Origin of the sequence: Nesterenkonia sp. DZ6, assembly GCF_022565835.1 — a bacterium.
Classification (GTDB): Bacteria; Actinomycetota; Actinomycetes; order Actinomycetales; family Micrococcaceae; genus Nesterenkonia.
On the sequence record NZ_JAJOYW010000002.1, the window covers coordinates 453,100 to 565,119 of the forward strand.

105 protein-coding genes, 4 tRNA genes and 1 pseudogene (2 of these 110 cut by a window edge) are annotated in these 112,020 nt (G+C 68.3%); 48 read left to right on the forward strand and 62 right to left on the reverse strand.

All coding sequences use genetic code 11. The annotated features are described in order from the left end of the window. From LTH93_RS07780 to LTH93_RS07790, 3 genes are all read left to right on the forward strand, one after another. Nucleotides 1–663, forward strand: partial view of a sirohydrochlorin chelatase gene (locus tag LTH93_RS07780; RefSeq protein ID WP_241465426.1) — the 3' portion only. Its footprint begins 99 nt before the window's first position; 663 of the gene's 762 nt are visible here — the last part of the coding sequence; the start codon falls outside the window, past its left edge; the stop codon is at nt 661–663. Nucleotides 664–1,196: 533 nt separating this feature from the next. Beyond that, complete coding sequence (locus LTH93_RS07785) at nt 1,197–3,350, forward strand: DEAD/DEAH box helicase (RefSeq protein WP_241465427.1); 2,154 nt, start codon at nt 1,197–1,199, stop codon at nt 3,348–3,350. 220 nt (nt 3,351–3,570) lie between these two features. Beyond that, nucleotides 3,571–4,227, forward strand: coding sequence for a TMEM175 family protein (locus LTH93_RS07790; protein WP_241470592.1), 657 nt, complete (start codon nt 3,571–3,573; stop codon nt 4,225–4,227). Between the two features lie 316 nt (nt 4,228–4,543). Here LTH93_RS07790 and LTH93_RS07795 read toward each other — a convergent pair whose 3' ends face one another. Then, a complete protein-coding gene (locus tag LTH93_RS07795; protein WP_241470593.1) occupies nt 4,544–5,029 on the reverse strand; it encodes a serine hydrolase in 486 nt (161 codons plus the stop codon). Beyond that, on the reverse strand, nt 4,980–5,267 hold the full coding sequence (locus tag LTH93_RS07800) for a hypothetical protein (protein ID WP_241465430.1): 288 nt from the start codon (nt 5,265–5,267) through the stop codon (nt 4,980–4,982). The genes LTH93_RS07795 and LTH93_RS07800 overlap by 50 nt, the downstream gene beginning before the upstream one ends. Before the next feature lie 182 nt (nt 5,268–5,449). Between LTH93_RS07800 and LTH93_RS07805 the strand changes: the two genes are divergently transcribed. Next, nucleotides 5,450–7,015, forward strand: coding sequence for an alpha/beta fold hydrolase (locus LTH93_RS07805; RefSeq protein ID WP_241470594.1), 1,566 nt, complete (start codon nt 5,450–5,452; stop codon nt 7,013–7,015). A 201-nt stretch (nt 7,016–7,216) separates the two neighbouring features. On the opposite strand, the gene LTH93_RS07810 is transcribed toward LTH93_RS07805, so the two are convergent. The 6 genes from LTH93_RS07810 to LTH93_RS07835 form a co-directional block, all read right to left on the reverse strand. Beyond that, nucleotides 7,217–7,290: transfer RNA gene (locus LTH93_RS07810), tRNA-Met, on the reverse strand. Between the two features lie 99 nt (nt 7,291–7,389). Then, nucleotides 7,390–7,461, reverse strand: a tRNA-Thr gene (locus LTH93_RS07815). A gap of 142 nt (nt 7,462–7,603) precedes the next feature. Then, nucleotides 7,604–9,832, reverse strand: a complete 2,229-nt coding sequence (locus tag LTH93_RS07820) for a DEAD/DEAH box helicase (protein WP_241470595.1) — start codon at nt 9,830–9,832, stop codon at nt 7,604–7,606. Between the two features lie 388 nt (nt 9,833–10,220). After that, the gene (locus LTH93_RS07825) at nt 10,221–10,847 is read right to left on the reverse strand and encodes an MOSC domain-containing protein (RefSeq protein WP_241465433.1); all 627 of its coding nucleotides are present in this window, start codon (nt 10,845–10,847) and stop codon (nt 10,221–10,223) included. After that, nucleotides 10,840–12,009 carry a cystathionine gamma-synthase gene (locus LTH93_RS07830; RefSeq protein WP_241465434.1) on the reverse strand — a complete coding sequence of 390 codons (1,170 nt, stop codon included), beginning with the start codon at nt 12,007–12,009 and terminating at the stop codon, nt 10,840–10,842. Before LTH93_RS07830 ends, LTH93_RS07825 begins: the two co-directional genes overlap by 8 nt. Then, the gene (locus LTH93_RS07835; protein WP_241465435.1) at nt 12,006–13,568 is read right to left on the reverse strand and encodes a pyridoxal-phosphate dependent enzyme; all 1,563 of its coding nucleotides are present in this window, start codon (nt 13,566–13,568) and stop codon (nt 12,006–12,008) included. Before LTH93_RS07835 ends, LTH93_RS07830 begins: the two co-directional genes overlap by 4 nt. A gap of 156 nt (nt 13,569–13,724) precedes the next feature. Between LTH93_RS07835 and LTH93_RS07840 the strand changes: the two genes are divergently transcribed. After that, a complete protein-coding gene (locus tag LTH93_RS07840) occupies nt 13,725–14,795 on the forward strand; it encodes a DNA-3-methyladenine glycosylase family protein (protein ID WP_241465436.1) in 1,071 nt (356 codons plus the stop codon). Between the two features lie 12 nt (nt 14,796–14,807). Here the strand turns inward: LTH93_RS07840 and trxA are convergent, their stop codons facing one another. Beyond that, on the reverse strand, nt 14,808–15,194 hold the full coding sequence (gene trxA, locus LTH93_RS07845; protein WP_241465437.1) for a thioredoxin: 387 nt from the start codon (nt 15,192–15,194) through the stop codon (nt 14,808–14,810). Between the two features lie 144 nt (nt 15,195–15,338). Beyond that, a tRNA-Tyr gene (locus LTH93_RS07850) sits at nt 15,339–15,423 on the reverse strand. 206 nt (nt 15,424–15,629) lie between these two features. Here LTH93_RS07850 and LTH93_RS07855 point away from each other — a divergent pair. Both LTH93_RS07855 and LTH93_RS07860 read left to right on the forward strand, forming a co-directional pair. Then, nucleotides 15,630–16,997 carry a GntR family transcriptional regulator gene (locus LTH93_RS07855; protein WP_241465438.1) on the forward strand — a complete coding sequence of 456 codons (1,368 nt, stop codon included), beginning with the start codon at nt 15,630–15,632 and terminating at the stop codon, nt 16,995–16,997. A 239-nt stretch (nt 16,998–17,236) separates the two neighbouring features. After that, nucleotides 17,237–17,725: a YajQ family cyclic di-GMP-binding protein gene (locus tag LTH93_RS07860; RefSeq protein WP_241465439.1), complete on the forward strand. Its 489-nt coding sequence runs from the start codon at nt 17,237–17,239 to the stop codon at nt 17,723–17,725. Between the two features lie 101 nt (nt 17,726–17,826). On the opposite strand, the gene LTH93_RS07865 is transcribed toward LTH93_RS07860, so the two are convergent. Beyond that, nucleotides 17,827–19,062, reverse strand: coding sequence for a Na/Pi symporter (locus LTH93_RS07865; protein WP_241465440.1), 1,236 nt, complete (start codon nt 19,060–19,062; stop codon nt 17,827–17,829). A gap of 275 nt (nt 19,063–19,337) precedes the next feature. On the opposite strand from LTH93_RS07865, the gene LTH93_RS07870 reads away from it, so the two are divergent. Further along, the gene (locus tag LTH93_RS07870; RefSeq protein WP_241470596.1) at nt 19,338–20,219 is read left to right on the forward strand and encodes a M48 family metalloprotease; all 882 of its coding nucleotides are present in this window, start codon (nt 19,338–19,340) and stop codon (nt 20,217–20,219) included. Nucleotides 20,220–20,309: 90 nt separating this feature from the next. Here LTH93_RS07870 and LTH93_RS07875 read toward each other — a convergent pair whose 3' ends face one another. After that, nucleotides 20,310–21,749, reverse strand: coding sequence for an FAD-dependent oxidoreductase (locus LTH93_RS07875; RefSeq protein ID WP_241465442.1), 1,440 nt, complete (start codon nt 21,747–21,749; stop codon nt 20,310–20,312). 99 nt (nt 21,750–21,848) lie between these two features. Here LTH93_RS07875 and LTH93_RS07880 point away from each other — a divergent pair, with 99 nt between their 5' ends. After that, nucleotides 21,849–22,298, forward strand: coding sequence for a hypothetical protein (locus tag LTH93_RS07880; RefSeq protein WP_241465443.1), 450 nt, complete (start codon nt 21,849–21,851; stop codon nt 22,296–22,298). Then, a complete protein-coding gene (locus tag LTH93_RS07885) occupies nt 22,295–22,804 on the forward strand; it encodes an HIT family protein (protein WP_241465444.1) in 510 nt (169 codons plus the stop codon). The genes LTH93_RS07880 and LTH93_RS07885 overlap by 4 nt, the downstream gene beginning before the upstream one ends. Before the next feature lie 14 nt (nt 22,805–22,818). Here the strand turns inward: LTH93_RS07885 and LTH93_RS07890 are convergent, their stop codons facing one another. After that, a complete protein-coding gene (locus LTH93_RS07890; RefSeq protein ID WP_241465445.1) occupies nt 22,819–23,871 on the reverse strand; it encodes a polyprenyl synthetase family protein in 1,053 nt (350 codons plus the stop codon). Nucleotides 23,872–23,892: 21 nt separating this feature from the next. Further along, on the reverse strand, nt 23,893–24,621 hold the full coding sequence (locus LTH93_RS07895) for a demethylmenaquinone methyltransferase (RefSeq protein WP_342357729.1): 729 nt from the start codon (nt 24,619–24,621) through the stop codon (nt 23,893–23,895). Between the two features lie 60 nt (nt 24,622–24,681). Here LTH93_RS07895 and LTH93_RS07900 point away from each other — a divergent pair, with 60 nt between their 5' ends. Then, complete coding sequence (locus LTH93_RS07900; protein WP_241465446.1) at nt 24,682–26,088, forward strand: isochorismate synthase; 1,407 nt, start codon at nt 24,682–24,684, stop codon at nt 26,086–26,088. Nucleotides 26,089–26,123: 35 nt separating this feature from the next. On the opposite strand, the gene menD is transcribed toward LTH93_RS07900, so the two are convergent. Together menD and LTH93_RS07910 are read right to left on the reverse strand one after the other, a co-directional pair. Beyond that, entirely contained in the window at nt 26,124–28,175 is a 2,052-nt protein-coding gene (gene menD / locus LTH93_RS07905) for a 2-succinyl-5-enolpyruvyl-6-hydroxy-3-cyclohexene-1-carboxylate synthase (protein WP_241470597.1), read from the reverse strand. Then, nucleotides 28,172–29,257, reverse strand: coding sequence for an o-succinylbenzoate synthase (locus LTH93_RS07910; protein WP_241470598.1), 1,086 nt, complete (start codon nt 29,255–29,257; stop codon nt 28,172–28,174). Before LTH93_RS07910 ends, menD begins: the two co-directional genes overlap by 4 nt. 43 nt (nt 29,258–29,300) lie before the next feature. Here LTH93_RS07910 and LTH93_RS07915 point away from each other — a divergent pair, with 43 nt between their 5' ends. Beyond that, the gene (locus LTH93_RS07915) at nt 29,301–30,269 is read left to right on the forward strand and encodes a phosphatase PAP2 family protein (protein WP_241465449.1); all 969 of its coding nucleotides are present in this window, start codon (nt 29,301–29,303) and stop codon (nt 30,267–30,269) included. A 32-nt stretch (nt 30,270–30,301) separates the two neighbouring features. Here LTH93_RS07915 and LTH93_RS07920 read toward each other — a convergent pair whose 3' ends face one another. Beyond that, nucleotides 30,302–31,054, reverse strand: coding sequence for an MBL fold metallo-hydrolase (locus tag LTH93_RS07920; protein WP_241465450.1), 753 nt, complete (start codon nt 31,052–31,054; stop codon nt 30,302–30,304). A 105-nt stretch (nt 31,055–31,159) separates the two neighbouring features. On the opposite strand from LTH93_RS07920, the gene LTH93_RS07925 reads away from it, so the two are divergent. Together LTH93_RS07925 and LTH93_RS07930 are read left to right on the forward strand one after the other, a co-directional pair. Beyond that, nucleotides 31,160–32,683 (forward strand): alanine/glycine:cation symporter family protein, encoded by a 1,524-nt coding sequence (locus LTH93_RS07925; protein WP_241470599.1) that lies wholly within the window; start codon nt 31,160–31,162, stop codon nt 32,681–32,683. 21 nt (nt 32,684–32,704) lie between these two features. Then, nucleotides 32,705–33,622, forward strand: a complete 918-nt coding sequence (locus LTH93_RS07930; protein WP_241470600.1) for a phosphatase PAP2 family protein — start codon at nt 32,705–32,707, stop codon at nt 33,620–33,622. 108 nt (nt 33,623–33,730) lie between these two features. Here the strand turns inward: LTH93_RS07930 and LTH93_RS07935 are convergent, their stop codons facing one another. Further along, on the reverse strand, nt 33,731–34,834 hold the full coding sequence (locus tag LTH93_RS07935; RefSeq protein WP_241470601.1) for a fatty acid desaturase family protein: 1,104 nt from the start codon (nt 34,832–34,834) through the stop codon (nt 33,731–33,733). Nucleotides 34,835–34,920: 86 nt separating this feature from the next. Beyond that, nucleotides 34,921–36,846, reverse strand: a complete 1,926-nt coding sequence (locus LTH93_RS07940; protein ID WP_241470602.1) for a sensor histidine kinase — start codon at nt 36,844–36,846, stop codon at nt 34,921–34,923. A gap of 83 nt (nt 36,847–36,929) precedes the next feature. On the opposite strand from LTH93_RS07940, the gene LTH93_RS07945 reads away from it, so the two are divergent. The 3 genes from LTH93_RS07945 to LTH93_RS07955 are packed head-to-tail and all read left to right on the forward strand — an operon-like array spanning nt 36,930 to nt 40,803. After that, nucleotides 36,930–37,637: a response regulator gene (locus tag LTH93_RS07945; protein ID WP_241465455.1), complete on the forward strand. Its 708-nt coding sequence runs from the start codon at nt 36,930–36,932 to the stop codon at nt 37,635–37,637. Nucleotides 37,638–37,669: 32 nt separating this feature from the next. After that, on the forward strand, nt 37,670–39,958 hold the full coding sequence (locus LTH93_RS07950; RefSeq protein WP_241470603.1) for a S9 family peptidase: 2,289 nt from the start codon (nt 37,670–37,672) through the stop codon (nt 39,956–39,958). Beyond that, a complete protein-coding gene (locus LTH93_RS07955; RefSeq protein WP_241470604.1) occupies nt 39,955–40,803 on the forward strand; it encodes a class I SAM-dependent methyltransferase in 849 nt (282 codons plus the stop codon). The genes LTH93_RS07950 and LTH93_RS07955 overlap by 4 nt, the downstream gene beginning before the upstream one ends. A gap of 55 nt (nt 40,804–40,858) precedes the next feature. Here the strand turns inward: LTH93_RS07955 and LTH93_RS07960 are convergent, their stop codons facing one another. Then, nucleotides 40,859–41,518 (reverse strand): TenA family protein, encoded by a 660-nt coding sequence (locus LTH93_RS07960; protein ID WP_241465458.1) that lies wholly within the window; start codon nt 41,516–41,518, stop codon nt 40,859–40,861. A 120-nt stretch (nt 41,519–41,638) separates the two neighbouring features. Here LTH93_RS07960 and LTH93_RS07965 point away from each other — a divergent pair, with 120 nt between their 5' ends. Further along, nucleotides 41,639–42,643: a 1,4-dihydroxy-2-naphthoyl-CoA synthase gene (locus LTH93_RS07965; protein WP_241465459.1), complete on the forward strand. Its 1,005-nt coding sequence runs from the start codon at nt 41,639–41,641 to the stop codon at nt 42,641–42,643. Between the two features lie 656 nt (nt 42,644–43,299). Beyond that, nucleotides 43,300–44,301 (forward strand): acyl-CoA thioesterase, encoded by a 1,002-nt coding sequence (locus LTH93_RS07970; RefSeq protein WP_241470605.1) that lies wholly within the window; start codon nt 43,300–43,302, stop codon nt 44,299–44,301. A gap of 337 nt (nt 44,302–44,638) precedes the next feature. Here the strand turns inward: LTH93_RS07970 and LTH93_RS07975 are convergent, their stop codons facing one another. Beyond that, complete coding sequence (locus LTH93_RS07975) at nt 44,639–44,833, reverse strand: ferredoxin (RefSeq protein WP_342357798.1); 195 nt, start codon at nt 44,831–44,833, stop codon at nt 44,639–44,641. Between the two features lie 217 nt (nt 44,834–45,050). Beyond that, on the reverse strand, nt 45,051–45,386 hold the full coding sequence (locus LTH93_RS07980; protein ID WP_241470606.1) for a hypothetical protein: 336 nt from the start codon (nt 45,384–45,386) through the stop codon (nt 45,051–45,053). Nucleotides 45,387–45,461: 75 nt separating this feature from the next. Here LTH93_RS07980 and LTH93_RS13495 point away from each other — a divergent pair. Together LTH93_RS13495 and LTH93_RS13265 are read left to right on the forward strand one after the other, a co-directional pair. Then, a pseudogene (locus tag LTH93_RS13495) lies at nt 45,462–45,719 on the forward strand (DUF4386 family protein); the annotation flags it as partial. A gap of 52 nt (nt 45,720–45,771) precedes the next feature. Then, nucleotides 45,772–46,029 (forward strand): DUF4386 family protein, encoded by a 258-nt coding sequence (locus LTH93_RS13265; RefSeq protein ID WP_342357799.1) that lies wholly within the window; start codon nt 45,772–45,774, stop codon nt 46,027–46,029. A gap of 142 nt (nt 46,030–46,171) precedes the next feature. Here the strand turns inward: LTH93_RS13265 and LTH93_RS07990 are convergent, their stop codons facing one another. Beyond that, nucleotides 46,172–49,096 (reverse strand): FAD-binding and (Fe-S)-binding domain-containing protein, encoded by a 2,925-nt coding sequence (locus LTH93_RS07990; RefSeq protein WP_241470607.1) that lies wholly within the window; start codon nt 49,094–49,096, stop codon nt 46,172–46,174. A gap of 319 nt (nt 49,097–49,415) precedes the next feature. On the opposite strand from LTH93_RS07990, the gene LTH93_RS07995 reads away from it, so the two are divergent. Together LTH93_RS07995 and LTH93_RS08000 are read left to right on the forward strand one after the other, a co-directional pair. Then, entirely contained in the window at nt 49,416–49,952 is a 537-nt protein-coding gene (locus LTH93_RS07995) for a BON domain-containing protein (protein ID WP_241470608.1), read from the forward strand. 216 nt (nt 49,953–50,168) lie between these two features. Beyond that, entirely contained in the window at nt 50,169–51,176 is a 1,008-nt protein-coding gene (locus tag LTH93_RS08000) for a universal stress protein (RefSeq protein ID WP_241470609.1), read from the forward strand. Nucleotides 51,177–51,188: 12 nt separating this feature from the next. On the opposite strand, the gene LTH93_RS08005 is transcribed toward LTH93_RS08000, so the two are convergent. From LTH93_RS08005 to LTH93_RS08040, 8 genes are all read right to left on the reverse strand, one after another. After that, nucleotides 51,189–51,812, reverse strand: coding sequence for a hypothetical protein (locus LTH93_RS08005; protein ID WP_241470610.1), 624 nt, complete (start codon nt 51,810–51,812; stop codon nt 51,189–51,191). Continuing rightward, nucleotides 51,809–52,384: an RNA polymerase sigma factor gene (locus tag LTH93_RS08010; protein WP_241465466.1), complete on the reverse strand. Its 576-nt coding sequence runs from the start codon at nt 52,382–52,384 to the stop codon at nt 51,809–51,811. Before LTH93_RS08010 ends, LTH93_RS08005 begins: the two co-directional genes overlap by 4 nt. 162 nt (nt 52,385–52,546) lie before the next feature. Beyond that, nucleotides 52,547–53,149: a hypothetical protein gene (locus tag LTH93_RS08015; protein WP_241470611.1), complete on the reverse strand. Its 603-nt coding sequence runs from the start codon at nt 53,147–53,149 to the stop codon at nt 52,547–52,549. Continuing rightward, a complete protein-coding gene (locus LTH93_RS08020) occupies nt 53,146–53,727 on the reverse strand; it encodes a DUF6286 domain-containing protein (RefSeq protein ID WP_241470612.1) in 582 nt (193 codons plus the stop codon). Before LTH93_RS08020 ends, LTH93_RS08015 begins: the two co-directional genes overlap by 4 nt. After that, nucleotides 53,724–54,017, reverse strand: coding sequence for a hypothetical protein (locus LTH93_RS08025; protein WP_241465469.1), 294 nt, complete (start codon nt 54,015–54,017; stop codon nt 53,724–53,726). The genes LTH93_RS08020 and LTH93_RS08025 overlap by 4 nt, the downstream gene beginning before the upstream one ends. 101 nt (nt 54,018–54,118) lie before the next feature. Beyond that, on the reverse strand, nt 54,119–54,307 hold the full coding sequence (locus tag LTH93_RS08030; RefSeq protein ID WP_241465470.1) for a DUF2273 domain-containing protein: 189 nt from the start codon (nt 54,305–54,307) through the stop codon (nt 54,119–54,121). After that, complete coding sequence (locus tag LTH93_RS08035) at nt 54,304–54,786, reverse strand: Asp23/Gls24 family envelope stress response protein (protein ID WP_241465471.1); 483 nt, start codon at nt 54,784–54,786, stop codon at nt 54,304–54,306. Before LTH93_RS08035 ends, LTH93_RS08030 begins: the two co-directional genes overlap by 4 nt. A gap of 438 nt (nt 54,787–55,224) precedes the next feature. Further along, nucleotides 55,225–55,689, reverse strand: a complete 465-nt coding sequence (locus LTH93_RS08040; protein ID WP_241470613.1) for a MarR family winged helix-turn-helix transcriptional regulator — start codon at nt 55,687–55,689, stop codon at nt 55,225–55,227. 17 nt (nt 55,690–55,706) lie between these two features. Between LTH93_RS08040 and LTH93_RS08045 the strand changes: the two genes are divergently transcribed. The 5 genes from LTH93_RS08045 (at nt 55,707) to LTH93_RS08065 (ending at nt 60,188) form a co-directional block, all read left to right on the forward strand. Continuing rightward, nucleotides 55,707–56,591: an NmrA family NAD(P)-binding protein gene (locus LTH93_RS08045; RefSeq protein WP_241470614.1), complete on the forward strand. Its 885-nt coding sequence runs from the start codon at nt 55,707–55,709 to the stop codon at nt 56,589–56,591. Continuing rightward, nucleotides 56,588–57,208 carry an NAD(P)-dependent oxidoreductase gene (locus LTH93_RS08050; RefSeq protein ID WP_241470615.1) on the forward strand — a complete coding sequence of 207 codons (621 nt, stop codon included), beginning with the start codon at nt 56,588–56,590 and terminating at the stop codon, nt 57,206–57,208. Before LTH93_RS08045 ends, LTH93_RS08050 begins: the two co-directional genes overlap by 4 nt. A 361-nt stretch (nt 57,209–57,569) precedes the next feature. Continuing rightward, nucleotides 57,570–57,887, forward strand: a complete 318-nt coding sequence (locus tag LTH93_RS08055) for a TMEM208 family protein (protein WP_241470616.1) — start codon at nt 57,570–57,572, stop codon at nt 57,885–57,887. Continuing rightward, nucleotides 57,853–59,193 (forward strand): AMP-binding protein, encoded by a 1,341-nt coding sequence (locus LTH93_RS08060; RefSeq protein ID WP_241465476.1) that lies wholly within the window; start codon nt 57,853–57,855, stop codon nt 59,191–59,193. Before LTH93_RS08055 ends, LTH93_RS08060 begins: the two co-directional genes overlap by 35 nt. Before the next feature lie 119 nt (nt 59,194–59,312). Further along, nucleotides 59,313–60,188 (forward strand): 1,4-dihydroxy-2-naphthoate polyprenyltransferase, encoded by an 876-nt coding sequence (locus LTH93_RS08065; protein WP_241470617.1) that lies wholly within the window; start codon nt 59,313–59,315, stop codon nt 60,186–60,188. A gap of 72 nt (nt 60,189–60,260) precedes the next feature. Here the strand turns inward: LTH93_RS08065 and LTH93_RS08070 are convergent, their stop codons facing one another. Next, the gene (locus tag LTH93_RS08070) at nt 60,261–60,818 is read right to left on the reverse strand and encodes a PLD nuclease N-terminal domain-containing protein (protein ID WP_241470618.1); all 558 of its coding nucleotides are present in this window, start codon (nt 60,816–60,818) and stop codon (nt 60,261–60,263) included. Between the two features lie 61 nt (nt 60,819–60,879). On the opposite strand from LTH93_RS08070, the gene LTH93_RS08075 reads away from it, so the two are divergent. Continuing rightward, nucleotides 60,880–61,224 (forward strand): DUF4229 domain-containing protein, encoded by a 345-nt coding sequence (locus LTH93_RS08075; RefSeq protein ID WP_241465479.1) that lies wholly within the window; start codon nt 60,880–60,882, stop codon nt 61,222–61,224. Between the two features lie 118 nt (nt 61,225–61,342). Here LTH93_RS08075 and ccsB read toward each other — a convergent pair whose 3' ends face one another. The 5 genes from ccsB to LTH93_RS08100 form a co-directional block, all read right to left on the reverse strand. Beyond that, the gene (gene ccsB / locus LTH93_RS08080; RefSeq protein WP_241470619.1) at nt 61,343–62,416 is read right to left on the reverse strand and encodes a c-type cytochrome biogenesis protein CcsB; all 1,074 of its coding nucleotides are present in this window, start codon (nt 62,414–62,416) and stop codon (nt 61,343–61,345) included. Beyond that, nucleotides 62,416–64,101 (reverse strand): cytochrome c biogenesis protein ResB, encoded by a 1,686-nt coding sequence (gene resB / locus LTH93_RS08085; protein ID WP_370642722.1) that lies wholly within the window; start codon nt 64,099–64,101, stop codon nt 62,416–62,418. The genes ccsB and resB overlap by 1 nt, the downstream gene beginning before the upstream one ends. Continuing rightward, nucleotides 64,101–64,892, reverse strand: coding sequence for a cytochrome c biogenesis CcdA family protein (locus LTH93_RS08090; protein WP_241465481.1), 792 nt, complete (start codon nt 64,890–64,892; stop codon nt 64,101–64,103). Before LTH93_RS08090 ends, resB begins: the two co-directional genes overlap by 1 nt. After that, complete coding sequence (locus LTH93_RS08095; protein WP_241470620.1) at nt 64,892–65,572, reverse strand: TlpA family protein disulfide reductase; 681 nt, start codon at nt 65,570–65,572, stop codon at nt 64,892–64,894. Before LTH93_RS08095 ends, LTH93_RS08090 begins: the two co-directional genes overlap by 1 nt. Nucleotides 65,573–65,719: 147 nt before the next feature. Beyond that, complete coding sequence (locus LTH93_RS08100) at nt 65,720–66,421, reverse strand: histidine phosphatase family protein (protein WP_241470621.1); 702 nt, start codon at nt 66,419–66,421, stop codon at nt 65,720–65,722. A 170-nt stretch (nt 66,422–66,591) separates the two neighbouring features. Here LTH93_RS08100 and LTH93_RS08105 point away from each other — a divergent pair, with 170 nt between their 5' ends. Beyond that, entirely contained in the window at nt 66,592–67,584 is a 993-nt protein-coding gene (locus LTH93_RS08105; protein ID WP_241470622.1) for a hypothetical protein, read from the forward strand. Here LTH93_RS08105 and purN read toward each other — a convergent pair. Continuing rightward, the gene (gene purN, locus LTH93_RS08110; protein ID WP_241470623.1) at nt 67,571–68,149 is read right to left on the reverse strand and encodes a phosphoribosylglycinamide formyltransferase; all 579 of its coding nucleotides are present in this window, start codon (nt 68,147–68,149) and stop codon (nt 67,571–67,573) included. The genes LTH93_RS08105 and purN overlap by 14 nt on opposite strands. A gap of 74 nt (nt 68,150–68,223) precedes the next feature. Between purN and LTH93_RS08115 the strand changes: the two genes are divergently transcribed. Then, nucleotides 68,224–68,649: a hypothetical protein gene (locus LTH93_RS08115; protein WP_241465486.1), complete on the forward strand. Its 426-nt coding sequence runs from the start codon at nt 68,224–68,226 to the stop codon at nt 68,647–68,649. Nucleotides 68,650–68,719: 70 nt separating this feature from the next. Here the strand turns inward: LTH93_RS08115 and LTH93_RS08120 are convergent, their stop codons facing one another. Together LTH93_RS08120 and LTH93_RS08125 are read right to left on the reverse strand one after the other, a co-directional pair. Beyond that, nucleotides 68,720–70,078, reverse strand: coding sequence for a cell division protein PerM (locus LTH93_RS08120; protein ID WP_241470624.1), 1,359 nt, complete (start codon nt 70,076–70,078; stop codon nt 68,720–68,722). A gap of 49 nt (nt 70,079–70,127) precedes the next feature. Beyond that, nucleotides 70,128–70,880: a TSUP family transporter gene (locus LTH93_RS08125; RefSeq protein WP_241465488.1), complete on the reverse strand. Its 753-nt coding sequence runs from the start codon at nt 70,878–70,880 to the stop codon at nt 70,128–70,130. Nucleotides 70,881–70,982: 102 nt separating this feature from the next. Between LTH93_RS08125 and LTH93_RS08130 the strand changes: the two genes are divergently transcribed. Continuing rightward, complete coding sequence (locus LTH93_RS08130; RefSeq protein ID WP_241470625.1) at nt 70,983–72,254, forward strand: glycosyltransferase family 4 protein; 1,272 nt, start codon at nt 70,983–70,985, stop codon at nt 72,252–72,254. A gap of 71 nt (nt 72,255–72,325) precedes the next feature. Here the strand turns inward: LTH93_RS08130 and LTH93_RS08135 are convergent, their stop codons facing one another. Further along, nucleotides 72,326–73,465, reverse strand: coding sequence for an App1 family protein (locus tag LTH93_RS08135; RefSeq protein ID WP_241465490.1), 1,140 nt, complete (start codon nt 73,463–73,465; stop codon nt 72,326–72,328). A gap of 73 nt (nt 73,466–73,538) precedes the next feature. Here LTH93_RS08135 and LTH93_RS08140 point away from each other — a divergent pair, with 73 nt between their 5' ends. From LTH93_RS08140 to LTH93_RS08150, 3 genes are all read left to right on the forward strand, one after another. Continuing rightward, entirely contained in the window at nt 73,539–74,513 is a 975-nt protein-coding gene (locus LTH93_RS08140; protein WP_241470626.1) for an inositol monophosphatase family protein, read from the forward strand. A gap of 59 nt (nt 74,514–74,572) precedes the next feature. Further along, the gene (locus LTH93_RS08145; protein ID WP_241465492.1) at nt 74,573–75,709 is read left to right on the forward strand and encodes a VIT1/CCC1 transporter family protein; all 1,137 of its coding nucleotides are present in this window, start codon (nt 74,573–74,575) and stop codon (nt 75,707–75,709) included. Between the two features lie 128 nt (nt 75,710–75,837). Continuing rightward, nucleotides 75,838–76,290: a pyridoxamine 5'-phosphate oxidase family protein gene (locus LTH93_RS08150; RefSeq protein ID WP_241465493.1), complete on the forward strand. Its 453-nt coding sequence runs from the start codon at nt 75,838–75,840 to the stop codon at nt 76,288–76,290. 137 nt (nt 76,291–76,427) lie between these two features. On the opposite strand, the gene sucD is transcribed toward LTH93_RS08150, so the two are convergent. The 3 genes from sucD to LTH93_RS08165 all read right to left on the reverse strand — a co-directional run bounded on the left by sucD (nt 76,428) and on the right by LTH93_RS08165 (nt 81,303). Beyond that, nucleotides 76,428–77,342 carry a succinate--CoA ligase subunit alpha gene (gene sucD / locus LTH93_RS08155; protein ID WP_241470627.1) on the reverse strand — a complete coding sequence of 305 codons (915 nt, stop codon included), beginning with the start codon at nt 77,340–77,342 and terminating at the stop codon, nt 76,428–76,430. 15 nt (nt 77,343–77,357) lie between these two features. Further along, entirely contained in the window at nt 77,358–78,536 is a 1,179-nt protein-coding gene (gene sucC, locus LTH93_RS08160; RefSeq protein WP_241470679.1) for an ADP-forming succinate--CoA ligase subunit beta, read from the reverse strand. Between the two features lie 73 nt (nt 78,537–78,609). Continuing rightward, nucleotides 78,610–81,303, reverse strand: a complete 2,694-nt coding sequence (locus tag LTH93_RS08165) for an ATP-dependent helicase (protein ID WP_241470628.1) — start codon at nt 81,301–81,303, stop codon at nt 78,610–78,612. Nucleotides 81,304–81,403: 100 nt separating this feature from the next. Between LTH93_RS08165 and LTH93_RS08170 the strand changes: the two genes are divergently transcribed. The 4 genes from LTH93_RS08170 (at nt 81,404) to LTH93_RS08185 (ending at nt 84,377) form a co-directional block, all read left to right on the forward strand. Next, nucleotides 81,404–82,132 (forward strand): hypothetical protein, encoded by a 729-nt coding sequence (locus LTH93_RS08170; RefSeq protein ID WP_241465496.1) that lies wholly within the window; start codon nt 81,404–81,406, stop codon nt 82,130–82,132. A gap of 91 nt (nt 82,133–82,223) precedes the next feature. Next, a tRNA-Arg gene (locus tag LTH93_RS08175) sits at nt 82,224–82,299 on the forward strand. Between the two features lie 376 nt (nt 82,300–82,675). After that, the gene (locus LTH93_RS08180; protein ID WP_241465497.1) at nt 82,676–82,843 is read left to right on the forward strand and encodes a hypothetical protein; all 168 of its coding nucleotides are present in this window, start codon (nt 82,676–82,678) and stop codon (nt 82,841–82,843) included. 427 nt (nt 82,844–83,270) lie between these two features. After that, complete coding sequence (locus LTH93_RS08185) at nt 83,271–84,377, forward strand: alkene reductase (RefSeq protein WP_241470629.1); 1,107 nt, start codon at nt 83,271–83,273, stop codon at nt 84,375–84,377. A 401-nt stretch (nt 84,378–84,778) separates the two neighbouring features. Here LTH93_RS08185 and LTH93_RS08190 read toward each other — a convergent pair whose 3' ends face one another. The 9 genes from LTH93_RS08190 to LTH93_RS08230 all read right to left on the reverse strand — a co-directional run bounded on the left by LTH93_RS08190 (nt 84,779) and on the right by LTH93_RS08230 (nt 93,674). Beyond that, nucleotides 84,779–84,982 carry a cold-shock protein gene (locus tag LTH93_RS08190; protein WP_036473143.1) on the reverse strand — a complete coding sequence of 68 codons (204 nt, stop codon included), beginning with the start codon at nt 84,980–84,982 and terminating at the stop codon, nt 84,779–84,781. Between the two features lie 193 nt (nt 84,983–85,175). Further along, nucleotides 85,176–87,557, reverse strand: coding sequence for an FdhF/YdeP family oxidoreductase (locus tag LTH93_RS08195; RefSeq protein WP_241470630.1), 2,382 nt, complete (start codon nt 87,555–87,557; stop codon nt 85,176–85,178). Next, the gene (gene fdhD, locus LTH93_RS08200; protein ID WP_241465500.1) at nt 87,554–88,390 is read right to left on the reverse strand and encodes a formate dehydrogenase accessory sulfurtransferase FdhD; all 837 of its coding nucleotides are present in this window, start codon (nt 88,388–88,390) and stop codon (nt 87,554–87,556) included. Before fdhD ends, LTH93_RS08195 begins: the two co-directional genes overlap by 4 nt. Continuing rightward, a complete protein-coding gene (locus LTH93_RS08205; protein ID WP_241470631.1) occupies nt 88,378–89,622 on the reverse strand; it encodes a molybdopterin molybdotransferase MoeA in 1,245 nt (414 codons plus the stop codon). The genes fdhD and LTH93_RS08205 overlap by 13 nt, the downstream gene beginning before the upstream one ends. Nucleotides 89,623–89,638: 16 nt before the next feature. Then, complete coding sequence (locus LTH93_RS08210; RefSeq protein WP_241465502.1) at nt 89,639–89,929, reverse strand: DUF6457 domain-containing protein; 291 nt, start codon at nt 89,927–89,929, stop codon at nt 89,639–89,641. Between the two features lie 48 nt (nt 89,930–89,977). After that, nucleotides 89,978–90,697, reverse strand: a complete 720-nt coding sequence (locus LTH93_RS08215; RefSeq protein ID WP_241470632.1) for an NTP transferase domain-containing protein — start codon at nt 90,695–90,697, stop codon at nt 89,978–89,980. After that, nucleotides 90,681–91,181 (reverse strand): HNH endonuclease, encoded by a 501-nt coding sequence (locus tag LTH93_RS08220; RefSeq protein ID WP_241465504.1) that lies wholly within the window; start codon nt 91,179–91,181, stop codon nt 90,681–90,683. The genes LTH93_RS08215 and LTH93_RS08220 overlap by 17 nt, the downstream gene beginning before the upstream one ends. A gap of 251 nt (nt 91,182–91,432) precedes the next feature. Next, nucleotides 91,433–92,485, reverse strand: a complete 1,053-nt coding sequence (locus LTH93_RS08225; protein WP_241470633.1) for a C40 family peptidase — start codon at nt 92,483–92,485, stop codon at nt 91,433–91,435. A gap of 460 nt (nt 92,486–92,945) precedes the next feature. Then, entirely contained in the window at nt 92,946–93,674 is a 729-nt protein-coding gene (locus tag LTH93_RS08230) for a metal-dependent transcriptional regulator (protein ID WP_241465506.1), read from the reverse strand. 178 nt (nt 93,675–93,852) lie between these two features. On the opposite strand from LTH93_RS08230, the gene serC reads away from it, so the two are divergent. Continuing rightward, a complete protein-coding gene (serC, locus tag LTH93_RS08235) occupies nt 93,853–94,968 on the forward strand; it encodes a phosphoserine transaminase (protein WP_241470680.1) in 1,116 nt (371 codons plus the stop codon). 25 nt (nt 94,969–94,993) lie between these two features. Here the strand turns inward: serC and LTH93_RS08240 are convergent, their stop codons facing one another. Beyond that, nucleotides 94,994–95,479 (reverse strand): DUF3027 domain-containing protein, encoded by a 486-nt coding sequence (locus LTH93_RS08240; protein ID WP_241470634.1) that lies wholly within the window; start codon nt 95,477–95,479, stop codon nt 94,994–94,996. A 2-nt stretch (nt 95,480–95,481) separates the two neighbouring features. Next, nucleotides 95,482–95,865 carry a cold-shock protein gene (locus tag LTH93_RS08245; RefSeq protein ID WP_241465509.1) on the reverse strand — a complete coding sequence of 128 codons (384 nt, stop codon included), beginning with the start codon at nt 95,863–95,865 and terminating at the stop codon, nt 95,482–95,484. Nucleotides 95,866–95,990: 125 nt separating this feature from the next. Between LTH93_RS08245 and LTH93_RS08250 the strand changes: the two genes are divergently transcribed. From LTH93_RS08250 to LTH93_RS08275, 6 genes are all read left to right on the forward strand, one after another. Continuing rightward, nucleotides 95,991–96,257 carry a hypothetical protein gene (locus LTH93_RS08250; RefSeq protein WP_241465510.1) on the forward strand — a complete coding sequence of 89 codons (267 nt, stop codon included), beginning with the start codon at nt 95,991–95,993 and terminating at the stop codon, nt 96,255–96,257. Nucleotide 96,258: 1 nt separating this feature from the next. After that, nucleotides 96,259–98,547 (forward strand): helicase-associated domain-containing protein, encoded by a 2,289-nt coding sequence (locus LTH93_RS08255; RefSeq protein WP_241470635.1) that lies wholly within the window; start codon nt 96,259–96,261, stop codon nt 98,545–98,547. Beyond that, the gene (locus LTH93_RS08260) at nt 98,540–100,198 is read left to right on the forward strand and encodes a DNA repair helicase XPB (RefSeq protein ID WP_241470636.1); all 1,659 of its coding nucleotides are present in this window, start codon (nt 98,540–98,542) and stop codon (nt 100,196–100,198) included. The genes LTH93_RS08255 and LTH93_RS08260 overlap by 8 nt, the downstream gene beginning before the upstream one ends. Before the next feature lie 72 nt (nt 100,199–100,270). Further along, on the forward strand, nt 100,271–100,999 hold the full coding sequence (locus tag LTH93_RS08265) for a response regulator transcription factor (RefSeq protein WP_241465513.1): 729 nt from the start codon (nt 100,271–100,273) through the stop codon (nt 100,997–100,999). 61 nt (nt 101,000–101,060) lie between these two features. Further along, on the forward strand, nt 101,061–102,623 hold the full coding sequence (locus LTH93_RS08270; protein WP_241470637.1) for a sensor histidine kinase: 1,563 nt from the start codon (nt 101,061–101,063) through the stop codon (nt 102,621–102,623). Nucleotides 102,624–102,826: 203 nt separating this feature from the next. Beyond that, nucleotides 102,827–103,117, forward strand: coding sequence for a WXG100 family type VII secretion target (locus LTH93_RS08275; protein WP_241465515.1), 291 nt, complete (start codon nt 102,827–102,829; stop codon nt 103,115–103,117). A gap of 132 nt (nt 103,118–103,249) precedes the next feature. Here the strand turns inward: LTH93_RS08275 and groL are convergent, their stop codons facing one another. After that, nucleotides 103,250–104,887 carry a chaperonin GroEL gene (gene groL / locus LTH93_RS08280; RefSeq protein WP_241465516.1) on the reverse strand — a complete coding sequence of 546 codons (1,638 nt, stop codon included), beginning with the start codon at nt 104,885–104,887 and terminating at the stop codon, nt 103,250–103,252. A 349-nt stretch (nt 104,888–105,236) separates the two neighbouring features. Here groL and LTH93_RS08285 point away from each other — a divergent pair, with 349 nt between their 5' ends. Then, a complete protein-coding gene (locus LTH93_RS08285; protein ID WP_241465517.1) occupies nt 105,237–106,436 on the forward strand; it encodes a lipid II:glycine glycyltransferase FemX in 1,200 nt (399 codons plus the stop codon). A 19-nt stretch (nt 106,437–106,455) separates the two neighbouring features. Here LTH93_RS08285 and pcaC read toward each other — a convergent pair whose 3' ends face one another. The 6 genes from pcaC to LTH93_RS08315 all read right to left on the reverse strand — a co-directional run bounded on the left by pcaC (nt 106,456) and on the right by LTH93_RS08315 (nt 111,359). After that, complete coding sequence (pcaC, locus tag LTH93_RS08290) at nt 106,456–106,842, reverse strand: 4-carboxymuconolactone decarboxylase (protein WP_241470638.1); 387 nt, start codon at nt 106,840–106,842, stop codon at nt 106,456–106,458. Further along, on the reverse strand, nt 106,835–107,686 hold the full coding sequence (locus LTH93_RS08295) for an alpha/beta fold hydrolase (protein WP_241470639.1): 852 nt from the start codon (nt 107,684–107,686) through the stop codon (nt 106,835–106,837). Before LTH93_RS08295 ends, pcaC begins: the two co-directional genes overlap by 8 nt. Beyond that, on the reverse strand, nt 107,679–109,103 hold the full coding sequence (locus tag LTH93_RS08300; RefSeq protein WP_241470640.1) for a lyase family protein: 1,425 nt from the start codon (nt 109,101–109,103) through the stop codon (nt 107,679–107,681). Before LTH93_RS08300 ends, LTH93_RS08295 begins: the two co-directional genes overlap by 8 nt. 23 nt (nt 109,104–109,126) lie before the next feature. After that, nucleotides 109,127–109,708, reverse strand: a complete 582-nt coding sequence (gene pcaG / locus LTH93_RS08305; RefSeq protein WP_241465521.1) for a protocatechuate 3,4-dioxygenase subunit alpha — start codon at nt 109,706–109,708, stop codon at nt 109,127–109,129. A gap of 2 nt (nt 109,709–109,710) precedes the next feature. After that, on the reverse strand, nt 109,711–110,508 hold the full coding sequence (gene pcaH / locus LTH93_RS08310; RefSeq protein ID WP_241465522.1) for a protocatechuate 3,4-dioxygenase subunit beta: 798 nt from the start codon (nt 110,506–110,508) through the stop codon (nt 109,711–109,713). Nucleotides 110,509–110,615: 107 nt separating this feature from the next. Then, nucleotides 110,616–111,359, reverse strand: coding sequence for an IclR family transcriptional regulator (locus tag LTH93_RS08315; protein ID WP_241465523.1), 744 nt, complete (start codon nt 111,357–111,359; stop codon nt 110,616–110,618). A 216-nt stretch (nt 111,360–111,575) separates the two neighbouring features. On the opposite strand from LTH93_RS08315, the gene LTH93_RS08320 reads away from it, so the two are divergent. Further along, a protein-coding gene (locus tag LTH93_RS08320; RefSeq protein WP_241470641.1) for an MFS transporter crosses the window boundary here: on the forward strand, nt 111,576–112,020 show its 5' end (the start). Its footprint extends 938 nt past the window's final position; 445 of the gene's 1,383 nt are visible here — the first part of the coding sequence; its start codon is at nt 111,576–111,578; its stop codon lies beyond the right edge, outside the window.

Genomic DNA, 112,020 nt, shown 5'->3' on the forward strand with positions numbered 1-112,020 from the left:
GTCCAGGAGGTCGCCGCCGCGCGGGGATGCGCGGATCCGGTCAGGCTCGGGCACGTGGATGTGCAGCAGCCTGACGTCCCCGCCAGCCTGGCCTCCCTGCCCGAGGAGATGGCCGTCGTCGTCGTGCCCCTGCTGCTCTCCGCCGGCTTCCACGTCAATGTGGACCTCAGGGAGGACACCGCCGATCTGGACCGTCCGGTGACCGTGGGCGGTGCGCTGGGCCCCGATGACCGGCTGGTGGATCTGCTGCTGCGCCGGATGGTTCAGGCCGGGGTCGACTCCGCGCGGGACACCCTGATCTTCGCCGCAGCGGGCTCCTCGGACAGCTCGGCCGTGCGGGATTGTCAGGACATGGCGGCTCGGCTCCAGGCCCGGCTGGGCCGCCCGGTCCAGGACGCCTACCTCTCCTTCGCAGAGCCCTCGGTGAAGACCACAGTGGCACAGGCGCGGAGCACCGCGCGGGGCCGGGTCGTGCTGATCAGCTATCTGCTGGCACCGGGCTACTTCCAGAAGCTGCTCGAACGCGCAGGCGCCGACGTGGTCACCCGGTCGCTGCTGCCCCAGGACTCGTCGCAGGCACCGGCGGAGCTGGTGGAGATCATCCTCGACCGGTTCGCCGCGGGACTGGCAGACCTGACCACAGCCTCGCAGGCGGCACGCTGACGGGTCCACCCGGTGCGCTGCTGCTCCCGATGAACCAGCAGATGCAGGGGTCGTGCGGAGCTGCATCGAACCGCCCGGGGCAGAGGTCCAGAGCTCTGCGTCGTGACCTCTGAGTGGTGACCTCTGAGTCAGCGGACTGCCCTCTTCGGCCTTCGCGGGCGTCATGCATGAGGTCAGCGCGTTCAGTTGTCCTGTCCCGACCGGAGAACGGTGACACAATAGGATCTCCAGCACGCCGGCATCCATACGCTCGAACGGGCAGCGCCGGAACGCGCACGTCCTGGCGGTGTCCGGGCGTCGTCTGCGTCGTGAACGCTCTCCCGAGGGCTGAGAGGCGCCCAGCACGCGGTACGCTGGCGGGGCCCTCGCGGCTGGACCCGTTCGACGCGTCGATCTCTTGCGGATCCGCTGGACCAGCTTGTGCTCCGGGACGTCTCTGCCGAGACTTCTCGGATGTCCCTCACCCCGCCGCGGGTGCGGTGCGGACACCGTCCCGCCGATGTGAAGAACCAATCGCTTTCGAGGAGGACTCCGTGGCTCGAGGAGCCCAGCGTAAGAACGTCGCGCGCACGCGCACCCGACGGCGACCCCGCCAACACGACGACGGCGGCATCATCCACCTGCTCGCCAAGGTAGTCCGCGAGGTCGAGTCCTCGGTACAGCGCGGTCTCGACCTGCCCTCGACCCGGACCAAGTTCCAGGTCGTGGCACTTCTCATGCGCGAGGAACGCGCCCGCGTCAAGGCGGAGGAGACGAAACCGGGGGCCCGGGGCGCCGAAGAGCTCAAGCGCCTCGACGGCATCGCCACCATCCTCGCGACGACGGCCGCCCGCGACCCCTCCCTGCTTGGGCTGCTCGCCGACGACGCGGTCATCTCCGATCGTGCGCGCTCGCTGCGCCGCGAGCTCCTCCAGTCCGCCGGCATCGAGGTGCCGGAAGATCCCGCCGAACAGCCCGGACAGTCCGGACAGCCCGAACCGGCCGAGCCCAAGGCGGACACGCAGCGCCGGGTGGTGCCCGCCTCGGTGGCATCTCGCCAGCTCGCGAACCCTTTCCTCGAACCTGACTACTCCGCCGTCGCCAAGCGCACCGCCGCGCCCCGTCGCCTCGTCGGCTGGGAGCTCATCGAACCGCTGATGAGGTCCTTCGCCGACGGCGGCGCACTCTCGTGCATGGACCTGCCAGAGCCGACCGCCAGCCGGGCGACCCAAGGGCTGGAACTCATGCCGCACCAGGCAAGGCTGGTCGCCGCCGCGGCGGCAGGACACCGGACGTTCCTGCTCGCCGACGAGCCCGGCCTGGGCAAGACGGCCCAGGCGCTGCTCGCCGCTCAGGCGGCGGACGCCTACCCGCTGCTCGTCGTCGTGCCGAACGTCGTGAAGATGAACTGGGCGCGCGAGGCCATGCTGTGGACGCCCAGCCGCCCCGCGACGGTGGTCCACGGCGACGGGGAGCGGATCGACGGCTTCGCGGACATCATCATCGTCAACTATGAGGTGCTCGATCGGCACGCGGGCTGGCTCCGCGAACTGGGTCTGCGCGGGATGGTCGTCGACGAGGCGCACTACATCAAGAACCGGAAGTCGCAGCGGTCCCAGAACGTGCTGCAGCTCTCCGAGCGCATCCGCACGCGGATCGCCGACCCGCTGCTCATCGCCCTCACCGGCACACCGCTGATCAACGACATCGAGGACTTCAAGGCGATCTGGCAGTTTCTCGGCTGGGTCGATGAGACCAAGCCGCTCGGTGAGCTGATGAATGCGCTCGAGCAGATAGGTCTGACACCGGCCGACCGCGGCTTCTCCGCCGCCGCGCGCGCAGCCGTGATCGACCGCGGCATCGTGCGGCGGCGCAAGGTGGACGTGGCCGCAGACCTGCCCGCCCGCCGCGTGGCCGACGTCCCGGTCGAGCTCGACGACGAGGCCGGGCGGTCCATCCGGGCCGCCGAACAGAGCCTCGTCCGTCGTCTCCTCACGCGCTATGAGCGCGCGCTGGCGGCACAGGCGCCAGGCGACGTCGTCGAAGGCATCGACCACGTCCTCGTCCGCCAGGTCGCCGCGCGGGAGCGGGCGAGCAAGACGACGAATAAGTCGAACGAGAACGTGTTCACCATGACGCGGCGGATCGGCCAGGCGAAGGCCGGCCTCGCGGCCGACTACGCCGCGCAGCTCGCCCGCAGCGCCGGCAAGGTCGTCTTCTTCGCCAAGCACATCGATGTCATGGACACCGCTGAGGCGACCTTCGCCAAGCAAGGCATCCGGTACGCCTCCATCCGCGGCGACCAGACGGCATCGGCTCGACAGAAGCACATCGACGCATTCACCAACGACCCGGACGTCGCCGTCGCCGTGTGCTCACTGACGGCCGCCGGCGTCGGCATCAACCTGCAGGTCGCCTCGAACATGGTGCTCGCGGAACTGTCGTGGACCCACGCCGAGCAGACCCAGGCCATCGACCGCATCCACCGCATCGGCCAGGAGGAGCCGGTCACGGCGTGGCGGATCATCGCCGCGCAGACCCTCGACACGAAGATCGCCGAGCTCATCGACAGCAAGGCGGGGCTGGCGGCCCGGGCTCTTGACGGGACCGACCAGGATATCCCTGACTCCGCCGACATCCAGCTCGAGGCGCTCGTCACGCTTCTCGAGGATGCGTTGAGAGAGCGGGACAGCACGCAGGCATCCTGAACGGTGGTCGCCTCAGTCGAGGTCGTCCCGGATGCGGGGCGGACGGTCCGGCCCGGATGACGAGTTGGGGCTGCTCGGGTGTGCTGCTGGGACAGCCCTGGCCGCAGGAATTCGTGAATGAGGCTTACAGGCAGCACCAAGGGACCCGGCGGAATGCAAAGTCGGTAGACCACGGGATCCGCAACGGACAGATCGGTCGGGACGCGCGTAGAGTCACGTCATGCCGCACCGCGACCATGAGGACGCCCTCCGCCGCCGCCGCTACGGCCGGGACTCGCAGGAGTTCGCCCGGGTGCTCAACCTCAGCGACGCGCTCTTCGCGATCGCAATGACGCTGCTGGTGTTCTCCACGATGGAGGCCTCCGGGGTACGACTCGACACCACGATGGGCGCCGTCTCCGGCCAGGGAGCGGAGCTGATCGCTTTCGTGGTGAGCTTCGCGGTCGTCGCGAACTTCTGGTGGGTGCACCACCGGTTCTTCGCGGTCCTGGGGTTCGTCGAGCCGGGCCTGATCGCGATCAATCTCGCACTGCTCGGCGCGGTGGCGCTGGTGCCCTACCCGACGAGCCTGCTCGGTCGGGACCCGACGCTGCGTGGCACGGTCGTGCCGTACCTGCTGCTGCTCAGTCTGATCGCGATACTGCACCCGGGCCTGCTGCTGCGCGCAGGCGCGGTCGACGCGTGGTGGCGGCCGATGCCCCAGGGGTTGTTCCGATGGGTGGTGGCCGGGTGGGGATCGAGCACGGCCGTGACGCTGCTCGCGCTGGCGGTCTCGTTCGCGGCGCCTGTGGCCGGCCTCGTGATGCTGTTGCTGACGTGGCCAGCCGAGGCGCTCGTGCGCCGGCGAGCTCCAGATGCCTACGCGGTCTGGGGTTGACCAACCGGCTACGGCGGTCGCGCTGATCGCGCAGCGGCCCGCGTCAGAAGACGACGGTGGGTCAACCAATAGTTGGCGATGCTCGGCGAAGGTGAGCACGATGGCGGTGAATTCTCCTGGCTGGTCGCACACGCTGAAGCTGATGACCCATGCGCGATCGCACGGTCACTCGAAGTGTGAGCCCCAAGCTGAAAGCGTGCCGTGTCTACCCATGCTTCAAGGTGCTGCGGCTTCAGCGATGGCGCGGAACGCCGCGATGGTCTCGTGGTCGTTGTCATCGAAGTGATGGTCAGTGCTCGACTTGACGATCACCACCTCACGGGCGGGGTTGACGCAGATGTATTGGCCCCTGCAGGTGAGGGGCCTCTGGCGTCGTGGAGGCCTCAACCCATCCGACGGGCAGCACCTGCTGCCCGTCGCGCCTCCCCTCGTTGAGGTAGAGGCGCCCCAGGCGCAGGTAGTCCCTCGACCGAGGTGCCGGTGGCGTTGCTGAGGACCTCGGCCAGGACCCCCGTGTCGGAGCTGACGTAGTTGTGGAAGTGCCGGGCGGCCGTTCCCGCTCGAGGTTGGCGTAATAGTCGAGCATGGGCTCTTCGAGAGCGAACGCACGGATGAAGATCATGTTGACGTCCGCAAGCGGCGAGTCGTAGTCCTCGTCGAACTCGACTCCGCTGGACATCGTGAACAGGTGGCGGATGGTGACGCCGTCGTAGCCGCTGCCGGTCAGCTGTGGGACGTAGTCGGTGACCTCGTCACCCAGGCTGGAGATGTGGCCGTCTGGCGCCCATGGCGTGGTCCTCACCCTCGAACCGATAGGTCGAGGGCAGAGACTGCTCGGCGCGATCGAACGCCCAGGTGTCGTCTGTGGCGGTGACACCGGTGGCAGGAAAGATCCGGTCCATCGACCTGAAGTTCTCCGCACGGTGGTCGTCGGCGAAGAGGGTGAAGAAGGTGCCGTACTGGGTGGTCAGCAGGTTGCGGCAGCCGCCACGATCGGCGGCGCGGGGGTCGCCGTCGCCTGGACCTCCAGATGGCACCATGGGTCTGCAGCAGTGGGTCCCCTGCAGCCGAGCTCAGCATGCGCCTCGTCCCGGCCCGCAGGACAGGACCTTTGGTCACTTCTGGTCGGGCATCGGCCCCTGGTGGTCGTCTGTGCGCCGTCGTACGGTGGTCGTGTCAGTCGAGTCGTCCCGGATGCGGGGCGCGCAGATGGAGGACTGCCATGAGTGACACGCGCGCCGCCGAGGGGCCGAAACGGCAGCGTAGGCCCCAGGCCACCTCAGGCGTCAGCGGCTCCAGCCCGCCGGCTCATGGTGTCCGGGACGGCCAGCCGTCGATGACTGTGTCGGTGGTCCTGGCGGTGCTCGTGGCCGGCGGCGCCGGACTGATTGCCGCCTGGGCAACCCCCCGCGGCCCGCTGAACGCCGGCGAGGTGCTGTGGTCGATGCTCGGCGCGCTCACAGTCGGCGTGCTCGCGGGAGCCCTGCTGCGCAGCCGGTGGAGCATGCTGCTGACCCCCGTGGTCTTCCTGACCGTGTTCGAGGTGGCCCGCCTCGGCACGGCCGGTGCCACCGTCGACGAGATCCGCCTCGACTCCCTCATCGCGGTCCTCGGCTTCCTGGCCGGGCGGGGCGTGCACGGGCTGCTGGTCCTGGTGCCCATGATCCTGGGCTGTCGTCTCGGCGTCGAGGTCGCGGCCCTCCGGAGGACAGGTGGTCCGACCCGGATGACCAGGTGGGGCTGGTCGGGGGTGCTGCTGGCCGGTGTGACGGTGCTGGTGCTGGCGGCCCTGGCCGCCCGCCCCGCGTCAACGGCCCCGGTCCTCGACGCCACCGGTGAACCCGTGGAGGGGAGCATCGCCGAGCTCGTCACCGTGTCGGTCAATGGGTCAGACCAGACCCTGATGATCCGCGGCTCAGACGTGGAGGACCCTGTCCTGCTTCACCTCGCCGGCGGGCCGGGGGGCACAGACCTGGGGGCCATGCGGCTGGACCCGTCGCTGGAAGAGGACTTCGTCGTGGTCACCTGGGACCAGCCGGGGACCGGCAAGTCGTACTCCGCGATCGACCCGGTCGAGGACATGACGCTGCAACGGGTGGTGGATGACACGCTCGAGGTGACCGAGCATCTGCGCGAGCGGTTCGCCCAGGATCGGATCATCCTGACCGGCCAGTCGTGGGGCACGCTCCCAGGAGTGCTGGCCGTACAGCAGCACCCGGAGCGATATCGGGCCTTCGTGGGCACCGGGCAGATGGTCGATCTCCGCGAGACCGACCAGATCTTCTATGACGAGAGCCTGGAGCTGGCGAGCGCGACAGAGGATGAGGAGCTCGAGGCGCAGCTGATCGCGCAGGGTCCGCCGCCGTATTCGGACATGCTCGACTACACAGCGATCGTCGGTACGGAGCGAACCATCTACTCCTACCCGGAGTTCGACGGTTCGACCGAGATGACCGCGACCATCTGGGTGCCGGAGAACACCTTCATGGACCAGGTGAACGCGATCCGCGGCCTGCTCGACACGTACTCCCTGCTGTACCCACAGCTGCAGGACGTGGACCTGCGCGACGAGGCACCACGTCTCGACGTCCCGGTCTACGTCGTCATGGGTGAGCATGAAGCACGCGGCCGGGTCGAGCCGGCCCGAGAATGGTTCGACCGGCTGGAGGCCCCCGCCAAGACGTGGGTGGAGCTGCCCGCATCCAGCCACCGGGCCTCCTTCGAACGGCCAGACGACTATGCAGCGATTCTCCGACAGGTCCTGACCGAGACCGCCACGTACCGCTGAAGGGTCTTGAACTCCCGGGTGGACGCTGAGACGGTCCGGCTGGAGGTCTTCCCACGGGTCCACGGCGGAGCGGACTGGCGCGCACGGGCAGTTCGCATATTCGTTGCTCAACCCCTCGCTGACGCCAGCGGATGCACGTCGGGCCCCCACGCAGTGAAGCGTAGGGGCCCGACATGCAGGTCGCCTGTGCGGCGTTCTCGGTAGCGGTGGGGGGGCTCGATCCCCCGACCTCACGATTATGAGTCGTGCGCTCTAACCAGCTGAGCTACACCGCCATACCCCGACCCTCCACCCCGCCAGGGAGGAGGAGAATCGGCTTGAATGAGAAAGACCCGCGCCGCGCAATGTGCTGCGCTGCGCGGGCTCCCAATCAGAGCCCCAAGCGGGAATCGATCCCGCGACCTCAGTCTTACCAAGACTGCGCTCTACCACTGAGCTATTGGGGCAACAGCACTGAACTCTACCACCAGTTCAGCACCGTTCAAAAATCGGTCAGAGGTGAGCTGCCTCTCCCCTGACCGGGTGTCTCCGCCGCCGCAGATCGGGACCTGCGGCGGCGAAGTCCGAACCCCTTTTCAGGGGGACGATTCACTTCCAGCGCGGCTTGCGATCCTTGTTGCCGAATCGGCTGTCGCCGGATCCTGCGCGGCCGCCTCGATCGCTCGAGCCGCCCTCACGCTTGCCGGCATAGCTGCCGCGAGACTCGCCGGAGCCGCCGCGGGACTCGGTGCCGCCGGAGGGAGCGCCGGTGTCGCGCTCCATCTTCAGCAGCTCCCCGCCGATGCGGGTCTTCGCCAGGGCGGCCCACTGCTCGGAGGAGAGCTTCTCGGGCAGCTCCACGAGGGAGTGCGTGGGGCGGATGTCGATGCCGCCGATCTCGCGGGCGCTGAGCCCAGCCTCGTTGGCGATGGCGCCGACGATGTGTCCTGGGTTCACGCCGTTGCGACGGCCGACAGCGATCTTGTACATCGCGTTGCCGGGACCGGCGGTGCGCGGTCCGCGCTCACGCTGGCCGCGCTCGCCGCGATCCGGGCGATCGCCGCCTGCACGGTCCTCGCCGACCTCACGCTTGGATTCACGGACGAGCTCGTCGTCGCGCTTCTCGTCGAGCAGCAGCGGCCGTCCGTCGTGGACCATGGCGACCAGTGCGGCTGCCACGTCTTCGGCGGGAGTGTTGTGCTCCTGGGTGTAGGAGGCCACGAGTCCGCGGTACTCCTCGAGCTCTTCCGAGGCCAGTGTCTCGGTGATCCGCTCCGAGAAGCGATCGAGCCGCGAGGAGTTCACATCCGCGATGGTCGGCATGGACATCTGCTCGACCGGCTGGCGGGTGGCCTTCTCGATGGACCGCAGCATGCGCTTCTCGCGGGGAGTCACGAACAGGACGGCGTCGCCGGAGCGACCCGCGCGGCCGGTGCGGCCGATGCGGTGCACGTAGGACTCGGTGTCCAGCGGGATGTCGTAGTTGAAGACGTGGGTGATGCGCTCGACGTCGAGACCGCGGGCGGCGACGTCGGTGGCGACGAGCACATCGATGCGGCCGGACTTGAGGTTCTCCACGGTCTTCTCGCGCAGGTTCTGCGGGATGTCACCGTTGATCGCTGCGGTGCGGAAGCCGCGGGCGGCGAGCTTGTTCGAGACCTCTTCGGTGGCCGAGCGGGTGCGCACGAAGACGATCGCGGCATCGTGCGGCTCGGTCTCGAGGATGCGGGTCAGCGCCTCGTTCTTGGCCGAGTGCTTGATCAGCACGAAGCGCTGGCGGGTGTTGGTGCCGGTGGAGGTCTTGGACTTGACCGAGACCTCGACCGGATCATTGAGGTAGTCCGCGGAGATCCGGCGGATCGCCTTGGGCATCGTGGCGGAGAACAGTGCGACCTGTTTGGTCTTCGGGGTGCGGGCCAGAATCTGGTCCACCTCCTCGGCGAAGCCCATGCGCAGCATCTCGTCAGCCTCATCGAGCACCAGGTGCTTGATCGTGGAGAGGTTCAGCGAACCGCGGGTCATGTGGTCGATGACGCGACCGGGAGTGCCGACGACGACGTGGGCGCCGCGGCGCAGGCCCTCGAGCTGCGGGCCGTAGGGGGAGCCGCCGTAGATCGGCAGCACGGTGATGCCGGGGACGCCCTGCGCGTAGGTGGCGAACGCCTCGGCGACCTGGATGGCGAGTTCACGAGTGGGGGCGAGCACCAGAGTCGAGGGCGAGTTGCCCAGCTCTCCGGCGTCGTTCGCGCGAGCCATATGGGACAGCGCCGGCAGCGCGAAGGCCGCAGTCTTGCCGGTGCCGGTCTGGGCCAGACCGACGACGTCGCGGCCCTCGCTCAGCAGCGGGATGGTCTGCGCCTGGATCGGGGACGGGGTCTCGTAGCCGAGCTTGGTCACCGACTGCAGCACCCGGGGATCCAGGCCCAGCTCGGAGAACTTCGGGCCCGTGGGCTCTTCAACGGCCTTGGGGGCCGCCTCTGCAGAGGCCTCGGCAACAGGTGCCTCAGCGGCGGGGGCGGACTCGACCGGTGCCTCAGCGGCGGGGGCGGACTCGACGGGCGCCTCAGCGGCCGGGGCGGACTCGACGACCGGTGCCGCGGCAGCTGCGGGAGCGGCCTCGACGGCCGGAACGGCCTCGGTGGTGTTCTCGGCCTCGGCGGTCGGGGCTGCTTCGGTCTCAACCTGTGCGGCCTCGGCGGGAGCCTCGGTCTCAGAAGGGGTGGCAGTCTCCGGCGTCTGCGTCGCGCCTGACTCCGTGGTGGCTGCGGTCTGCGCCGCAGCTGCGGTCTCGGCGTCGCCCGGGGTGGGCTCTGCGGAGTTGTGGTCCTGGATCGTCATGTTGACTCCTCGTCACATGTCATGCGACCGAGAGGACCCGCTGAAGATCCAGTCCCAGGAAACCTGCACAATCAACCACCGCTGCTCGAAGGGGCTGGGCGTGCCGAAAGGCAATGCACACAACCCCTGCATGGGCAGGGCAGGTTGCTTGGGTATCTAGGACGGGACTGGATCAGTCACAGGGACTCGGCCGCTTTGTCGGCTCCGGAGTCGACCCGTGGATACACACAACCCTCTACGAGCGTCCGGCCCCATGTGGATGGGGCACGCTCGGAGTCAGCAAGAGAAAACGGGATCATCCGGAGAATGCCCATTCAGTCTAGCCCAGGTCCACCCCGACTGTCGCCTTTGGAGACGAAGGTCACGTCCACGTCCCTGAGCTGGACTTTCAGTCGTCCGGTCGGGCCAGCGCCGGGCCCCGTCGCAGCGCGGTCTCCCGAATGGCGACCCCGGCACGCTCCGCGACGGCGATCACCGCGGCGCGGTCCCCGGCCTGCACGGTGCCGGGTGTGATGACCTTGAAGTAGGTGCCCGGCCGTCCCGCCGCGATGAAGCGTCTGACCCAGCCGGGCTGATCCAGCCAGCGCCCGAAGGTGGCGCAGGGGATGCGCGGGACCGTGGCTTCAAGCACCACCCGGTCCCCGATCTGCCAGCGCTCACCGGGGTGGGCGCCGTCGAGATCGATCCCGGAGAGCCGCAGGTTCTCCCCGAAGCTGCCTGATGGGATCTCCCGCCCCAGTTCCCTGGCCCACCACTGGGCGTCCTCCTCCGCATAGGCGTAGACGGCCTTCTCAGGCCCGCCGTGGTGCTGGCGGTCGGCCTGGACGTCACCATGCAGCCCCAGGGTGCGCACCTGAACCGGGCCGGAGACCGGACGCTTGTCGATCCCACTGACCCCGACCTGGCCGACGTCGTCGCGGATCAGCTGGTGCACCACGCAGACCGCGTCCACGGTCCCGGTGAGTCCCAGCCGATCTGCCGCGCCCGCCAGACAGGTCGGAGAGGACTCAGCCACGGCGCTCGAGCCCAGCGAGGGCGGTGTCGAGATCATCGATCAGGTCCGCCACGTCCTCGATGCCCACCGAGAGGCGCAGCAGGTTCTCCGGGACCGCGAGCTCGGTGCCGCGCACCGAGGCGTGGGTCATCTCGTGCGGGTAGTTCATCAGCGACTCGATGCCGCCCAGGGACTCGGCGAGGATGAAGAGCCGGGTGCCCTCGGCGACCTTGCGGGCCGCGGCCTCTCCGCCGGCGAGCTGGATCGAGACCATCCCGCCGAAGCCGCTCATCTGAGCCTTGGCCAGTTCGTGGCCGGGGTGATCGGGGAGCCCTGGGTAGAGCACCCGCTCGACGGCGGGGTGGTCCACCAGGTGCTCGGCGATGGCCTGGGCGTTGCTGCAGTGCCGGTCCATGCGCACCGCCAGCGTCTTGAGCCCGCGGGTGGTCAGGTAGGCGTCCAGCGGGCCGGAGACGGCGCCCACTGCGAACTGCTGGAAGCCGATGGAGGCGGCCAGCTCGTCGTCGGAGGTGATCACGGCGCCGCCGACGACGTCGGAATGCCCGCCGATGTACTTGGTGGTGGAGTGCACCACGATGTCCGCGCCCAGCGCCAGCGGCTGCTGGAGGTAGGGGCTGGCGAAGGTGTTGTCCACCAGCAGCAGCGCGTTGTTCTCGTGGGCGATCTTCGCCAGGGCGGCGATGTCAGTGATCGACATCAGCGGGTTCGAGGGGGTCTCGACCCACAGCAGCGTCGCATCCGGCTCGGACATCTCGGCCGCCACCCGGTCGAGGTCGGTGAGGTCCAGCGGGGTGTTCGCGATCCCCCAGTCGCCGTGGATGCGGCTGATCAGCCGGTAGGAGCCGCCGTAGGCGTCGTTGCCCATCACGATCCGCTGCCCTGGCCGGGTGACGGCGCGGATGATCGCATCCTCGGCGGCCAGGCCGGAGCCGAAGCTGAAGGCGTGGCGCCCGCCCTCCAGCGCGGCCAGCTGGGTCTGCAGCGAGGTGCGGGTGGGGTTGCCCGCGCGGCCGTAGTCGTAGCCGCGACGCAGGTTGCCGATCCCGTCGGGGGCGTAGGTGGTGGAGAAGTGCAGCGGCGGCACCACTGCCCCGAAGACCTCGTCGATCTCTTGTCCGGCGTGGATGGCGTCGGTGGCGAATCCGTGGCGGTTCTCGGTCATCGGGTCTCCTTCTCCTGGGCACCTGAGAGGTGCGCAAGCAGGTCATTGCGGGTGAGCACCCCGACGATGTCGCCGTTCTCGGCGACCAGCAGGGTGGGGTTGCTCCTGAGCTTCTTCAGAATCTGCGGGAGGGTCTCGGTGATCCCGACCAGCGGCAGGTCGATGGCCAGATGGTCGGTGACCAGCTCATCGGGTGTGGCGTGACCGACGATCAGGTCCTCGGAGAGGTCGGCGACGTCGACGATCCCGTAGACCTCCCCGATCCGGGCGACCCGCCCGGGCTGGTCGATCACCGGGACGATGTCGATGCCGTAGCGGTTCATCACCGAGACCGCCTCGCGCAGGGTGGTCTGCCGGGAGATGGAGACCACCTCGGGCATCGCGGCGGAGAACAGCGAACTCTTCGCCAGCAGCACATCCCCGGCGGTCACGGTGTCGGCGTCCATGCTCGACGCGTCCCGCTTCGTGGCGCTGGCGGCGTGGTCGGCGTCGTCGACTGTCGGGTCGGCGCCGATCAGTCCGCTCTTCACCGCGTCGGTGAGCTCCGCGGAGCTCTTCACGCTGATCTCGACCCCGGTGGAGTTCGAGACCACCGCGCCGAATCCGTGGTCGATCATCCACTGGTCGTTGAAGATCTTGCCCAGGTAGCCCCGTCCGGAGTCGGGGAGCACCGCGACGACGACGTCGTCGGGCCCCAGATCCTGGGCGAGCTTCAGCGCTGCGGCGACGGCGGTGCCGGAGGAACCGCCGACCAGGAGGCCCTCTTCGGTGGCGAGCCGTCGTGCCATGGCGAAGGATTCGGCGTCGGAGATGGCGTGGTGCTCATCCGGGATCGACGCGTCGTAGTTCTTCACCCAGATGTCCTCGCCGACACCCTCGACGAAATAGGGACGGCCTTCGCCGCCGGAGTAGATGGACCCGTCGGGGTCAGCGACCACCACGCGCACGGGGCCGCCGGGGCGATCGGCGGAGACCTCTTTGAGGTAGCGCCCGGAGCCGGTGACGGTGCCGCCGGTGCCGGCGCCGACCACCAGGTGGGTGACCTTGCCGTCGGTGTCGTCCCAGATCTCTGGCCCGGTGGTCTCGTAGTGGGAGTTCGGCGCGGCCGGGTTGGAGAACTGGTCCGGCTTGTAGCCGCCCTCGATCTCGCCTGCCAGCTGGTCGGAGATCCCGTAGTAGGACAGCGGGGACTCTGCGGGGACTCCTGCCGGGCCCACGACGACGTCGGCGCCGTAGGCGCGCAGCACGTCACGCTTCTCCTGGGCCACCTTGGGCACCGTGACGAAGACCGCCCGGTAGCCCTTCTGCTGGGCCACCAGAGCCAGGCCGACGCCGGTGTTGCCGGAGGTCGGCTCGACCACCACTCCCCCGGGCTTCAGCAGACCCGCGGACTCAGCCTCCTCGATCATCTTCAGCGCGATGCGATCCTTGATGGACCCACCGGGGTTGAGGTATTCGAGTTTCACAAGGACGGTGGCGGAGACGCCCTCGGTGATCCGATTCAGCTTCACCAGAGGGGTTCGGCCGATCAGCTCGACGACGGACTGGGCATATTTCATGCGCCCAACTCTACCGATGTCCTGAGCGGATCAGTCAGTGCCAGTCTTCTGGCGAAACTTCGCCACGCTGACCTGCGCCGGGAAAGGATCGCGGGACGGCTTATCGGGGAGCAGGGCGGCGATGCCGATGTCCCAGCCTTGTGCCACAGTGGAACCATGACCACGGCAGCGACCCCGGCGGCGCACCAGGACGAGGTGCTCCTGGACCTCGGCGGGCCGGTGGACCTTCCCCGGACGCTGTCGGTGCTGCAGCGCGGAGCCTCTGACCCGAGCATCCGGCTCGATCCCGGCGCAGCAGCGATGACCGGCGGCCCGCGCGGGACTCCTGGCGCGGGTGCGTGGATGTGTCAGCGGATCTATGACCGATCCGGGGTGCAGCTCGGAGCGGCGACCCTGCGCTTCGACCAGCGCAGCGCCTCCACCGTTCAGGTACGGGCCGCCGCAGCCGGTCCGGGCATCGACTCTGCGGTGGTGACCGATCTCGCCGCGCGGCGGGGCGCACAGATCCTCGGGATCCAGGACAGCTGGCAGGAGACCGAGCTGCTGCTCGATGCCCTCGGAGATCAGCTCTCCGCCGCCCTGGTCCGGGTGCGCCGACGACATCCGGGCGTGCGCCTGCCCGCCACCGGTGGGCTCTTCGACCAGCTGGTGACGGCGACCTTCGAGCAGAAGGTCACCCATGATCAGGCGCGCCACGGGTGGAGGCAGCTGCTGCGCCGCCACGGGGAGCACCCCCCGACCTCGGTCCTGGTGCCGACCCCGCCCTGGATGCGGCTGCCGCTGACCGGAGCGCAGCTTCGGCGGATCCCCTCCTGGGAGTGGCACCAGCTCTGGGTCCAGCCGGCCCTGTCCAAGACCATCCAGCTGGTCGCTGAACGCGCCAGGACGATTCACCAGCTCAGCGCGAACACCGGCGTGGAGACGGAGTCAGTGGCCGATCTGGGTCTGCGACTGCGCTCTATTCCCGGGATCGGGGAGTGGACGGTCGCCGAGGCGCTGCAGCGCTCCCACGGGGCGGCGGATCTTCCCTCCGTCGGGGACTATCACCTGAGCAACTTCGTCGGGGCCGCGATGACCGGTGCCCGCACGGACGACGCAGGCATGCTCCGCCTGCTGGCGCCCTATGCGCCGCACCGACAGCGCGTCATTCGACTGCTGAAGCTCTCGGGCTTCAGGGATCAGAAATATGGTCCGAAGCTGACCCCGGCGGATCACCGGGATCGCTGAGGCCTGGAGAGATCAGGCCTGCGGCTTCGGGTCCTGCTCGGCCTGGTCCTCGGCGATCTGCTTGTGCACCTCGGTCATGTCCAGGTCCTTCACCGCGGTGATGACCTCGGTGAGCTGCTCGGCATTCAGCGCGCCAGGCTGGGAGAAGACCAGGACCTTCTCGCGGAAGGCCATCAGGGTCGGGATCGAGGTGATGTTCGCTGCGGCGGCGAGCTCACGCTCGGCCTCAGTGTCGACCTTGGCGAAGGTGACATCGGGGTGCTGCTCGGAGACCTGGGAGTACACCGGGGCGAACTGCTTGCAGGGACCGCACCAGTCGGCCCAGAAGTCGACGAGCAGGATGTCGCTGTCCTCAAGGGTCTGCTGAAAGTCTGTCGTGGTCAGATCAGTGGTAGCCATGCCTCGCCACCCTACGCGAGCAGCGGCGCCTTGTCGGCCTCTCCCCTGGTGACGCGGGGCCACTTAAGCGCCCAGCGGAACCTGAGCAGGACCCACGAAGAAGGACGGTCCGGATCTTGTGATCCGAACCGCCCTTGAACTATGTGGTGGCAGATGAGGGATTCGAACCCCCGTAGGCGATGCCAGCTGATTTACAGTCAGCCCCCTTTGGCCGCTCGGGTAATCTGCCGTGCAACCACACGAAACCTCCCGAAGCAGATTTCGACGCCCCGTAAGAGGCACCCCATTACTTTAGCGACAACACTGGAAATTTTCGAATCCGACTGCATCACAGGGAGTAGGGTTGACTCCACCATCCACGCGTGCGTGGTGGCCCCGTTCTGATCATCCGCACTGGTGCAGGTCCGTACCCAGCACCCAGCATCAAGGAGCACCGTGGCCGATATCGAGGCCGAGACACTGGCTCGACACCTGAGTGAACGCAGCCCCAGCGGCATCGCTGAGCAGGTGCGGGAGCTGATCAGCGCCGGGACGCTCAGCGGAGGGATGCGTCTGCCCACCGTCCGCGACCTTGCCACGGAGATCGGCGTCAGCGTCGGCACCATCGCCCAGGCCTGGAGCCTGCTGCGGGAGTCCAACCTGGTGGAGACTCGCCGCCGCGGCGGGACCCGGATCGTGGAACCCGGCGACGTCGGCGGGCCGAGCTTTCGGAGCTGGTCCGGAGTCGACCTGCTGCACTGCAGCCCGGATCAGCGGCTTCTGCCCTCCTTGGAGGAGGGCATGGTGCGCAGCCTCAAGCAGCCGCAGCTGCACAGCTGGAGCCGGGAGCACATCCTGCCTGAGCTGCAGCGCGCGGTGGAGAAGAAGCTCGGACACCCGGCCGAGGGCCCCCGGGCACGCAGCTTCGCCGCCGTCTCCTCCGCCACCGAAGGCCTCTGGCTCGGGACCAGGTCCGTGACCAGCAGCGGTGACCTGATCGCGGTGGAGGAACCCGCCTCCCCCGGCTACCTCTCCGTGCCCAAGAGCCTCGGCCTGCGCACCATGGGGGTCCCGGTGGATGAACACGGCCCGGTCCCCGAGGCGCTGAAGAAGGCACTCGACGCCGGTGCCGTCGCGTTCGTGCACAGCCCCGGCGGCGCATTCTCTCCGCGTCACATCCTCAGCACTGAGCGCACCCAGGAGCTAGCGGCAGTGCTGGAATCCTCACCTGAGACCGTCATCATCGAAGAGGACCCGCTGGGCCCGCTGGCTGAGATGGACCCCTTCACCCATTCGTTGGACGCCCTCCTGCCCGAGCGCACCCTGCGTGTCATCGGCTTCGAACGCGCCTACGGCATGGACCTTCGCACTGCGGTCATGTCCGGCCCCAAGCGGCTCATCGCCGGGGCGATCGCCGAGCGCTCGGGCGGAGTCAGCTCGAACAGCCGCATCCTGCAGCACACGCTCGCCTTCCTGCTGCGCGATCCAGCTGCCGGTCGCCGGATCAACAGCGCCAGGACGCGCTACGCGAATCGCCGCAGGATGGCGCTCGAGGCCTTCACCGACGTCGGGCTCACCGCCCACGCGGGCCCGGCAAGCTGGGCGATCTGGGTGCAGGTCCCCGATGAGCGCACCGCAGCGCTCACGCTCAGCGCCCAGGGGGTCGTCACCGACGTCGGAACCAGCTCACACATGACCGAGCAGCCCACCGGGCTGCTGCGCATCTCCTGCGCCCAGCTGCCCGAGGACAAGGAGCTGCTCGATGGTCTGGCCCAGCTGGTGCTCCACGCCACCGAGGATGGCCTGAACTCCACCTTCGTCTGAGGAACGTCGCTTGACTCAAGACTCCGGGATCTGTTTTCAGAGCCGAACCTGGAGTCGTTCTTCATAGTGTGCGACCGCAGAAGAGGCGCTGTCCTGCCGGAGCGGCACCGCGGCCCAGGCCCAGATGCGCTCTTCCTCCGCGGCAGGAGCTGAGTCACCGTCGGAACAGTCCACACCCGCTCGGCGGTCCATCACGATTAGACTCAGCGGCACATATCCATGCCGATCAGGAGGTACACGTGGCTAAGGACTCAACGTTCGACGTCGTCTCGAAGGTGGACAAGCAGGAGGTCGCCAATGCGCTGAACCAGGCCCAGAAGGAGATCGCTCAGCGCTATGACTTCAAGGGCACCGGTGCAGAGATCGACTACTCCGGGGAGAAGCTCCTGATCAAGGCGAACTCCGAGGAGCGGGCCAAGGCCGTGGAGGACGTCTTCGGCTCGAAGCTGGTCAAGCGCGGCATCTCACTGAAGTCCTTCGACTCCGGAGAGCCCTACGCCTCCGGCAAGGAGTTCCGGATCGAGGGCACCATCAAGGAGGGCATCGACCAGCCCACCGCGAAGAAGATCACGAAGCTCATCCGCGATGAGGGCCCGAAGACCGTCAAGGCCACCATCCAGGGTGACGAGCTGCGCGTGACCTCGAAGTCCCGCGACGACCTGCAGGAGGTCATCGCGATGCTGAAGAACTTCGACGACGCCGACCTGCAGTTCGTCAATATGCGCTGACCCTCACCCGACACACCAAAAAACCCCGCTGATTGAGTTCTCCGGTGGATACGTATCCACCGGAAACCTCAACTGGCGGGGTTTATTGGTGTGTGAGGGGATCAGAAGATGATGCTCAGACCGATCAGCACCAGCGGGATGACGACGAACACGCCCAGCACCCAGGCGAAGGCCCAGACCTTCTTCTCGGCGGCCAGATCCGCCAGCCAGGTGGCGCCGCGCGGCGGGAGGTCCCGCAGCCAGGGGGTGCAGAAGATGATCAGGGTGGCCAGCACGTTGAAGAACAGGTGGGCCAGCGCCGCGGTCAGGGCGATCTCACCTGCAGGACCGTCGAACGCGAAGGCTGCGATCAGAGCCGTGACGGTGGTGCCGATGTTGGCCCCCAGGGTGAAGGGGTAGAGCTGCTTGAGCGTGAAGGCACCCGAGCCGGCCAGCGGCACGATCAGCGCGGTGGAGGTCGAGGAGGACTGCACCATCACGGTGACGACCGCACCGGAGCCGATGCCGGCGACGGGTCCGCGACCGATGGTGGAATGCAGCACCTGCTTGGCCTTGCCGACCAGCAGCACCTTGAGCAGCTTGCCGATGAAGTTGATCACCAGCAGGATCAGCACGATCGCGACGACGACCATGGCCACCCCGTGCCAGCTGCCCGGGATGAAGCTCAGCGAGTCCTCGATCAGGTTCGCCAGCGGCTTCGTGCCGGCCTTGATGGTGGAGCCGACACCTGCCAGCACGTAGGCGACAGGGCCGCCGTCGGTCCCAACGGCCAGACCGGCGGAGAAGGTGGAGAGACGCTCGAGCAGGCTGAACATCATCTCCAGCGGCAGGAAGATCAGCACGGCGATGAGGTTGAAGAAGTCATGCACGGTGGCGGCGGCGAAGCCGCGTCGGAAGGACTCCTGTTCGCGCACCATGCCGAGGCTGACCAGGGTGTTGGTCAAGGTGGTGCCGATGTTGGCGCCGAGCATGATCGGGATCGCGACCCCCAGCGGCAGCCCGCCGGCGACCAGGCCCACCGTCACCGAGGTGGTGGTCGAGGAGGACTGGGTCAGTGCCGTCGCGGCGATGCCGATCATCAGCCCGATGATCGGGTTGGTCGCGAAGGCGAAGAGGCTCTCGGCCTGATCCCCGGTGGCGATGCCGAATCCGGTGCCGATCACGTTGACCGCAGTGATCAGCACGTAGATGGCGAGGGCCACGGAGACCCAGTTCACCACGTCGAGCGTTCGCCCCGAGAGGCCGAACCGTTCGAAGGGGCTGAAGGGTCGCTTGGCGGGTGCTTCGTCTACAGTGCCGGCGACCCGCTGCGGGGCCTCCATCGACGGTGCGGACATGCAATCTCCTCTTGGAACACGAGCATTGGTGAGCCCTGCTTGAGTGTTGGCGCTGGCACATCCCGGATCCAGTCCTCGCATGTTGTGCGAGGTGGATCACAGGGGTCGATATCACTGCCGGATGAAGGGCCGTAGAACACTGTGCACCGCGTGCCCGACGAGCGTCACACGGGAAGGTGAACTGCAGGTGAACGATCAGCCGAAACCTGGCGAGCGTAGGATGTTGTTGGTCACAAGCGGGCCATCTCCACCCCTGATCCCTCCTAGGAGCGTCAATGCACCAGCACCACGGACGGCTGCGCACAGCTGGTCTGCTCGCGTTCCTCTTCGCGATGCTCCTGCTCGTCGGCGCCGTGATCGCCTATGCCACCCAGACCCCCGGAATGATCTTCGTCTTCGGGCTGATCGGCCTGGTCTCCGTGGCCTACTCCTACTGGAACTCAGACAAGATCGCACTGAAGGCGATGAAGGCCTACCCGGTGACCCGGGAGCAGGCGCCTCAGCTCTACCAGATGGTCGAAGACCTCGCGCAGCGCGCCCAGCAGCCTGCACCGCGGATCTTCATCGCGCCGGCCCCCACTCCGAACGCCTTCGCGACAGGACGCAACCCGGAGAACGGCGTCGTCTGCTTCACTGAGGGCATCCTGAACCTGCTCAACGAGCGCGAGCTGCGCGGGGTCACCGGACATGAGCTCATGCACGTGTACAACCGCGACATCCTGATCTCCTCGGTGGCCGCGGCAGTCGCCGGGTTCCTCACCACGATCAGCCAGTTCTTCCTGCTCTTCGGCGGTGGCCGCGGCAACAACCAGGGCGGCAACCCGCTGGCGCTGGTCGGTGCGATCGTCGCGGTGTTCCTGATGCCGGTGGCGGCGAGCCTGATCCAGATGGCGGTCAGCCGCACCCGGGAGTACGACGCCGACGCCGACGGCGCCGCGCTCACCGGAGATCCGCTGGCGCTGGCCTCAGCCCTGGACAAGCTGGAGCGCGGGATCTCGCGCTACCCGCTCAAGGAAGACCCCAAGCACGACGCGCATGCCCACATGATGATCGCCAACCCCTTCGGCGCCCGGGCGAAGAAGCTCTTCAGCACCCACCCGCCGATGCCCGAGCGCATCGCCCGGCTCGAAGCCATGGCTGGCCACAGCCCGAGCTGAGCCATTCCGCGCATGAGAATGCCCCCGCGCCGACGGCGCGGGGGCATTCTCATGCGCGCTTGCGCGGGGCGGCTCTCCGCCGGCAGGATCTCAGCTCTCGCGGGAGATGCGGATCATGTCTTCGCGATCGACGACCTTGACCCGTTCCCTGGCGCCGCCGTCGGGCAGCGGACCGTAGGACTCGCCCAGCGAGATCTCGTGGGCGTCGAGCTTCTGCCAGCCGTCCCAGGTGGTGTACTCCACCCCGCGGGATTCGAGCAGCTCGATCACCGCGTCCTCGGCCGGCTCAGGCGCCACGGGCAGGTGGTGCAGGTCCTCGAGCAGGCAGCCGATGGTCTCCAGAGCGTCGCCCTTGGTGTGGCCGATCAGCCCGACCGGGCCGCGCTTGATCCATCCGGTGGCGTAGATGCCGGGGACGTGGGCGCCGTCGTCGTCCTTGACCCGTCCGGCTTCGTTGATCAGCACGCCGCGCAGCTCATCAAAGGGCAGCCCGGGGATCACTGAGCCGAGGTAGCCCACCGCGCGGTAGACCGCCTGGACGTCGAAGTCCTGGAACTCCCCGGTGCCGCGCACACTGCCCGTGCCGTCGAGCTCCATGCGCTCGAAGCGGATGCCCGCGACGGCGCCGGTGCCCTGGCCGGCCTCGTCGGTGCCCTCGAGGATCTCCACCGGCTGCAGCAGGAAGTGCAGGTGAAGCTTCCGGGAGGCCTCCGTCTCGCGCTCCTCCTGCTCCACCAGCCAGTTGCCCAGGGTGTTGACCATGGTCTTGACCTGGTTGTTGGTCTTGATCGCCTCGTCGGAGCCGGCGTCGAAGTCGAAGTCCTCCTCGTAGAGGACGATGTCGACGTCGCGGCTGTGGGAGAGCTCGCGCAGCTCCAGCGGGGTGAACTTCACCTGAGCCGGGCCGCGTCGACCGAAGACGTGGACGTCGGTGACCGGGGAGGTCTTGAGCCCGTTGTAGACGTTCTCCGGGATCTCGGTGGTGAGCATGTCCTCGGCGTGCTTCGAGAGCACCCGGGCCACGTCCAGGGCGACGTTGCCGTTGCCGATCACTGCCACGCGCTCGGCGGTCAGCGGCCAGTCGCGCGGGTAGTCGGGGTGGCCGTCGTACCAGGAGACGAAGTCGGCGGCGCCGAAGCTGCCCTGCAGCTCGATGCCGGGGATGTTCAGCTCGGCGTCCTTGATCGCGCCGGTGGCGAAGATCACGGCGTCGTAGTGCCGGCGCAGGTCCTCCAGGGTGAGGTCCTTGCCGATCTCCACATTGCCGATCAGCCGGATGTCGCCGCGGTCCAGCACCTTGTGCAGCGCCTTGACGATTCCCTTGATCCGCGGATGATCAGGGGCGACGCCGTAGCGGATCAGCCCGAAGGGGGCCGGATACCGGTCGTAGAGGTCGATGCTGAACTCAAAGTCGCTCTTCTTCTGCGCCTTGGCCAGGATGTCGGAGGCATAGACGCCTGCGGGGCCGGCTCCGACGACGGCGACTCGGATAGCCCGGCCTGCTGGCCGCTGCGAGGAATTCTGGGACACGGATAGGTTCCTTCTGATTGATTAACTCAGCACAGTATGCCGTATTGGGGTGAACGTCGGCGGCGAATGACTCTGTTCCCGGTCTTCTAGACTGAAGTCATGGCTGATATGTTCCTCGACAAGTTCCGCGCCCTGGTGCCCACCTATCTCGACGCGAAGTGGACCCCTGCCGAGGGTCTCACCGTCGAGGAGCTGCGCCAGATGATCGCCGATTCCGAGCTGCCCGATGATCTCAAGGCGCGTCCGCGGCTGCCGCAGGTGCTCGAGGAGTTCTACCTCGCGCTGGGCCGCTGCGAGGAGATCATGGAGGCCTATCACTTCTTCTTCGATCCCGATGAGCTCGTCGTCGAGGACGGACATCTGCTCTTCCTCGAGGACGAGGAGGAGCGCTGGGCCTGGGGCGTCGACGTGGACACCCTCGACGTCCCGGATCCGCTGATCGTGCGGCGCAGCAGCAACTCCGGCATGTGGAACGACGAGGGCGCAACGGTCAGCGAGTTCATCTTCGACCTGCTGGAGTTCTCCTTCGAGGAGGAGGACAACCCGTGAGTGCCCCCGATCTGGCGCAGCTCTGGAGCTCCCACGCCCCGCCGGGCTACTCCTGCCCGTTCTGCGGGCTGGCCCGCGGCGAGGTGGACCACCCCGCGAACCGCTGCGAGCTCAGCGACCTGGTCTACCAGGACCCCGAGCTGATGGTCTTCATGGCCTGTGACGGCTTCGGTCCGCATGAGGGCCACGCGATGATCACCCCGGTGCGGCACCGCGAGACGCTCTATGACCTCGACGACGCGCTGCTGGCGAAGATCGCGATCATGTCCCGCGAGGTCTCCAAGGCGATGAAGCTGGCCTGGAAGCCGGAGGGCACCTCCGTGCGCCAGCACAATGAGCCGGCCGGGAACCAGCACGTGTGGCACTACCACCTGCATGTGTTTCCCCGCTACGCCGATGACATGCTCTACCGGCAGGTCAGGCACCCGGTCGACGTCGCGGTCCGCGCCGAGAAGGCGCTCCAGCTGCGCGCGGCGTTGGATCAGGTGCTGGCCAGCAGCAGCTGAACCCCGCGGCTGGATCAGCCGTCGCGCTCGACCACGGCGTCGGCGAAGGAGACCAGCGCGGACTTCACGGTGCTCTCAGGCAGCTCGACGATCGCCTGCTTGGCCCGCTCGGCCCAGCTGTGCGCCACCTGCCAGGACTGCTCGGTCACCGGGTGGGCGACGACGGCGGCCACCGCCTGCGCCAGCGCCTCGTCCGAGCTGAGGTCGGCGTCGATCATGGCCAGCAGCGCGGCTGCGTCCTGCCGGCTCTGCGGCGAGGAGCCGTCCTCGGCCTGCTGGCGCAGCAGCAGCACCGGGAGTGTGGCCACGCCTTCGCGCAGGTCGGTCCCCGGGGTCTTCCCGGATGACTCGGGATCGGCGGTGAGGTCGATGACGTCATCGGCGAGCTGGAAGGCCACGCCGACCGCCTCGCCGTAGTTCTGCAGCATCGCGGTGGTCTGCGCGGAGCAGCCCCCGAAGTGCGCCCCGAGCCGAGAGGCGGCGGCGACGAGCGAACCGGTCTTGTCACCGATCACGCGCAGGTAATGGGCGTAGGCGTCCTCACCGGCCTGCGGGCCGACGGTCTCGTGGAGCTGCCCCATGACCAGGCGCTCGAAGGTCTGCGCCTGGATCTCCGAGGCCTCCACCCCGAGCTCGGACATCAGCCGTGAGGCCCGGGCCAGGATCAGGTCCCCGGTGAGGATCGCCACGGAGTTTCCCCACACCTGGTGGGCGGCAGGCGCCCCGCGGCGCACCGGAGCAGAGTCCATCACGTCATCGTGGTAGAGCGTGGCCAGATGAGTCATCTCCATGACCGCGGCCGCACGACGGACCCGGTCATCGACACCGTTGCCGAGCATCGAGGTCAGCACCGTGAGCAGCGGGCGGACCCGCTTGCCGCCGGCCTGGGCGAGGTACCGCGCTGAGGCGTTCACCAGTTCATCGGCGCTGGCCAGGGAGCCGAGGAGATCCTCCTCGACCCGGGTCAGGGCCTCGGCGACCTCGGCGGCGAGCGTCTCGTCGTCGGCCAGGACGTCGAACCCTGCCGGGAGCTTCGCGGTCAGGGGATCAGCTGCGGATTCATTCATCGGTGTCTAGCCTATCCAGAGTCAGGATGCGGGGAGGGCGCTGGGCTTGGTGGCGTGATGAATCGCAACGATTCCACCGCTGAGGTTCCGGTACTTCACCGCGGCGTACCCGGCGGCGGAGATCTCGGCGGCCAGATGGTCCTGATCGGGCCAGGCCCGGATGGACTCGGCCAGGTAGACGTAGGCCTCCGGGTTGGATGACACGGCCCGGGCGGTCGGCGGCAGCGCCCGCATCAGGTACTCGTTGTAGACGGTGTTGAAGACCTTGTTCGTGGGGTCGGAGAACTCCATCACGGCGAGCCGTCCTCCAGGTCTGGTGACCCGCAGCATCTCGCGCAGCCCGGCCAGCGGGTCCACGATGTTACGCAGTCCGAAGGAGATCGTGACGGCGTCGAAGGTGTCGTCGGCGAAGGGCAGGTTCATCGCGTCTCCGGCGATGAAGGTCATGTCCGGGCGGCGTCGCTTGCCCACCTGGAGCATGCCGGAGGAGAAGTCGCAGGCCACTGCCGTCGCACCGGCGTCATGGAAGGGCTCGGTGGAGCTTCCGGTGCCAGCGGCGAGGTCAAGAACCCGCTCACCTGGGGTGACGTCGAGCGCGGCGACGAGCTTCTTGCGCCAGCGCTTGGTCTGGCCCAGCGAGAGCACGTCATTGGTGAGGTCGTAACGGTCGGCGACCTCGTCGAACATCGAGGCGACGTCCTCGGGCTTCTTCGCGAGGCTTGCGCGGCTTCCGGTGCTGGGGCGATTCACCTTGACATTCTCCCACATGCGCGGATCGCTCCCGCCGCCATGTCCTAGACTTGTCCAGCCATGACAGCGCTCCCCGGTTCCCTCGACGCCACCACGCTGGTGGTGGATCTGCCCCCGGGAACCACGCTGGCGGACATGCTGCCGGCCCTGGATCCCAGCGGCGTCTGGCTGCTGCGCGGTGAGGGGCTGATCGGTCTGGGCACCGCTGCGCACATCAGGACACGGGGCGCGGAGCGTTTCGCGGAGCTGGCGGAATGGCATGAGCAGCATCTGGCCCCGCTGGCCCAGGTCTCCCCGCTGCCGGAGGAGCTGACCGGGATCCCCGGCGCCGGCCCGGTGGCGCTGACCTCGATCACCTATTCCTCGGCCTCGGCCGCGGACTCACACCTGATCCTGCCCGAGCTGATCCTCGGCTCCGCCGAGGGCAGGGCGTGGATCACGACTGTGATCCGTCCCTCGGCGCTGGACGAGAGCTTCGAGGCTGAGGACGACGACGACGCGGCGCTGCGCCGGGTCCATGGTCTCCTGGCCAGGCATTCCCTGCAGCTTCAGGGCCGCCGGCTGAGTCTGGTCCCGTCACACAGCGTCGGTTCACACAGCGACGGTTCACACAGTGCGGGGCAGACGGACCGGCTCGACGCCGCCGCCGCGACCTCGCTGATCCAGGGCACCCATTCGGAGCAGCACTACCTGCGGGCCGTGCGCTCCGGGGTCCAGGCGATCGGGCACCGCCGGCTGGAGAAGCTGGTGCTGGCCCGCGACGTCGTCGTCGCCGCCGATGCCCCGCTGGCTCCCGGTCCGGTGCTGGCCGCGCTGGCCGCTGACTATGCCGACTGTTGGACCTATCTGGCCGGCGACGTGTTGGGGGCGACCCCGGAGATGCTGGTGAAGATCCGCGGTCGCGAGCTCTCCGCCCGGGTGCTCGCCGGCACCGTGGACGGCGGCACCGGACTGGAACAGGCCCGCGCCATGCTGCTGGAGGACCCCAAGCAGCGCGATGAGCACCGGCTGGCGGCCCAGTCGCTGCTGGACCAGCTGGCCCCGGTGGCGCAGCACCTGCACGCCCAGGATCCTCCAGCGGTGCTCCAGCTGCCCAACGTCTTCCACCTCTCCACCGATGTGACCGGTCAGCTCACCGCCCAGACCCCTGCGCTGCTGGTGGCCGAGCGCGCCCACCCCACTGCCGCGATCTGCGGCACCCCCACGGCCACCGCCGCCGAGCTGATCTCCACCCTGGAGGGACTCGACCGCGGGGCCTTCTCCGGGCCGGTGGGCTGGATCGATGCCTATGGCAACGCCGACTTCGGGATTGCGCTGCGCGGCGGGATCCTGGAGGAGCAGGGAACCCAGATCAGGCTCTTCGCGGGCTGTGGGATCGTGGCCGGATCGGTCCCCGAGGAGGAGCTCGCCGAGACCTGGGCCAAGATGCGCCCGATGCTCGGAGCCCTCGGCGTGCGCCAGCCCTGACCCGGCGCCGGGTCGCCAGAGGTCGGCGGAGGTCCTCAGAGCTCGGCGGAGGCGGCGCGTAGTCTGGCGTGGAAGTCGCGCAGCACGGTCCTGTCGGTGCGCACCTCGATGATCCGGATGCCCACCCGGTCCTCGAGACCGGAGAGTCCCTCGCCGAGGGACTCGAGATCCTCCGCGTAGTGGTACTCGTGGCCGTAGGCATCGGCGAGCGCCTCGATGTCCACGGTCTGGGGCGTGCCGAAGAACCGCTCCACCGCCTCGGCCTGGCCCTCCCGGCGCCCGACCGCCCCGTGCTCGAGCTGATCGAAGATCGCACCCCCGGAGTCGTTGACCACCACGATGTCCAGGTCCGGCTCGCGTTCGGTGGTCGGCAGCAACAGCGCGTTGACGTCGTGGAGGAAAGTCAGGTCCCCGACCAGCGCGGTGACCCGGGTGCTGCGGGCCAGTGCGATCCCGGAGGCGGCGGAGAGGTTGCCGTCGATGCCGGCGAGACCGCGCATCGCGTAGACCCGGCGGGCATCGTCGCGGGCGCCCAGCACGGTGCGGTTGAGCACCGCGGCCAGGTCCACGTCGCGGATCACCGAGGAGGAGCCCAGCAGCAGCGGGGTCTTCACGGTCTCGGCCACGTACTGCGCCACCCGCACCGAGGAGAGCTCCCCCTGGGCGAGGGCCTCCTGCTCGGTCAGTGCGGCGTCGATGAGCCGCTGCGCCGCGAGTCCGCGCTCGGTCCAGGCGTCATGCCAGCCTAGAGGGGCCATCGCGGCGAACTGCGCGAGGGCGAGCACGTCGGACAGCTGCCGGCGGGCGAGCCGGTGATCGAACCAGGCCTCCCCGCCGGGGGCGTACTGCACCGCCTCGACGTCGTCCCGGTTGATCAGCTGCTGGACCGGACGGGTCAGGGTGGGCCGGCCGGCGACGACGACGCGTTCGATGCTTCCCGCCAGGACGCTGGCGGGGGAACCCTCCGGTGCCTGCAGGATCAGCCGGTACCCCTGGATGGTGCCCAGATCGCTCCAGCGCGCATCGCTGCTGGGCTCGGCGAGCAGCGGGTGCCCGAGCCGCCGGGCCAGCTCGCGCGCCTCGGCCGGGGCATCGGCGCCCATGACGAAGACCGTGCGCGAGGTGCCCAGCCCGGCCTCGAACCTCGCCGCCGCCTCGGCCGGTGACTCGACCGGTGACTCGGCCGGCGACTCGGCCGGCGCCTCGGCCGGTGACTCAGGACGTGACCCGGCCGGGGAGTCGGGTTCCGCCGCGGCGGGATTCAGCGTGGCGGCTGCCTCACCACGGGCCTCAGCAGGTGTCCCACCGGCACGCTCCCCCGGGGCCCCGGCCGCAGGTGTTCCCGTGGCCGAGCTCCCGGACCTGAGGATCTCGGTGCCGATGATCTCCGCGCGCAGCTGCTCGGCGGAGTCGGTGCCTCGGCTGCGCGGAAGGAAGGGGGTCCGGGCCCAGCGCTGGGCTCCGCTCTTGCGTCCCTCCCCCGGTGCGGCGGGGACCAGCGGATCGCGGAACCCGATGTTCAGGTGCACCGGACCGGGGGCGGACCCGGTCGCGACGCGCAGCAGCAGCCCCACCTGGGTCTCGGCGGCGAGCATGTCATCGCGTGACTCCGGCTCCAGCCGCGCCTCGCCCTGTTCGAGGTGGATCTCATCTCGCACCCGACCGGCGAACATCCCCTGCTGCCAGGTGGTCTGGTTCGCGCCGGTGCCGTGCAGCTCCTCGGGCCGGTCCGCAGTGATCGCCACCAGCGGGATCCCGGAGAGATCGGCCTCCATCATCGCCGGCAGCAGGTTCCCCGCCGCCGTGCCGGAGGTGGTCACGACCCCGGCCGGGGACTTCGTCGCCATCGCCATCCCGAGCGCGGTGAACGCCGCGGAACGCTCATCGATGCGCACATGCACGGTGATCGCGCCGAGCGCCTCGGCCTCGCGCAGCGCATACGCCATCGGCGCCGACCGCGAGCCCGGGGCCAGCACGATGTGCCGCATGCTCATGGTGAGCCCGCGGATCACCCGCCGGGCCAGGCGCAGGGACTCCACGTCGTAGGCGTCATCGAACTCACGGAACGGGCGCCGGGGTGTGGTCATGTGCTCAATCCTAGAAGCTCCGCGGCGAGCACCCGGTGGGCGGCACGCAGCCGGTCGATCCACCACTGCGCCCGCTCGGGACTGACCCGGTGACGGTGAAGCAGGTCCGACGACGGCGTCACCGCACCGGGGGCCGCCAGCACGCCGGCGACCGGGATCAGCGGAGCGTGGGTCACGTCGTGCTCGAACAATGCGGCGGTGCCGAGCCCGCAGGCGTAGGGCAGGCTGGGCAGCCGGGCGGCCAGCGCGAGGCCTGCGGCCAGGCCCACCGAGGTGTCCAGCGCCGAGGACACCACCGCGTCGAGGCCGGCCTGCTCCACGATCTGCAGCGCCCGCTCCACCCCGCCGAGCGGGGGGACCTTGACCACGATCAGGTCCGCCGCGCCGAGCCTGGCCACTCGCAGCGGGTCCTCTGCCTTGCGCACCGCCTCGTCGGCGGCGATCCGCAGCGGCACCCCCGCAGAGGTGACTCCCGCGGCGGCGAGCGCCTCGCGCAGATCCGCCAGCGGCTCCACCCCGGCCACCGGCTGTTCGGCGTATTCGAAGCGCCCTCCGGAGACCTCGGCAAGCCGCTCCAGGGCCGGCACGGCTTCGGCGATGCTCCAGCCGCCGTTGGCGTCCGCGCGCAGCCCTGCATCGGGGGCGAGCCGGCGCACCTCACGGAACCGGGCGACGTCGTCGTCGAGGGTCTGACCGGGTTCAGCGACCTTGATCTTCACCGCCGGGATCGACTCCACCGCGCCGAAGCGGGTCAGCACCGACTCGACCTGGTCCGGGGAGACTGCCGGCATGGTGGCATTGATCGGGATATGGGTCCGCAGCGGTGTCCCGAACCCCCGCCAGCCCGCTTCGATCCCCGCGCGCAGCCACTGCGCGGACTCGCCGGCGCCGTACTCCGGGAACGGCGCGAACTCGCCCCAGCCGGCCGGTCCGCGGAAGAGCATCGCCTCGCGGCGGGTCTGACCGCGAAAGCGGGTGCGCAGCGGCAGCGAGACCACATGCGCCTGGGCCAGGATCTCCTCCACCTCGGGAAGCTGCCAGCTGACGTTCAGGCCTGCGGGGCCCGGGGTGTGGTGATCCATGCCGTTCAGTCTAGGCAGGGGTGGACCTGCGATACTGATGGACATGTCAGCTGCCCGCGCACTTCGTCCCCCGGCCCGGCGCACAGGCCTGTGGATCGTCTCAATCCTTCTCTGCTGCGCGGTCTTCATCGCCGTCTACGAGTACTTCGTCCGCTCCAACTCGGGGCAGTGGGTGGAATACGCGATGCTCGACGCCGCGGCGGAGCGGGTGACCTCGCTCTCCGAGCGCGGCTTCGACCTGTGGTGGCTGAGCCCGGTGATCATCGCGCTGCCGGCGGTGATCTTCCTGGTGATCGTGCTGGCCCGGCAGCGCTTCCTGGCGGCGCTGATCGCGGCTGCCACGGTGGTGGGCGCGAATCTCTCCACCCAGGTGCTCAAGACCCTCTGGCTCGACCGCCCCGACCTCGACAACGGCGTCCCCTACTGGACCGGCAATTCCCTGCCCTCCGGGCACACCACCCTGGCGGCGTCGATGGCGGTGGCGGTCTTCCTGGTCAGTTCCCCGCGACAGCGTCCCTTCGTCGCGGTGCTGGCCGCGTTCTACGCCGGACTGGTGGGTGCCTACACGTTCACCGAGACCTGGCACCGCCCGGCCGACGTGATCGCGGCCTACCTGGTGGTGGCCGTCTGGGCCCTGATCGGTGGCTGGCTGGTCATGCGCACCGGCCCCGAATGGAACACCGCGGTGGTGGACTATGAGCCCGAGACCGCCCCGCTGGCCGGACTCGCCTGGTTCCTCGGCGTGACCCTGACCGTGGTGGCGGTGCTGTGCTTCCTCTTCTCCGGGGGCTGGAGCGGGATCGCGCTCGCCGGGGAGGAGCCCAGCCTCTGGCACTGGTTCGCGGGGCTGTTCTTCTCCATCGGCCCGGGCTTCCTGATGGCCGCCGCCGGGATCAACCTGTTCGGCGCGGAGACCGGCCGGCGCCAGCGCGGCGCCCCCGTCCCCTCCCCGAAGGGTGAGACGGTGCACTACCCGATCCCACCCGAGTTCACCGAGCTCTACCGAGTCTGAGCCGGCGACGACGCGGTCTGCGCGCCCGTCGCTCAGCGGCCGCGCAGCCGGGTGATGAGCTCTCGGGACTCTCCCGGCCCGTAGGGCACGATCGGGATCGCCTTGGTGGCGTCGTTGACCGAATCGCGGATGGCCTGGGATGACACGTTGTAGCCCTGCTGCATCCTCCGGCGCATCGAAGCGACGAAGTCGGCGTCGACCTCGTGCCCGTGACCGGGGATGAAGCGGCGGTAGGCCCCTGCCATGGACCACAGCCGGCCGAGCGCGCGGACCCATTCCTTCGGGTAGGAGTCATGGAACTCCGGGTCATCGCCCTCCCGGACCAGGTCCCCGCAGAACATGATCCCGGCGGAGCCCTCGGCGCTGACGCCGACCACCAGATCTCCCTGGGTGTGGCCCCGGCCCAGATGCTCGACGACGACGTCGACGCCTCCTCCCAGCTGCAGCGTCACCGGCTCCGCGGAGACCAGGTCGGTCGCGGTCACCACCCCGGCGTCGGCATGGGCGAGGATGCGCTGCACGCCGTGGCGGCGCAGGAAGTCATTGGCCCCGATGTGGTCGGGGTGGCCGTGGGTGCTGACCACGACCAGTTCGGCGGAGCTGAGCTCACGCACTGCAGCCAGCAGTGCTTCATGGTCACCCTCGGCCGGACCCGGGTCGATGAGGACGGCGGTGTCCTCCCCCAGGATCAGTCCGACGTTGAGCGGCGTGGGGCCTCCTAGCTCGGCGAGGAAGACGTGGTCGTCCAGGCGGCGGAAGAGCGCAGATTCGGGAGCGTGGTCCATCGTGATCACCTTCTGTGAAACCGTAGTTTCCCCCATTCTGCCTCACCATCCGAACACAGGCTGGGAGGAGGCTTGGGGTGCCGTGGGCGGTAGAGTCAGCCCATTATGACTAATGACGATCTTCTCTCTACGATCAGCCTGATCGAGGACTCCGCGTGGACGTGGCTCGGCATTCCCGTGATCGTCTTCGTGGGCCTCTACCTCGGCTTCCGCACCCGGCTGGTCCAGCTGCGCCACATCCCGGACATGTTCCGGGCCATCACCGACAAGGCCACCAGCGACGAGAACGGCCGCACCCGATCGCTGTCAGCCTTCCAGACCTTCACCATCACCGCCTCCGCACGAGTGGGCACCGGCAACATAGCCGGCGTGGCCGGTGCGATCGCCCTGGGCGGCCCCGGGGCCGTGTTCTGGATGTGGCTGATGGCCATCTTCACCTCGGCGGCCTCCTTCGTGGAGTCCACCCTGGCTCAGCTCTATAAGGTCCGCCGCTTCGACACCTTCAAGGGTGGGCCCGCCTATTACATCGAGCGTGGGCTGGGAACCCGCTCCGGCGGCATCGTCTTCGCGTTGATCTTCATCTTCTGCTTCGCGCTCTCCTTCACCTCGCTGCAGTCCAACACGATCGTCGACGCCGCGACCGGTGCGGCCACCGAGCTGGGCATGGATGACACCACCAGCCTGGTCTGGATCCTCGCCGTGGTGCTCACCGGGCTCACCGGGCTCGTGGTCCTAGCCGGACTGCGCCGAGTGGCGCAGGTGACCCAGCGGGTCGTCCCGATCATGGCGATGACCTACATCCTGCTGGGACTGGTCGTGGTGGCGTTCAACATCGAAGCGATCCCGGCGGTGTTCGGGATGATCTTCGGCGAGGCGTTCAACTTCACCTCCGCGGCGGGCGGCGCCCTCGGCGCGATGATCTCCGCCGGCGTCCAGCGCGGCATGTTCTCCAACGAGGCCGGCATGGGCTCGGTCCCCAACGTCGCGGCCACCGCCGACGTGTCACACCCGGTCAAGCAGGGGCTCGTGCAGACCCTGGGGGTCTACCTGGACACGCTGATCATCTGCTCGGTCACTGCGTTCATCATCCTGGTGACCTTCCCGGATCAGGCGTTCCGGGCTGAGACCAACGTCGGCGGTGAGCTGACGCAGGCGGCGCTGACCGCGAACTTCGGAGCCTTCGGCGCGATCGCGCTGGCGGTCATCATCCTGCTGCTGGCCTTCACCTCGATCCTGGGCAACTACTCCTACGGTGAGATGAACGTGCTGTTCATCTCGAACTCCGAGAAGAGCCGCAAGATCTATGCGGTGGCACTCACCGGCGTCGTCTTCCTCGGCGCGATCATCCCGGTGGACCTGGCCTGGGCCATCGCCGGTGTGACGATGGTCATCATCGCGCTGTACAACCTGGTCGTGATCACTCTGCTGGGCGGCACCGCCGTGCGCCTGCTCAAGCACTATGAGGCGCAGAAGCGACAGGGTCTCGATCCGCTGTTCCTCGCCTCTGACATGCCGGATCTGCGCAACATCGAGTGCTGGACCGAGGCCGACATGGCCGACCACCGGACTGAGCCTGCACCCGCGACGTCACCCGAGTCAGAGTCGGAGCGCGCGCACACCCACCGCTGAGAGGTGCGGCAGAATAGCCGCATGCCTTTGTACCAGAGAAACCCGGCCTTCCACCTCGAGCGGTGGGTGGCCGGGTTTCTGCTGTGTGTGGCGCTCTTCGGGGTGCTCTACCTCGGCGCGGTCCGCACCGGACCGGGCCAGCTGCTGGACCAGATGATGCAGCGCACCGCCTCCGGGACCTGGAATCCGCTGCCGCCGCTGAGCCCGCAGAACGACTGGATCACCGCCTGGATCCTGCTGCCGCCAGCGCTGGCCTGCGCGGCACTGGCGCATCAGCGCGGGCCCCACCAGCGCTGGCTCATCCTGCTGTGCGGGGCCGCGGTGGCGCTGGGCGCCAATGTCACCACGCAGGTGATCAAGCTGGTCTGGTCTGGGCGGCCCACGTTGGTGAGTCTGAGCTCGGAGTGGCCGGCCAACTCGCTTCCGAGCGGTCACACGACCATGGCCGCGGGGGCCGCGGCGGCGGCGTTCCTGATCTGCCGACCACGGGACCGCGCCTTCTGGGGGGTCCTGGCCGGGCTCTGGGCCGCCGGGTGGGGCGGCTACATCTATATCGAGGGCTGGCACCTGCCCAGCGACATGATGGCGGCCTACCTGGTGGTGGCGGCGTGGACGCTGCTCGGCGGAGCCGTGGTGCATCACGTGGAGGCGCGAGACCCGGAACTCGCGCCGCTGCCCGCGGAACCGGGAATCCCCGGGGGACGTCAGGCGGGACTGTCCCTGACGCTCGGCGTGATGGGCACCGTGCTCGGGCTCGCCGCGCTGCTCGGGCCGGTGGCTCGCCATGGGCTGGCCGAGGCGACCGCCTCACCGACACCGTGGCTGTTCCTGGCCGGAGCCGCATTGTCCTCCGCGCCGGCACTTCTGCTCAGCGCGGCGCTGATTCCCCTGTTCTCCAGCGAGACCCGGCGGCTGACCCGCACTGCTCGGAAGGCCTGAAGGCTCCTCGCCGGGCAGAGCAGAACCGCCCGGTCCACAAGTGAACCGGGCGGCGAGCAACGGGTGCGCAGGGCCCCGTGCTGCGGGCCTGCCGAGACCCAGAAAGGGTCAGCGGGGGCGGTACTGGTTCATGATCGGGCAGTCCATCGGGTCGGCGTAGCCGAGACCCACGCGGTTGAGGTAGGTGACCACCATTCCGTAGGACTGGACCAGTCCGGTCGCGGTGTAGCTGATGCCCCTCTCGGCGCAGAACTCCTCAACGATCGGCTTGACCTTGTGCAGGTTGGGGCTGGGCATCCGCGGGAAGAGGTGGTGCTCGATCTGCAGGTTCAGCCCGCCCATGGCCACATCCATGGCCCGACCGCCCTTGATGTTGCGGGAGGTCAGCACCTGGCGGCGCAGGAAGTCCATGTCGGAATCCTTGGGGATGATCGGCATGCCCTTGTGGTTCGGGGCGAAGCTGCCACCCATGTAGACGCCGAAGACCAGCAGCTGCACGGCCAGGAAGCCGAGTGCCAGGCCGGGGCTCATGGCCAGGAAGATCAGCACCGGGAAGCCGATCAGCCGCACGGCCAGCATGGCCAGCTCGGTCTTGCGGCGCTTGAGCTTCTTGGCGGTGAATACGGTCTTGAGCGCGTTGTAGTGCAGCGCGATCGCGAAGAGGGTCAGCAGCGGGAAGAACATCCAGCCCTGACGGCGGGCGAGCCAGCCCATGAAGCCGGTGCGCTGCGCAGCGTCCTCGGCGACGAAGACCAGGGCGCCGGGGGCGATGTCGCCATCCTTGCCGATGGTGTTCGGGTTGGCGTGGTGCCTGCCGTGCTTCTTGGTCCACCAGCCGTAGGACAGGCCCACGATGAGGTTGCCGGTGACCCGGCCGAACCACTCGTTGCGCTTGCCGGTGCGGAAGACCTGCTGGTGTGCGCCGTCATGGGAGAGGAAGGCGACCTGGGTGAGCAGTATCCCGAAGAACGCGGCGAGGGCGAGCTGCCAGAGACTGTCACCGAGGGTGAACATCGCCACGAAGGCACCGGCGAAGGCCAGGGTCAGCACGATCACGCGGAGCACGTAGCTGGAGGCGCCGCGGTCCATCAGGCCCTCATCCTTGACCCGCTGGGCGAGTTCGAAGAATTCGTTGACCTGCTTGTTACCTGCTGGGCGCACCCGCTCGGGGCGGCCCTGCGCGGCCTCCGACCGTGTCTCAGTGATTGTCATGCTCCTACGTTATCGAGCTGAGACCTCCCGCGCGTCACCCGGCGGAGCCATCTTCACCCCCTACCCGGGTAGGGGGTGCGCGGGGTTCACAGCGGGAAGGAGGCGCGGATGAAGTATCCGCCGTCCGGGGTCTCCCCGGTCTCCACCGTGCCGCCGACGGCGCTGACCCGCTCCCGGATGCCCTCCAGTCCCAGGCCGGCGCCCGGCGCGGGCACCGAGACCGGGTGCGGCGGGGCGGTGTTGCGCACCTCGATCAGCAGGTGGCGGGTGTCCGCGGGCTCCGAATCCTTGTCGGACTCTCCGATCAGCTCGGCGCTGACCTCGATCGTGGAGGAGGGCGCATGGCGCAGCGCATTGCTCAGCCCCTCCTGGACCATCCGGTAGGCGGCGAGGCCGACGGCGGAGGACGCCTCCACGACGTCGAGCCCGGTGACCCGGATCGGGGTGCCGGAGGCGCGGGTGGCTTCGACCAGCGAGTAGATCTCCGCGAGCCCCGGGGTCGGCCCGGTCGGTGCCTCCTCCTCGCTGCGCAGGGTGCCCAGCAGCATCCGCATCTCCCCCAGCGCCTGCCGCGAGGACCGGGCGATCTCCTCGAACTCCTGCTGCGCCTCCGGCGTGATGGAAGGGAGCCGGTAGCGGGCGGTTGCGGCCTGCACGCTGATCACCGACATGGAATGGGCGACCACGTCGTGGAGTTCCCGGGCGATCCGGTTGCGCTCCTCGAGCTCCCGACGACGCCGGCTCTGCTGGGCGCTGGTGCGTTCGGAGACCTCCAGCCGGTCGGCGTCGCGGATCCACTGCCGGGTCAGGCTGCCGAGCACGGCGACGCCCCCGCCGACCGAGGCGAACACGATGCCGGTGCTCACCGCCCCGTCAGGAAGCTCCGGGGCCGCCATGACGATGGCCGCGAACGTGAGCAGCGCGCTGGCCGCCCAGCCGCTGGCCGCGCAGTACCAGGGTTCGCGCAGCGCCGCGACCAGGATCACCCCGCACTGGATGAGCATCGCGGTGACCGGCCAGGGCCAGATCCCCACCCCTGCCTCCGCGGTGGCGCCCATCAGTGCCGCCGAGACCAGGACCGAGGCGCCGATCCCGGCCCAGGGGAACTTCAGCGTGAGCACCAGGCTCAGGCAGTGCCCCAGGGTCAGCACCAGGGCGAAGGCCGGGTGGATCCCATAGACCGTGGTGGTGAGCGGCCAGGCCACCACGAAGAGCACCACCGCGGCGAAGCAGATCCCGATCCAGGACCAGGCGGCGGCGCTGAAGGAGGCTGAGGACTCCTCGACCCGGGCTCCCGGGCGACCCACGGCGGCGCGGGAGAGCGTGCGCTCCAGCGGATGCGCCTGGGGGTGTTCCAGCGGGATCAGTCGGCCCCGGCCGCCTGCGCCGAGCAGGCTCGTGGCCAGCAGCGCATCCAGTGCGGCCAGCCCGCGCATCACGGCGGGCAGGGTGACCAGGAAGACCACGCCGAGGATGAAGAACACGGCGGCGTCCAGCACGTACTGCCAGAACCCGCTGGCCGGCACCAGCGCGGGTTCGATCAGCTCCAGGATTCGGATCAGGCCCCGTTCGCCGGGGATGAATCGGGACCAGAAGAAGTAGGTGAGCCCCACCGGGCCCATCAGGATCCAGAGGGCCGCCACGACGAAGGTCACCAGCCGCACCGGCAGCGCGAGGATCATCTCGAAGATCAGATCCAGCCAGCGGCGAGGGTCGGCCACCGGGCGCAGTCGACCGGCCAGGCCCGGGTCCCTGGGCCGATAGCTCACCGGGGCGAGCACCGCGCCCCAGATCCGCAGCCGACGCCGGGAGAGCTCCGCGAACTCCGAGGCTGTGACCAGGGCCAGCGGAAGCACCAGGGCACCCACCCACAGCGGCGCCGTCGCAATGGAGACCGCCAGCAGGGTCATCAGCAGGCTGGCGCCGAAGAGCGCGATCGGCAGCCCCGGCAACACATAGGCGCTGTCGCGCAGGAGCCGTCGGGTCAGGGATTCAGGTCGAGGGCTGTGCACTGAGGAATCCTGGGCTGGGGAGGCATGGTGTTCACATCACACCATAGGCATCGGCGAGCGCGGTACCGGGGTAGCGTTGAAGCATGCCCCCCGCCGTCTCCGCCGACTCCTCGGCCCCGCTCTCCGGCTCTGCCATCCGGGTGCTCATCGTCGATGACCAGTCGATGATCCGCGCCGGCTTCGCCGCCCTGCTCGACGCTCAGGTGGACATCACGGTCACCGGCACCGCCGCCGATGGTGAGGGGATCGAGGAGGTGGTGCGCGGCACCACCCCAGACGTCGTGCTGATGGACATCCGGATGCCGAAGGTCAACGGTCTCGAGGCCACCCGGCAGATCCTCAGCATGGAGGGGACTCCCCCGCGGATCCTGATGTTGACCACATTCGACGCCGATGAGTACGTCTTCGACGCGCTGCGCGCCGGAGCCAGCGGCTTCCTGCTCAAAGATGCCACCCCGGAGGAGCTGGTCCAGGCCGTCCGGGTGGTGGCCGACGGCGACGCGCTGCTCTCGCCCAAGATCACCCGCACCCTGATCGCGGACTATGCTGCCCGCCCGACGGCGACCCCGGTCCAGTCGCGGCTGCTCTCCGAGCTCACCGAGCGTGAGCAGGAGGTGATGACCGCGGTCGCCCGTGGCCGGTCGAACGCGGAGATCGCCGCTGAGCTCTTTCTCGCCGAGCAGACCGTGAAGACCCATGTGTCGCGGATCCTGACCAAGCTGGCGCTGCGCGACCGGACCCAGATGGTGGTCTACGCCTATGAGTGCGGGCTGGTCCGCGCCGGGGAGTGATGCGGACTTCGGCGGTCTGATTGAATGGCGGCATGTCTGATTCAACTGCCCCGCAGGCCAAGAAGGTCCCCACCGAACGCACCCATCACGGGGACACCTTCGTGGATCACTACGAATGGCTGCGGGACAAGGACTCCCCCGAGGTCCTGGCACATCTGCACGCCGAGAACGCCTACGCCGATGCGGTGACCGCCGCGCAGAAGCCGCTGCGCGAGACGATCTTCAACGAGATCAAGCACCGCACGGTGGAGACCGACCTCTCGGTTCCCTCTCGCCGCGGAGACTGGTGGTACTTCACCCGCACCATCGAAGGCGAGCAGCACCCGGTGTACTGCCGGGTCGCCGCCGGCAGCGCAGCGGAGACCGAGCAGAACGACGTCGAGCGCGGGTCCTGGACTCCGCCGCAGGTCGAGGCCGGCGTCGTCCTCCCTGGTGAACAGACCTTCTTCGACACCAACGCCGAGGCCGCGAAGCACCCCTTCTACCAGCTCGGCGGGATGTCGCTGAACGCCGAGGGGACGCTGCTGGCCTACTCCGAGGACACCTCCGGCGACGAGCACTACACCGTGCGCTTCCGCGACCTCACCACCGGGGAGAACCAGCCCGAGCAGATCAGCAACGTCCACGGCGGACCCGTGCTGGAGCCCTCCGGCGCGCGCGCCTATTACATGGTGGCCGACGCCGCGTGGCGGCCCCACCAGCTGTACATGCACACCCTGGGCACCGACGCGGAGCAGGATCGGCTGATCCTGGAGGTCAGCGACGAGCAGCTCTGGACCGGCGTCGGGCTCTCCGCGGACAAGCGGGAACTGGTGATCATCTCCGGGAACTCCGAGTACGACGAGTCCCGGCTCCTCGACGTCACCGACCCGCAGGCGGAGCCGGTGCTCTTGATCAGCGCCGAGCAGCGCCTGCTGCACAGCATCGACCCGATCGAGCTCGACGGCGAGCGCCTGCTGCTGGTCACACACAATCAGTCCGGACCGAACAACGCCCTCTCGGTGACCACCGCCGCGGCGCTGACCGCCCAGGACTCGAACGCCGCGCCGAGCGCTGACCGGCCGCTGGACCTGGGTCGGCCGGTGCTGCCGCATGAGGAGACGGTCAAGCTCGAAGGCGTGAGCGTCACCGCCGCGCAGATCATCGTCACCGCCCGCCGGGACACCATCGAGTCCATCCAGCTGCTCAGCCTGGAGCAGCTGCGCGCGGCGCTCGCCGGCGCCGACCCGGTGCCGACCTCGACGTTGCCCGGCCCGGAGTTCGACGAGGAGCTCTACACCTGTGCGGTGATCGCCGCGGAGTACGAGGCGCCGCTGTTCCGGGTGGCGTATGAGTCCTGGCTGACCCCGACCCGGATCTATGACATCGACCATGAGACCGCGGAGCCGCTCCTGCGCCGGGAGACCCCGGTGAACGACGTGGATCTCGGCGCCTACCGCGCCACCCGGATCTGGGCACCCAGCGGGGACACCCGCGCGGACGGCTCGGCGATCGCGATTCCGGTCACGGTGCTGCATCATCTCGATGTCGCAGCCGATGGCACGAATCCGACGCTGGTCTACGGCTATGGCTCCTATGAGATGAGCATGGATCCAAGCTTCGGAATCCCAAGGCTGTCGCTGCTGGACCGCGGGGTCGTCTTCGCGATCGCGCATATCCGGGGCGGCGGTGAGCTGGGCCGCGGCTGGTACGAGGACGGCAAGAAGCTGAAGAAGACCAACACCTTCACCGACTTCATCGCAGCCACCGATCACCTGATCACCCAGGGCTGGGCTGATCCGGCACGGGTCGCCGCGCTGGGCGGCTCCGCCGGCGGACTGCTGATGGGAGCGGTGGCCAACCTCGCCCCGGAGAAGTATGTGGCGATCCTGGGGCAGGTGCCCTTCGTGGACAACCTGACCACCATCCTGGACCCGGAGCTGCCGCTGTCGGCGCTGGAGTGGGAGGAATGGGGCAACCCGATCACCGACCCCGAGGTCTACCGCTATATGAAGTCCTACGCGCCCTATGAGAATGTCCGCGACCTGGCATACCCGGCGATCGCGGCGGTGACCAGCCTCAACGACACCCGGGTGCTCTACGTGGAGCCCGCGAAATGGGTGCAGGTGCTGCGCGAGCACCAGCGCGGCGAGGCCCCCGTGGTGATGAAGATCGAGATGGAAGGCGGCCACGGCGGGGCGTCGGGCCGGTATGAGACCTGGAAGGAACGCGCCTGGGACTACGCGTTCATCGCGCATCACCTCGGCGCAAGCGAGCGTCTGGGCGCCGGTGAGATTCACAGCGCCGTTGAGATTCCCAGCGCAAGCCAGCCGCGCCGATGAGCCCTGCCGAGACCGAAAGCCCCGGGGACCCTGCGGAGCCGGGCAGCTCGAGCCGACATTCAGCCCCGGAGGTGGACCCGGCCTTCGCCTGGGTGACGGACCCGGAGCTTGTGGCGATCTATGACGTGGAGAACTCCGGGGGCTGGGACCACGAGTTCTACCTCGAGCTGGCCCAGGAGCTCGGTGCCGCCCGCGTGGCCGATATCGGCTGCGGCACCGGGGTCTTCGGGATCCTGCTGGCCGAGCATGGCATCGAGGTCACCGGTGTGGACCCGGCGGCGGCGATGATCGACGTCGCTCGCTCCCGGACCGCCGAGTCGCAGCTGACTCCGCCGCCGCGCTGGATCCACGGCTTCGCCGATCAGCTGGAGGCGCAGGCGGCGGACCTGGTCGTCATGGAGGGCCACGTGGCGCAGTACTTCCTCACCCGGGCCGACTGGGAGGCCGTGCTGGACCACGCCTTCCAGGCGCTGAGGCCCGGCGGGCATCTGGCCTTCGAGGTGCGCAACCCGGCCGCGCTGGAGCTCGACGCCTGGGATCCGGAGTCCACCCGGGAGACCCAGCCGCACCCCGACGGCGGAGAGTTCACCTCCTGGATGGAGATCGTCCGCGTCACCGAGGACCCGGCGGACGGCGCGCTCATCACCGCCCAGGCGCACAACATCCTGCCCGATTCCCGTGAGCTCATCGCCGAGGAGACGCTGCGCTACCGGCCGCTGTCGGTCCTGCGCCAGACGCTGAGCGCCGCCGGGTTCCGCCCGGTTCAGCTCTGGGGCGACTGGGACCGCGAAGAGCTCAGCGATGACTCCCCGGAGATGATCTTCCTGGTTCAGAGGCCCGACTGATCCCCCTGCTCGGGAGGCTGCGAGGGGCCGCCGAGTCGGTGAATGACAGCCTCGCTCAGCCGACCGGCCAGCGTTCCTGCCGGTGGGCTGAGTCCCAGAACATCCACTCGTACTGACTCGCCCGGCGGTAGGCGGCGTGCATCGCGGCCCGGGTCTGCTCGCTGGCGGTCTCCGCCAGCTCGTCGACGACCTGCTTGGCAGCTTCGGTGAGCTCGTGGAACTCCGGATCCCCGTAGGCGCTGATCCAGTCCGCGTAGGGGTGCCCATCGAGGGTCCCGACCCGGGCCTTGAGACGCGTGCCGACGTCGTCGTAGATCCAGAAGCAGGGCAGCACCGACGCCGCCAGCACCGGCAGCGAGCCGGCCGAGACCAGGGCGAGCTCGTAGGAGGTGTAGGCGACGGTGGTCGGTGAGGGCTGCACCGCGGAGAAGTCCACCACATGGGTCGCGTGCAGCGCACGCTCCTCCTCGATCGCGCCGGCGGCGGCTCGCGACCAGAACATGATGTGCTCTGGGTCGGTGGACTGAACGGCGCAGGCGGCGAGCGCCCGGGCGTATTCGGTCAGGTACAGCGCGTCCTGGCCCATATAGTGCTCGAAGGTCGCCCGCGGCAGCGACCCGTCTTCGAGCTGCTGCAGGAACGGCAGCTTCTCGATCTCGGCACGGATTGCCTCCGTGCTCGCCCAGGCTTCCTCGGTGAAACGCTTCCCGGTCATGCTCTCCCTCTCCAGCACCGCCTCATCAGCGGCTTTGACTGTGGTCCAGGCCCACTCTCTCCCGAGACATCGTAGAGCGTCGCGAAGATCCGCGAGCGAGATCATGACGACGACGCACCCATGCTCCTCGGTAGACTCGGCCATGTGACCGGATCCGATACCCCCAGCAGCCCGACCGTCCCCAGCCTGCCCGCGAAGGTCTCCGACATCTTCGACCCGTGGCAGTGGCGCACCGTGGAGGGATTCGACTTCACCGACGTCACCTACCACCGGCGCGTGCAGCGCGACGAGGACGGAACGATCACCGCAGATCTCCCAGCGGTGCGCATCGCGTTTGACCGCCCCGAGGTGCGCAATGCCTTCCGGCCCGGCACCGTGGATGAGCTCTACCGTGCCCTGGACCATGCCCGGATGACCCCAGACGTGGGTGCGGTGCTGCTCACCGGCAACGGACCCTCCCCCAAGGACGGCGGGCACAGCTTCTGCTCCGGCGGGGACCAGCGCATCCGTGGCCGTGACGGGTACCGATACGCCGAGGGCGACACCGCCGAGACCATCGACCCCGCCCGAGCCGGGCGGCTGCACATCCTCGAGGTTCAGCGGCTCATCCGCACCATGCCCAAGGTCGTCATCGCCGTGGTCAACGGCTGGGCGGCCGGTGGCGGGCACTCGCTGCACGTGGTCGCCGATCTGAGCATCGCCTCATCGCAGCACGGGAAGTTCAAGCAGACCGACGCCACCGTGGGCTCCTTCGACGCCGGCTACGGCTCGGCGCTGCTGGCCCGCCAGGTGGGTCAGAAGAAGGCCCGCGAGATCTTCTTCCTGGCTCGTGAACACTCGGCCGAAGAGATGGTGGCCGCCGGCGCGGTCAACGAGGCGGTCGACCACGAGCGGCTGGAGGAGGTCGCCCTGGGCTACGCCACCGACATCGCCAGGCAGTCCCCGCAGGCCATCCGGATGCTGAAGTTCGCCTTCAACGCCCCCGACGACGGTCTCGCCGGCCAGCAGGTCTTCGCCGGGGAGGCCACCCGTATGGGATACATGACCGATGAGGCGGTGGAGGGCCGCGACGCCTTCCTCGCCAAGCGCGAACCCGACTGGTCTGAGTTCCCGTACTACTACTGATCAGCCGCATTGATCCATGTCAGCGCCTGATGATCACCCTACCGGGCGCGCGCCGGGCGTCGAGGACCCCGAGCGTGGAGATTCAGACGTCTTCACCGTTGAACTCGGCCCTGTAGGACGAAAATCCCGACGTTGTGCACACGGCTCTCGCGTAGTCTTGACGTATCTCCCTGAGGTGAGAGCGCCTCGCTCCCAGGGCGACTGGAGAGGGGGGGTGCTTCCGTGATGTTCCACGAAGCTGCGGCGACCCATGAGCCGTGGGCACGAATTCACTCCTGGTCGTCCTCTCACCCAGGTCGCCAGTCCCATCCCTGCCGCGCCAACCCCCGAGCAGGGAACGCGTTGCGGGACCGGCCACGTCTGCGGTTGTGGTCGTGGTCGTGGTCGTGGCTGAGAGCATCGAAACGCCACCGCACCTACAGCATCCATATCCTCTGGGGTCTGCCGACGTTCGACCTGGCCATCACACAGCCGGAAACGATCGAACCCACAACGAATGTGCTGCGGGTCAGGCCTATGGACGAGGGAGTCATGGCCTTCAAGGCGCTGATGCGCGGACAGGAGACCGGCCTGAAATGAACTCGAGTTCCAGTCTGAACCCCAATGGAACACATTCGCGCGCCAGCCCGGTGCAAGTCGGACCTGATCCCTCAGCGATGGCCACCCGGACGAGCGGCAGCGGCCAGCGTCACGAGGTCACTCTGCGTTTCCTTGCCGCGCCCACGGACCGCGGCAAGGCCGGGACCGTTGATGCCGGTCGGGTCCTGGAATGGGTGGACAAGGCGGCCTTCGCTGCGGCCACCGGTTGGTCCGGCAGCTATTGTGTGACCGCCTACGTCGGCAACATCCACTTCCACGATCCGGTCCAAGTCGGCGAGATGGTGGAAGTCACCGGCACCGTGCTCTACACGGGCCGGACCTCGATGCATATCCAAACGATGGTCCGCTCTGGCGACCCCAAGACGGGACACCTCGAGGAGCGCGCCCGTTGCCTCGTCATCTTCGTGGCGGTGGACGCGAACGGCCACGCCACGCCGGTGCCGGAATTCGTCCCCCACACCCTGGAGCAGCAGCGTGCCCGCGATTACGCCATGTCACGCGTCCCCATCCGCAATGCAATCACGGCGGCGCTGAAGAGCCAGCGCTACACCGACGCAGGCACCGCCGAACGCGTCACGCTGCGTTTCCTGGCAGAACCCACGGACGTGAATTGGGGCGGCAAGGTCCACGGCGGCGTCGTCATGGAGTGGATCGACACCGCCGCCTACCTCTGCTCGTCCCGCTATTGCGGCCGAGACACTGTGGCGGTGTTCTCCGGCGGGATCCGCTTCACCCGCCCGCTGCGCATCGGGGACCTCGTCGAGGTGGAAGCCCGACTGATCTACACCGGCAACAAGGGCATGCATATCGCCGTGGAGGTCCGCTCGGGAGACCCCAAGGGCGGCGAACTCACCCAGACCACGAATTGCATCACCGTCATGGTCGCCCGCGACGAGAACGGAACTTCTGTCCCCGTTCCTCCATGGGAGCCAGTCAGCGAGGAGGACCGTGAGCTCTGGACGCATACCCGCACCCTGCTGGAGATCCGGAGCCGCGCCCCCGGCAGTCGTCTCCCTGACCACCTCCTGAACGATGCTGAAGCGCAGGACTACAAGTGACCGGAGCGCCCCGTTCTCACACACCCCGCACGACGTCACCCGCCTCAGATGTGACCGAGCCCGTCCCGGAAGTGCTGGTCCCGCTTCCCGGTCTCGAGTCGGGAACCGGCAACCCGGCTACTCCGCCCGGCACGCCTCTGACTCTGAGACCCCGGGCACGACCACCGGATCCGGCTCCAGTTCACCCGACGCGGTCTCATCAACCGCCTGCGATGAGTCATCGGGGCGCAACTTTGCACTCCACAGAAGCACCATCGGTCTGGCACACCATGTCGCCTGAAGCTGTACCCCTCGCGAGCGTCTTGGTGGATCCGCCGGGCCCACAACGCTCTGGGCTCTACTCCCGTATGTGGATGGACGCGGATGGGCAGAAGTCCGCAGCTTCTCGGACAAGGTCGTGCTCTGCTTCGGGAGGACTCTCATTGAGCAGCTCCACTTTGCCGTCGTCGGCACGCTGTGCGAACACGTTCGGTGCTGACAGCACACATTGTCCGGCTGCAACACAGGTGTCCTCGGTGGTCGCAATCTTCACGGCGATGGTCCCTTCTTCCTGCGATGGAACTGGTCCGTTGATCGAATGCTACGCGGGGTACCCGCGAGGATCTAGACCAAGGGTCACAGCACACCGATGGAGTCACGATTCATGCCCCTCCCCGAGACTGCACGAGGCAATCGAGCAGATAGGGTTCAGTCCGCTCTCACGAGAGGATGTGTGCCGGAGCCGCAGCATCCAGCTCCGCTTACTACCGTCAGGGCTTGGCCGGGACGTTGTCACAGGTCTCTTCAGCGGCCTTTAACCGAGCCAGCCCGTCCAGCAGCAGGTCGAGGGTGAACTCGAACTCTGCCTGACTGTCCCACCACCCCAGGATCAGGTCGTGCGCCGAGCGCACCTCCGCCTCTGCCATAGCTGCGAGGTGGAGCATCATCGTCGCGAAGCTGGCCGAGCTCGCCGGGTCCGCCACGCCGTCGATCTGACCCGCCGGCGCGCTGAAGGGCTCCTGGACGAATCCGAGGATCATGCTTCCCAACGCATGCAGGGCGCGGTGGGCCAGGTGATAGCTGAAGTCGCCCTCGACGAACGTCACCACAACAGCCTCGTATCGACGAAGGGCGCCGAACGGAACACTCGAGCCCGACACCATGAGGCTCGAAGCTCACGGATGGCTCAGCATGATCTCCCGCGAGACCAGGCAGCGTTCGCGCACCAGGCGTCGCCATTCGGCGGGGCCGGTCGCATCAAACCTGCGAAGCTCGACGTCACCCTCGGCCAGCTGGTCGACAATGACTCGCTCGCTCGCGCAGGCATCGCCCTTAGGCTCGGAATCGTTCTCACCCAGGCCCTCGTCGCGCTGTGGCTGTTCAGGCTCTTCCGCACTGTCAACGTGGTTGCGGCGGGAGCCGTCATGGCCTTCGGACTCGTGAACGCTGTTGCGATCCTCACGAGCGCGGCTATCATCGCCACCGCGCAGAGTGTCGCCGGCGTACCCCGGCTTGGCGCCGGGAGGCGCCGCCGAGGCGACCGTTCAGTTCGCCTACGCCTTCAGCGCGAACATCCGGGACGCGACGGCGATCTTCTTCGGTCTGTGGCTCACCCCGATGGGTCCGCTGGTGCTGGAATCACAGTGGATGCCCCGACCCCTGGACTGGCTCCTGATCGTGGGCGGCGTCGGGTACACGTTCAGCGCGTTCGGGATCCCCGTTCCTGCCCGACCTCGACGTCGTTGCTGAGGCGATGACCATTCCCACAGGAATCGGGGAGTTCTGGCTGGCTGGCTGGCTACCTGCTCATCCGCGGCATCCGGCGCCGGGAGGTCTCAACGGCACCAGGCCCGATGTCATCGAGACCCCGCGTGAGTTGACGCCGCAGACATCACTTCCGTGCGTTCAGCAGCTCCGCGAGGTGCATCGCCGGAACATCAGCGAGGTCATCGAGCTGGATCCGGCAGGACATCCCGTCCGCGAGGACCACGGTGTCCCCACCACGCTGCTGCTGGTCCCGCACCGCTGGCATGAGGTAGGTCTCGGCGACTGCGACGGAGGTCTCATAGTGACCCTTCTCCACGCCGAAGTTCCCGGCGAGCCCGCAGCATCCCGCGACCTTGGTGATCTCGGCGCCGGCCTTCTCCAGCAGCGCCCGGTCAGCTTCCCACCCGATGATCGCCGACTGGTGGCAGTGCGGCTGCGCGACGACGTCGACCCCGTTCAGGTCAGGCAGCCGCACCCGGCCCTCGCCTTCCAGACGGGTGAGCAGCTCGGCAAAGGTGAGCACTCCCGCAGCGACGGTTCTGGTCTGCTCGCTGTCGGAGAGCTCCAGCGCGTCACTGCGCAGCGTGGCCAGGCAGCTGGGCTCCAGGCCGATCACCGGCACCCCTGAACTGACATAGGGGGCGAGCACCTCGACGGCCTGGGTGATCCGCCGACGGGCCTGGTCCAGCTGACCGGTCGAGATCCACGGCAGCCCGCAGCAGCCCTCCTTCTGGATCAGCCGCACCTCGAGGCCCTGTGACTGCAGGTATTCGATCGCCGCCAGCCCGGACTGGGGAAAGAAGTGGTTGGTGAAGGAATCGGCCCAGACCCATACGTCGGGCCGGTCGGTGCTGTTGGGACTGGCACTGTTGGTGGGGCTCAGCTTCTGCTCGGCTCGGCGCAGCGTCCGGCGCGCGAACCTCGGCACGGACCGGCGCTGATCGATGCCGGCAACCCATTTCGCTGCCGCGGCGAGCGGGGTCAGCTTCATCATCAGGTTCGCCACGGGCGCCACCGGTGCGGCCAGCTTCGCCCAGACGGGGAGTCGTCCCAGGACATAGTGGCTGCGCGGGCGCAGCCGGCGCCGCGGGAGCCCGTCTGCGTCACGGTCGTACTTCTGGTGCAGCGCCTCGGCCTTGTAGGCGGCCATATCCACCCCGGCGGGACAGTCCGAGGCGCAGCCCTTGCAGGACAGGCACAGGTCCAAGGCTTCGTGCACCGCGGGGTCGGCGAGCCCGTGCACCAGCGTCCCGTCCATGGCCTCCTGGAGGACGCGGGCCCGGCCCCGGGTCGAGTCCTTCTCCTGAGTGGTCGCCAGATAGGAGGGACACATGACCCCGTTGGTCTTCGGCGCCACGCAGCGGCCGACGCCGGAGCAGCGGTGCACAGCGGCACCGTAGTCGCCGTCGTCGTGAGTCATCAGCAGTCCGGGCCAGGGCAGGGTCTGCTTCGGCCGGGTGGGGCGGATGTCCTCGGTGTTGGGCCGGGCGCCGGTGCCGCCGGGCTGGCCCGCTCGGGCGCCGTCGGTCTGCGGACCCGTGATGATCCCGGGGTTCAGCAGATTCTGCGGGTCGCAGATCCGTTTCGCCTGGGCAAAGAGATCCAGGGAGGTCTCGTCGTACATGAAGGGCAGCAGCTCTGAGCGCACGCGTCCGTCACCGTGCTCCCCTGATAGCGATCCGCCGTAGACGGAGAGCCGTTCAGCGCAGGCCAGCATGAACTCTCGGAACACCCCGGTGCTGGAAGGATCTCCGTGCTGGAAGGGAAAGTCGATGCGGCAGTGGATGCATCCGTCGCCGAAGTGACCGTAGGGGTAGCCATGGAGGCCGAATTCCTCCAGCAGCGATTCGAAGTCTCGCATCCACGCGCCGAGGTGCTTCGGGGGCACCGCGGAGTCCTCCCACCCCGAATGCGCCGGGGTGGCCAGACTGATTCCGGCCAGTCCCGCCCCGTCCTCCCGGATCTTCCACAGCGCGGCGGCCTCGGCGGGACTCTCGATGAATCGTGTGTCCACGGCAGCGGACGCGGTCCTGACCTTCTCGATGACCGCGCTCGCCGCCTCTCCTGCTGCCTCTACGAACAGCCAGCTCTGGCCTCCGGGCAGCTGCGGGACGGGCTTTCCGGCCGAGCGGACCAGAGCTACCAGTCGGGAGTCCATGCCTTCACAGGCGATCAGGCTGTTGGGCCCGAACTCGCTGTGGACCGCGTCAAGGATGTGCGGGACAGCGTCGGCTGCCTCGCTGACCGAGTCGTAGCCGAGCACAAGAAGGAGCCGACGGGGGTCATCGACGACCAATCGCACCTCGGCCTCGAGCACCGTTGCCAGCGTGCCCTCGCTGCCCACCAGGAACCGCTCGATGCGCCTCCGGTTCTCGGGCAGCAGGTGCTCAAAGCTGTAACCGGAGACCTGGCGACTGAACTGCCCAAACCGAGTGCGGACATGAGCCAGATTGCCCTCGGCCAGGCCGAGCAGCTTCTCCGCCGTCACTCCCTGCGCCGTGCCGCTGCGTGAGTCGAAGCTGCCCACCTCTCCGTTGCCGAAGAGCACGGTGGCCGCCTCGACGTTGTCCGCGGTGCGACCGTATCCGAGTGCGCGGGAACCACAGGCGTTGTTGCCGATCATCCCGCCGATGGTGCACCGCGAATGGGTCGAGGGGTCGGGGCCGAAGCGCAGGCCATGCGGTGCCGCTGCGCGCTGCAGGTCCGCGTGCACCACCCCCGGCTCGACGGTGGCGGTCTGGGCATCCGGGTCGATGGAGATGATGCGCTTGAGGTCTCGGGTGTCGACGACGATCCCCTCGCCCACGGCATTGCCCGCGATCGAGGTGCCGGCCCCGCGCATCGTGACCGGCGCGCCCACCGATCGCGAGATCTCATGGACGGCGTGGAGCTCGTCGACGTGTTGGGGCCGGACGACCACCGTAGGCACCACGCGATACAGGCTCGCATCGGAGGAGTACATGCCGCGCGCCAGCACAGAGGCATCAACCTTGGACACTCCCGCGCGGATCAGCTCCTGAACCAGGTATTGGGCGGTTTCGCTCTTCACCGACAGCTCCACTACATCCCCTTCCACACAAGATTGGTCTGATCACCAGTCATCTGACCTGCACAGCGATGCAGGCTTCAGCCTCCATCGCATACCTGCATTCTGACCGACCGCCAGTCCACAGTCACCCCCGGAGCAGCACTTCCTGCACGAACCAGCCGCACGGACCCGCTCCACGGCAGGATCACCGTGGCAACCGAGATCTCCTTCGGTGCTGCCAGCAGCACTGTGGGACCAATGGCCCTGTGTCACCTGTGCGATACCCGCCACAGTGGAGTGAGCTCCGCGAAACAGCGAGCCATGAGTTTAGGGAGCGCCTGTGAAACCCAGCGAACAGACCGCATTCGAACATGAACTGGAAACGGCCGACGACCGGACCCCGCTCACGCATACTCAGGAATCGAACATCCAATCGGAAGCCAATGCCGCGATCGTGAAGGCTCTGGCGCGATCAACGAACAGCCCCAGCACGATCGAAGCCCGGGTGGAGAACTTCACAGCAGTTCTCACCGGTCAGGTGGACTGGAACTTCCAACGCGAACTCGCGAAACGGGCCGTTGAGAACGTCGCTGGCGTGGAGCATGTGGAGGACCAGACCACGCTCCGGGTGCGGACCCCCATCGAAAATGCCGCGGACCGGGTCAAGAAGGCGATGTCTCTCAACCAGAAGATCGACGCGAGCCACGTGATCGTCACCATCACCGGCAACACTGCGGTGTTCACCGGTTATGTGAGATCACTGGCTGAGAAGAAGCAGGCCAGCCTCGCCACGTGGGTCTCTCCTGATGTGACTCGGATCGACAACCGCCTTGCAGTTCGTCGAATCCACTTCGCACCCTTTCGGCGTCGCAAGTGAAGCGGCATCAATGCGGCATCGCAGATGCCCTCCCCTCGTGCAGGGCGACGGATCCGATGGTGTGCAGACCCTGGAGCCACGGGGCCCCTTCAGCGTGTCATCCAAGCTGAACGCTCCGAGCCCCATCACTCACTGAGATCCAAGAAGACGAGCGGGCGAACACCTGACAGGGGCCTTCGTCCGCACCCTCCGAACAGGCCCCTGTGGAGGTCCGCAATGGAGAATGACACCCACTCGGCGCCACGCCCCCTGGCCTTCGACCCCGCCGCGCGCGACCTGGGCGTGCTGGTCGGATTCGACGGCTCCCAGCAGTCCATCCAGGCGCTGCACTACGGCGCCATGGAGGCTCAGCGCAGCGGTCGAAGGCTGACCATCGTGAGCGCGTACAGCGTGCCCGCTCCGGTCGCAGCCACGATCGGGGCAGTGCCGGACAAGTTCGAGGCCCAACACTCCGTCGTTGCCGCGAAGGCTCTGCTCGATGAGGCGCGGAGCTATCTTCAGGACTACCCGGGTGAAGTCATCTACCGGACCGAACGCGGAGACGCCGCAGGGGTGTTGGTGGATCTCTCCACCGTGGCGGAGCTGGCAGTGGTGGGCGCCAGGGGTCGCGGCGGATTCGTGGGACGGCTCCTGGGCTCCGTGTCATCGGCGCTCCCGGCCCATGCTCGCTGCCCCACCGTCGTCGTCGCCCGGCAGTACAAGATCACTGATGCGGCGGGCCCGACCCGCTTCGAGCCGGTGCCGGACGAGCGGCCGGTGATCGTCGGCATAGACCGTTCGCCGCACAGCAGGATCGCGGCTCTTCAGGCGGCAGAGCAGGCGCTGAACCGCGGCACGGTCCTGCATCTGTTGATGGCTCTGCCCACCCTGGAGGGGTGGTTGGACTGGTATCCAGGACTTGACACCCCCGACCAACGCATCATCGACCAGCGCAGATTGCAGCTGGAGGAGTCACTGGCGGCAGAAGTCGCGTGGCTGGGCCGACACTATCCCTCGCTGACCATCACGGCCGCGGTGAAACCTGGGGATCCGGTGGCACAGCTGAGCAGATCCACCCACGAGGCGCAGCTGACCGTGGTCGGCACCCGAGGCCGCAGCGGATTCACCGGGGTGCTGCTCGGTTCGGTCTCCCGCGGTGTGCTCCTGCGAGCCGCTGGTCCGGTCATGATCGTCCCTGAACTGCAGGACGAGCGATTGAGTGACCAGCCCGACCTCATCCGGTGAGTCCTGAGAAGATCACGGTGCGCTTTGATCCCTTCGGGCAGCGCCGGTCCGTTGCCCGGGTGGCCCGGTCGATTGCGGGCGTGGGACATAGACATCCGTGACGGTGATATCGATGCCGTCGACGTCGAGAGCGGCGTGGCGCGTCAGCGCGTCGAACAGTCGGTCGCGCAAGGCGTGGACCAGGTCTGGCAGCGGATGGCCCCACCGGGCACTCAGATTGACCTGGACTCGGACTCCAGAGCTAGGCGTCTCGCGGTCTCCCTGAACCTGGCACCGACCGATCGTCACACCTGCCACGGAGTCTCCGGTGGAGCGAATCAGTGCCAGCACGAAACCCTCGGCAGTCGGGGTTGGACCCTTGACGGGTATGGACAGCGGCTCCTGCGCTCTGGGCTCCACGCGGAGCCGCGCCACGAGGCGGTCCAGCCAGAGCGCACCCACGCTCTCGGCCCGGCAGATGTCGTCCTGGGCGAGGCGGTCGGTGAGACTGTCCAGGCGTCGAAGGCCTTGAAGGCTGGATCGACATCTGGGGCAGTTTCGGACATGGGGCTCCAAGTTGGGCTCGCCGGTGCGCAGGTACTCGTTGAGGTCTTCGAGTGAGTGCCTGTAGCCGGGATGGGTGGGCACCGAGGTCATTGCCACGCCTCCATTTCTCTAAGCAGGGCGGCACGCGCCCTGGACAGGTTCCCTCGGACGCTATGGATGCTGATGGTCAAGATCTCTGCGATCTCTTGATATGAGTGCCCGCCGATCTCTCTGAGGACCCAGCACTGCCGCTGTTGTTCCGGCAATCGGTGCAGCGCCTCGGAGAGTGCCTCCAGCAGACAAGCTTCGATGGCAGAGCTCTCAGGGGCGGGACTGTCGTCGACGGTTCCGGGTTCAAGGTCCTTGGGTGTGGGGGTCGTGCGGCGCCGACGCAAGAGGTCAATGCCGCAGTGGCTGGTGATGCTGAGAAGCCAGCCTCGCAGAGCAACGGCATCCCTGAGAGTGGGAAGCTGCCGCCATGCCTGCAACAGGGCTTCCTGGGTGATGTCCTCCGCGTCGACGGCTGCCCCCGCAAGGCGCCGAGCGTAGGCGTACACCATGGGACCGTGTCTGCGGACCAGGACCTCAAAGGCGTCCACGTCGCCATCGATGGCGCGTTCGACCAGAAGCACATCTGTCTGTTGCGCCAGGTCCGACGAGCCCGGCGCCTCCGGCCCGTCCATCGCTCCTCCGTCCCAACACCTACCAATGCCACGTGATGGTGATCACAGTCTATCCAGCGACCCCTGTCAGCCCGAGCATCGCTTTGTGTCTTGCAGCGGCTTATATGGGCTCCGCACTCCTGGCGGCCGCCGGGAGCCGCGATTCGGGAAGGGGCGAGAGGATCAACGGGGGCGCCCGGTGCGGGTCGAGCGCGAACGTGGGCCGGCTCTGATGTGGACCAAGATCGGGATCAGCTCCCCCAGCAGCGTGTCCAGGCCCGCGATCGCCTCCTCCGCCGTGGCGGCGATCCGCCGGGGTGACGCGCCCCTGCGGGCACGGACGACCATCTGCACCCCGTAGCCGCCCTTGATCTTCCACGAGGACACCCTGAGGGAGAGGACTTCGCCATCACCTTCCATGGCCTCCCTGATGGCTCGGGCCGCCAGGGAGTGGTCCACCGTGGTGGTGCCGCTGCTCGTGCTGCGGACGCCGAGCCTGTCGCTGCGACCACCACCCTGAGAGAAGATCCAGCGGAGCAGGAGGAGGATCGCCAAGACCACGAGACCCACCAGTGCCACGGTCCACCAGCTGATGCCTGTGTCCCCCATCGGTGCCGATCGGAGCTGCTCCAGGACCCATGCCCATGTGTCTGTTCCTGTGCGGGACCAGGCCTGAGCAATGCTCGGGTTGAGCCCCGCGGCAGCGGTGAGCGTTCCCGCAGCGATCAGCAACACTCCCAGCAGGGTGATCAGCAGCCGGTTCAGGCTGCGCGGCGTGCCGTTCATCCCCCCACCACCCCCCGGTTGCTGACATGGACCCTCACGGCCGGTTCCGGGCGCAGCCCATAGGAGGCCAGCTCGTGGCGAACCGCCTCCTCCACGGCCGCCTGGTCGAGTGCCACCCCCGAGGTGGGCCGGAGCCTCACGTCCACGCCGCGGCGCCTCACCGCGGTGGTGACCTGTCCCGGCAGCAGTCCAGCGGCCTTGCGGGCCGCGCGAGACAGCGCCGCGGCGATGACCTCGTCATCGACCACCATGGCGCTGCGTTCGCTGGGAAGAACGTGGCGGGGCCGGCGACCCGGGAGGATTCCGACCAGCACCAGTGCCAGGCCGATCAGCGCCAGCCCCACACCGGCACCCACAAGTCCCGCGGGTGTGGTGTGCTGCGGCACCGCGATCAGCCACTCGCCCATCTCAACCGAAGAGACCAGCAGTGCCGGCGCGTCGAGAGCAGAAAGCACGGTTTCTGCCCCCACCCACACCAGCACAAGGATCAGCAGTGCCGCAGTGACCACCGACGCCATGGCCCGCGAGGAATGGGTGGTTCGGCGGGCGACCCGTCGCGCAGGAAGTGTTGTGCTCATCGGCGTCTTCCCTGCCGCGCCAAGGGCTCACCCATCAGGCGGAGGTCGACCCGCCCGACCACATATCCCGTGAGCAGACGCGTCTGCTCGATGATGCGTCGGCGGTTTGCCTCAGCGCGATCGTAGAGCGAGCCCTGTCCACCGCCATCCGAGATGCGTCCGATCCCACGCAGCGGCGACACGGCCATCGGGACGGCAATCGAGACCCAGAGCATCCCCTGGTCATCGCGAAGCTGGGCCTTCAGGCTCTGTACCGGCACGCAGAAGACGTCGGCGGTCACCGCTTCCACGACTCCGGTCAGGGCCCGTGAGCTGATCCTGGTATGGCCGACACGCCGATGCACCGCACCGGAGGTTCCTGATGGAACGAGTCCGACCTCCGAAACGGTGCTCATGAGGAGCGCTGACCGCGCAGGGCGTCCATCACGCCGGCAAGATCGAGCCGACCCTCCACGATCCGGCCCAGCATCGCCCCGATGACCGTCGCAACGGCAACCAGCAGAAGTCCCCAGAAGCCGAACACGAGGAGCGTGAGCGCCAGAACCGCTCCGATGGCCGCGCCGGAGACGGTGGCACTCATGAGACGCGAGAGCCTCTGGACTCGGGCGCGTCGTCACTCTCGTCCGCCACCTCGGGGAGATGGATGTCACTGATGACCACGTTGACTTCGGTGACCTCCATGCCGATCAGCTCTTGGATCACGCCGTAGACGGCATTCCTGACGTTCTCGGCCACCTCCTGCAATGGGTACGGGTACTCCACCACCAGGTTCAGATCTGCGGCGACCTGGGTCTGACCGACTTCGACCGAGACCCCCTGCGTGAGGTTGTGCTGGCCCACGACGTCGCGCATCGAGCCGATCGCGCGTTCAACGCCACCGCCCACGGCCCACACGCCGGGAACCGCTACCGTGGCGATGCCGATGATCTTCTCCACCACGTTGTCCACGATGGTGGTGGACCCCCTGCCGCCGTCTTCGGACTTCACCACGGTCGCGGACCCCGCCGCCGCGACGCCAGGCTTACCCGAGGTCGGCTTGTTCTGAGTCTGAGTAGTCACAGTAATCACTCCATCGTGTAGGTCGTGCCTGATCATCGTGGTTGATGGTCACACTGATAAGACGCATCCACGTCAGTCATCGTCACGCCTCCAGACGTGTCGGTCACATAACGATTGCCGGTCACCGGCTCAGCGTTCGGCGCCTGGCGCCTGGCGCACCACCGTCGCAGCCGCATCGGTCTCTGCACTGGATGCCCCTCTGTCCGGCCACGATCAGGTGGATCAGATGACGACGCTGATCGGCAGCGGCAACCGGGACCACTCGCTGGAACTGGCATTCAGGGACATGGTGGGGATGTCTGTCCTGGTGGTTGTCACATTCCGGCAGGCCCCGAGGTGGCAGGAACGCAGGGCCCTCGCCCGCACCTGGCCTCGGGAGGGGCACCGGACATCATGGTGCGGGAGATCAATGCTCTTCCTGCCGCGCCCTGAAGCTGATCACACCAGGTCCTGAGCACTGCTGTGGTTCAGCCCGTCGGCGAAACGAGCGAGGAGCACCCCCAGTCGCTCGACATCATCCGGGTCCCATTCACGCACCTGGTCGGCGAGCCATGCCGTGCGGGTCGTCACCGCGCGCTGGCGCAATGCGGAGCCAGCAGGGGTCAAGACCAGGGCAGTGCGCCGGGCGTTGACGCCAGACGGGGTGCGGTGGAGGAGTCCTGCTTCCTCAGCGCGATCCACGAGGCGGCTGGCGGTCGAAGCGGTCACATCAGCCAGATCAGCGACATCTCCGACGGTGACTTCGCGGTGCTCATCCGCTCCTCGGGCACAGGCCTCCACGACCAGCAGACTCGACATCTCCACTGAGGCGCTGCCATCGGCCACCAGTCGATTGCGCGAGGCCCCCCACAGCCGACGCAGCCGAATCAGCGAATCATCGAGCAGGTGCAGATCAACATCCATATGTGTACCATACACATATGAGTCCGCCGATACTTGTCACCGGGGCCACCGGCAACGTCGGCGCCCCTCTGCTCCGGGCACTCCGCCAGGCCGGAGCAGAGGTTCGCCCGGCCTCCCGAGGCAACCAGGACCCCGAAGGCGTGTCCTTCGACTTCACCGATTCGAGCACCTGGGGCCCGGCGTTCGCCGGAGTGCAGTCGATGTTCCTGGTGCGTCCGCCGCAGATCGGCGATGTGCGCCGCGGGCTGGTGCCGACACTCAGGGACGCGCGCTCACGGGGAGTGCGGCACGTGGTTCTGCTCTCCGTGCAGGGAGCCGGGCGCGTACCCGCGCTGCCCCACGCGGGACTCGAGCGATGGCTGCGAAGATCCGGTTTGAGCTGGACCTTCCTGCGTCCCTCCTATTTCGACCAGAACCTCTCCACCGTCTTCGCCGCGGACATTCGCGAACGCAACCAGATCATGGTGCCCGCCGGCGGAGGTCGTACGGCATTCGTGGACGCCCACGACGTCGCTGAGGTCGCCGCAGCGGCGCTGCTGGACCCCGCACACCACACCGACCGGATCTGGACGCCCACCAGTGACGAGTCCCTGACCTATGACGAGGTCGCCGAGGTGCTCAGCTCCGTGCTGGGCCGCACCATCACCTATCGGCGGCCCAGCACGCTCGACTACGCCCGGCATGCCCGCACGACGCTGGGCTTCGATCCTGCAATGACTGTGGCCACCACCATCATCCACTCCACCGCCCGACTGGGACTGGCAGGGCACCTCACCGACGACATCCGGGCCGTCACCGGCCGGGCACCCACCACCCTGAGGGAGTTCGCGCTGCGCGAGCGCGCCGCGTGGGAACCCCACTCCCCTCTTCAGACCCCGCAGAAGAAAGGCCGAACATCATGAACGTCACTGTGCTCGGAGGAACCGGCAGGACAGGTCGACTGCTGGTGGAAGAACTGCTCCGACGAGGCCACCAGGTCACGGCGCTGGTTCGTGACCCGGACAGGGCTCCGGAGCACGCACGGGTGGTCATCGGGGACAGCCGGGACCCACAGGCGCTGGCCGAGGCGCTGGTAGGAGCCGAGGCGGTGATCTCGACCTTGGGCCCTGCACGGAAGCAGAACCAGCTGCACCGGCAGACCGTCGAGCAGCTGGTGCCGGCGATGCGAATGGCCGGGGTGCGCCGCTACATCGGAATCAGTGGCGCCGGAGTCGACGCCGACGGGGACTGCAAGAGCCGACGGGACCGGGTGATCTCCGCAGCCATGGGCCTGTTCGCCCGCTCCTTGGTCGCTGACAAGACTGTCGAGCTGGCCACCTGGCAGGACACCGAGCTGAACTGGACCCTGGTGCGCCCACCCCGACTGATGGACGGACCCGCTACCGGCGGCGTCGAACATGATGCGCACGTGTCAACACGCTCCACCGGTATGCGCCGGACCGATCTCGCGATCTTCTTGACCGACGTGCTCGACCAGGAGATCTACGTCCGGCAGGCCCCGTTCGCCGCCACCCGATGACGCTGCTGGGCTGGAACCCTCGAACGCGGTTCGGTCCAGCATGACCATGTCCAAGCCAACGATGTCCACGACGGCGGGACTCTTCGTGACCCTCACCGGGGCCATCGTGGTGTTCCTGACGCCGTGGTCCCCGCCACCCTGGCCGTCGTCGTCGCGGCACGGAGCAGGTTCGATAGGCCCGATGAGTCACTCCGCTGCTGCGGGGGACGCGCAACGGCAGCAGGACACTGTCGGAGCGACCGACGCCGGGGACCCGCATGGCCGCTGGTGGAGACGATGCCGAACCTAGGCGCCATGTCCCGATCGCACCCTGAGCACCCGCATCTCCCTGGCTGAGGAGCACAGTTGCTAATCTTGGCTCATGTTGCCTTGGTTTGCGTGGATCGTCATTATCGCAATCGTCATGTTCACCCTCGCCCAGATCGTGAGCATGGCCACCGGTAGGCCACTGCCAGGGGGCTCCGACGCGGCGGATGAGATCGAGACGCTGCGCAAGCGGGTCAAGAAGCTGGAGAAGGGCGACAAGGGAGAGCTCGAGCGCCCGCAGATCCCCACCAAGTCCGAGGAGAACTTGTCCGCCGAGGACCGCTGGCGCCTGGACATGCTCGAAGCCCGACTGGAAGAGCTGGAGAAGCGCAGACGAGATGACCGAGACAAGAAGGACGACGGCGGCAGCTGAGGTGCCCGAGACCACCTCGCCGACCGACTCCTGGGTTCCCGCGGCACTCACCGCCCTCGACGCCGCACTGGGCTCAGCTCTCGACGCCGGAGCTGCCCTGCACCGAGAATCTGGCCCCGCGGCTCCCCCGCTGGAGTTCCAGCCCGCTGACGCCACCGGCGTTCCCACCTGGACCTCACGCCACGACGTCCCCGCCGACCTGAGGGCGGTGATCGTGCGCACCTCCGGCTCCACCGGCACCCCGAAGCAGACGCTGCTTCCTGCCGCGGCCATCCACGCCTCGGTCACAGCCACCGCGCAGGCGCTGGGCGGGCACGGACAGTGGCTGCTCACCCTGCAGCCGAGCTATGTCGCGGGCCTCGCCGTGCTCGCCCGCAGCCTCGCCGCCGGCACCACTCCGGTGCCGCTGCTGCAGCACACCACCGATCCGACAGCCTTCACCCAGGCCGCCCAGCAGCTCTCGGCCGCACGTCGGTTCATCTCCCTGGTCCCCACCCAGCTGCAGCGCCTGCTGGACCATGTCCCGCAGGATGAGGCACTCACCGCGGCGCTCGCCCGCTTCGACGCGATCCTCTTGGGCGGCGGCGCCTCCTCCCCGCAGCTGCTGCAGCGCGCAGCGGCGCATGGGCTCACCGTCGTGCGCACCTACGGGATGAGCGAGACCTGCGGCGGCTGCGTCTACGACGGCCGACCCTTGCCCGGCGTACATCTCGAAATTCAGGACGCCGAAGACGCAGGCTCAGGACGAGTGCGGATCAGCGGGCCCATGGTCGCCTCCGGCTACATCGCCGACCCGGACCTGACCGCGGCGCACTTCGACGTCGACCCCGAGTCCGGGCAGCGCCGCTTCCTCACCGATGATCTGGGCGAGGTCCGCACCGACGCCGCGGGTCAGCTCCTGAGCATCTCGGGCCGAACCGATGACGTGATCAACACCGGCGGGGTCAAGGTCTCCGCCGAGCGCGTCCGCTCGGTTCTGCTCAGCCACCCGCAGGTCCGGGAGGCCTTCGTCGGCCCGGTCCCGGACCCCGAGTGGGGACAGCAGATCAGTGTCGCCGTCACGCTCACCGCGAGCATCGGAGCGGATGCGCGCTCATACTCCGGCGCCAGCGCCGGCCCGATCCCCGCCCCTGCGGCACCGAGCGCCGAGGAGGTCCACCGCGAGCTCACCGCACGGGTGCGTCAGGCTCTGGGCCGCGCGGCCACCCCCAAGCGGCTGCTGATCCTTCCTGAGCTCCCGCTGCTGGCCAGCGGCAAGCCTGACCGGCAGCGGCTGCTGCGACTGCTCAGCGAATCACCGTCCTGAGCCGGTCCGACACAGAGCGGGCGGACCGCGCGCTCCGGCCCGACACGGGAGCGCTGAAGATGAAATACCGAGCTATCCGCGCGTCACCGCGTAAGAAGACAGCAACGAAAGGACACGACTTGGCAACTGTGAAGGAATGGGTCGCGGGAGCACGGCCGCGGACCCTGCCGCTGGCGGTGGCCCCGGTGATCATCGGCGCCGCCGCCGCGCACGCACTGGGAAGCTTCGATCTGCTGATCGCGGCACTGGCCCTGGTGGTGGCGCTGGCGCTGCAGGTGGGCGTGAACTACGCCAATGACTACTCCGACGGGATCCGCGGCACCGACGACGAGCGTGTGGGGCCGATGCGGCTGACCGGATCCAAGGCGGCGAAGCCTCGGCAGGTCAAGGACGCCGCCTTCGTCAGCTTCGGTCTGGCCTCGCTGGCCGGGCTGATCATCGTGATCCTGACCGGGATGTGGTGGATGCTCGCCGTGGGCGCCGCCTGCGTGCTGGCCGCCTGGTGGTACACCGGCGGGTCCCGGCCCTACGGCTACCGCGGACTCGGCGAGATCATGGTCTTCGTCTTCTTCGGACTCGTGGCCACCCTGGGCACCACCTGGGCCATGGCCGCCGAGCTGAGCGTGGGCGCCGGCATCGGCGCCGTGGGCTCAGGACTGATCGCCGCGGCGCTGCTGATGGCCAACAACGTCCGGGACATCCCCACGGACCGCGAGGCAGGAAAGGTGACCCTGGCCGTCCGGCTCGGGGAACGCCGTGCCCGGTTCAGCTATGTCGCCATGGTGGGCCTCGCACTGGTGCTGCCGCTGGCGCTGCTGGTGCACAGCTGGTGGTTCCTGCTGGTGCTGCTGGCCTTGCCGTTGGCGCTGGGACCGGCGCGGATCATGCTCTCACCGCAGAAGAAGGGTCCGGCGCTGATCAAGGTGCTGCAGCTGACCAGCCTGATCGGCATGGCCTTCGCGCTGACCTACTCGGCGGCGCTGGTTCTGAGTTGACCTGGTTCTGAGGTGACCTGATCCTCAACCGGCGGGGAGCCGAGCTGACCGTGCGCCGAGCGGATCCTCAGCTCAGCTGCGCGGTGCGGGCTGGGGGCCGCCGGCGTCGTCGTCGTCATCTGAAGACTTCTTCCGGCTCTCCCCGGCGTCTCCACCTTTGGGCCGGCCATTGCTGGGGCCGCCGTCCTGGGAGCTGGGCTCACCGGCGTCCTCGGCGGAGGAGCTCCCCGCCACGGCCGCATCGGCGGCGTCGCCGAGCTCCCTCTCACGGGCGTCCTGGGTGCGGGCGTTGAGCTCTCGCTCCTTGCGGCGTGCTTCGGCATCCCGCTGGCGCTGCTCCTCGGCGCGCTGCCGCTGGCGGCGCTGGATCTCCACCTGGCGCAGGAAGTCGGGGTCATCATCGGGTGAGCGGGGCCGGCGCGGGGCCTGGCCGCCCTTCTTCGGGGCGCGGACACGTCCGAAGCCCAGCCAGAGGCTGGCACCGATGATCGGCAGCAGCACGATCACCGCGATCCACGCCACCTTGGGCATCACGCGGATCCGATGGCGCGGGGTCTGCAGGCATTCGACCAGGCTGTAGATCAACAGCCCCAGCCCCACGATTCCCAAGCCGATAATGATCCTGATCATCTCTCCAGCGTAGTTGATCTGTGAGCTCGGATTCACCAGCGAGCGGACCTACACTGGGATCATGTCTGTGCTGAAATACTCGCTGCTCCGCCTGGGTGCCTTCTTCATCGTGTTCGCCGCCTGCCTGATGTTAGATCTGGGCCGATACACCGTGATCTTCGCCCTGATCGTCGGCCTGATCGTGTCCTGGGCGCTGGGCTACCTGTTCTTCAACAGGCTGCGCCTCGAGGCGGGACAGGAGCTGGCCCGCCGCTTCGGCGGAGACCGCAAGCTGGGCAGCTCGGAGCTCGATGACAATCAGGCAGAAGACGCCCTCGCCGAGGACTTTCACCTCACCCAGGAGAAGCTCCGCGCGCAGCAGCGCAGCGCAGAGGAGCAGGGACCCCAGACCGAGTCCCCCCGCTAGTCAGCCAGACGGCGGGCCGCTGGGCAGCCCGCCGTGCAGCCTGCGCCGGCAGACCGCCGTGCGGTGAGTCCGCCTCGTGGCCTGCATCCGGCAGGCCGACCTGCTCTGGTCGGCCGTCCTACTCCGGCAGGCCCGCGTAGGAGTGCAGTCCGGGGAAGTAGATGTTGACCACGGCGTAGTTGAAGATGATGCAGCCGTAGCCGATGATCGAGAGCCAGGCCGCGCGGTTGCCGGTCCAGCCGCGGGTGGCGCGGGCGTGGAGGTAACCGGCGTAGACCACCCAGATCACGAAGGTCCAGACCTCTTTGACGTCCCAGCCCCAGTACCGGCCCCAGGCCTCTTCGGCCCAGATCGCGCCGGTGATCAGCGGGCCGAGGGTCCAGAACACGAACCCCACGGCGTTCATCCGGTAGGCCCAGTTCTCCAGGGAGGTCGCCGAGGGCACCAGCCGCAGGAACTGCCAGCCGCTGCGCCTGGTGGTCTCCCCCGCGGCCTGTGCGAGCTCGCGCCGGTGCTGGATCAGCTGCAGCACGTTCATCGCGAAGGTCAGCGTGAACAGCGAGATCGCGAGCACCGCAAGCGAGACGTGGATCGCGATCCATGGGGTCTGCAGCGCGGGCTGGACATGTGCCAGCGGTGTCGGGAACCCGATGGTGGCCGCGGCCATCATGGTGACCACGAGGCCCAGTGCGAAGGTCCCCAGGAAACGGACATCCTTGCGGGTGAGCACCAGCAGATAGACCGCGGCGACCACCAGCGCGCCGGTGGCCAGGAATTCGTACATGTTCGCCCAGGGCACCCGGTTGGCGGCGATGCCGCGGGCAGCCACAGCGAAGGTGTGCGCGGCCACTGCCAGGACTGTGAGGGCGACCGCGACATTGGCGAACGGGCGAGGCGTGCCCAGGTAGGCCATCCCGTCGTCGACCAGCTCATCGGCGGGGGCGGCCGCCACCGGCTGGTCGGCGCCAGCCCCGGTGCCGGCGCCCGCTGCTGCGCCTGTCGAAGATTCTGCCCCGACGAGCTCGCGCTCGGCGGCGTTCTCTGCCGCCAGCTCATCCTCCACCCGGCGGATCGTCGCGGAGCTGCGGATCATGTCGACCGCGAAGAGCATGAACGCGGCAGTGTAGATGAACGCGGCGATCAGCATGAACAGTTCGCTGTACTGCGCCAGTTCCATATTGATGGATTGCATCAGGATTCCTTCTCTGGGGCGCGCACCGGCCACTTCTTCTCGAACTGGGTGCGCAGGGCAATGTTCTCATCTCGCAGTCGAAAGTCCTCGCCGCGGGAAAGCAGGCCGTAGCGCACCAGGGTGCGCCCGACGGATGTGGTCTCCACAGTCACCCAGGCGCGACGGCGGCGCAGGAACAGTGAGAGCACCAGGCCGCCGAGGGCGGTCAGCGCGAAGATCAGCACTCCCTGCTGCGCCGGGTTGTAGTGGATGTCGACCGCGATGTAGTCCTGGACCCCGTCGAAGCTGATCGAGCCCATGCCTTCGGGGAGTTCGTGGGTCTCACCCGGGGAGAGCACGATGCCGCCGACGTCGAGCTCACGGGAGTTCAGCGTCTCCAGGGATTCTGTGTCGAGCACGTAGACGTTCTGCGCGAGCCCGTCATCGAGACCGAGGTCGCCGTAGTAGGAGTTCAGCTGCAGCTCCGGGTTGCCCAGCTCGGGGTCCACGGAGACGGCGAGGCCGTCGCCGGCGTCCTGCGAGGTGGGTAGGAACAGGCCGACGAAGCCGAGCTGCTCGGGGGAGGCGTCGGGCGCCTTGATCACCGCCATGGAGGTGTAGACCTCATCCTCCGGACGGGTGACCACCGGGCCGGAGAAGGCGACCTCGCCGTCGCCGTCGCGCACCGTGACCTCGGGGGCGTAGCCGTTGCCGACCAGGAAGACGCGGACGCCGTCCATGGTCAGCGGCTGGTTGACCTTGAGCTCCTCGGTCTGCGGCTCCCCGTCCGAGCCGAGCCGGGTGGTGACATCGGCGGTGAAGTCCAGGGCCTGGCCGAAGTGGGTGGTCGATTCCCGGTCGAAGACCCGCTCGAAGGCGTCGAGCCGGACCGAGAAGGGCTGCATCTGGTCCTCGCTGAAGTACGCACCGGGGTAGAAGTTGTCATAGGCGACCAGAGCGTTGACGAAGCTCTCGTCCTCCACCAGGATCTTCTGCCCGCGGTAGCTGAACATCGAGCCCAGCGCCACGCAGATCAGCACACCGACCAGCGCCACGTGGAAGAGCAGGTTCCCGGTCTCCTTGAGGTAACCCTTCTCGGCGCCCACCGAGGTGCCGCGGACCTCGACCCGGTAGCGCCGGGCCTTGAGGATCGCTGCCGCGTCCTGCAGGGCCTCATCCGGAGCAGGTCCGTCCTGGGCGTCGCCGGCGGCGCCGGACTGCAGCTCCAGCGCCCCTGACTCCGGGAGGCGCTCGAGCCGGCGCGGGGTGCGCGGCGGCGCGGAGGTGATCTGCTGCCAGTGCTTCTTCGCGCGCGGCAGGATGCAGCCGATGAGTGAGATGAACAGCAGCAGATAGATCGCGGAGAACCAGATGGAGGAATAGACGTCGAAGAACTGCAGGAAGTCCAGCACCTCCCCGACCCCGGGGTTGTCCTCGATCCAGGTGGCCACCGCGAAGGAGTCCTGCACCCGCTGCGGGAATATCGATCCGGGCACGGCGGCCACGGCGAGCAGCAGCAGCAGCATCAGCGCGGTGCGCATCGAGGTCAGCTGGGTCCAGGCCCAGCGCAGCATGCCCTTGGGGCCCAGTGCCGGGGTGGTGACCTGGGTCTTTCCGCCTGACGGGCTGCGCGGGTCGTTCTCGGCGGCCTCGGGCGCGTCGCGGTGCCCGGCCGGCATATAGGTGTTCTCTCGTTTTTCCGCCATCAGATGGGCAGCCTCACTTCATTGGCGAACCAGTCCTGCAGGGCATAGACCCAGGTGTTCCAGATCCCGGAGAGCATCAGCAGCCCGACCAGGATCAGCACGGCACCGCCGAAGCGCATCACGGCGACCTTGTGCCGCGTGAAGAACTGCAGGGTCGTCATCCCGCGCTTGAGACCCATGCTGATCAGGATGAACGGGATCCCGAGTCCCAGGCAGTAGATGAACATCAGGAAGGCTCCGCGGCCCGGATCTCCCCCCATCGGCGTGGCCAGGGCGAGCACGGCGGCCAGGGTGGGGCCGATGCAAGGCGCCCATCCGATGCCGAAGGTGGCGCCCAGCAGCGGCGCGCCGAGCAGCCCGTCCGGCGGGCGGCGCTCGATCTTGCGCTCGCGCTGGAAGAAGGTGAAGGCGCCCATGAAGACCAGCCCCATGATCACGACGACGCCGCCCAGCACCTGGGTCAGCCAGCCCCCATCCACGCGGAGCCAGACGATGGCCTGAGTGAAGACCACCCCGATGAGCACGAACACGACGGAGAAGCCCAGCACGAAGAGCGACGCGCCGAGGACCATCCGTGATCTGCGCCGCTCGTGCAGCTCAACGCCGGAGAGTCCGGTGACGTAACCCAGGTAGCCGGGCACCAGCGGCAGGACGCAGGGTGAGAGGAAGGAGACCAGCCCGGCGAGCAGAGCCACCGGGGCAGAGATCAGCAGGGAACCGTCGAAGACGATCTCGGCGAAGCGGTTGTCGGCGGTTCCGGCCAGCGGCGCCGCGAGGAACAGAGTGTCCATCACTGCTGCGCTGGCTCCGGCGCGGCGAGGCTGGAGGCTGCGGCCTCAGACGCGGCGGCGTCGGCGTCTTCGTCGAGGGCGGAGTTGATCAGCGCGCGCAGCGTGCCGGGCTCGGCGATCCCCAGGATCCGCGCGGAGACCCGGCCCTGCTTGTCCAGCACAAGCGTGGTGGGCACCGCCGAGGGCGGCACATAGTCGGTCATCGCGAGCATGACCTCACCGCTGCGGTCCTCCATAGAGGGGTATTCGATGCCGAAGGTGCGCTCGAAGGCCTCCGCGGTCGGCTGGGTGTCGCGGGTGTTGACCCCGTAGAACTGCACACCCTCGTCGGTGAACTCCTCGTCGAGGTCGGCCAGGTCGGGGGCCTCCACGCGGCAGGGGGCGCAGGCGGCGTACCAGAAGTTGATCACGGTGACCTCGCCCTCCCAGCGCTCGGGGCCTACGGCGGAGCCGTCGAAGAGCGTGGACTCAAACTGCACCGGTTCGCCGCGGTCTTCGGCGGCCAGCTCTTTGACCGAGCCGTCGCCGGCGACGTAGTTGGTCCCGTCGTTCGCGGCGCGCTGGCTCAGCTCATCATTGGCGGAGCTGCATCCTGCGAGCGCCAGGGCCGAGGCCAGGCCCACTGCGGCCAGGGCGCGGAGGCGGGATGTCCGGGAAGTTCGCTTGTTGAAGACGGTCATGCGCTGCGGTGTCCAGATCTGAAGAGGGAGTCAGGGTCAGCCGAGCACTAATTCTACAGTCCGTAGAAGTGCTGCCGGGGCCATAAGTCACACAGCGGTGCCTGGCGGAGGGATTGGACGCTGAGTCAGGCGCGAGCCCGGCGCCGGTCAGGCGCCGGGGAGGTTCGTGGCGTCCTTGAGCAGCTCGCGGTTGGGCTCGGCGTAGCTGACGGACTCCACACCGCCAGGGCCGATGTGCAGCGAGGTCACCGAGGTCAGCGAGCACTCGCGGTCGCGCGGGTCGTGGAAGAGCGGGCGGCCCTCGGCCCAGAGCCGGGTCACCCAGATCGGCAGCTGATGGGAGACGACGACCACCTCGGCCCCGTCGCCATGGGCGGCGACGGCCTGGTCGGAGAGGTCCTTCACCGCGGCGAGCACCCGGTTGACCTGGGACGTGTACGGCTCACCCCAAGAGGGTCGCAGCGGGTTGATCAGCAGCGGCCACCAGCGTGGGTTCTTCAGCTGCTGTTTCACCTCGGAGAGTCCTTCGAAGGCGTTCTCGGCCTCGAGCACCCTCTCCTCCACGGTGACGGGAAGTCCCAGACGTGCGGAGATCGGGGTCACCGTCTCCTGCGCACGCTGCAGCGGCGACGCGGCGAGCATGTGAACCGGCCGGCCGGCCGCGGCCCGCTGTTGGAAGTGGTCGGCGATCCCCTCCGCCATCTGCTGGCCCAGCTCAGAAAGACCGAAACCGGGCAGCCGTCCGTAGAGGACCCTGCCTGGATTGTGGACCTCGCCGTGGCGCACCAGGTGCACGGTGGAGCCGGCCTGTGGCGCGCTGAGTGGATCCGTGATGTCCCGAGGTTTCATGGGGCACAGTCTTGCAGAGATCTGCGCGGCCGCCGCACTTGCGGGAGCGCCCAGGGTGGGGTGCGAACCTGGCCGCCGATACAGTAGTGCTGAGATCGGACCGTGGCAGCGCCGCGGGTCTTATAGGTGCCCAGCGTGCTGACCAGGACCGGGCGCAGAGGAGGGACAGCATGAGCAGCACACCGGAAGAGAATCGCCCCCCGGAGCAGCCCCGCTGGGGTCAGCGCCGACCCGAGGGCTCTGTCCCGCATCAGGAGCCCGGACAGGGCTCGGATCCTGGCCGGGGACAGTCCCCGGGGTACGGACGGTCTGCCGGGTATGGCGAGTCGGCCGGCTACGGCCAGCCCCCCAGCTCCGGCCAGGCAAGCTACGGCGAGGCAAGCTACGGCCAGTCGAATTATGGTCAGCCCGGTGGTGGTCAGTTCGGCTACGGAACGCCGCAGGGGCAGCTCCAGCCCGGCTATGGTCAGCACCCCGGCGGCGGGCACGGGCCGGGGGCTGTCCCCACCCGGAAGCCGAAGCGTCCGCTGACGCTGATCCTGGCCATGGTGCTGATGCTCCTGGCCGGCGCCGCGACCCTCACGCTGAGCATATTGAGCTTCCTGGACTTCACCTCGATGGACCCGCAGGACATCGATCCGTTCTGGACCCAGGTGGCGGAGGAGTCCCAGGCCCAGCAGGGCCCGGGTGCCGAGGAGCTCAGCGTCCAGGACCTGATGCTCGGGCTCGGAGTCATGGTGCTGCTGGGCGGGATCATCTTGGCTGTGCTCTACACGGTCTTCGCCTTCGTCGGCACCATGACGGGCAATGTCGGGCGGATCCTGGCCACGATCTTCCTCGCCGGCAGCGTGTTCATGATTCTCTTCGGCCCCGAGAACCTGATCGTGACCGGACTGAGCCTCGCCGCCATCGTGGCGCTCTGGCTGCCCGCCAGCAATGCCTACGTGCGCGATCGCAAGGCCTGGAAGGAATTCTCGCGGCCCGGGAACCCCTATGGCGGTCCAGGTCAGCATGGCCCGCAGAACCCTCAGGGCTGGGCGCCCCAGCAGCCTGACCCGTACCAGCAGCAGAGCCCCTCCCAACAGCAGGGCCCCTACCAGCAGAACCCCCATCAGCAGGGCCCGCCGCAGGACAACCCGTATGGAGGATCTACCCCACGGTGATCGTCCCGGAGCTGATGCCGGCGAGCGTGTCCACCAGCAGCCGTCGCTCGTGCACCTTGATCCGCTCGTGCAGCGAGTCCTGGTCATCGTCCTCGCGGACCCGCACGGCCTCCTGGGCGAGGATCGGCCCGGTGTCCACCCCGGCGTCGACCTGATGCACGGTGCAGCCGGTGACCTTGACCCCGTGGGCCAGGGCGTCGCGCACCGCGTGTGCACCGGGGAAGCTCGGCAGCAGCGCCGGATGGGTGTTGATGATCGCAGCGCCTGCGTTCGCGAGGAACTCGGTGCCCAGTATCCGCATGAATCCGCTGGAGACCACCAGATCAGGAGTGTGGGCGCGGACGGCATCCGCCAGTTCCATGTTCCACGCGGAGCGGTCCCCGCCCTTGACCAGCGGCACCGCGAAGGTGGGGATCTGCGCCGTCGTCGCCCGGACGAGCCCGCCGCAGTCGGGGACCTCGGACCCTACGGCCGCGATCTCGAGGTCCAGCTCACCGCCCTGCACAGCGTCGATGACGGCTTGGAGATTCGTCCCCGAACCGGAGACCAGGACCACTATTCGCATGACCGCCAGCCTACTGCCGGTTCTTCGCCTCGGCAGTCCCGACCCGTGCAGGGACCCGGATAGGGTGGTGGACCATGAGCACCCCATCACCAGGCCGGAGCCGCGCCACTGACCTTGATGAGTCGACATTCCGCTTCTATGGCCGCTTCACCGGGTGGCTCGTGCTGGCCCTGCTGCTGAGCTATCTGGGTCTGCAGCTGCCGCTGCCCTGGCGGCTGCTGGCAGTGGTGGCGGGCCTGGTCGGCTTCGCCGGCGGGATCATCCTGCTGGTCCAATGCTTTCGCAGGCGGCTTCCGGTGATGATGCACGTCAGCGCGATCGCGGCTCTGCTGTGCTGCGGGATCTTCACCTTCACCGCCGGCTCGCAGGCCATCTTCTGGCAGGCCACGGTGGACTTCGATGACTGCAAGGCCAGCGCGCTGACCGAACGCTCGATGGACCGGTGTCTGCTCGAATACGAGGACGGCATGATGAGCTCGATCCCCGGTTTCGGGCGCTGAGAGTCAGAACAGACCCGCCGGGCTCGGGTGCGTCTCGGACGATCCTCGCTCGAGCCTCGGGCAGCTCTGCTCAGCCTGTGGTGCGGCGGCGGAGCCTCTGCCCCGCCACCGAGACGCTGTAGCCGAGGATGGCGCCGAGAGCGACCCAGACTCCGAGCATCCCAGCGCTGAGCAGCGCGTGCGGACCGATGTCGGTCATCCGTCCCACCCCCAGCGAGATGTGCGAGAGCCACAGCGGCCCCACCGCCAGCAGGGCGGTGACCAGTCCGGTGAGGACTCCGAGCGAGAGGGTGGACAGCACCGCCGCCAGTGGACGCCAGGAGATCCGCAGCGTGAACCAGTCGTCCAGATGGTTCTCCCCCTCACGCATGAGCCACCAGCCGGCGAGCACACCGGCGAGCACCGGCAGACCCAGCACGAAGAGCCCGTACGGGTGGGCCTCCACCGGCAGCGCGGCGAGCACCGGCACCGCCGGCACGGCGCCCAGCTCGGTGCCCAGCGGAGAGACCAGCGATCCTGAGCCCAGCGCGAAGCCGGACCCGGTGGAGTAGGCCAGTGCCCAGAGGATGAGGTTCGGAGCCAGACCCAGATGTAGAATGGTCAGCCCGAGGACACCTGCGATCCCCGGGTTCAGCTGCTCATAGACGTTCGCGATCTGCATCCACTGCACGCCCAGCTGCCCGGCCAGCAGCAGCGCCGCCAGTCCGCAGGCGGCGACGAAGCCGACCAGGCCGGCCCGGCCCACAGCCCAGGCGTAGGACCCGGCCCAGCGCAGCCGCTGAGACAGCTCGTCGATCCGAGCCTCCAGGTCCGTGCCGATCATCCGCGCCGCGCTGCGCGCCTCGGCGTAGCAGCCGGCGAGCGCCGCCAGACTCATCAGCACCGCGGCGCAGAGCGCCGCCAGCCAGGGCATCACCTGGAAGGTCGCGGCCTGGGCCACCCAGGCGATCCCGGCCGCGCCGGCCGCGTATCCGAGGATCAGCGGAAGCAGCCCCTGCCAGAGCTGATCTGAATAGGAGCCGCGGGCGATCCGCCCGCCGGCCCGCCAGCCCAGCCACAGCGGGATCAGCGTCAGGCCCAGCGGCACCAGGTGGAACCAGCCCCCGCCGGGGACTTCCAGGGCCCCGCCCAGGGCGCCGGGGTCGAGGGTGATCACCAGTTCCACGGGGGTGCCGTGCAGCACCAGCCACACCTGCGCCGCCAGGGATACCACGAAGTTCGGGTTGAACGCGGAGAAGCCCCCCGCGAGGCTCATCACGAGCACCGGCAGCCCCACCAGCAGGATCGTGATCAGCAGGATCTGCGCGGCCTCGACCAGCCCGATGAGCCACAGCGGAGGGGCGGGCAGGCTGAATCGACGCCGGGTGCGGGTCGGCGGCTTCGCTGCTGGAGTCGCGGCGGCGCTGGGTTCGGTGTCGGTGGTGGCCATCGGTCCTATCGTGCCAGCAGGGACCGGTCTTCGGCTGGAGCAACAGGCCTCAGCCGAACATCAGTCGCAGACCTGTGATCAGCGCCATGATCGAACCGATGAAGGCCAGGATCAGCACGAGTCGGCGCACCAGCGCCTCGTCGATGCGGCGCTGCAGCCACTCCCCGATCACGATCCCGAGCACGATCGCCACCACGGACCCGGCCCAGGCCCACCAGGGCAGACCGGGGAGCGCGCCGTCGTCGAAGGACCATTTGATCCCGAAGGAGCCCAGCGAGAGCAGGATCCAGATCGGCTGCAGCGTGGCGATCATCGACATGATCGGCCAGCGCGAGAGGACCGCGTAGATCGTCATCGCGGGGCCGCCGACCCCGGCGATGACGGTGCCTGCTCCCGATCCGATGCCCGCGATCACCCGTGTGGTGGCGCCGTCGGCCTGGAAGGTGATCCGACTCAGCAGCATCGAGGTGATCAGACCGATGATCACCAGGGCCGCGACCACCACGTAGAGCGGCCCGGCCGAGGAGTTCACCGAGATCCACGCGGCGGCCGGCATCACTGCGAGCGCCGGCAGGCCCAGCCAGAGCACCTTGCGCCATTCGATGTCGCTCCAGATCCGTGGGAGCACCAGCATCGGCGCGAAGATGCTCAGGAAGTTCACCAGCATCACACCCTCGTGGGCGCCGATGAGCACGACGAGAAAGGGGGCCATGACCATGCCGAAGCCGAGTCCCACCAGACGTTGGATGACTGCGGCGAGCAGGACCAGGCCGACGACGGCGAGAGGGATCAGTGCTTCCACCTGGTCACCTTATCCGCTGGTGGGGAAAACGTTTGAGCAGCGTTCACAGTGCGGTCACGGCCACGACGGCCCGCGCTTCTCCGGCCTGCCTAGCCTGAGGGCGTGAGAGTTGTCGTGGTGACCGAATCATTCCTGCCCCACATGAACGGCGTGACGAACTCCGTGCTTCATGTACTCGCCCACCTACGTCGCCGCGGCGATGACGTCACCGTCATCGCCCCCGCCGACACCATGTTCGACGCCGGCCCGCGGACAGAGTCCGGCGGCCCGGGCGGAGAGCTCTGTGAAGGCTTCCCGGTCATCCGGGTTCCCTCGCTGCCGCTGCCGGACTATCCGAAGGTCCGGGTCGCAGCGGGCTTCGTGACCCGGATCCGCCACCTGCTCGAGCAGATCCGTCCCGACGTGGTCCATGTGGCGTCTCCCTTCGTGCTCGGCTGGCGCGCGATCCAGGCGGCGGCCGCGCTGGGAGTGCCCACCGTGTCGATCTACCAGACCGAGGTGCCCACCTATGCGGCGCGCTACGGACTCCCCTGGGCCACGGAGCTGCTCTGGCAGCACGTGGACCGGATGCACACCTCATCCACGCTGACTCTGGTCCCGTCCTCCTTCTGCCGTGAGCAGCTCACCCGGCGCGGCATCAAACGGCTGAAGACCTGGCGCCGGGGCGTGGACACCGCACGGTTCTCCCCGGAGCGGCGCAGCGCGGAGCTCCGGGCCCGGATCAGCAGCCCGGCGGCCGGTCCAGACGGCTCAGCAGCCGGTCCGGGCGCTGTCGGGACAGACACCGGCGAGAAGCTGATCGGATTCGTCGGGCGGCTGGCCTCGGAGAAACAGATCGAGGACCTGGCGGTGCTCGACGCGCTTCCGGGCACCCGGCTGGTGATCATCGGCTCGGGGCCGCAGGAAGATGCGCTGCGCCGGCGGCTGCCCCGCGCGCACTTCGCCGGCTTCCAGTCAGGCGATGATCTGGGCGCCCATGTGGCGAGCCTGGATGTCTTCGTCCACCCCGGAGAGGCCGAGACCTTCTGCCAGACCATCCAGGAGGCGATGGCCGCTGCGGTGCCGGTGGTCGCGGTGGGCCGGGGCGGACCGCTGGACCTGGTCGACGTCGGACGCACCGGCTGGCTCTACCGCCCCGGTGACCTGAACGGGCTGCGCTCCGCGGTGGAGCACCTGGTCAACGATGACGCGGCCCGCCGGGATTTCGGACTGCGCGCGCACGAGAGCGTGCAGGGCCGCACCTGGGAGGCGGTGTCCAATGAGCTGATCGGGCACTATGCCCGCGCCGTGGAGGTCAACCGACGGGTCCGCACGATGCACGCCCGGCCGCGGCGCTCCGAGTCCTGGGCGGCCGAAGCGACCTCGACCAGCTGAGCCTCAGAACAGGGCTGCGCTCAGCGCCGGTTGAACCTCAGCGCCGGTTCAACCTCAGCGCCGGTTGAACCTCAGAGAAGGCCGTGCTGGGAGAGCTTCGCGGCGATGTCCTTGCCGTCGGGGCCGTAGATCCACGGGATCCGCCGATCCCCGGCGAGCTGGACGGCGTCGTTGGGCTCGGTCGGGTCGCCGTAGTTGAGCAGATCGTTGCCCACCGGGTCCTCGGCGCGGCCACCTGCCAGCATCGCCTCGGAGTACGTCAGCTCGCGGATGATCACCGCGGTGACATGTTCAGGATGGCGGCGGACGAAGTCGGCGTAGATGCTGGGGTCGTGCTGACCGTCGTCGCCGATCAGCACCCAGGACATCTCGGGGAAGTCCTGCGCCAGGCGTTCCAGCTGCTCCGCCTTGTGCTGCTGGCCGGAGCGGAACCAGCGGTCCGCCGTCGGGCCCCAGTCGGTGAGCAGCAGCGGCCCCTGCGGGTAGAGGTTCCGGGTGAGGAACCGGGTCAGCGTCTGCGCCACGTTCCAGGCACCGGTGGAGATGTAGATGACCGGGGAGCCGGGGAAGCTGACCATCAGCCGCTCCATCATCACCGCCATGCCGGGGGTGGGTGTGCGGGCGTGCTCGTCCAGCACGAAGGAGTTCCAGGCCGCCAGCAGCGGCCTCGGGAGCGTGGTGACCACCACGGTGTCGTCGATGTCGCAGACCACACCGGTGAGCGTCGCATCATCGATGATGTGCACCTCGGCGGTGGTGGCCTCGCTTCCGGGGGCACGCAGGGTGACCTGCTGCCAGCCCGGCTCCAGGTCGACCTTGATCACCGCATCCACGATCCCGCCGCGGTCAGCGACCACCTCGAACTCCCGGCCGGCGATCTCCACCGTGATCTCCGCAAAGGGCACGGGGGCGGAGACGAAGTTGCGCCAGCCGCGGACCCCGTCGGCGATGACCTTGGCCACGCGGCGGCCGTTCTCGAAATCGGAGTCCGGGGCCATCACCACCCGGGAGAACACGCGGACCCAGCGCCGACAGCCGTAGCCGGTCATCGAGAGCATCGTGACATTGAGCCCGCGCCGGCGCGCGAGTCCGAGCCGGAACTGGTGCCAGCCGTCCTCGGTCTTCATCACCCGGTTCCGGGTGCGATCGCGGTAGTGCGATAGCACGGCGGCGTTGTCCTGAATAACCTCAGTGGGCTCTGGGTTCGTCATCGGCTCGATCATACCGGCTTGTGCGCTGGGCCACTGCCGCAACTCCCAGGTGGCAGGTGGGTAGGGTGAACCTGTGCTGAACACCACCGCTCCCCGCCCCGACCCGCGCCAGCTGCGCACGATCGCCCTGGAGGCCGCAGAGGCGGCCGGGGCCCCGCTGGTGCAGGCCTTCCGCGCAGTCCCCGACGACCCTGAGCCTGGCACCGCGGGCCCCGGAAGTGCGGGTTCCGGAGGTGCTGGTTCCGGAAGTGTGGCGATGGGAGTGAGCACCAAGACCAGCACCCATGACCTGGTCACCATCCATGACACGGCCACCGAGGACGCCCTCGCCGCCGCACTGACCGCGGCCGTCCCGGACTCCTGGATCACCGGGGAGGAGTCAGGCGCCCGCGGCAGCGGCTCACTGGAATGGATCATCGATCCCATCGACGGGACCAGCAACTTCGCGCACGGCTTCGCGATGTTCTCGATCTCCATCGCCGCGGTCTTCGCCGGCGAGGTCATCGCCGGTGTGGTCCACGACCCGATCAATCGGCTGAGCTTCTCCGCCGACGATGACGGCGCCTACCTCTCCTGCCACCAGCGGGCCGAGACCCGGTTGGGAGCCTCCCGCAGCGCCCCGCGCACCGGTGCGCAGCTGAACCTGATGACCAGCTACCCCTCCGCGGAGGTGCTGGCCCAGGAGGGGCCGCTCGCGCTGGAGGCCTTCGCGGAGATGGTCACCAGCTTCTCCACGGTCCGCCGGGTGGTCTCCGGAGCGTTGGAGCTCTGCCATGCCGCGGCAGGATGGAATGACGTGGTGCTCGGGGTGGACACCAAGCCCTGGGACATCGCGGCAGGGATGCTCATCCTGCGTCGCGCCGGCGGCACCTACCTCGCCCTCGGCGGGAGCCCCGAGCCCCTCGCTGGGGATGCGGAGCACCTCGACGGGACCGCTGACCACCTGGCCCCGGACTATCTGGGGCTGGGCCCCGGGGTGGACTCCCCCGCGGCCCACCGACTCTTCAGTGAGGCCAGCGCCCGGCGTCGTCGGTTTAGCCATTCCTGAACTTCGTCACAGGCCGTTCAGGAGTCCCGGACGCGCGAAGATCGGGAAGACTGAGTCCAATGAGACCAAGCGAGCCCGCAGATTCCGCCGCCGCGTCGCGCGCACCGCGCACGCAGAACGCCGGCCCGACGACTCGGCAGATCCGTCGCTGGCGGAAATACCTCGCCGATGAGCAGGCCGAGGGGCGGCTGTACACCGCTCTCGCGGAGCGCAAGCGCGGTGAAGAGCGTCAGGTCCTGCTCGGCCTGGCCGCGGCGGAGAAGCGCCATGAACAGCATTGGCGGGATCTCCTCGGACCCGACGCGGAGCGGCTTCCCGCCCCCTCGGCCCACCGGGTCCTGCTGGGCTGGATGGCGCGGATCTTCGGGTCGGTGTTCATCCTCGCGCTGGCTCAGCGCGCCGAGGGCGGCTCCCCCTATGACGGCGATGACGACGCGACTGCGCGGATGGCCGCCGATGAGGCGATCCATGAAGAGGTCATCCGGGCACTGGCCACGCGCGGTCGGGAGAAGCTCTCCGGTGGTTTCCGCGCCGCGGTCTTCGGCGCCAATGACGGGCTGGTCTCGAACCTCGCGCTGATCGTGGGCATGGGTGGCACCGGTGTGGGGTCCGGGGTGATCCTGCTGACCGGGCTCGCCGGGCTGCTCGCCGGGGCGCTGTCGATGGCCGCCGGCGAGTTCGTCTCGGTGCGCAGCCAGCGCGAGCTGCTCGACGCGACCCGCCCCACCCAGGTCACCCTGCGCGCCGCCCCCGACCTGGACTTCGACCATAACGAGCTGATCCTGGTCTACCGGGCCCGCGGCATGAGCGAGGCCGACGCGGAGCATCGTGCGCTGGAGCGGCTCGACGTCTTCACCTGCGACTGCAAGCCCGAGCTCTCCCACGATCCGGAGCAGTCGATCGATTCCCACGCCATCGTGGGCTCGGCCTGGACCGCGGCGGGCTCCAGCTTCGTGTTCTTCGCCGTCGGCGCCCTGATCCCGGTGCTGCCCTACCTGCTGGGCAGCGAGGGGACCACGGCGATCCTGATCGCCAGCTCGCTGGTCGGGGTCGCGCTGCTCGCCACCGGCGCAGCCGTGGGGCTGCTCTCCGGGGCTTCCCCGCTCAAGCGCGGGCTGCGCCAGCTGTGCATCGGCCTCGGCGCCGCCGCTGTCACCTACCTGCTGGGCTCGCTGCTCGGCGGAACGCTGGTCTGATCGGCGGCCTCATCAGCGGCCCGCTCGGGCGCCGCCTCCCGCCGCAGCCGGCTCTTCTACGCGATGTAGACACGGTCTAGACTCAGGGGTGCACAGCGAAGTGCATCACCGACTGAGAGGCGGCGGCAATGTTTGAACACGCTGAGGGCGAACCGATCCTGGTGCTGAGCGAGGACCAGTGCTGGTCCCTGTTGGAAGGCGTCCAGCATGGGCGTCTGGTCACCGTGGTCGGCGGACGGGCCGACATCTTCCCGATCAACTGCGCGGTGCAGGACCGCACCATCGTGCTGCGCACCGCTCCCGGCTCGAAACTTGCGGAGATGGCCATCAACGAGAGCGTGGTCTTTGAGACCGACGGGATCCTCTCGGATCAGGCCTGGTCGGTGGTGCTGCGGGGCACGGCGGCCCGCCTGGAGACCTCCGCAGAGCGGGAGGCCGCCGAGGAGCTGAATCTGAAGCCGTGGGTGCCGACTCTCAAGGACTTCTTCGTGCGGATCCGCCCGGAAGAGATCAGCGGGCGCCACTTCCGCTTCGGCGAGCATCCGGAGCGGGAGCTGGGCGAAGGCTCCGAGGGCGGCTGAGCCCTCCGTCGTCGCTGGGATGCTCGCTGCGCTCCGGGTGATCCCGCTGCGCAGCGCCCCGCGGACCCCTGGCACAGACCAGAACGGGGCCGTCCCTGATGATCAGGAACGGCCCCGCGCTGCGGTGTCTGTGAGCGTCAGCCCTTGAAGACCTCGCGAAGCAGCGAAGCGGTCTCGGACGGCGTCTTGCCGACCTTCACGCCTGCAGCCTCGAGGGCCTCCTTCTTGCCTTCAGCCGTGCCCGAGCCGCCGGAGACGATGGCGCCGGCGTGGCCCATGGTCTTGCCCTCGGGTGCGGTGAAGCCAGCCACGTAGCCCACGACGGGCTTCGTGACGTGCGCCTTGATGTAGTCGGCTGCGCGCTCTTCAGCATCGCCGCCGATCTCGCCGATCATCACGATGGCCTTGGTGTCCGGATCGTTCTCGAAGGCCTCCAGCGCATCGATGTGGGTGGTCCCGATGACCGGGTCGCCGCCGATGCCGATGGAGGTGGAGAAGCCGATGTCGCGGAGCTCGTACATCATCTGGTAGGTCAGCGTCCCGGACTTCGAGACCAGGCCGATGGGCCCGGCTTCGGTGATGTTGGACGGGGTGATGCCTGCCAGCGCCTGACCCGGGGTGATGATCCCGGGGCAGTTCGGGCCGATGATCCGGGTGACGGGCTTGCCGTCGGCACCGGTCTTGGTCAGCGAGAGGTTGAAGAACTCCGCGGAGTCCTGCACCGGGATGCCCTCGGTGATGACCACGAGCAGGCCGATGCCGGCTTCGATGGCCTCGACGGCGGCATCCTTGGCGAACTTCGGCGGCACGAAGGCCACCGAGACGTCAGCGCCGGTCTTCTCCATGGCCTCGGCCACGGTGGCGAACACGGGCAGCTCGACATCGTTGCCGGTCTTGTCCTTGTGGGACACGGCGGTGCCGGCCTTGCGAGCATTGACGCCGCCGACGATGTTGGTGCCTGCTTTGAGCATCAGGGCGGTGTGCTTGGTGCCCTCGCCGCCGGTGATGCCCTGGACGATGACCTTCGAGTCCTTGTTCAGGTAGATAGACATTGTGTGAGCAGGTCCTTACTTGTCAGTCCGCGCGGAGTGCGCAAGTTCGGCAGCCTTGTCGGCGCCGGCGTCCATGGTGTCAGCGGTGGTGACCAGCGGGTGGTTCGCCGCTTCCAGAATGCGGCGCCCCTCCTCCACGTTGTTGCCGTCGAGGCGGACCACGAGCGGCTTGGTGGCGGAGTCCCCGAGGATCTCCAGTGCCTTGACGATGCCATTGGCCACGGCGTCGCAGGAGGTGATGCCGCCGAAGACGTTGACGAACACGGACTCGACCTGCTCATCGCCGAGGATGACGTCGAGGCCGTTGGCCATGACCTCTGCCGAGGCGCCGCCGCCGATGTCGAGGAAGTTCGCCGGCTTCACGCCGCCGTGGGCTTCGCCCGCGTAGGCGACGACGTCGAGGGTGGACATGACCAGACCGGCGCCGTTGCCGATGATGCCGACCTGACCGTCAAGCTTGACGTAGTTCAGGTCGTTGGCCTTGGCCTTGGCCTCCAGCGGGTCCTCGGTCTGCTCATCCACGAGCTCCGAGTGCGCCGGCTGACGGAACTCGGCGTTCTCGTCGATGGTCACCTTGCCGTCGAGGGCGATGATCTGCCCGTCGCCGGTCTTCACCAGCGGGTTCACCTCGACCAGGGTGGCGTCCTCCTTGGAGAAGACGGTCCACAGCTGGATGAAGGCGTGAGCCAGCTGCTCATGCTGCTCTTCCGGGAACCCTGCCTGCTCGGCGATCTCTTTGGCCTTGGCCGCATCGATGCCGGTGTTCGGATCCACGCTCACCCGTGCCAGTGCCTCGGGCCGCTCTACGGCGAGCTGCTCGATCTCCACGCCGCCCTCTTTGGAGCACATGACGAGGTAGTCGCGGTTGGCTCGGTCCAGCAGGATCGAGAAGTAGTACTCATCTGCAATGTCTGCACCCTGGGCGATCATCACGCGGTGCACTGTGTGCCCCTTGATGTCCATGCCCAGAATGGCTTCAGCATGCTGCTGCGCTTCATCGGCGCTCTTGGCAAGTTTGACGCCGCCGGCTTTGCCGCGGCCTCCGACCTTTACCTGAGCCTTGACGACGACGGTGCCACCGATCTTCTCGGCGGCCGCCTTCGCTTCTTCCGGGGTCTGCGCCACGATTCCGGCCAGCACGGGAACGCCGTGTGCCTCGAAGAGATCGCGCGCCTGGTACTCATACAGGTCCACGTGTGTGTCCTTCTGCGTCGAAGTCATCTCTACATGTGAAGGTCGACGGCGTCGCGCGCTTCACGCGCAGCGCTCAGCTGACCTTCTCCAGTGGAGCATATCGCAGGAGGAGTCGCTTCTCAGACCCGGAGAAGCTCACTTTGGCCACGGTCTTGGCCCCGGAACCTTCGACGGCGAGCACCTCGCCCAGCCCGAAGCGTTTGTGGCTGACTCGGTCACCGGGACTCAGGCTGGGGATCTCACGATCCGGATCCACCTGGCTCGGCGCCGCGCCGCGGGTGGCCCCGGGCAGCGAGGAGGAGGTCTTCGTGCTGTCGGCCGCGCCGTAGATGGTCGCGCCGGAACGTGGCGCGCCGGAGTTGTAGGAGTTCGATCCTGAGCCCCAGCCGCCGCTGAGGCTGCCGGCGCCGCCCTGGATGGAGCCGCCGAATCCAGATGATCCGAACCCTGCCGAGCCGAAGCGAGGGCCGCGGGAGGAGGTGGAGGACGCGGCGCTGACCTCGATGAGCTCCTCAGGGATCTCACCGAGGAACTGGCTCGGCGGGTTGAACTGGTGCTGGCCCCACAGGTGCCGGGACTCGGCCCGGGAGAGGTAGAGCCGCTGCCGGGCGCGGGTCAGCCCCACATAGGCCAGCCGGCGCTCCTCGGCGAGCTCCTCGGGATCCGACATCGAGCGCGAATGCGGGAAGATCCCGTGTTCCATGCCGGTGAGGAAGACCACCGGGAACTCCAGGCCCTTTGCGGTGTGCAGGGTCATCAGGGTGACCTGGCCCTGCTCCACGGCCAGGCGCTGGGACTCCTCGTCCCCGGCCGAGGGGAGCGCGTCGGCGTCCGCGACCAGAGAGACCTGTTCCAGGAAGTTCGCGAGCGCACCGGGGCCCTCCTGCAGGTCGGCGCCGACGAACCCTGCCTCGCCCGGCGCCGCAGAGTCGACCTCGGGCTCGAGGAGGTCCTCTCCCTGCGTCACTCCCCCCTGGCCGGCGTCGCGTGCGGAGTCTGCGGCGGCCGCCTCGGTCTCGTACTCCTTGACCACCGCCACCAGCTCACCGAGGTTGTCCGCCCGGGACTCGTCCTGGAGGTCCTTGGACTGGCGCAGCGCTTCAAGCATGCCGGATTGTTCCAGCACGGCTTCGAGCACCACCGAGGGCCGACCGTCCTGGTTGAGCTGGATCAGGTCATCGATCATCCTCACGAAGGAGGCGATGGCCTTGAGCGAGCGGGTCGCGATCCCGGGGGCCTCCTCGGCTCGGCGCAGCGCCTCCAGGAAGGTGGTGCGGTCACGCGTGGCCAGCGTGGCCACCGCCCCTTCGGCCCGTTCCCCGATCCCGCGCTTGGGCTCGTTGAGGATCCGGCGCAGATTGACGTCGTCGTCAGGGTTGTTGACCACCCGCAGGTAGGCCAGCGCGTCCTTGATCTCTTTGCGGTCATAGAACCGCGTGCCGCCGATGACCCGGTACGGAATGCCGCGGTTGATCAGCCGCTCCTCCAGCGAGCGGGACTGCGCGTTGGTCCGGTAGAACACGGCGACGTCGGATGGCCTGATGCCTTCGGCGTCACCGAGTGAGTCGATGGTGCGCGCGATCCACTCGGCCTCGTCGTTCTCCGAGGGGGCCACGTGCAGCACCACCGGGGAGCCCTCGCCGAGCGCGGTCCAGAGCTTCTTCTCGGTCCGGTTCGGGTTCTGCGAGATCACCGCGTTGGCGGCGTTGAGGATGGTCTGCGTGGAGCGGTAGTTCTGCTCCAGCTTGATCGTGGTGGCGTCGGGGTAGTCGCGCGCGAATTCCACGATGTTGCGGATGTCGGCACCGCGGAACGCATAGATGGACTGGTCCGAGTCGCCGACCACGGTCAGCTCCGCCCCGGGGGTGGGGACCTGCGCCATGGCGTCCCCGCTGGTCTCGGTGGGGCCGGTCAGCTGGCGGACCAGCCGGTACTGGGCGTGGTTGGTGTCCTGATACTCATCGACCAGCACGTGCCGGAATCGCCGCCGGTAGCTGTCCAGGATCCGCGGGAAGGCGTCGAACATGTAGACCGTCTCGGCGAGCAGGTCATCGAAGTCATAGGCGTTCGCCGCGCGCAGCCGTTCGCTGTACTCCCGGTAGACCGTGGCGACCGCTTCGGAGAACGGCTCGTGGGCCGCGGTGGACTGGAACGCCTCGGCGTCGATGAGTTCGTTCTTCAGCGCCGAGATCTTGTTCTTCAGCGCACGCGGGGCGAACCGCTTCGGATCCAGGTCATGGGACTTCGCGATGGTGGTGATCAGCCGCAGCGAGTCCGCGCTGTCGTAGATGGTGAAGGTGGTTCGGCGACCCAGGTGGGCGGCCTCCGCGCGCAGGATCCGCACGCAGGAGGAGTGGAAGGTGGAGATCCACATGCGTTCGGCGGGTGGACCGATCATCTCCGCGATGCGGTCCTTCATCTCCCGGGCAGCCTTGTTGGTGAAGGTGATCGCCAGGATCTCATGCGGGCGAGCAGCGCCGCTGCGCAACAGGTGCACCACCCGGCGGGTCAGCACCCGGGTCTTGCCGGAGCCGGCGCCGGCGACGATCAGCAGCGGGGAGCCCGAGTGCAGCACGGCCGCCTGCTGCTCCGGGTTCAGCTCGGCGACGGCGTCGGCGGGGGCCTCAGCGGCTGGCGGCTGGTCCTGCTGCAGGACGGCGGCGCCGCCGTCGTCCTCGTGGGCAGGACTGCCTGCGGCGCTGGGGCTGGAAGGCCTGCGAAGACGTTCGGCGGGTGTGGCTTTCGGCGGGGTGAAGAGGAAATCCATGGTGGCCCCAGTCTAAGCGCCGGAGCTGACACCCACTCGGCGTGGAGGGCCGCTGAACCTCTGCCAGACTGGAGGCGAAGCAGATCTACTCAGGAGGGTCATGTCCAAGCGGCGCAAGAAGGTGCGGGGCAACCCCGCACGCGAGGCCACGGAGCCGGAATCCACAGGAGCCCCCGGGACCCCGGGCGGGCTCCGGGCGTTCCGCCAGGCGCGCCGTGAGGGGCGGGACATCTCCACGACGCCCAAGCGGCGCGACGACGTCCAAGACGGATACCTCAGCGCAGCCAGTCAGCGCGCCGGTGAGGGGACAGACTCCAATCCGCACCTGCTGCTCTACGCGCTCCTGGGGCTGACGGCCCTCCTCTTCGCGTACCTGCACCTCTATGCGCTGCCGCAGATGAACTATTTCGCCGGCGGCTTCTCGATGCCCGACAGCCGACTGCTGGGTTACTCGGTGGATGACATCGAGCGGCTGCGCAATGTCATGGACTCCGACGGCACCGGTCAGCTCAGCTTCCTGCACCGCACCGCCGGCATCCTCTTCCCGCTGTTCTTCCTGCTCTCGAGCTGGGCCGTGGTCGGGCTGGTCATGCGCCGCGGACTCCTACGCTGGCTCGTGCTCGCCGGCGCGGTGATCTTCGCCGCGGTGGACATCACCGAGAACTTCCTGATCGATCGGATCCTGACCATGGAATCCCTCGATGCCGGACTTGTGGCGGCCGCCTCATGGTTCACCGTGGTCAGCTGGGCGCTGCTGATCATCCTGGGGGCCGCGGTGGTCGGGTCAGTGGTGATGAGCCTGCTCCGGAAGGGCGTGGAACGCCCCTAGCCTGAGGCCACCCGCGGTTGGGCGGCGCCGCAGGTAGGATGGTTCGGTGCCGCGCTGGACTCGCGGCGCGCGGTGAACTTTCATCGCTCCACCCTCCGTAGCTCAGGGGATAGAGCACCGCTCTCCTAAAGCGGGTGTCGCAGGTTCGAATCCTGCCGGGGGGACCACTGAAAGCACTAGTCAGGGCGCTTGATGGCACGATACGGCGTCTACCGATTTCGAGCCAGTACGCAGTGAGCACGCAGCGGCTTCGATCCGATCCCCGAGGCCGGTCAGATCGTCCTCATAAAGGTCCGCGCAGGCGTCAAGTGTGAGAGCCGCTGATTCGTGGCCGAGGACGCGCTGCAACGCCTCGATCTCGGCTCCACCCTGGATGCGAGAGACGCACACGTACACAGCAGATCCTGAATCCGCATGACCAGCTCCCCTCATGCCGCGGAGACCGTTCGGAGATGTCGGACAGGTGCAGTGTCGCAGAACACATCTACAGTAGACCTAGCCGGTCTACTCAGGACCGGGGCCGACTAGAGGAGAGTGAGCAACATGCCCGAGACCAATTTCCAGGATGAGGTTCTGAACAAGCTTCGGTCGTTGGAACAGTCGATTCAAAGGATCGAAGCCGAATTGCTGCTTGTCAAGAATTACCAGCAAAATTTGGGAGAAGATCACACCGATTACGCAACTCGAGAGTCCACGACCGATACGCGATGAGGTTTGAGCTGGATTGAGGCACCTCAAAAGACGAAGACAAAAGAAGCGTTTTGATTTTCTTCTGATCTAAGGTATCGACACTCTCGCATTTTCTTATGCATATACTTTTTTGTAGTCTTCGTAAATACATCTACTGCTGTAAAGCTTATCGGAGAGGGCCGGTCCTGGTGACCGGCCCTCTCTCCCGTCCCGGAGCCGATCGTGCACAGGCCTGCTGAAGCGGGTGTCGCAGGTTCGGATCCTGCCGGAGGAACCAGAGGTCAGGAGATCAGATGGCGCGAAAGGCGCCTCGGTCCGCTGCGCCGCCAAGTGTGACCTTGCCCCGGATCAGGAATCGAAGCCGCCTCCGCACGGTTGCCCTGGGCAGAACACATCGGGCGTCGCTTCCAGGAAGCGCGCCTGCCGCCGTGCATGAAAGGACCTCCCCATGACTTCTTCCACCCAGGCCAGCCAGGTGCAGGACAAGCTCTTCTCGCCGCTCTCCCTCGGTGCCGTCGAACTGCGCAACCGACTCGTGATGGCCCCGCTGACCCGGATCCGAGCCGAGGAGGACGGGGTGCCGAACGAGATGATGGTCCAGTACTACACCCAGCGCGCCTCGCTCGGTCTGATCGTCACCGAGGGCACCTTCCCGGTGATGGAGGGGCGCACCTGGATCGGTCAGCCCGGGCTGGAGACCGCCGAGCAGGTCGCCGGCTGGCGGAGGGTCACCGAGTCGGTGCACGCCGCGGGTGGCAAGATCGTCGCCCAGATCATGCATGGTGGCCGCATCGGCCATGAGCTGATCTCCGGCACCGGCCGCGTCGTCGCACCCAGTGCGCTCGCCGCGCCCGGTGAGATCCGCACCCCGGAGGGCAAGGCGCCCCACCCGGTGCCGCACGCGCTGAGCGCCGAGGAGGTCGCGCAGACGATCATCGATTTCACCGAAGCCTCGCGCAACGCGATCGAAGCAGGCTTCGACGGTGTGCAGCTCCATGGCGCCAACGGCTACCTGCTCCATGAGTTCACCGCCCCGGGATCGAATGCCCGCACCGACGGCTACGGCGGCTCCCCCGAGAACCGCGCACGACTCTCGGTGGAGGTCGCGGCGTCGGTGTCCGAGGCGATCGGCGCGGACCGCACCGGGATCCGGCTCTCCCCGCAGCACAACATCCAGGGCGCCCTGGAAGAGGACCACGACGACGCGATGGCCACCTACCGCTCGATGGCGGAGGGCTTCGCCCCGCTGGGGCTGAGCCACATCGACGTGCTCAACGCGGACCCGGCGAGCGAGATCGTGCAGCTGATCCGCCTCGTCTCCGGTGCCCCGCTGATCGCCAATTCCGGCTTCGGGGTGCAGACCACGCGCGAGGAGGCCGTCCGGCTGGTCGAGCAGGACCTGGCCGAGGCAGTGGGCGTGGGCCGCTCAGTCATCGCCAACCCGGACCTGGCCCGGCGCTGGGAACTGGGACTCGAGGAGAACGAGCCCGATCCCTCGACGTTCTACGTGGGCGGCGAGCGCGGCTACACCGATTACCCAGCCCTGCAGAGCTGAACGCTGCCGGACTGGGCGCTGCGGGACCCCTCGAAGTGCACGCGCCCTGACTCGTCGGCAGTCTCATCCTGGGAGCGCCGTTGCTCCATTCGATGAGCCCGAACCCGGTGCAGCCGAAGCCGAAGACGTGATCTCGCTGCCGCACCAGCAGGTTCCGGCCGGTGCGCGGGGCCCCGTCCGCATCGGTCAGGGTCGGCGCGGTATTGCTGGCCCGCCGATACCAGCCGTCGCGCTGGGTGGATCCCGTGCCACGACGCTGGGAAATGGGCATGCAAAGAGACCGGCCCCCTGATCTCACAGATGCAAGATCAGGGGGCCGGTCTTTTGAGGTTCTGTTCATCGAACCCGAGATGCTCAGCGTCCGACGGCTATACAGCCATCTTCGGCGAACTCAGTGAAGCTCAGAGAGGGTTGACGTTCTCAGCCTGAAGACCCTTGGGGCCGCGGGCGGTCTCGAACTCAACCTTCTGGTTCTCCTCGAGGGAACGGAAGCCGGAAGTGGTGATCGCGCTGAAGTGCACGAAGACATCGTCTGAACCGTCTTCGGGAGCGATGAAGCCGTAGCCCTTTTCAGCGTTGAACCATTTAACTGTGCCTGTAGCCATGATGTTTCCTTAATATACTTGCTCTTGCTACGCATCGATCTCACGATGCATGTTCCGCAGCCAACCTGGCCGGTCGAATGCGGTGACTATTCGGGCGACCGCATAAGTGTGGAAGCCCTTGTAGTACTCCGTCAGCCTACGCTAATAATCGGCTGGGGTCACTACCGGTGTCCGGAAGGCGTCATCGCGCGTCTCATGGGGCCGTCGATTCGACCCGTGCACGCCCTGATTCAGCCGCCTGGGCATCGGCCTCCGGGGAGCGCGCCTCGAACCGGACCATCATCGCCTTGAAGCCGGGGGTGTTGGACTCCCGAGCGACCAGATTGCGGTGGGTCAGGGCATTCGCCTCGGGATAATAGGCCGCGACGCAGCCGCGGGCGGTGGGGTACGCCACCAGGTGGAAACGTTCGGCGCGGCGCTCCTCACCCTGGAACACCGAGACCACGTCGACCAGCTCGCGGTCCGCGAAGCCGGTCTCGGACAGGTCCTCCGGGTGGATCAGGATCACCCGCCGGCCTCCGGAGATCCCGCGGTAGCGGTCATCGAGGCCATAGAAGGTGGTGTTGTACTGATCATGGGAGCGCATCGTCTGCAGCACCAGGTGTCCCGGTGGCGGGGTCAGATACTCCAGCGCCCGGACGGTGAACCCTGCCTTGCCGTCTGCGGTGGCAAAGGAGCGGTGGTCCCGCGGCGGGTTCGGCAGCACGAATCCCATCTTGTCCCGGATCCGCCGGTTGAAGTCCTCGGTTCCCTCGACCACCCGTGAGGCGTGGTCCCGGATGACGTCGTAGTCCTCGGCCATGGCCTGCCAGTCGACCACATGGTCGGGCCCGAAGATCGCCTCGGCCATCCGCGCGATGATCACCGGTTCCGCGAGCAGGTGGTCTGAGACCGGTTCGAGACGCCCACGGGTGGAGCTGACCACCGACATGGAGTTCTCCACCGAGAGGAACTGGGCGCCGCCGGGGTGCTTGTCGTCTCGGTCGGACCGGCCAAGCGTGGGCAGGATGATCGAGGTCTGGCCGTGGACCACGTGGGAGCGGTTGGGCTTGGTCGAGATGTGCACGGTGAGCCCGGTGCGCTTGAGCCCGGCCTCCATCACCGCGGTGTCGGAGTTCGCCGCGGCGAGGTTTCCTCCCATGGAGACGAAGACGTCGACGTCTCCGGAGTCCATGGCGGACATGCCGTTCGTGGAGTCGTAGCCGTGGGCGCGCGGGGAGCGGATGCCGAACTCGGTGTCGAGCCGGCTGAGAAACGGCTCGGTGGGCCGCTCCCAGATGCCGAAGGTCCGGTCGCCCTGGACGTTGGAGTGCCCGCGCACCGGGCAGGCCCCCGCCCCGGGTTTGCCGAAGTTGCCCTGGAGCAGCAGCAGGTTGACGATCTCCTTGATGGTGTCCACCGAATGTGGCTGCTGGGTCAGTCCCAGCGCCCAGCAGAATATGGTCGCCTTCGAGGCCGCCAGCAACTCGGCGATGTGCTCGATCTCGGCGCGCTGCAGCCCTGTGGCCTGCTCGGTCTCGGCCCAGTCCAGCGTCGCGCGGGCCCGGCTGTACTCGGCGAAGCCCTTGGTCTTGGACTCCACGAACTCGCGGTCCACCACGGATCCGGGATGCTCCTGCTCCTTGCGCAGCAGAAGATGCCCCAGCGCCTGGAACAGTGCCTGATCCCCGCCGACCTTGATCTGCAGAAACTCGTCGCTGATCCGCTCACCCTCGCCGACCAGACCCTTGGGGGTCTGCGGGTCCTTGAACCGGAGCAGTCCGGCCTCGGGCAGCGGGTTCACCGAGACCACCTTGCCGCCGTTCTTCCTTGCCTGCGCCAGGGATCCGAGCATCCGCGGATGGTTGGTGCCCGGGTTCTGCCCGACCACGAAGATCAGCTCGGATTCTTCGATGTCTTTGAGTGAGACGGTGCCCTTGCCGATGCCGATGGTCGGGTTCAGCGCCGTCCCGGAGGATTCGTGGCACATGTTCGAACAGTCCGGCAGGTTGTTGGTCCCCAGCGAGCGTGCCAGCAGCTGGTACAGGAAGGCCGTCTCGTTCGCGGTGCGACCGGAGGTGTAGAACATGCACCGCTCCGGCGTCGTCGCCCGGACGTGGGCGCCGATGGTCTCAAAGGCCTCCGCCCAGCTGATCGGCCGGTAGTGGGTCTCCCCGGCGTGAATCACCATCGGGTGGGTGATCCTCCCGGACTGGCCCAGCCAGTATTCGGTCTTGGTCTCCAGCTCGGCGATGGAGTGCTCCGCCCACCACTGCGGGGTGACCACCCGGGTGGTGGATTCCTCGGCGAGCGCCTTGGCGCCGTTCTCGCAGAACTCCACCGGCTTGCGCTTCGTCTCGGTGGGCTCGGGCCAGGCGCACCCCGGGCAGTCCACCCCCTGGGGCTGGTTGACCCGGTACATGGACCGCACGGTGCGGGAGAGTCCGCCCTGGGCCATGCCGCGGGAGAAGGAGACCTCCACCGCCTTGAGCCCGGCCGCGTAGGCCTTAGGCTCGGTCACCTGCAGGGAGTCTTCGTCGATGTCCTCGAACTGCGCGGCGTGACCGCGGACTGATTCATCGCGCACCTTGGTCATGGCTTCTCGTCCTTCATCTCGACTCGTTGTGAGTGGGTGTAGAGGTTGATGGACCCGCCGCGGGAGAATCCGGCGAGGGTCACCCCGGAGCGTTCGGCGAGGTCCACCGCCAACGACGACGGCGCCCCCACGGCGCTGAGCATCTCGATCCCTGCCAGTGCGGCCTTCTGCACCAGTTCGAATGAGGCCCGGCCGGAGACCTGCAGCGCGGTGCCGCTCAGCGGGAGCCGGCCCTGGGTCAGGGCCCATCCGACCACCTTGTCCACGGCGTTGTGCCGCCCGACATCTTCACGCAGGCACAGCAGCGCGCCGTCGGCGTCGAACAGCCCGGCGGCGTGGACGCCCCCGGTCTTGCCGAAGAGGGTCTGTCTCTCGCGCATCAGCTCAGGAAGCTCCAGCAGCACACTGGGGCTCAGCCGCAGCATGTCGGTCCTGCACGGCGGCAGGGTCTTCTCCACCGCGTCGATGGAGGTGGTTCCGCAGATCCCGCAGGCCGAGGTGGTCAGCACATTTCGGGTGCGCAGCAGCGAGGTCGGCGCCAGCGCGGGGTCCAGTTCGGCGTCGATGACGTTATAGGTCTGATTGCCCTGCTCGTCGGTGCCGGCGCAGTAGCGCAGGCTGCGCAGGTGGTCCTGGGAGCTGATGATGCCCTCGGCGACCAGGAACCCGGCGACGAGTTCGAAGTCATGCCCCGGGGTGCGCATGGTCACGGTGAAGGACTCCCCCGCCAGGCGCAGCTCCAGGGGCTCTTCGACGGCGAGCAGATCGATCTTGCTGCGGGTGCCGTCGGCGCGCAGGGTGATCACGCGACGACGTTCGATCAGCCGTCCCATTCCAGGCCTTCTTCCCGCTGTCCGGGCACCGGGAGGCACACCACCGGGTCACCCTGCGCCAGTCCGCCTTCTGGCACGAGTGCCAGCGCATCTGAGTCGGCCAGGCCGCGCATCATGTGCGCCCGGCTGTGACCGGCGGGCAGGACGCCCTGCGGGCCCCGTCGCACGGGCAGCAGTCGGACGCCGCGGCGCGCACCCGGCAGCTGCGCTCCGGCGGTGCGGCGCAGCGTGGGCGTGCGAGCCTCGGCGGGGATTCCGCGCAGTGCGCGCAGCAGCGGCACTCCCAGCGCGGTCAGCGCGGAGAACCCTGCCAGGGGATTCCCGGGGAGTCCGAGCAGATACAGGGGGCCCTCCTCGCGGGGAAGCTGGGCGAGCAGCACCGGGTGGCCTGGGCGCATGTCCACCGAATCCACTTCCAGCTGGGCTCCGAGCATGTCCAGGGCGGGTCGCAGCGCGTCGGCCCGGGAGTGGGCCGTGCCGCCGCTGCTGATGATCAGGTCGGTGGTGCCGGCGGCGGAGATCTGCCGGAGGGTGCGGGCCAGCGTCTCGGGGTCGTCGCCGAGCCGCTGGGATGCCACCGACGCGGCTCCCAGCTCCTTCAGCATCTGCGGCAGCGCCAGGCCGAAGACGTCGCGCACCTGTCCGGGAGCCGGTGTCCCGCTGGTGGTGACCTCCGCGCCGGTGAGCACCAGCTGCACCCGTGGTCTGCGGATCACCGTGAGGTAGTCGTGTCCGGCGACGGCGGCGACGGCGGCGCGCGCCGGGGTGAGCACGACGCCGGCCGGCACCAGCTCATCCTCGGCCCGACACTCCGCGCCGGCTTGGCGGACGTTGCGCTGAGCAGCGGTGTCCGGGCTGGTGCGCAGCGCCCGCAGCCGGTCCCCGTCGATGACACCGTGCTCGGAGCGCAGCACCGCATGTGTTCCCGCCGGCACGGGAGAGCCGGTGAGCACCTCGGTGGCTTCTCCCGGCCGCAGCGGGGTCGGGCGGGTCGCGGGGCTGTGCGCGCTCTCCGGTCGCAGCGCCCAGCCTGAATCTCCGTCGGGGAATGGCAGCGACTCCGCGGCCAGGGCCCATCCGTCCATCGCGGAGGTCGAGACATGCGGGATGTCCTGCAGGGCCAGCACCGGGTCCAGGAGCACGCTGCCGATGGCCTCCTCGAGGCTCATCCGGGCAGGGGCCAGCGCATCGAGGGCAGCGGCCCGTTCGCGGGCCTGCATCAGGGTCATCATCTCTGCTCGGTGCCGGTCAGCCCACGGCGCCGGAACGGCGCTCGAGCAGCTGTGAGGCCACCCGGGAGGCGGCGCGGGAGGCGGTCTGGAAGTCAGCCTGCCCGGTGGCCTCGGCCAGGCCGGCGACGTAGCCGATGAGATAGGTGGTCACCGGCGCCGCGGGGCGGACCACGGTGTGCGCCGCCTGGCCGGCGAGGGCGAGGACGGCGTCGATATCGATCTCGATGCCGTCTACCTCGAGGTGGTGGGCGAGCTCCTTGACCCAGAGCTCGATGGACTCATGCGGTTCAGTGGATTCTGCGGTCATTCCGACTCCTTCATTGACGCTGCCTCCAGAATCTCACAGCCGGGCAGGTCAGGGCAGATGGACGCCGAGCCGGTGTGCGTCGTGCAGGGTGTCCACGTCCTCGCTGAGTCCGCGGGGAACGACGGGGTGGCGCAGCCGGGCGGCGTCTTCCAGTCCGCTCAGCAGCCATCGGAGCGGGCGGTGCTCGACCTCCTCGGGGGTCAGCGCTCCGGCGCGGCGCAGGAGCCAGCCGGTGGGCACCGCGGCGCTCAGATACTGATGCCGCCCGCTGTCATCGCAGGGCAGCAGCGCGGCTGGTGCACCCTCTGGATCGTCGGTGCCGGTGGCCGCTTCTGACTGTGCGGAGTCCTCCAGCTGGCCGAGGAGCCAGTCCAGCAGCGGTGCAGGTTCGGTCAGGTCCACCGCGAGCAGCAGGGTCCACCCGGCGGGAGCTGCGCCAGCGCTGGTGTCGCGCTCGTGGCGCTGCAGCTCGACGGCGCCAGCGAGGACCCCCGCGGCGGGTCCCGCGAAGGCAGGGGTCTCACGCACCAGCGGGACCGGGGTCGGGATCTGGGGCTTGAGCGAGGGGGGCCCCACCACCACGGTGCGGATGTCTAGACGCTGAAGCTCCTGGAGCCAGCGCTGGATCTGAGTCTGCTGCCCGCGTCGGAGCAGAGCCTTCTCGACCCCGCCCATCCTGCTTCCCCGTCCCCCGGCGAGCAGGATCGCGGACAGCTTGACCGCGGAAGGCTGCAGTTCTGGGGGGTGCGTGTCAGCGGAAGGAGGCATGGGTCAAGAATGGCATCCAGGCGTCGCGGGGGGCGTCGAGCTCCACCGGCATCCAGACGTGATGAGGGGGCGCCTGGGGGGTGAAGCTCAGCGTCCAGCCGAGCTCGTCGAGGGTCTTGCTGCCCTTGCGCGCATTGCAGGTCCCGCAGCAGGCGACCAGGTTTTCCCAGCTGGAGTCTCCCCCGCGAGCCCGTGCGATGACGTGATCGACGGTGGCCGCGGGCCGGGCGCAATAGGTGCACAGGCGCCCGTCCCGGCGCAGGATGCTTCGTCGCGAGGGCGCCGCCGGACGTCGCCGGGACACCCGGACGTAGTGGTGGAGCAGGATCACGGCCGGACGCGGAACCAGTGACGAGGGCGTGGCGATCGGGGTGTGATCCTCGGCGAGCACGCTGGCCTTGCCGTGCATGACCAGCACGGCGGCGCGGCGCGAGGTGACCACGCTCAGCGGCTCATAGCCTGCGTTGAGCACCAGTGTGCGCATGTCGGGGCTCCCGTGCGTTCACCCCTGCTCGTCGTGCTGCCGGTGTGTGCGCCTCCAGGGCGCTTCTCGGCGCGGTCCTCACAGGGTTCAACAGCATTCTGCTCTGCCTGTACAGGCTCAATATAGACCGTGCTGACCATGATGCCCACTTGATGACGTGGCAGGCGCCGACACAGAAGCCGCAGGGCGCGATCCCTGTGAGGATCGCGCCCTGCGGCCGAGGTCTGTTCACCGCCGTGGCGGCAGAAGCATCAGTTGACGCTGAGGTACATCGTGTTGGACCAGTACGGGGAGTTCAGCGGGTACTGAACGGTGCCCACGCGAGGGTTGTTCGCACCGATGAGCTGACCGTTGCCGACGTAGATGGCGGCGTGGCTGCCACCGTTCTGGATGACGATGTCGCCCGGGGATGGCGAGGAGACCTGGCGCATCGACGCCATCATCCCGTAGGTCGTGCGGGGCAGCGAGACGCCAGCCTGGTTGTAGGCCCAGTTGATGAAGCCGGAGCAGTCCCAGCCTGAGGTCGTGGTGCCGCCCAAGGAGTAGGGGTTGCCGACTCCGGCGTAGGCTGCGCCCACGATCGAGCCGTTGCCACCGCTGGAAGAGGCAGGGGCCTCGTCCTGTGCGGAAGAAGTGGAGGCGACCTGGGTGTTGCCCTGTGACTGCTGGCCGGTGCTGGCCTGCGAGTTAGAGCTCGACTGTGAGTTGGAGCTCGACTGTGAGTTGGAGCTCGACTGCTGGCTCTGCTGACCGGTGTCGGTCTGCTGAGTCGGCTGCGGGGCACTGGCCTGCTGGGCCTCCTGCACTGGGGCCTCTTGGGCCTCCTGCACAGGGGCTTCTGGCTCGGCCTGCGGGGCGGCGGGAGCAGCCTCCTGGACCTCTTCGACGACCGGAGCGGGCTCCGGTGCGGGAGCGGGCTCCGGTGCAGGAGCGGGCTCCGGTGCAGGAGCGGGCTCCGGTGCAGGAGCGGGCTCCGGTGCAGGAGCGGGCTCCGGTGCGGGGGTGGAGGTCACCACGGGACGGTCGAAGGAAAGCTCGACGTCCTGGGAGGCGCTCACTGCCACAGCGGAGGTGGCGCTGGCGCGCTCCACGCTGAGACCGGATGCGGTCACGTCCAAGGTGGTGACCTCGGGGACCTGGATGTCGGTGCCGGCGTTCGCGGCGACTCCTGAGGAGATCACGAGGCCGGATGCGGCGACGGCAGCTGCCGCGCCCCGTCCGACGGTGCCGGCGTTGGATGCCACGGCCTTTGCCAATGATGGCTTGGCCTGGCGGCGCCGGTCACGGCGTGAGACGAAAGTCATGTCTGTCACTTCTCTGGAAACCTCTCCCTGTAGTTGCGGGGCCGCCTAAGTGAAGTGCGAGCCGGGAAGCTCACTGTCTTCAGGTCCTGATCGACCGCGATGCCCTGCACCCTGCCTTGCGGTAGTTTTCGTGGAACAGCTCCGGTCAGCGGCAGGAGAAGATCTGACTGGAGGCGCTGCGACTTCGGACATCGGCCGCGAGCACGACTACGACGTTATAACAGATCGATAAAATTGTCACGCTCAGGTCACGGTCGGTGCACAAGTCCCAGGAAGCGCCACGATCAGACACGGGTCATTGCGCTCTTCCAGCACGGGGAATCCTCACATAATTACTAGTCAGCGCGATTTATGCGAGTTTCATTGAGGAAACGAATCGATCACGAGAGCTTTGTCATACCGTGACCTTGTGCTTCATCTCACCGTGACATTGCCGTGTTCGGGTGCCTCGGGAGGGCGTTCAGGAGGCCGTTGACTCTTCCACGAACAGATGCTGGGCGACCTCCAGCGGCAGCTCGACCTCCAGTTGTTCTTCGGCCGCGAGCACGACCTCCAACATGACGTAGGCCTGATTCACCCCGCGAAGCCGCACCACACCGCCGGGACGCAGTCCGGCTTCGAGCAGCTGCTCGAGGACCTCTGGCTCCATCTGGATGGACTCCGCGAGGCGCTTGACGATCCAGAGCGCAGAACTCTGCCCCGTCGGGTCCGCCTCCGCGACCTGACGCAGAGTGATCTTCGTCGGAACGGGAGGCTGCTCCGCGAGCACCACCCCCAGCTTGTCCAGTCCGGGGATGGGATTGCCGTAGGGAGATTCCACCGGGGACTGCAGGATCTCCACCAGCCGGCGCTCCACCCGCTCGCTCATCACATGCTCCCAGCGGCAGGCCTCCTCATGGATGTACTGCCATTCCAGCCCGATCACATCGGAGAGCAGCCGTTCGGCGAGGCGGTGCTTGCGCATCACCTGTACGGCGAGGTCGCGGCCGGACTCGGTGAACTGGAGGCGACGATCCGGGGTGAGCACCAGGAGCCCATCGCGCTCCATGCGGGCCACCGTCTGGGACACCGTGGGGCCGGAGTGCTCGAGCCGCTCGGCGATCCGAGCCCGCAGCGGCACGATCCCCTCCTCTTCGAGATCCAGGATCGTACGCAGGTACATCTCAGTGGTGTCGATCAGATCGGTCACGTATGACTCACTCTCCTGCGCCGGGCCTTGGTAACGTGAGCCTCGGCGCTGTTCGTCCTGGTGGAAGCAGCTGCTGTACAGCATAGTTCCGCACCGGAACCCCTCGGCAATGACGCTGACCGATGCGACCACCGAGGACCCCGTGGGCCCACCAACTCTCACCGATCTAGGAGTCTCCATGTCCCAGCGCGTCACTATTCCGCACGAGATGCTTCCGCAGGACGGCCGCTTCGGCGCCGGACCCTCCAAGGTGCGTTCGGCACAGGTCGAGGCGCTCTCCGCCGCAGGTCGAGAGCTGCTGGGCACCTCCCACCGCCAGGCGCCGGTGAAGAACCTGGTCGGCGAGGTGCGCGAGGGCCTGCACACCTTCTTCGGCGCCCCCGAGGGCTACGAACTGATCCTTGGCGTGGGCGGCTCCACCGCGTTCTGGGACATCGCGTCCTTCTGCCTCGTGGAGAAGAAGGCCCAGCACCTGTCCTTCGGCGAGTTCGGCCACAAGTTCGCCAAGGCCACGGACAAAGCCCCGTTCCTCGAGGCCTCCAGCATCCTGACCTCCGAAGCGGGCACACTGCCCTCACCTGAGGCGGAGGCTGGCGTGGATGCCTACGCCTGGCCGCACAACGAGACCTCCACCGGAGTGGCGGCACCGGTCAAGCGGGTCACCGGGGCCGACGACGGCGCGCTGGTCCTCATCGACGGCACCTCCGCCGCCGGCGGGCTGGCCGTGGACGTCACCGAGACCGATGCCTATTACTTCGGTCCGCAGAAGAACTTCGCCTCCGACGGCGGACTGTGGCTGGCCATGATGTCACCGGCAGCCCTGGAGCGGGCCGAGAAGCTGGCGGCCGCCCGCTGGGTGCCCGATTTTCTGCAGCTGACCACGGCCATTGAGAACTCACGCAAGAACCAGACCTACAACACTCCGGCGCTGGCGACGCTGGTCACGCTGAACGAGCAGGTCCGCTGGCTCAACGGCAACGGCGGGATGGACTTCGCCGCCGCCCGCACCGCAGACTCGGCGGGCCGGGTCTACGCCTGGGCCGAGGCGCATGAACTTGCTCAGCCCTTCGTCACCGAACCGGCGGAGCGCTCGAATGTGATCACCACGGTGGACTTCGCCGAAGAGGTGGATGCCGCCGAGCTGGCCAAGACGCTGCGCGCCAACGGGATCGTCGACGTCGAGCCGTACCGCAAGCTCGGCCGCAATCAGCTGCGGATCGCGACGTTCACCGCCATCGAGCCCGAGGACGTCACCCGGCTGCTCAACTGCATCGATCACGTGCTGGGGCGCTGACCCGATACCGCGGAGCGGGGCAGGCTCAGCCTTCGTCGGCTTCGGCCTGCTCCGCCTTGTGCGCTTGCTTCTCCTCGTCGTTCATCCGCTCGAGCCAGGGCACCCATGGAGGAGCGATGAGCGCGTCCTCGCCGGGAAGCAGCCCGATCTCACAGACCGTGACCTTCTTGACCCGGGGTGCGCGGGCCACGGTGACGAACCATTCCCAGCCTCGGTAGCCGGGCTTTGCGGCGGCGAACCGGTGCGTGAGCAGCCGGTCTCCCTCTGCGGTCACGCCGAGGTGAGCTCCCACTTGGGCGGGATCGGTGATCTCGTAGAGCGCATCGTGGGCGAACTCCACGGCATCGGCCAGAACCGGGTCCACCTTCGGCTTCCCCGGCCGGCGCGTGCGCGCGACCGGCTGGTCGCTGGTCTTGACGGCGCCGGTCTTGATGGCGCTGGTCTTCTCGGTGCTGGCGGCCTCAAGGCTGGCCTTCTCGCCGACGGTCTGCTCAGAAGTCTGTTCAGTCATGATCAGGCATCAAACTCATCGGCCACGCGGCGCAGCATCGAAGCGATCTTCTTCGACTGCGCCGTCTGCGGGTAGTGGCCGTTGCGCAGCGCACCGGTGGAGTTCTCCAAGACGTTGACCAGGTCCTGGACCAGCTCGGCCATCTCATCGGCCGGCTTGCGGGAGGCGCGAGCCACAGAGGGCGCTTCCTCGAGCAGTCGCACAGAGAGCGCCTGCTTGCCTCGCCTGCCGTCGGCGATGCCGTATTCCATGCGTGCGCCCGCTTTGACGCTGGGCACTCCCGCCGGCAGGGCAGAAGAGTGCAGGAACACTTCCTGGCCGTCATCTGAAGTCAGGAATCCGAAGCCCTTCTCGGCGTCGAACCACTTCACTTTCCCGGTTGGCACGGTGCGCTTACCTCATGAATCATCGGAGACGGATACTGATCATCAAGGCCTCTAGAGTACCGCCGTCCGCGCCAGAGCCCGAACTTGGGCACAGGACTCCCGGTGCTGCGCGCTAGAATCGCAGCATGTCCCCAACGACGACCGCCGCCCATGGCGCGAACCGGCGCAGCGGCTCCCGCCCTGCGCAGGCGCTGCTGTGGTCCGGAGTGGTGATCACCGCCCTGTCCGGGATCGCTCTGCTGGTCATCCTGAGCCTCTACTTCATGGAGACCGACCCGCATCCCGCGTTCTACGTCGCCGCCCTATGGGGCTTTCCGCTGGGCTTCGCGCTGCTGATCGCTTTTCTGCTGCTCTCGGTGAACCGGCGCCGCCGCGGCACCGGCATCGGCTGAAGTGTCCCTGCTCAGCCTGGAAGCTCTGCTTGAGCGCCTCGAGACGTGGGACGAGAGCCGACTGGCCGCACTGCTGCGACTTCGGCCCGACCTGCTGCAGCCCAGCCCCCATGATCTGACCACGCTGGCGGTGCGGGCCGGATCCGAGGCCAGCCTCCGGCAGCATCTGCAGCGCCTGGATGCCCCGACTCTGCGCGCGGCCGCTGAGCTCTCCCGCGCTGCGGCGCAGTCGGTCCCGGCCGGTCGCGTGGACCCATTCACCCTGGACGCCCTGCAGGCGGCGGGACTGTTCTTCGAGGCCTCCGCTGAAGCGGGCGGCGCAGCGGGGCCCGCGCAGACCTTGGCGACGCCCGCACGGCTCCCGCACATCTTCGATTCGCTCACCGCACATCTGCCGCAGCTCGTCGAGACCCTCTCGAGTCAGCGCGCTTCAGTGCCGAGCCCGGCCGGCGCGAAGGCCGCGGTGACCGAGAACGCCTCGCTCTCCGCCATCTTCGAGCTGCTCGACGACGTCGCGGAGCTGCTCGCGCTGCTGTCCGACTCCCCCGCCGTGACGCTGCGCACCGGCGGTGTCGGCATGCGCGAACTGCGCCGGATCGCCGCAGCGTCAGCGCGGTGGGGACCCTCCGTCCCGGCGGGCTCGGCGCGTGGCCGCGCCGCCGCGGCAGCGCTCGGGGCCACGGCGGGCTCCGATGCCAGTGTCGGGGAGATCGGATGGCTTCTGGAGCTCACGGCCGCCTCCGGGCTGATCGAGCTCGCCGACGGCCAGGCGTGGTCCCCGAGCCGGCTGGCTCAGCAATGGAGCGCCGCAGCACGCCATCACCAGCACCAGCTGCTGGTCTCCGGATGGTTGCTGGCACCGCGCGCGCCGATGCTGCTGCGCGGACCCCACCCGACGAGCCGGATCGCCCCGACGCTGGGCCTGGACCGCCAGCGCGGGGATGCCGAAAGACTTCGTCGCGCACTGCTGGGCACCGCGGAGACGCTCAGCGCAGACCCCGCAGGGCAGGGCGGACAGCTCTATGCACTGAATCTTCCCGAGAACGATCTTCCAGGCCTCGATGCCCTCACCGGTGCGCTGCCGCGCCGACTCGCATGGGACCGGCCGCTGCTGAGCGCGCGCGTGGCGCACCTGCTGCCCTGGCTGGTCCGCGAAGCCGAACGACTCGGCCTCTTCGCCGTGGGTGCGCTGAGCACCACAGGGGCCGCGCTGCTCGACGGGTCGGCGCTGCCCGACGGGGTCCGCGAGGATGTCTCGCCGAGTCCCGGTGCGAGCTGGCGACCGGGGCTGAGCCGCCTCGCCGAGCAGCTGGCCTCCTCCATGCCCGCCCAGGTGGACACCATCTTGGTCCAGTCGGACCTCACCGCGATCGCCACCGGCGCGCTCTCCGCCCCGAGCACAGCCGCGCTGGCAGATTTCGGCCAGCGCGAAGGCCACGGGGCCGTGCCGACCTATCGGTTCAGCCCCGACTCGCTGCACCGCGGACTCACTCGGGGATGGACCGGGCCCGAGATTCTCGCCTGGCTCGAGGCGCACAGCCTCACCGACGTGCCGGCGTCGCTGCGGACCCAGGTCGAGGATGCCGCACGCACCTGGCGCGGTGTGCAGATCGGAGAGGCGGGCGCCTGGCTGCGGGTCACCGACTCCCAGCAGCGTGACGCCCTGCTCGATGATCCGGTGCTCCGTGGACTCGGGCTGCGCGTGCTGGCCGAGGACATCCTGGTCTGCCGCGCCCCCGCGGCCGCGCTTGAACAGGCCTTGGCGGAGGCAGGCGTCGACACCGCGCGGCACACCGAGGCCGAACCAGACCAGAACCGCAGCGCGCAGACCGGGACCTCCGCCGAGCACACAGCCTCCTGGGCACTGGAGACCTCACCCTGGGAGCAGTCTCCGGTGCGGATCACCAGCGCGGAGCCCAGCGCCCTGGACGAGACCCGGCTGGGGGCCACCGCGGCCGCGCTGCGGCAGGCCGGGCGTGCGGCGCCGGCGTCGTCCTCGGACTCTGCGGCGACCCAGGATGTCATCGGCACGCTGCGCTCGGCCCTGGCGGCCCGGCGCGAGGTGACGCTGACCCGGGTGTCCCCGCAGGGCAGCACCCACCGGCTCACCGGGGTGCCCACCGGGATGAACGCCGGGCGGGTCAGGATCCGGGTGCGAGACGATGAAGGCGAGGCCACGGTGATGCTGCACCGCATCGCGGCCGTCGAGGAGACCGCCGCGGATCCCGCAGCGGGCCTGACGAGCGGCACCGCTGCACAGGAACGCGACATGGAGGAGAACAATGGCTGATGGACCGCTGATCGTGCAGTCGGACAAGACCGTGCTGCTGGAAGTGGATCACCCGCAGGCCGATGCCGCGCGCCGGGCCGTCGCCGCCTTCGCCGATCTCGAGCGCGCACCGGAGCACATCCACACCTACCGGATCACTCCGCTGGGCCTCTGGAACGCCCGCGCCGCCGGCTTCGACGCCGAGTACGTGGTCGACACCCTGCTCAACCACTCCCGATTCCCGGTGCCGCACGCGCTCTTGGTCGATATCGCTGAGACGATGAGCCGCTATGGGCGGCTGCGCCTGGAGAAGGACCCGGTCCACGGGCTGGTGCTGCGCAGTCAGGAGCCTGGGATCCTGAGCGAGGTGCTCCACGCCAAGACGCTGACCTCCCTGCTCGGACCCGAGATCGATGAGAACACCGTGGCGGTGCATGGACAGGCCCGCGGTGAGCTGAAGCAGCAGCTGCTGCGCCTGGGCTGGCCCGCCGAGGATCTGGCCGGATTCGTCGACGGCACCGCGCACCCGATCGCGCTGCGCCAGGACGGCTGGACGCTGCGCGGATACCAGCAGGAGGCGGTGGACAACTTCTGGCAGGCCGGCTCCGGAGTCGTCGTGCTGCCCTGTGGGGCCGGCAAGACGCTGGTCGGTGCCGCGGCGATGGCCACCTCCGGCACGATCACGCTGATCCTGGTGAACTCCACCGTCTCGGCCCGGCAGTGGAAGGCAGAGCTGCTCAAGCGCACCTCGCTGACCGAGGAGGAGATCGGCGAGTACTCCGGGGCCAAGAAGGAGGTCCGCCCGGTGACCATCGCGACCTACCAGGTGCTCGCGGCCCGCAAGAACGAGCTGTTCACCCACCTGGAGCTGCTCAACGGCCACGACTGGGGACTGATCATCTATGACGAGGTCCACCTGCTGCCGGCCCCGATCTTCCGGATGACCGCGGACCTGCAGGCCCGGCGCAGGCTCGGGCTGACCGCCACTCTGGTCCGTGAGGACGGCCGGGAGCGCGAGGTCTTCTCGCTGATCGGGCCCAAACGCTATGACACTCCCTGGAAGCAGATGGAGGCCCAGGGCTGGATCGCCCCGGCGACCTGCATCGAGGTGCGCACCGACATGCCGCGCAGCCTGCGCATGGAATACGCCTCCGCCGCGGACAAGGAGCGGCACCGGCTCGCCGCCGGGGCCGAGGTCAAGGATGCCGTGGTGGCCCGACTGGTGGCACGCCACCGCCACCGCGGTGAACAGGTGCTGGTGATCGGCCAGTTCGTCGAGCAGCTCCAGCGCCTCGGCGAGCAGCTCGGCGCGCCGGTGCTCACCGGATCGGCCTCCGTCGCCGCCCGGCAGAAGCAGTTCGACGCCTTCCGCGCCGGCGACCTGGAGGTGCTGGTGGTCTCCAAGATCGCGAACTTCTCCATCGACCTGCCCCAGGCCTCGGTGGCGATCCAGGTGTCCGGCACCTTCGGGTCCCGCCAGGAGGAGGCGCAGCGCCTCGGACGGCTGCTGCGCCCTGGCGAGGCCGCCGAAGGAGAGGACCCCAAGCGGGCCCACTTCTATTCGGTGGTCACCCGCGACACCGTGGACATGGAGTACGCGGCCCGACGTCAGCGGTTCCTCTCCGAGCAGGGCTACGGCTATTCGATCCTCGATGCCGAAGACATCGTCTGAACCCACGAGAACACCACCCGACGAACAGGCAATGTCCAGCAAGCACCCAGAAATGGGGGTCAAGCTGGAGGGGTGACTGAAAAGACTCCTGAAGCGAAGCTGCTCGTCGTCGATGACGAGCCCAATATCCGAGAGCTGCTGGCCACCTCGCTGCGGTTCGCCGGATTCGAGGTCGCCGCGGCCGGCAACGGTCGCGAGGCGCTGGAGACCGCCGAAGAGTTCCAGCCCGATCTTGCAGTCCTCGACGTGATGCTGCCCGATATGGACGGCTTCACCGTCACTCGTCGGCTGCGCGCCGCCGGCAAGCATTTCCCGGTGCTCTTCCTCACCGCACGCGATGACACCGATGACAAGATCACCGGCCTCACCGTGGGCGGCGACGACTACGTCACCAAACCCTTCTCCCTGGACGAGGTCGTCGCCCGGATCCGCGCCGTGCTGCGCCGCACCGCGCCGTTCGAAGATGAGGACGCCGTGATCGTCGTGGACAACCTCGAGCTCGACGACGACGCCCATGAGGTTCGCCGCGGAGGCGAGATGGTGGAGCTCTCCCCCACCGAGTTCAAGCTGCTGCGCTACCTGATGATGAACCCCAACCGGGTGCTCTCCAAGCAGCAGATCCTTGATCACGTGTGGGAGTACAACTTCAACGGCGATGCCTCCATCGTGGAGTCCTACATCTCCTACCTGCGCCGGAAGATCGACTCCGGCTCCGAAGGCGCTCCGATGATCCAGACCAAGCGCGGCGTCGGCTATGTGCTCCAGACCTGGGAGCGCCGTCAGCGCTCGCAGGGCCTGTAACAGACCGGCTGAACCTGTACGGGTTCTCGCCCCGATTCGCTGCGGCACGTAAGGTCTGCGTATGCGCCCGTTCAGCTCCGTGACTCAGACCTGGCGCAAGGCTTCACTGCGGACCCAGCTGGTGCTGATCATGTCCGGGCTGCTGGTCCTGACCCTGTTCGTGACCACCTTCGTCTCGGCCTCGCTGTTCCGCCAGGAGCTGCTGCGCAACCTGGACGAGGACATCTACGCCAACGCGAACAACGTCTCGATGTTCCTCACCCGGCGCAGCCCCCCGGAGTTCGGCGACACCCAGTCCATCCTGCGCTTCTACGGGATCCTGATGGATGAAGACGGCGAGCTGCTGCAGGCCAACTCCACCCACCCGGCCGGCTACGGCGGAGACATCCCGCAGATTCCCAGCATGACCTTCGATGAGGTCTTCGAGCTCTGGCAGCAGGAGGAGCACCTCGACGTCCCAGGGACCCTGGAGGGCTCCCGCGGCTGGCGCGTGCACCTGATGCCCCTGGAGAACGGGGAGGACAGCCTGGCGGTCGCCCTGCCGCTGGAACAGGTGGAGACCTCCGTGGAGCGGGCCACCTTCCTGGTGGCCACCATCGGGCTCATGGCCACCCTCGGCGCCTCCACCATCGCCTACGCCCTGGTCACCCGGGCCTTCCGCTCGCTCTTCCACGTGGAGAAGACCGCAGCAGAGATCGCCGCCGGAGACTTCTCCAAACGCGTCGAGACCGCGGCTCCGGCAGAGACGGAGATCGGCCGACTCTCGCGCTCGCTCAACGTCATGCTGGAGCAGATCGAGACCGCCTTCCAGGCCAAGAGCACCTCGGAGGAGAACATGCGGCGGTTCATCCAGGACGCCTCCCATGAGCTGCGCACTCCGCTGGTGACCATCCGTGGGTTCTCCGAGCTCTACCGCCAGGGCGGGGTCAGTGACAGCCCCGAGGCCGTGGGCATGGCCATGGGGCGGATCGAGTCCGAGGCCAAACGAATGGGTCAGCTGGTCGAAGACATGCTGACGCTCGCCCGCCTGGACGAGCAGCGGCCGCTGCAGAAGGCGCCGCTGGACCTGAACCTGATCGCCCACGACTCCATCATGGACCTGGCCGTCAATGCCCCGGATCGAGAGACTCGGGTCATCGGGCTCGACGGCGGCTCCCCCGTACCGGCCCCCGCCGTGGGCGACGAGGGCAAGATCCGCCAGATCGTGATGAACCTGGTGACCAACGCGCTGCGCTACACGCCTGAGGGGACTCCGCTGGAGATCGCGGTGGGCACCCAGGAGCGCCCCGATTCTCAGATCGATGCCGTGCTGGAGGTCCGGGACCACGGTGACGGGATCGCCGAGGAGGACGCCGCGAAGATCTTCGAGCGGTTCTACCGGGCGGACAACTCCCGACAGCGCGAGACCGGCGGCACCGGTCTGGGGCTGGCCATCTGCGCCGCGATCGCCGCGCAGCACCAGGGCACCGTGCGCCACAGCCCCACGGAGGGCGGCGGTGCCACCATGACCCTGCGGCTGCCCATGGTGGCCCTCGATGACCAGAGCGACCATGAGACGGACATCGATGAGGAGGAGCTGGACCAGCTCCGTGCAACAGCCCGAGAGCGGCGCACTCCCGAATGAGCGTCGGCGCCTGAGCGACGCTCAGGACCGCAGTCTTCCCCAGTGAGACGACTCGACTCCGAAGGATCCCGGCCCTCCACAGCGCCTCGGGCGCAGCCCTGCGCCGATGACGGGCTGGCTACTCTTCTCAAGCACGGGCGGGGCAGCGGGCCCCGCCCGAACCCGATCCGCACCGGCCGCGCCGGTCACCCGAGGAGAGAACCATGGCGATGCTTCAGATCGACACCGCGGAGCTGCTGGCCAAGAGCCAGACCGTGGAGGCCACGCTGGGCCGCATCCAGACCGATGTCAGCTCGATGGAATCCCAGCTCCGTCAGCTGCAGGATTCCTGGAAGGGCTCCGCCTCCACGGCGTTCCAGGATGTGCTGACCCAGTGGCGCGCCACCCAGGCGCAGGTGGAGCAGTCGCTGGCCAGCGTCCGCCAGGCGATGGCCTCGGCCTCCAGCCAGTACGAGGAGACCGAATCGGCGAACACCCGGATGTTCGGCCACTGAGCTACTTTCAGCTGAGCACGGCCGCAGCCGGATGGCCCGGCCGGAGTCCGTACAACACCAGAGAGCCCCGCCGCAGACTTCGTCTGCGGCGGGGCTCTCTGGTGTGCGGCGGGGGCGCCGGTGATCAGGTGATCACATCATGCCGCCCATGCCGCCCATCGGGTCCATGCCCTCGGCGCCGGCGCCGGCCGAGTGCTTCTCCGGCTTTTCGGCGACGACGGCCTCGGTGGTGAGGAACAGCGACGCGATGGAGGCGGCGTTCTGCAGTGCAGAGCGGGTCACCTTCACCGGATCGTTGACGCCTGCTTCGAGCAGGTTCTCGTAGACACCGGTGGCGGCGTTGAGGCCGTGACCATCGGGGAGTCCGCGGACCTTCTCGGCCACCACGCCGGCTTCCATGCCGGCGTTGATGGCGATCTGCTTCAGCGGGGCCTCCACGGCGAACTTCACGATGTTCGCGCCGGTGGCCTCGTCTCCGCTGAGCTGCAGGGTCGCGAAGGCGCGGGCGCCGGCCTGGATCAGGGCCACGCCGCCGCCGGCGACGATTCCCTCATCCACAGCGGCCTTGGCGTTGCGCACGGCATCTTCGATGCGGTGCTTGCGCTCCTTGAGCTCGACCTCGGTGGCGGCACCGGCCTTGATGACTGCCACGCCTCCGGCGAGCTTGGCAAGACGCTCCTGGAGCTTCTCGCGATCGTAGTCCGAGTCGGAGTTCTCGATCTCGGCCTTGATCTGGGCCACGCGGCCCGAGATCTCGTCGGCTTCGCCGGCACCTTCGACGATGGTGGTCTCGTCCTTGGTGACGACGACCTTGCGAGCGGTGCCGAGCAGCTCCAGAGTGGTGTTCTCCAGCTTCAGGCCGACCTCTTCGGCGATGACCTGACCACCGGTGAGGATGGCGATGTCGGCCAGCATGGCCTTGCGACGGTCACCGAAGCCGGGGGCCTTGACGGCCACTGACTTGAAGGTGCCCTTGAGCTTGTTGACCACCAGTGCGGCCAGCGCCTCACCCTCGACGTCCTCTGCGATGACCAGCAGCGGCTTGCCGGACTGCATGACCTGCTCGAGGACGCCGATGATGTCCTTGACCGAGGAGATCTTGGAGTTGGCGATCAGGATATAGGGGTCCTCCAGGACTGCTTCCTGGCGCTCGGCGTCGGTGACGAAGTAGCCGGAGAGGTAGCCCTTGTCGAAGCGCATGCCCTCGGTGAGCTCGAGCTCGAGACCGAAGGTGTTGGACTCCTCGACGGTGATGACGCCTTCCTTGCCGACCTTGTCCAGCGCCTGAGCGATCAGGGCGCCGATCTGGGTATCACCGGCGGAGATGGAGGCGGTGGCAGCGATCTGCTCCGTGGTCTCGATCTCCTTGGCGGACTTGAACAGCTCGGCGGTGACGGATTCCACGGCGAGGTCGATGCCGCGCTTGAGCGCCATCGGATCGGCGCCGGCTGCGACGTTGCGCAGGCCTTCCTTGACCAGGGCCTGGGCGAGGACGGTGGCGGTGGTGGTGCCGTCGCCAGCGACGTCGTCGGTCTTCTTGGCGACCTCCTTGACCAGCTCGGCGCCGATCTTCTCGTAGGGGTCGTCAAGGGTGATCTCTTTGGCGATGGAGACACCGTCGTTGGTGATCGTGGGTGCACCCCAGGACTTCTCCAGCACGACGTTGCGGCCGCGGGGACCCAAGGTGACCTTGACGGCATCGGCGAGGACGTTCAGTCCGCGCTCGAGGCCGCGGCGGGCCTCTTCATCGAATGCAATAGTCTTTGCCATAGTGGCGTGTCCTTCCTGGACTCGGCTTGTCTCAAGCCGTGGTGTGTGACTGTCAGACGTGTTCGCGTCTGCTGGGTCGAACCATTCCAGGTGCCCGCGACGGACGGCCGTCCCCGCGTCACCGGGAACATCTATATGGCCTCACCTGCTCAGGTTCCTCTAGCAGTCTCGACACGAGAGTGCTAAACCAATTTTTAGCACTCTCCCCTACCGAGTGCAAACCTCTGCGCCGATGGCAGATTGTGCCGCCGCTCTCGCGCAGGAGGGCCGGGCTGGGACGGCGGAGCGGAACTGCCCCTGAACCTGATCTCCCAGCCGCACAGGAACCAGACGGTACCCTTGAGGCGTGATGGAGCATAGAGATTCAGGCGTTGCCGCCGTGTACGAGGTCCGCCCGATCAGCGCAGAGGAGCACACCAGCTTCCTGGCCGACCAGAAGACCGCATCGTTCCTGCAGAACCCGCGCTGGCCCGCGGTGAAGAAGGAGTGGCGGGCCCAGAGCCTCGGAGTCTTCGACGCCAGCGCCGGAGCCGAATCCGCCCCGGTGGCCGCCACGCTGGTGCTCTTCCGTCGGCTCCCGATCCCCGCGGCGGTGCCGCTGCTCGGGAACAAGACGCTCGCCTATCTGGCCGAGGGCCCGGTGCTGGACCCGGCCGCTGATCTGGAGCAGCTGCTCCCGCCGCTGCTCGCCCATCTCAAGGCCTCCGGCGCATTCCTGATCCGCATGGGCCTGCCCTCGGTGCTGCGCCGGTGGGAGGCCAAGGAGGTCCGCCGCGCGCTGGCCGCCGGCGAGAACACCAGCATTGAAGAACTCGACCCGCTCGAGGTCGATCCGGCCGGCGCCGCCCAGGCCGCCCAGTGGCAGCAGCAGCTGCGCGCACTGGGCTTCAAGGCCCCCGCCCCGAGCACCGACTTCGAGGCCGGGCAGCCCCAGTTCCAGGCCCGCATTCCACTCACCGACGAGACCGGCGCCACCCTGCCCATCGATGGCGTGCTGGCCCGCATGGATCAGTCCTCCCGCCGGCAGACCAAGAAGTCCACCCGCTCCGAGCTGAGCGTCAGCGTCGGCGACGAGTCAGACCTCCCGGCCTGGCACGCGCTCTACGCGGAGACCGCCGACCGTGATGACTTCACCGGCCGGCCGCTCTCCTACTTCCAGGACATGTACCGCGAGCTCAATGCCTCGCCGCTGAGCGAGTGCACCCTCTACCTGGCGCATCTTGAGGATCAGCTCCTGGCCGCGGCGATCTACGTCCGGCAGGGAGAGTTCGCCTGGTACGTCTACGGCGCCTCCTCCTCCGAGGAGCGCAAGCGCTACGCCCCGCGCGCGCTGCAGCTGCGCCAGATCGAAGACTCGCTGGCCGCAGGCTGCCAGTGGTTCGACCTCGGCGGGCTCAGCCCCTCGCTGGACCCTGAGTACCCGCTGGCCGGGCTCACCCGGTTCAAGACGACCATGGGCGCCGATGTGGTCCAGACGCTCGGCGAATGGGACTACCCGGTCAATCCGCTGCTGGCCAAAGCGTTCAACCTGTACATGTCGCGCCGCTGAGCGGGACCGCTGCGGGCGATCAGGCGCCGCTGGTGCGTTCTTCCTCCAGGACTCGGTGCCCGATGCTGAACGCGGTGTTCGCCGCGGGCACCGAGCAGTAGATGGCGCACTGCAGGAACACCTCTTTGATCTGATCCTCGGTGAGCCCGTTGCGCAGCGCCGCGCGGATGTGCATCTCCAGCTCTTCCCAGTAGCCGCCGGCGATCAGCGCGGTGAGGGTGATCACCGATCGGGTGGGCCGGTCCAGTCCGGGGCGGGTCCAGATCGATCCCCAGGCGTAGTTGGTGATCAGTTCCTGGAAGTCCTCGGTGAAGGTGTCCTTGCGGGCCTCGGCGCGGTCCACGTGGGCGTCGGAGAGCACCTCCCGGCGCACCTTCATTCCCTCCTGGTAGCTGGAATCAGTCATCGAGGAACTCCTTGAGCAGTCGGGCGGTGGCTTCGGGCGCTTCGGCTGGGGCCTGGTGAGCGACGCCGTCGAGCACTGCGGTCCTCGTGTGCGGGGCCGCGGCGAGGTCCCGGACCGCCGAGGGTGGGCAGACCGGGTCCTGTTCCCCGCTGATCACCAGCAGCGGGCGGGCGACGCCGGAGAGCTCGGCGGTGAGGTCGTAGCGGCCAAGGGCGCGACAGGCCTGGGCATAGGAGTGTCGATCGGCGTGCTGCAGCGAGCTCAGCAGTCCGGTGACCACGGCCGGATGCCGGGCCATGAACCCCGGGGCGAACCAGCGCTGGGCCGAGCCTTCGACCATGGTGGGGGTTCCGGCCTGCGCGACGAGCTCGGCGCGTTCGCTCCACATCTGCGGGTCACCGATCTTCGCGGCCGTGCACAGGGCTGCCAGCCGGGTGAACCGCGTCTGCGGGCGCAGCGCCAGGGTCAGGCTGACGGTGCCGGCGATGGACACCCCGGCGGCGTAGACCGGAAGATCCGCAGGCATCCCGTGGGACCTGGCGAGCTCAGCGACCAGGTGCTCCACGGCGTCGGCGAGGTCGGTGATCTCGAAGGGCTCGGGATGGGGCTGCGCGTCGCCGTGGCCCGGCAGGTCCCAGCCGATGACGGTGAAGGCCTCCTGGAGATGCGGCACAGCACCCTCCCAGAGGACGGCGACGCTGGTCCCCAGGGAAGGCCCCAGCACCAGCACCGGGCGGGTCCCGGCGGCGAGATCCTGCACGGATCCGGAGAGCAGCTGCGGGGTGAGAGTCAGTGCGGTCCCTGACTCAGACGCCGTCGGCTCAGACACAGTTGGCTCAGGCATGGTCGGTGGGTCCTTCCGGCTGCGCGGCAGTCTGGTTGAAGTCCTGCTGGTTGAAGTCCTGCTGGTTGAACTCATCGACGGCGGCATCGATGAACTCTTGGGCCCGACCCAGGTACCGGTGCGGGTCGAGCAGCCGATCGAGATCCGCTGGAGCGATCGAATCACCGAGATGCTCCTCCAGCAGGCCGCGCAGGCCGACGCGCTCGACGGCGCTGCGCCGCACCACATCCTGCAGCGCCTGCCTGCCCCCGGGGAAGGAGCTGCCCAGGCGCGCCATGAGCCGCTCGCTCAGCACGGCGTCGCCGCTGAGTCGCAGATTCACCGCCATGGCCCCGGGGTCCACCACGAGGCCCTCGAACAGCTCGGCGGCGCGGGTGGCGGCACCGCCGCTGAGCCGGGCCAGCTCGACCAGGCTCGGCCATTCGGCATGCCAGCCGCCCGCCGGGCGTTCATCCTCTGCCGTGGCCGCGGCCAGGTAGAGCGTGCTCAGCTGCCCCGGACCAGCCAGGGCCGCCGAGCGGATCAGGGTGGAGAGCACCGGGTTCTGCTTCTGCGGCATCGCCGAGGAGCCGCCGCGGCCAGGCACCGTGGGTTCGCGCAGCTCGGCGACCTCAGGACGCTGCAGGGTGAGCACATCTCCCGCGGCCTTTCCCAGCGTCGCGAGCAGGCCGGCGAGCGCTGCGGCGAGCTCAAGGATCATCTGACGCTGGGTGTGCCAAGGTCGCGGCATCGCACGCAGTCCCAGGCGGGCCGCAAGATCGGTGGTCAGCGCGGCGGCTCGCTGCGGCCCGAGTGAGTCACTGAGCGAGGCCTGGGTGCCCACGGCTCCGCCCCACTGCAGCGGCAGCTTCGCCGCGGCCAGCTCCAGCCGCTGGATCGCCTGGGTCAGCCCATCGAGCCAGCCGGCGCAGCGCAGCCCGAACGTGGTCGGCAGCGCGTGCTGGGTCAGCGAGCGGGCCACGCAGACGGAGTTCCGGTGTTCTTGGCTGAGCCTGCTCAGCGCTGTTCCTGCCCGGCGCGCGTCGCTCAAGAGAGCCGCAACGGACTCGCGGCACAGCAGCATCAGCGCCGTGTCGAGGATGTCCTGGCTGGTGGCTCCCCGGTGCAGCGCAGCATCGGATTCACCGGCCTCGACCAGGGCGCGGCGCACGGCGGCCAGCATCGGGATCACCGGGTTCCCGCCGCCGGGACTCTGCGACGCGATCTCCTCGACGCTGAGGCCGGCCCGCGCGGGGTCCTCGCTGATCGCCACGATGGCCGCGGCACTGGCGGCAGGGGCCTCGCCGGCATCGGCGAGCGCCTGGGCCCAGGACGCTTCGACGCGCAGCATCGCCCGCAGGATGGACTCCTCGGACATCAGCTGCGCCGTCGCGGTGCCTGCCCACACCGGGCTGAGGATTCCGTAGGGTCCGGTCATGGCTGGCGGCACGCTCCTGTCGATCACTCCACCGGGCCGGTGAACTGCGGGGTGTTGGGGTAGGTCAGGAACACGGTCTCGTCTGCGCCCTGAAGGTGGATGTCGAAGCGCAGGCTGCCATCGGACTCCCGGGCGGCCATCAAGGTGTGGCGGCGATCCTCAGACACCGAGCTCAGTAGCGCGTCCTGCTCGAGGGCGGCGGCGTCGGCGGGCAGATAGGCCCGGGTGAAGAGCCGATCCATGAGCCCGCGAGCGAAGATCGTGACCAGGACATAGGGTGCGACGCCGGCGCCGGTGCTGCCCGGTTCCACCGTCGTGAAGGAGTAATGGCCCACGCCGTCGACGGCGGCGCGGCCCCACCCGGTGAAGGTGTAGCCGTCGCGGTGCAGAGACCCTGGCTGCCGCGAGATCGCCCCGTGCTCATCCGGCTGCCAGATCTCCAGGAGCGCATCGGGCACGGGCACGCCGTCGCCGTCGTAGACCGTCCCGTGCAGCCGCACGGCTCCCGGGTGCGAGCGGTCGACGAGTGCCTCCCCGCCTGGATAGGGCAGCGCGAAGCCGAAGAAGGGTCCGACGGTCTGGGCGGGGGTGGGGGTGAGTTTCATGTTCAGTGCTCCTCCTCCTGCTCGGCCCAGGTGCGGTTGCTTCCGGAAAGGACGATGTCCCAACGGTAACCGGTGTTCCATTCATGCTGGGAGACCGAGTGGTCGTAGGTGGCGACCAGGCGATCGCGGGCGGCCTGGTCGGTGATGGACTGGTAGATCGGGTCCAGATCGAAGATCGGGTCCCCGGGGAAGTACATCTGGGTCACGATGCGCTGGGTGAAGTCGGTGCCGAAGAGCGAGAAGTGGATATGGGCCGAGCGCCAGGCGTTGTGGTGGTTCTTCCATGGATAGGGCGCAGGTTTGATCGTGGTGAAGCTGTATTCCCCATGGGGGCCGGTCAGCGTGCGCCCGACACCGGTGAAGTTGGGATCCAGCGGGGCGGGGTGCTGGTCGCGCTTGTGCATATAGCGCCCGGCGGCGTTGGCCTGCCACATCTCCACGAGCTGGCCGGCGACGGCGCGGCCCTCACCGTCGAGGACCCGGCCGGTCACGATGATCCGTTCACCGATGGGCTCGCCGTTGTGCGCGATGGTCAGGTCCGCCTCCAGCGGGGAGACGTCGCGATGGCCGAAGGCCGGGCTGTAGAGCTCGATGTCTTCGGGGTCCGCGTGATGCAGGGACTTCGTCGGGTGCCGCAGCAGCGAGCTGCGGTAGGGCGGGAAGTTCAGCCGGGCGTTGGTCTCCACCTGAGCGCCGGCGTCGCGCTGGGCTCGATATTCGCCGTGGATGGCGGCGATCTCCGCGTCGATCTCCGCCTGGGAGACTGCGGCGGCGTCCGGGTCTGTGTTCTTCTCGGCCATCGGGCTCTCGCTCCTTGAAGGGGATCAGCGGCGTACGTCGCCGAGGTGTGACGTGGTTCTCACTCAGTCTGCCCGGCCTGCAGCACCGGCCGCCACACGATTGCCATTCAATGGCCCATGCCCTCCAGGGCGCGCGTGATTCCGCGGCCGGCGGTCTGCAGCGCCATCAGGAACTGCGGGATCTCCCTGGAGTCGCGCGGGACGACCACGGTCAGCGCCGCCACCGCGTGGCCATCGGCGCCCAGCACCGGAACCGAGACGCCGGTGGTCTCGGCATTGATCATCCCGCTCAGCTGCGCATGACCTCGGGTGCGCGCCTCGGCGAGCTCGCGGCGCAGCTGTGGCCGAGACTCCTCGATCAGCTGCCGCCGCGGATCCCACCAGCCCTCCACCACGTGGGCCGGGGAATGGGCCAGCAGCACGTGCCCCATCGAGGTCAGGTGCGCCGGCATGGTGGTCGCCACCTCGGCCGGGTTGACCACCGCGCCATGACGGGAGAGCCGCTCCACGATCAGCACCCCCTGCTCATCGAGCACCGAGAGCTGGGTGGTCTGACGGACCACCGCGTTGACGTCATGCATGAAGGGAAGCGCCGCCGCGCGCAGCGTGCGGCTGATCGGGGCGCTCTGGGCGATCTCCCAGAGCCGCTGCCCCAGGACCAGCTCCCCGGAGGCCGCGACGGCGAGCAGGCCGTGCGCGCGCATCGTGCGCAGCAGCCGGTATCCGGTGGTCCGGGGCAGCCCGACGGCGTCGATGAGCTCCCCGGCGGGAAGGCTGGTCCGGGTCTCGAGCGCCGTGAGGATCCGCATCGCACGATCCAGCACCGCGTCACCGCTGGGCGAGTTTGCCATGGGCCAAGCGTAGTCGCGGCGCCGCGGGGTCGAGACGCCCCTCCGCGGCGCACCATGGGGCCCATCGTCCAGACGCACCGTCAAGGCCGATCCCATTCATCGAGACGTCCACGCCTGTCCATCCCGCGCAATTGTGCCCTGGGTCACGAGCGGCTAGCGTCCAACAGGTTCTGTGAGCTGAGCCACGGAATTTCACTGCCGTGCAAGGAGATCCCCATGACCCAGACCAGCCTCCGCGAGTCGATCGACTCCCGACCGATGAGCCGCTACCAGTGGTTCGTGGTCGCCCTCGCCACAGCCCTGATGGGCCTGGACGGCTATGACGTGCAGGCCATGGCGTTCACCGCGAACCCGGTCTCGGCCGACCTCGGCCTCACCGGAACCGAGCTGGGCCTGCTGCTCAGCGGAGGGCTGATCGGCATGGCGCTGGGCGCGATCTGGGTGGGCCCCTTCGCGGACCGCTTCGGACGGCGTCGGATGCTCATGATCGCGATGATCATCAATGCCGCCGGGCTCTTCCTCTCCGCCACCGCCTCCTCGATGCCGGAGCTGATGGCCTGGCGGGTCATCACCGGGCTCGGCGTGGGCGGCATCCTCACCTCCGGCACCGTCCTGGTCTCGGAGTACTCCAACGCCAAATACCGCGGCCTGTGCATGAGCA

Excerpts from the sequence above, each read along its gene's own strand:
- LTH93_RS08030 (WP_241465470.1), bottom strand. The coding sequence starts at position 54,307 with ATGAGTGCCACCGTCTCCGGCGCGGCCATCGGAGCGGTTCTGGCGCTC.
- serC (WP_241470680.1), top strand. The coding sequence starts at position 93,853 with ATGTCCCAGCGCGTCACTATTCCGCACGAGATGCTTCCGCAGGACGGC.
- LTH93_RS07900 (WP_241465446.1), top strand. The coding sequence starts at position 24,682 with ATGACAGCGCTCCCCGGTTCCCTCGACGCCACCACGCTGGTGGTGGAT.
- LTH93_RS07955 (WP_241470604.1), top strand. The coding sequence starts at position 39,955 with ATGAGCCCTGCCGAGACCGAAAGCCCCGGGGACCCTGCGGAGCCGGGC.
- LTH93_RS07960 (WP_241465458.1), bottom strand. The coding sequence starts at position 41,518 with ATGACCGGGAAGCGTTTCACCGAGGAAGCCTGGGCGAGCACGGAGGCA.
- LTH93_RS08240 (WP_241470634.1), bottom strand. The coding sequence starts at position 95,479 with ATGACTGAACAGACTTCTGAGCAGACCGTCGGCGAGAAGGCCAGCCTT.
- LTH93_RS08090 (WP_241465481.1), bottom strand. The coding sequence starts at position 64,892 with ATGGACACTCTGTTCCTCGCGGCGCCGCTGGCCGGAACCGCCGACAAC.
- menD (WP_241470597.1), bottom strand. The coding sequence starts at position 28,175 with ATGACCACACCCCGGCGCCCGTTCCGTGAGTTCGATGACGCCTACGAC.
- LTH93_RS08115 (WP_241465486.1), top strand. The coding sequence starts at position 68,224 with ATGAGCACCCCATCACCAGGCCGGAGCCGCGCCACTGACCTTGATGAG.
- pcaC (WP_241470638.1), bottom strand. The coding sequence starts at position 106,842 with ATGACTGATTCCAGCTACCAGGAGGGAATGAAGGTGCGCCGGGAGGTG.
- LTH93_RS08005 (WP_241470610.1), bottom strand. The coding sequence starts at position 51,812 with ATGACCTCGGTGCCCACCCATCCCGGCTACAGGCACTCACTCGAAGAC.
- resB (WP_370642722.1), bottom strand. The coding sequence starts at position 64,101 with ATGGCGGAAAAACGAGAGAACACCTATATGCCGGCCGGGCACCGCGAC.
- LTH93_RS07965 (WP_241465459.1), top strand. The coding sequence starts at position 41,639 with ATGCTCCTCGGTAGACTCGGCCATGTGACCGGATCCGATACCCCCAGC.
- LTH93_RS07865 (WP_241465440.1), bottom strand. The coding sequence starts at position 19,062 with ATGTCCGCACCGTCGATGGAGGCCCCGCAGCGGGTCGCCGGCACTGTA.
- LTH93_RS08250 (WP_241465510.1), top strand. The coding sequence starts at position 95,991 with ATGTCCCCAACGACGACCGCCGCCCATGGCGCGAACCGGCGCAGCGGC.
- LTH93_RS07880 (WP_241465443.1), top strand. The coding sequence starts at position 21,849 with ATGGCTGATATGTTCCTCGACAAGTTCCGCGCCCTGGTGCCCACCTAT.
- LTH93_RS08060 (WP_241465476.1), top strand. The coding sequence starts at position 57,853 with ATGACCGAGACAAGAAGGACGACGGCGGCAGCTGAGGTGCCCGAGACC.
- LTH93_RS08210 (WP_241465502.1), bottom strand. The coding sequence starts at position 89,929 with ATGACCGCAGAATCCACTGAACCGCATGAGTCCATCGAGCTCTGGGTC.
- LTH93_RS08165 (WP_241470628.1), bottom strand. The coding sequence starts at position 81,303 with ATGGATTTCCTCTTCACCCCGCCGAAAGCCACACCCGCCGAACGTCTT.
- LTH93_RS08045 (WP_241470614.1), top strand. The coding sequence starts at position 55,707 with ATGAGTCCGCCGATACTTGTCACCGGGGCCACCGGCAACGTCGGCGCC.
- LTH93_RS08145 (WP_241465492.1), top strand. The coding sequence starts at position 74,573 with ATGAGACCAAGCGAGCCCGCAGATTCCGCCGCCGCGTCGCGCGCACCG.
- LTH93_RS08285 (WP_241465517.1), top strand. The coding sequence starts at position 105,237 with ATGGAGCATAGAGATTCAGGCGTTGCCGCCGTGTACGAGGTCCGCCCG.
- LTH93_RS08170 (WP_241465496.1), top strand. The coding sequence starts at position 81,404 with ATGTCCAAGCGGCGCAAGAAGGTGCGGGGCAACCCCGCACGCGAGGCC.
- pcaH (WP_241465522.1), bottom strand. The coding sequence starts at position 110,508 with ATGGCCGAGAAGAACACAGACCCGGACGCCGCCGCAGTCTCCCAGGCG.
- LTH93_RS08075 (WP_241465479.1), top strand. The coding sequence starts at position 60,880 with ATGTCTGTGCTGAAATACTCGCTGCTCCGCCTGGGTGCCTTCTTCATC.
- LTH93_RS08270 (WP_241470637.1), top strand. The coding sequence starts at position 101,061 with ATGCGCCCGTTCAGCTCCGTGACTCAGACCTGGCGCAAGGCTTCACTG.
- LTH93_RS08040 (WP_241470613.1), bottom strand. The coding sequence starts at position 55,689 with ATGGATGTTGATCTGCACCTGCTCGATGATTCGCTGATTCGGCTGCGT.
- LTH93_RS08000 (WP_241470609.1), top strand. The coding sequence starts at position 50,169 with ATGGAGAATGACACCCACTCGGCGCCACGCCCCCTGGCCTTCGACCCC.
- LTH93_RS07790 (WP_241470592.1), top strand. The coding sequence starts at position 3,571 with ATGCCGCACCGCGACCATGAGGACGCCCTCCGCCGCCGCCGCTACGGC.
- LTH93_RS07920 (WP_241465450.1), bottom strand. The coding sequence starts at position 31,054 with ATGGACCACGCTCCCGAATCTGCGCTCTTCCGCCGCCTGGACGACCAC.
- pcaG (WP_241465521.1), bottom strand. The coding sequence starts at position 109,708 with ATGAAACTCACCCCCACCCCCGCCCAGACCGTCGGACCCTTCTTCGGC.
- LTH93_RS08015 (WP_241470611.1), bottom strand. The coding sequence starts at position 53,149 with ATGAACGGCACGCCGCGCAGCCTGAACCGGCTGCTGATCACCCTGCTG.
- LTH93_RS07970 (WP_241470605.1), top strand. The coding sequence starts at position 43,300 with ATGGCCACCCGGACGAGCGGCAGCGGCCAGCGTCACGAGGTCACTCTG.
- LTH93_RS08300 (WP_241470640.1), bottom strand. The coding sequence starts at position 109,103 with ATGACCGGACCCTACGGAATCCTCAGCCCGGTGTGGGCAGGCACCGCG.
- LTH93_RS08020 (WP_241470612.1), bottom strand. The coding sequence starts at position 53,727 with ATGAGCACAACACTTCCTGCGCGACGGGTCGCCCGCCGAACCACCCAT.
- LTH93_RS08105 (WP_241470622.1), top strand. The coding sequence starts at position 66,592 with ATGAGCAGCACACCGGAAGAGAATCGCCCCCCGGAGCAGCCCCGCTGG.
- LTH93_RS08275 (WP_241465515.1), top strand. The coding sequence starts at position 102,827 with ATGGCGATGCTTCAGATCGACACCGCGGAGCTGCTGGCCAAGAGCCAG.
- LTH93_RS08195 (WP_241470630.1), bottom strand. The coding sequence starts at position 87,557 with ATGACCAAGGTGCGCGATGAATCAGTCCGCGGTCACGCCGCGCAGTTC.
- LTH93_RS08070 (WP_241470618.1), bottom strand. The coding sequence starts at position 60,818 with ATGATCAGGATCATTATCGGCTTGGGAATCGTGGGGCTGGGGCTGTTG.
- LTH93_RS07835 (WP_241465435.1), bottom strand. The coding sequence starts at position 13,568 with ATGAAATATGCCCAGTCCGTCGTCGAGCTGATCGGCCGAACCCCTCTG.
- LTH93_RS07945 (WP_241465455.1), top strand. The coding sequence starts at position 36,930 with ATGCCCCCCGCCGTCTCCGCCGACTCCTCGGCCCCGCTCTCCGGCTCT.
- LTH93_RS07910 (WP_241470598.1), bottom strand. The coding sequence starts at position 29,257 with ATGGATCACCACACCCCGGGCCCCGCAGGCCTGAACGTCAGCTGGCAG.
- LTH93_RS07840 (WP_241465436.1), top strand. The coding sequence starts at position 13,725 with ATGACCACGGCAGCGACCCCGGCGGCGCACCAGGACGAGGTGCTCCTG.
- LTH93_RS08295 (WP_241470639.1), bottom strand. The coding sequence starts at position 107,686 with ATGCCTGAGCCAACTGTGTCTGAGCCGACGGCGTCTGAGTCAGGGACC.
- LTH93_RS07935 (WP_241470601.1), bottom strand. The coding sequence starts at position 34,834 with ATGACAATCACTGAGACACGGTCGGAGGCCGCGCAGGGCCGCCCCGAG.
- LTH93_RS08205 (WP_241470631.1), bottom strand. The coding sequence starts at position 89,622 with ATGATGACCCTGATGCAGGCCCGCGAACGGGCCGCTGCCCTCGATGCG.
- purN (WP_241470623.1), bottom strand. The coding sequence starts at position 68,149 with ATGCGAATAGTGGTCCTGGTCTCCGGTTCGGGGACGAATCTCCAAGCC.
- LTH93_RS08225 (WP_241470633.1), bottom strand. The coding sequence starts at position 92,485 with ATGACTTTCGTCTCACGCCGTGACCGGCGCCGCCAGGCCAAGCCATCA.
- LTH93_RS08260 (WP_241470636.1), top strand. The coding sequence starts at position 98,540 with ATGGCTGATGGACCGCTGATCGTGCAGTCGGACAAGACCGTGCTGCTG.
- LTH93_RS07830 (WP_241465434.1), bottom strand. The coding sequence starts at position 12,009 with ATGACCGAGAACCGCCACGGATTCGCCACCGACGCCATCCACGCCGGA.
- LTH93_RS08185 (WP_241470629.1), top strand. The coding sequence starts at position 83,271 with ATGACTTCTTCCACCCAGGCCAGCCAGGTGCAGGACAAGCTCTTCTCG.
- LTH93_RS07800 (WP_241465430.1), bottom strand. The coding sequence starts at position 5,267 with ATGGTGCCATCTGGAGGTCCAGGCGACGGCGACCCCCGCGCCGCCGAT.
- LTH93_RS08220 (WP_241465504.1), bottom strand. The coding sequence starts at position 91,181 with ATGCGCACACTGGTGCTCAACGCAGGCTATGAGCCGCTGAGCGTGGTC.
- LTH93_RS08010 (WP_241465466.1), bottom strand. The coding sequence starts at position 52,384 with ATGGACGGGCCGGAGGCGCCGGGCTCGTCGGACCTGGCGCAACAGACA.
- LTH93_RS07930 (WP_241470600.1), top strand. The coding sequence starts at position 32,705 with ATGCCTTTGTACCAGAGAAACCCGGCCTTCCACCTCGAGCGGTGGGTG.
- LTH93_RS08150 (WP_241465493.1), top strand. The coding sequence starts at position 75,838 with ATGTTTGAACACGCTGAGGGCGAACCGATCCTGGTGCTGAGCGAGGAC.
- LTH93_RS08120 (WP_241470624.1), bottom strand. The coding sequence starts at position 70,078 with ATGGCCACCACCGACACCGAACCCAGCGCCGCCGCGACTCCAGCAGCG.
- trxA (WP_241465437.1), bottom strand. The coding sequence starts at position 15,194 with ATGGCTACCACTGATCTGACCACGACAGACTTTCAGCAGACCCTTGAG.
- LTH93_RS08100 (WP_241470621.1), bottom strand. The coding sequence starts at position 66,421 with ATGAAACCTCGGGACATCACGGATCCACTCAGCGCGCCACAGGCCGGC.
- LTH93_RS07870 (WP_241470596.1), top strand. The coding sequence starts at position 19,338 with ATGCACCAGCACCACGGACGGCTGCGCACAGCTGGTCTGCTCGCGTTC.
- LTH93_RS07950 (WP_241470603.1), top strand. The coding sequence starts at position 37,670 with ATGTCTGATTCAACTGCCCCGCAGGCCAAGAAGGTCCCCACCGAACGC.
- LTH93_RS08180 (WP_241465497.1), top strand. The coding sequence starts at position 82,676 with ATGCCCGAGACCAATTTCCAGGATGAGGTTCTGAACAAGCTTCGGTCG.
- LTH93_RS08055 (WP_241470616.1), top strand. The coding sequence starts at position 57,570 with ATGTTGCCTTGGTTTGCGTGGATCGTCATTATCGCAATCGTCATGTTC.
- fdhD (WP_241465500.1), bottom strand. The coding sequence starts at position 88,390 with ATGGGACGGCTGATCGAACGTCGTCGCGTGATCACCCTGCGCGCCGAC.
- LTH93_RS07805 (WP_241470594.1), top strand. The coding sequence starts at position 5,450 with ATGAGTGACACGCGCGCCGCCGAGGGGCCGAAACGGCAGCGTAGGCCC.
- LTH93_RS08190 (WP_036473143.1), bottom strand. The coding sequence starts at position 84,982 with ATGGCTACAGGCACAGTTAAATGGTTCAACGCTGAAAAGGGCTACGGC.
- LTH93_RS07925 (WP_241470599.1), top strand. The coding sequence starts at position 31,160 with ATGACTAATGACGATCTTCTCTCTACGATCAGCCTGATCGAGGACTCC.
- sucD (WP_241470627.1), bottom strand. The coding sequence starts at position 77,342 with ATGTCTATCTACCTGAACAAGGACTCGAAGGTCATCGTCCAGGGCATC.
- LTH93_RS07915 (WP_241465449.1), top strand. The coding sequence starts at position 29,301 with ATGTCAGCTGCCCGCGCACTTCGTCCCCCGGCCCGGCGCACAGGCCTG.
- LTH93_RS08215 (WP_241470632.1), bottom strand. The coding sequence starts at position 90,697 with ATGCCTCCTTCCGCTGACACGCACCCCCCAGAACTGCAGCCTTCCGCG.
- LTH93_RS07820 (WP_241470595.1), bottom strand. The coding sequence starts at position 9,832 with ATGACGATCCAGGACCACAACTCCGCAGAGCCCACCCCGGGCGACGCC.
- LTH93_RS08315 (WP_241465523.1), bottom strand. The coding sequence starts at position 111,359 with ATGGCAAACTCGCCCAGCGGTGACGCGGTGCTGGATCGTGCGATGCGG.
- LTH93_RS07890 (WP_241465445.1), bottom strand. The coding sequence starts at position 23,871 with ATGAATGAATCCGCAGCTGATCCCCTGACCGCGAAGCTCCCGGCAGGG.
- LTH93_RS08050 (WP_241470615.1), top strand. The coding sequence starts at position 56,588 with ATGAACGTCACTGTGCTCGGAGGAACCGGCAGGACAGGTCGACTGCTG.
- groL (WP_241465516.1), bottom strand. The coding sequence starts at position 104,887 with ATGGCAAAGACTATTGCATTCGATGAAGAGGCCCGCCGCGGCCTCGAG.
- ccsB (WP_241470619.1), bottom strand. The coding sequence starts at position 62,416 with ATGCAATCCATCAATATGGAACTGGCGCAGTACAGCGAACTGTTCATG.
- LTH93_RS08135 (WP_241465490.1), bottom strand. The coding sequence starts at position 73,465 with ATGACGAACCCAGAGCCCACTGAGGTTATTCAGGACAACGCCGCCGTG.
- LTH93_RS08095 (WP_241470620.1), bottom strand. The coding sequence starts at position 65,572 with ATGACCGTCTTCAACAAGCGAACTTCCCGGACATCCCGCCTCCGCGCC.